At 71.2% G+C, this 112,414-nt stretch carries 113 protein-coding genes and 3 tRNA genes (2 of these 116 cut by a window edge); 49 read left to right on the top strand and 67 right to left on the bottom strand.

Annotated elements, in window-relative coordinates; translation table 11 throughout:
• Positions 1-880: the 3' portion of an SLC13 family permease gene (locus BJ986_RS13430; protein WP_179422451.1), read on the top strand. The gene continues 248 nt to the left of window position 1, outside the view; 880 of the gene's 1,128 nt are visible here — the last part of the coding sequence; the start codon falls outside the window, past its left edge; the stop codon is at positions 878-880.
• 55 nt (positions 881-935) lie between these two features.
• On the top strand, positions 936-1,766 hold the full coding sequence (locus tag BJ986_RS13425) for a CHAD domain-containing protein (protein WP_179422449.1): 831 nt from the start codon (positions 936-938) through the stop codon (positions 1,764-1,766).
• A 45-nt stretch (positions 1,767-1,811) separates the two neighbouring features.
• Here the strand turns inward: BJ986_RS13425 and BJ986_RS13420 are convergent, their stop codons facing one another.
• From BJ986_RS13420 to BJ986_RS13370, 11 genes are all read right to left on the bottom strand, one after another.
• Positions 1,812-3,002, bottom strand: coding sequence for an O-succinylhomoserine sulfhydrylase (locus tag BJ986_RS13420; RefSeq protein ID WP_179422447.1), 1,191 nt, complete (start codon positions 3,000-3,002; stop codon positions 1,812-1,814).
• A 5-nt stretch (positions 3,003-3,007) separates the two neighbouring features.
• On the bottom strand, positions 3,008-3,430 hold the full coding sequence (locus tag BJ986_RS13415) for a rhodanese-like domain-containing protein (protein WP_179422445.1): 423 nt from the start codon (positions 3,428-3,430) through the stop codon (positions 3,008-3,010).
• Between the two features lie 88 nt (positions 3,431-3,518).
• Entirely contained in the window at positions 3,519-4,709 is a 1,191-nt protein-coding gene (locus BJ986_RS13410; protein ID WP_179422444.1) for a bifunctional RNase H/acid phosphatase, read from the bottom strand.
• A 21-nt stretch (positions 4,710-4,730) separates the two neighbouring features.
• Entirely contained in the window at positions 4,731-5,423 is a 693-nt protein-coding gene (locus BJ986_RS13405) for a zinc ribbon domain-containing protein (RefSeq protein ID WP_420372059.1), read from the bottom strand.
• A 44-nt stretch (positions 5,424-5,467) separates the two neighbouring features.
• The gene (locus BJ986_RS13400; RefSeq protein WP_179422443.1) at positions 5,468-6,328 is read right to left on the bottom strand and encodes a Nif3-like dinuclear metal center hexameric protein; all 861 of its coding nucleotides are present in this window, start codon (positions 6,326-6,328) and stop codon (positions 5,468-5,470) included.
• Between the two features lies 1 nt (position 6,329).
• A tRNA-Val gene (locus tag BJ986_RS13395) sits at positions 6,330-6,402 on the bottom strand.
• A 52-nt stretch (positions 6,403-6,454) separates the two neighbouring features.
• On the bottom strand, positions 6,455-8,272 hold the full coding sequence (locus BJ986_RS13390) for an ATP-binding protein (RefSeq protein ID WP_179422442.1): 1,818 nt from the start codon (positions 8,270-8,272) through the stop codon (positions 6,455-6,457).
• A 155-nt stretch (positions 8,273-8,427) separates the two neighbouring features.
• Positions 8,428-8,898, bottom strand: a complete 471-nt coding sequence (locus BJ986_RS13385) for a peroxiredoxin (protein WP_179422441.1) — start codon at positions 8,896-8,898, stop codon at positions 8,428-8,430.
• A 22-nt stretch (positions 8,899-8,920) separates the two neighbouring features.
• Complete coding sequence (locus tag BJ986_RS13380; protein WP_337795286.1) at positions 8,921-9,346, bottom strand: DUF3052 domain-containing protein; 426 nt, start codon at positions 9,344-9,346, stop codon at positions 8,921-8,923.
• A gap of 181 nt (positions 9,347-9,527) precedes the next feature.
• A complete protein-coding gene (locus BJ986_RS13375; RefSeq protein WP_179422439.1) occupies positions 9,528-10,973 on the bottom strand; it encodes a PH domain-containing protein in 1,446 nt (481 codons plus the stop codon).
• Positions 10,970-11,491, bottom strand: coding sequence for a PH domain-containing protein (locus BJ986_RS13370; RefSeq protein ID WP_337795285.1), 522 nt, complete (start codon positions 11,489-11,491; stop codon positions 10,970-10,972). The genes BJ986_RS13375 and BJ986_RS13370 overlap by 4 nt, the downstream gene beginning before the upstream one ends.
• A 54-nt stretch (positions 11,492-11,545) precedes the next feature.
• Between BJ986_RS13370 and fdhD the strand changes: the two genes are divergently transcribed.
• The 8 genes from fdhD (at position 11,546) to fabF (ending at position 21,318) form a co-directional block, all read left to right on the top strand.
• Positions 11,546-12,382, top strand: a complete 837-nt coding sequence (gene fdhD / locus BJ986_RS13365; RefSeq protein WP_337795283.1) for a formate dehydrogenase accessory sulfurtransferase FdhD — start codon at positions 11,546-11,548, stop codon at positions 12,380-12,382.
• Between the two features lie 149 nt (positions 12,383-12,531).
• On the top strand, positions 12,532-15,297 hold the full coding sequence (aceE, locus tag BJ986_RS13360) for a pyruvate dehydrogenase (acetyl-transferring), homodimeric type (RefSeq protein ID WP_337795282.1): 2,766 nt from the start codon (positions 12,532-12,534) through the stop codon (positions 15,295-15,297).
• 104 nt (positions 15,298-15,401) lie between these two features.
• Positions 15,402-16,289 carry an SDR family NAD(P)-dependent oxidoreductase gene (locus BJ986_RS13355; protein WP_179422433.1) on the top strand — a complete coding sequence of 296 codons (888 nt, stop codon included), beginning with the start codon at positions 15,402-15,404 and terminating at the stop codon, positions 16,287-16,289.
• Between the two features lie 46 nt (positions 16,290-16,335).
• Positions 16,336-17,544, top strand: a complete 1,209-nt coding sequence (locus BJ986_RS13350; protein ID WP_238338099.1) for a PucR family transcriptional regulator — start codon at positions 16,336-16,338, stop codon at positions 17,542-17,544.
• A 78-nt stretch (positions 17,545-17,622) separates the two neighbouring features.
• Positions 17,623-18,591 (top strand): acyltransferase domain-containing protein, encoded by a 969-nt coding sequence (locus BJ986_RS13345; protein WP_179422431.1) that lies wholly within the window; start codon positions 17,623-17,625, stop codon positions 18,589-18,591.
• 1 nt (position 18,592) lies between these two features.
• Positions 18,593-19,612 (top strand): beta-ketoacyl-ACP synthase III, encoded by a 1,020-nt coding sequence (locus BJ986_RS13340; RefSeq protein WP_179422429.1) that lies wholly within the window; start codon positions 18,593-18,595, stop codon positions 19,610-19,612.
• A 97-nt stretch (positions 19,613-19,709) separates the two neighbouring features.
• On the top strand, positions 19,710-19,958 hold the full coding sequence (locus tag BJ986_RS13335) for an acyl carrier protein (protein WP_179422427.1): 249 nt from the start codon (positions 19,710-19,712) through the stop codon (positions 19,956-19,958).
• Positions 19,959-20,073: 115 nt separating this feature from the next.
• A complete protein-coding gene (gene fabF, locus BJ986_RS13330) occupies positions 20,074-21,318 on the top strand; it encodes a beta-ketoacyl-ACP synthase II (protein WP_179422425.1) in 1,245 nt (414 codons plus the stop codon).
• A 48-nt stretch (positions 21,319-21,366) separates the two neighbouring features.
• On the opposite strand, the gene BJ986_RS13325 is transcribed toward fabF, so the two are convergent.
• Together BJ986_RS13325 and BJ986_RS13320 are read right to left on the bottom strand one after the other, a co-directional pair.
• Complete coding sequence (locus BJ986_RS13325) at positions 21,367-21,852, bottom strand: hypothetical protein (RefSeq protein WP_179422423.1); 486 nt, start codon at positions 21,850-21,852, stop codon at positions 21,367-21,369.
• Between the two features lie 235 nt (positions 21,853-22,087).
• Positions 22,088-22,603 (bottom strand): DUF3145 domain-containing protein, encoded by a 516-nt coding sequence (locus BJ986_RS13320; RefSeq protein WP_179422421.1) that lies wholly within the window; start codon positions 22,601-22,603, stop codon positions 22,088-22,090.
• A gap of 272 nt (positions 22,604-22,875) precedes the next feature.
• Here BJ986_RS13320 and BJ986_RS13315 point away from each other — a divergent pair.
• From BJ986_RS13315 to BJ986_RS13305, 3 genes are all read left to right on the top strand, one after another.
• Positions 22,876-22,952 (top strand) — tRNA-Ile (locus BJ986_RS13315).
• Positions 22,953-23,017: 65 nt separating this feature from the next.
• Complete coding sequence (locus tag BJ986_RS13310) at positions 23,018-23,908, top strand: glycosyltransferase 87 family protein (RefSeq protein ID WP_179422419.1); 891 nt, start codon at positions 23,018-23,020, stop codon at positions 23,906-23,908.
• A gap of 189 nt (positions 23,909-24,097) precedes the next feature.
• Complete coding sequence (locus tag BJ986_RS13305) at positions 24,098-24,523, top strand: ANTAR domain-containing protein (RefSeq protein ID WP_238338451.1); 426 nt, start codon at positions 24,098-24,100, stop codon at positions 24,521-24,523.
• A 29-nt stretch (positions 24,524-24,552) separates the two neighbouring features.
• Here the strand turns inward: BJ986_RS13305 and BJ986_RS13300 are convergent, their stop codons facing one another.
• Positions 24,553-25,077: a MarR family winged helix-turn-helix transcriptional regulator gene (locus BJ986_RS13300; protein ID WP_179422415.1), complete on the bottom strand. Its 525-nt coding sequence runs from the start codon at positions 25,075-25,077 to the stop codon at positions 24,553-24,555.
• Between the two features lie 72 nt (positions 25,078-25,149).
• Here BJ986_RS13300 and BJ986_RS13295 point away from each other — a divergent pair, with 72 nt between their 5' ends.
• Together BJ986_RS13295 and BJ986_RS13290 are read left to right on the top strand one after the other, a co-directional pair.
• A complete protein-coding gene (locus BJ986_RS13295; RefSeq protein ID WP_179422413.1) occupies positions 25,150-26,235 on the top strand; it encodes an FUSC family protein in 1,086 nt (361 codons plus the stop codon).
• Positions 26,236-26,244: 9 nt separating this feature from the next.
• A complete protein-coding gene (locus BJ986_RS13290) occupies positions 26,245-27,108 on the top strand; it encodes an SDR family oxidoreductase (protein WP_179422411.1) in 864 nt (287 codons plus the stop codon).
• 39 nt (positions 27,109-27,147) lie between these two features.
• On the opposite strand, the gene BJ986_RS13285 is transcribed toward BJ986_RS13290, so the two are convergent.
• Positions 27,148-27,417: a DUF7218 family protein gene (locus tag BJ986_RS13285; RefSeq protein ID WP_179422409.1), complete on the bottom strand. Its 270-nt coding sequence runs from the start codon at positions 27,415-27,417 to the stop codon at positions 27,148-27,150.
• 104 nt (positions 27,418-27,521) lie between these two features.
• Positions 27,522-27,644, bottom strand: coding sequence for a hypothetical protein (locus tag BJ986_RS16680; protein ID WP_272955404.1), 123 nt, complete (start codon positions 27,642-27,644; stop codon positions 27,522-27,524).
• 147 nt (positions 27,645-27,791) lie between these two features.
• Here BJ986_RS16680 and BJ986_RS13280 point away from each other — a divergent pair, with 147 nt between their 5' ends.
• From BJ986_RS13280 to BJ986_RS13265, 4 genes are all read left to right on the top strand, one after another.
• The gene (locus BJ986_RS13280) at positions 27,792-28,532 is read left to right on the top strand and encodes an amino acid ABC transporter ATP-binding protein (protein WP_420372048.1); all 741 of its coding nucleotides are present in this window, start codon (positions 27,792-27,794) and stop codon (positions 28,530-28,532) included.
• Positions 28,533-28,625: 93 nt separating this feature from the next.
• Positions 28,626-29,465, top strand: a complete 840-nt coding sequence (locus BJ986_RS13275; RefSeq protein WP_179422408.1) for a glutamate ABC transporter substrate-binding protein — start codon at positions 28,626-28,628, stop codon at positions 29,463-29,465.
• Positions 29,466-29,561: 96 nt separating this feature from the next.
• Positions 29,562-30,233, top strand: a complete 672-nt coding sequence (locus tag BJ986_RS13270) for an amino acid ABC transporter permease (protein ID WP_179422407.1) — start codon at positions 29,562-29,564, stop codon at positions 30,231-30,233.
• Entirely contained in the window at positions 30,230-31,087 is an 858-nt protein-coding gene (locus BJ986_RS13265; RefSeq protein ID WP_179422406.1) for an amino acid ABC transporter permease, read from the top strand. The genes BJ986_RS13270 and BJ986_RS13265 overlap by 4 nt, the downstream gene beginning before the upstream one ends.
• Positions 31,088-31,171: 84 nt before the next feature.
• On the opposite strand, the gene BJ986_RS13260 is transcribed toward BJ986_RS13265, so the two are convergent.
• From BJ986_RS13260 to dnaG, 3 genes are all read right to left on the bottom strand, one after another.
• Positions 31,172-31,244: transfer RNA gene (locus BJ986_RS13260), tRNA-Asn, on the bottom strand.
• Between the two features lie 85 nt (positions 31,245-31,329).
• The gene (locus tag BJ986_RS13255; protein WP_179422405.1) at positions 31,330-31,845 is read right to left on the bottom strand and encodes a hypothetical protein; all 516 of its coding nucleotides are present in this window, start codon (positions 31,843-31,845) and stop codon (positions 31,330-31,332) included.
• Positions 31,845-33,791 (bottom strand): DNA primase, encoded by a 1,947-nt coding sequence (dnaG, locus tag BJ986_RS13250; RefSeq protein ID WP_179422404.1) that lies wholly within the window; start codon positions 33,789-33,791, stop codon positions 31,845-31,847. The genes BJ986_RS13255 and dnaG overlap by 1 nt, the downstream gene beginning before the upstream one ends.
• 177 nt (positions 33,792-33,968) lie before the next feature.
• Between dnaG and BJ986_RS13245 the strand changes: the two genes are divergently transcribed.
• From BJ986_RS13245 to BJ986_RS13235, 3 genes are read left to right on the top strand one after another with little or no spacing between them, the layout of a single operon-like run.
• Positions 33,969-35,003: an extracellular solute-binding protein gene (locus BJ986_RS13245; RefSeq protein WP_179422403.1), complete on the top strand. Its 1,035-nt coding sequence runs from the start codon at positions 33,969-33,971 to the stop codon at positions 35,001-35,003.
• Positions 35,004-36,560: an ABC transporter permease subunit gene (locus tag BJ986_RS13240; protein WP_179422402.1), complete on the top strand. Its 1,557-nt coding sequence runs from the start codon at positions 35,004-35,006 to the stop codon at positions 36,558-36,560.
• Positions 36,557-37,594 carry an ATP-binding cassette domain-containing protein gene (locus BJ986_RS13235; protein ID WP_179422401.1) on the top strand — a complete coding sequence of 346 codons (1,038 nt, stop codon included), beginning with the start codon at positions 36,557-36,559 and terminating at the stop codon, positions 37,592-37,594. Before BJ986_RS13240 ends, BJ986_RS13235 begins: the two co-directional genes overlap by 4 nt.
• A 25-nt stretch (positions 37,595-37,619) precedes the next feature.
• Here the strand turns inward: BJ986_RS13235 and BJ986_RS13230 are convergent, their stop codons facing one another.
• From BJ986_RS13230 to BJ986_RS13220, 3 genes are read right to left on the bottom strand one after another with little or no spacing between them, the layout of a single operon-like run.
• The gene (locus BJ986_RS13230) at positions 37,620-38,849 is read right to left on the bottom strand and encodes a deoxyguanosinetriphosphate triphosphohydrolase (RefSeq protein ID WP_179422400.1); all 1,230 of its coding nucleotides are present in this window, start codon (positions 38,847-38,849) and stop codon (positions 37,620-37,622) included.
• Between the two features lie 9 nt (positions 38,850-38,858).
• Entirely contained in the window at positions 38,859-39,542 is a 684-nt protein-coding gene (locus tag BJ986_RS13225) for a YdeI/OmpD-associated family protein (RefSeq protein WP_179422399.1), read from the bottom strand.
• Positions 39,460-40,812: an amino acid permease gene (locus tag BJ986_RS13220; RefSeq protein WP_238338098.1), complete on the bottom strand. Its 1,353-nt coding sequence runs from the start codon at positions 40,810-40,812 to the stop codon at positions 39,460-39,462. Before BJ986_RS13220 ends, BJ986_RS13225 begins: the two co-directional genes overlap by 83 nt.
• 94 nt (positions 40,813-40,906) lie before the next feature.
• On the opposite strand from BJ986_RS13220, the gene pdxR reads away from it, so the two are divergent.
• Complete coding sequence (gene pdxR, locus BJ986_RS16820) at positions 40,907-42,319, top strand: MocR-like pyridoxine biosynthesis transcription factor PdxR (protein WP_179422398.1); 1,413 nt, start codon at positions 40,907-40,909, stop codon at positions 42,317-42,319.
• A gap of 13 nt (positions 42,320-42,332) precedes the next feature.
• On the opposite strand, the gene dusB is transcribed toward pdxR, so the two are convergent.
• On the bottom strand, positions 42,333-43,550 hold the full coding sequence (dusB, locus tag BJ986_RS13210) for a tRNA dihydrouridine synthase DusB (RefSeq protein WP_179422397.1): 1,218 nt from the start codon (positions 43,548-43,550) through the stop codon (positions 42,333-42,335).
• Positions 43,551-43,587: 37 nt separating this feature from the next.
• Here dusB and BJ986_RS13205 point away from each other — a divergent pair, with 37 nt between their 5' ends.
• Entirely contained in the window at positions 43,588-44,214 is a 627-nt protein-coding gene (locus tag BJ986_RS13205; protein WP_337795274.1) for a sulfurtransferase, read from the top strand.
• 221 nt (positions 44,215-44,435) lie between these two features.
• Here the strand turns inward: BJ986_RS13205 and BJ986_RS13200 are convergent, their stop codons facing one another.
• The 7 genes from BJ986_RS13200 to BJ986_RS13170 form a co-directional block, all read right to left on the bottom strand.
• The gene (locus tag BJ986_RS13200) at positions 44,436-45,044 is read right to left on the bottom strand and encodes a response regulator transcription factor (RefSeq protein ID WP_179422396.1); all 609 of its coding nucleotides are present in this window, start codon (positions 45,042-45,044) and stop codon (positions 44,436-44,438) included.
• Entirely contained in the window at positions 45,041-46,285 is a 1,245-nt protein-coding gene (locus BJ986_RS16815) for a histidine kinase (RefSeq protein ID WP_202881255.1), read from the bottom strand. The genes BJ986_RS13200 and BJ986_RS16815 overlap by 4 nt, the downstream gene beginning before the upstream one ends.
• A 59-nt stretch (positions 46,286-46,344) precedes the next feature.
• Positions 46,345-47,139 (bottom strand): ABC transporter permease, encoded by a 795-nt coding sequence (locus BJ986_RS13190; RefSeq protein ID WP_179422395.1) that lies wholly within the window; start codon positions 47,137-47,139, stop codon positions 46,345-46,347.
• Entirely contained in the window at positions 47,136-48,071 is a 936-nt protein-coding gene (locus BJ986_RS13185; protein WP_179422394.1) for an ABC transporter ATP-binding protein, read from the bottom strand. Before BJ986_RS13185 ends, BJ986_RS13190 begins: the two co-directional genes overlap by 4 nt.
• Positions 48,072-48,201: 130 nt before the next feature.
• On the bottom strand, positions 48,202-49,458 hold the full coding sequence (locus BJ986_RS13180; protein ID WP_179422393.1) for a hypothetical protein: 1,257 nt from the start codon (positions 49,456-49,458) through the stop codon (positions 48,202-48,204).
• Positions 49,455-49,970, bottom strand: coding sequence for a SigE family RNA polymerase sigma factor (locus BJ986_RS13175; RefSeq protein WP_179422392.1), 516 nt, complete (start codon positions 49,968-49,970; stop codon positions 49,455-49,457). Before BJ986_RS13175 ends, BJ986_RS13180 begins: the two co-directional genes overlap by 4 nt.
• A 96-nt stretch (positions 49,971-50,066) precedes the next feature.
• The gene (locus BJ986_RS13170) at positions 50,067-51,470 is read right to left on the bottom strand and encodes a glycine--tRNA ligase (protein WP_179422391.1); all 1,404 of its coding nucleotides are present in this window, start codon (positions 51,468-51,470) and stop codon (positions 50,067-50,069) included.
• A 96-nt stretch (positions 51,471-51,566) separates the two neighbouring features.
• Here BJ986_RS13170 and BJ986_RS13165 point away from each other — a divergent pair, with 96 nt between their 5' ends.
• Genes BJ986_RS13165 through BJ986_RS13140 form a run of 6 tightly spaced genes read left to right on the top strand, consistent with a single transcriptional unit; the run spans position 51,567 to position 56,389 of the window.
• Positions 51,567-52,763 (top strand): aminotransferase class I/II-fold pyridoxal phosphate-dependent enzyme, encoded by a 1,197-nt coding sequence (locus tag BJ986_RS13165; protein WP_420372047.1) that lies wholly within the window; start codon positions 51,567-51,569, stop codon positions 52,761-52,763.
• Between the two features lie 30 nt (positions 52,764-52,793).
• A complete protein-coding gene (locus tag BJ986_RS13160; protein ID WP_179422390.1) occupies positions 52,794-53,078 on the top strand; it encodes a DUF6703 family protein in 285 nt (94 codons plus the stop codon).
• A gap of 41 nt (positions 53,079-53,119) precedes the next feature.
• Positions 53,120-54,076, top strand: coding sequence for a metal ABC transporter substrate-binding protein (locus BJ986_RS13155; RefSeq protein ID WP_179422389.1), 957 nt, complete (start codon positions 53,120-53,122; stop codon positions 54,074-54,076).
• On the top strand, positions 54,073-54,900 hold the full coding sequence (locus tag BJ986_RS13150) for a metal ABC transporter ATP-binding protein (RefSeq protein WP_179422388.1): 828 nt from the start codon (positions 54,073-54,075) through the stop codon (positions 54,898-54,900). Before BJ986_RS13155 ends, BJ986_RS13150 begins: the two co-directional genes overlap by 4 nt.
• The gene (locus BJ986_RS13145; RefSeq protein ID WP_179422387.1) at positions 54,897-55,976 is read left to right on the top strand and encodes a metal ABC transporter permease; all 1,080 of its coding nucleotides are present in this window, start codon (positions 54,897-54,899) and stop codon (positions 55,974-55,976) included. Before BJ986_RS13150 ends, BJ986_RS13145 begins: the two co-directional genes overlap by 4 nt.
• Complete coding sequence (locus BJ986_RS13140; protein WP_179422386.1) at positions 55,973-56,389, top strand: Fur family transcriptional regulator; 417 nt, start codon at positions 55,973-55,975, stop codon at positions 56,387-56,389. The genes BJ986_RS13145 and BJ986_RS13140 overlap by 4 nt, the downstream gene beginning before the upstream one ends.
• Positions 56,390-56,465: 76 nt before the next feature.
• Here the strand turns inward: BJ986_RS13140 and BJ986_RS13135 are convergent, their stop codons facing one another.
• Together BJ986_RS13135 and recO are read right to left on the bottom strand one after the other, a co-directional pair.
• The gene (locus BJ986_RS13135) at positions 56,466-57,269 is read right to left on the bottom strand and encodes an isoprenyl transferase (protein WP_179422385.1); all 804 of its coding nucleotides are present in this window, start codon (positions 57,267-57,269) and stop codon (positions 56,466-56,468) included.
• A complete protein-coding gene (gene recO / locus BJ986_RS13130) occupies positions 57,266-58,102 on the bottom strand; it encodes a DNA repair protein RecO (RefSeq protein WP_179422384.1) in 837 nt (278 codons plus the stop codon). The genes BJ986_RS13135 and recO overlap by 4 nt, the downstream gene beginning before the upstream one ends.
• A 109-nt stretch (positions 58,103-58,211) precedes the next feature.
• Here recO and BJ986_RS13125 point away from each other — a divergent pair, with 109 nt between their 5' ends.
• On the top strand, positions 58,212-58,859 hold the full coding sequence (locus BJ986_RS13125) for an alpha-ketoglutarate-dependent dioxygenase AlkB (protein ID WP_179422383.1): 648 nt from the start codon (positions 58,212-58,214) through the stop codon (positions 58,857-58,859).
• Positions 58,860-58,894: 35 nt separating this feature from the next.
• On the opposite strand, the gene leuA is transcribed toward BJ986_RS13125, so the two are convergent.
• Positions 58,895-60,637, bottom strand: coding sequence for a 2-isopropylmalate synthase (gene leuA / locus BJ986_RS13120; protein WP_179422382.1), 1,743 nt, complete (start codon positions 60,635-60,637; stop codon positions 58,895-58,897).
• A 223-nt stretch (positions 60,638-60,860) separates the two neighbouring features.
• Here leuA and BJ986_RS13115 point away from each other — a divergent pair, with 223 nt between their 5' ends.
• Positions 60,861-61,673, top strand: a complete 813-nt coding sequence (locus BJ986_RS13115; protein ID WP_179422381.1) for a hypothetical protein — start codon at positions 60,861-60,863, stop codon at positions 61,671-61,673.
• On the opposite strand, the gene BJ986_RS13110 is transcribed toward BJ986_RS13115, so the two are convergent.
• Both BJ986_RS13110 and BJ986_RS13105 read right to left on the bottom strand, forming a co-directional pair.
• Positions 61,652-62,671 (bottom strand): 1-aminocyclopropane-1-carboxylate deaminase, encoded by a 1,020-nt coding sequence (locus tag BJ986_RS13110; RefSeq protein WP_179422380.1) that lies wholly within the window; start codon positions 62,669-62,671, stop codon positions 61,652-61,654. The genes BJ986_RS13115 and BJ986_RS13110 overlap by 22 nt on opposite strands.
• Before the next feature lie 24 nt (positions 62,672-62,695).
• A complete protein-coding gene (locus BJ986_RS13105) occupies positions 62,696-63,349 on the bottom strand; it encodes a GntR family transcriptional regulator (RefSeq protein WP_179422379.1) in 654 nt (217 codons plus the stop codon).
• 110 nt (positions 63,350-63,459) lie between these two features.
• On the opposite strand from BJ986_RS13105, the gene BJ986_RS13100 reads away from it, so the two are divergent.
• Positions 63,460-64,356: a GNAT family N-acetyltransferase gene (locus tag BJ986_RS13100; RefSeq protein ID WP_179422378.1), complete on the top strand. Its 897-nt coding sequence runs from the start codon at positions 63,460-63,462 to the stop codon at positions 64,354-64,356.
• A gap of 90 nt (positions 64,357-64,446) precedes the next feature.
• Complete coding sequence (locus tag BJ986_RS13095; RefSeq protein ID WP_179422377.1) at positions 64,447-66,387, top strand: acyl-CoA dehydrogenase family protein; 1,941 nt, start codon at positions 64,447-64,449, stop codon at positions 66,385-66,387.
• 81 nt (positions 66,388-66,468) lie between these two features.
• On the opposite strand, the gene BJ986_RS13090 is transcribed toward BJ986_RS13095, so the two are convergent.
• The 6 genes from BJ986_RS13090 to BJ986_RS13065 form a co-directional block, all read right to left on the bottom strand.
• A complete protein-coding gene (locus tag BJ986_RS13090) occupies positions 66,469-67,503 on the bottom strand; it encodes an aspartate-semialdehyde dehydrogenase (RefSeq protein WP_179422376.1) in 1,035 nt (344 codons plus the stop codon).
• A gap of 108 nt (positions 67,504-67,611) precedes the next feature.
• A complete protein-coding gene (era, locus tag BJ986_RS13085; RefSeq protein WP_179422375.1) occupies positions 67,612-68,550 on the bottom strand; it encodes a GTPase Era in 939 nt (312 codons plus the stop codon).
• Complete coding sequence (locus tag BJ986_RS13080; RefSeq protein WP_179422374.1) at positions 68,547-69,869, bottom strand: hemolysin family protein; 1,323 nt, start codon at positions 69,867-69,869, stop codon at positions 68,547-68,549. Before BJ986_RS13080 ends, era begins: the two co-directional genes overlap by 4 nt.
• 10 nt (positions 69,870-69,879) lie before the next feature.
• On the bottom strand, positions 69,880-70,347 hold the full coding sequence (ybeY, locus tag BJ986_RS13075) for an rRNA maturation RNase YbeY (protein WP_179422373.1): 468 nt from the start codon (positions 70,345-70,347) through the stop codon (positions 69,880-69,882).
• A complete protein-coding gene (locus tag BJ986_RS13070; RefSeq protein WP_179422372.1) occupies positions 70,325-71,380 on the bottom strand; it encodes a PhoH family protein in 1,056 nt (351 codons plus the stop codon). The genes ybeY and BJ986_RS13070 overlap by 23 nt, the downstream gene beginning before the upstream one ends.
• A 48-nt stretch (positions 71,381-71,428) precedes the next feature.
• Positions 71,429-71,800 (bottom strand): histidine triad nucleotide-binding protein, encoded by a 372-nt coding sequence (locus tag BJ986_RS13065; protein WP_179422371.1) that lies wholly within the window; start codon positions 71,798-71,800, stop codon positions 71,429-71,431.
• Between the two features lie 69 nt (positions 71,801-71,869).
• Between BJ986_RS13065 and BJ986_RS13060 the strand changes: the two genes are divergently transcribed.
• Both BJ986_RS13060 and BJ986_RS13055 read left to right on the top strand, forming a co-directional pair.
• The gene (locus tag BJ986_RS13060) at positions 71,870-72,418 is read left to right on the top strand and encodes a SigE family RNA polymerase sigma factor (RefSeq protein WP_337795268.1); all 549 of its coding nucleotides are present in this window, start codon (positions 71,870-71,872) and stop codon (positions 72,416-72,418) included.
• Positions 72,415-73,542 carry a Gmad2 immunoglobulin-like domain-containing protein gene (locus BJ986_RS13055; RefSeq protein ID WP_179422370.1) on the top strand — a complete coding sequence of 376 codons (1,128 nt, stop codon included), beginning with the start codon at positions 72,415-72,417 and terminating at the stop codon, positions 73,540-73,542. Before BJ986_RS13060 ends, BJ986_RS13055 begins: the two co-directional genes overlap by 4 nt.
• A 33-nt stretch (positions 73,543-73,575) precedes the next feature.
• Here the strand turns inward: BJ986_RS13055 and BJ986_RS13050 are convergent, their stop codons facing one another.
• The 3 genes from BJ986_RS13050 to hrcA all read right to left on the bottom strand — a co-directional run bounded on the left by BJ986_RS13050 (position 73,576) and on the right by hrcA (position 76,559).
• The gene (locus BJ986_RS13050) at positions 73,576-74,319 is read right to left on the bottom strand and encodes a 16S rRNA (uracil(1498)-N(3))-methyltransferase (RefSeq protein WP_179422369.1); all 744 of its coding nucleotides are present in this window, start codon (positions 74,317-74,319) and stop codon (positions 73,576-73,578) included.
• Positions 74,320-74,333: 14 nt separating this feature from the next.
• Entirely contained in the window at positions 74,334-75,458 is a 1,125-nt protein-coding gene (gene dnaJ, locus BJ986_RS13045) for a molecular chaperone DnaJ (protein WP_179422368.1), read from the bottom strand.
• A gap of 69 nt (positions 75,459-75,527) precedes the next feature.
• A complete protein-coding gene (gene hrcA / locus BJ986_RS13040; RefSeq protein ID WP_179422367.1) occupies positions 75,528-76,559 on the bottom strand; it encodes a heat-inducible transcriptional repressor HrcA in 1,032 nt (343 codons plus the stop codon).
• 148 nt (positions 76,560-76,707) lie between these two features.
• On the opposite strand from hrcA, the gene BJ986_RS13035 reads away from it, so the two are divergent.
• Together BJ986_RS13035 and BJ986_RS13030 are read left to right on the top strand one after the other, a co-directional pair.
• Positions 76,708-77,607 carry a DUF3097 family protein gene (locus BJ986_RS13035; RefSeq protein WP_179422366.1) on the top strand — a complete coding sequence of 300 codons (900 nt, stop codon included), beginning with the start codon at positions 76,708-76,710 and terminating at the stop codon, positions 77,605-77,607.
• Positions 77,608-77,742: 135 nt separating this feature from the next.
• Positions 77,743-78,174, top strand: a complete 432-nt coding sequence (locus tag BJ986_RS13030) for a DUF4870 domain-containing protein (RefSeq protein WP_238338097.1) — start codon at positions 77,743-77,745, stop codon at positions 78,172-78,174.
• A 10-nt stretch (positions 78,175-78,184) separates the two neighbouring features.
• On the opposite strand, the gene hemW is transcribed toward BJ986_RS13030, so the two are convergent.
• Positions 78,185-79,411: a radical SAM family heme chaperone HemW gene (hemW, locus tag BJ986_RS13025; protein ID WP_179422365.1), complete on the bottom strand. Its 1,227-nt coding sequence runs from the start codon at positions 79,409-79,411 to the stop codon at positions 78,185-78,187.
• Between the two features lie 335 nt (positions 79,412-79,746).
• On the opposite strand from hemW, the gene BJ986_RS13020 reads away from it, so the two are divergent.
• On the top strand, positions 79,747-80,544 hold the full coding sequence (locus BJ986_RS13020; protein WP_179422364.1) for a tyrosine-protein phosphatase: 798 nt from the start codon (positions 79,747-79,749) through the stop codon (positions 80,542-80,544).
• A gap of 56 nt (positions 80,545-80,600) precedes the next feature.
• Here BJ986_RS13020 and BJ986_RS13015 read toward each other — a convergent pair whose 3' ends face one another.
• The 3 genes from BJ986_RS13015 to BJ986_RS13005 all read right to left on the bottom strand — a co-directional run bounded on the left by BJ986_RS13015 (position 80,601) and on the right by BJ986_RS13005 (position 84,313).
• On the bottom strand, positions 80,601-81,071 hold the full coding sequence (locus BJ986_RS13015) for a hotdog fold domain-containing protein (RefSeq protein WP_179422363.1): 471 nt from the start codon (positions 81,069-81,071) through the stop codon (positions 80,601-80,603).
• Positions 81,072-81,098: 27 nt separating this feature from the next.
• Positions 81,099-82,934: a translation elongation factor 4 gene (gene lepA, locus BJ986_RS13010; protein WP_179423860.1), complete on the bottom strand. Its 1,836-nt coding sequence runs from the start codon at positions 82,932-82,934 to the stop codon at positions 81,099-81,101.
• 149 nt (positions 82,935-83,083) lie between these two features.
• Entirely contained in the window at positions 83,084-84,313 is a 1,230-nt protein-coding gene (locus BJ986_RS13005; protein ID WP_337795265.1) for an MFS transporter, read from the bottom strand.
• 126 nt (positions 84,314-84,439) lie between these two features.
• Between BJ986_RS13005 and BJ986_RS13000 the strand changes: the two genes are divergently transcribed.
• Genes BJ986_RS13000 through BJ986_RS12980 form a run of 5 tightly spaced genes read left to right on the top strand, consistent with a single transcriptional unit; the run spans position 84,440 to position 87,761 of the window.
• Positions 84,440-85,348: a M48 family metallopeptidase gene (locus tag BJ986_RS13000; RefSeq protein WP_179422362.1), complete on the top strand. Its 909-nt coding sequence runs from the start codon at positions 84,440-84,442 to the stop codon at positions 85,346-85,348.
• Positions 85,349-85,388: 40 nt separating this feature from the next.
• Complete coding sequence (locus tag BJ986_RS12995) at positions 85,389-86,039, top strand: DUF222 domain-containing protein (RefSeq protein ID WP_179422361.1); 651 nt, start codon at positions 85,389-85,391, stop codon at positions 86,037-86,039.
• Between the two features lie 30 nt (positions 86,040-86,069).
• A complete protein-coding gene (locus tag BJ986_RS12990; RefSeq protein WP_179422360.1) occupies positions 86,070-86,615 on the top strand; it encodes a hypothetical protein in 546 nt (181 codons plus the stop codon).
• Positions 86,612-87,217, top strand: coding sequence for an HNH endonuclease signature motif containing protein (locus tag BJ986_RS12985; protein WP_179422359.1), 606 nt, complete (start codon positions 86,612-86,614; stop codon positions 87,215-87,217). Before BJ986_RS12990 ends, BJ986_RS12985 begins: the two co-directional genes overlap by 4 nt.
• Before the next feature lie 19 nt (positions 87,218-87,236).
• On the top strand, positions 87,237-87,761 hold the full coding sequence (locus BJ986_RS12980) for a type II toxin-antitoxin system PemK/MazF family toxin (RefSeq protein ID WP_179422358.1): 525 nt from the start codon (positions 87,237-87,239) through the stop codon (positions 87,759-87,761).
• A 123-nt stretch (positions 87,762-87,884) separates the two neighbouring features.
• On the opposite strand, the gene rpsT is transcribed toward BJ986_RS12980, so the two are convergent.
• The 5 genes from rpsT to BJ986_RS12955 all read right to left on the bottom strand — a co-directional run bounded on the left by rpsT (position 87,885) and on the right by BJ986_RS12955 (position 92,496).
• Complete coding sequence (rpsT, locus tag BJ986_RS12975; RefSeq protein ID WP_179422357.1) at positions 87,885-88,145, bottom strand: 30S ribosomal protein S20; 261 nt, start codon at positions 88,143-88,145, stop codon at positions 87,885-87,887.
• Between the two features lie 190 nt (positions 88,146-88,335).
• Positions 88,336-89,310, bottom strand: a complete 975-nt coding sequence (holA, locus tag BJ986_RS12970; protein WP_179422356.1) for a DNA polymerase III subunit delta — start codon at positions 89,308-89,310, stop codon at positions 88,336-88,338.
• A 32-nt stretch (positions 89,311-89,342) separates the two neighbouring features.
• The gene (locus BJ986_RS12965) at positions 89,343-89,819 is read right to left on the bottom strand and encodes an XdhC family protein (protein WP_179422355.1); all 477 of its coding nucleotides are present in this window, start codon (positions 89,817-89,819) and stop codon (positions 89,343-89,345) included.
• Between the two features lie 38 nt (positions 89,820-89,857).
• Positions 89,858-92,125, bottom strand: coding sequence for an ATP-dependent DNA helicase (locus tag BJ986_RS12960; RefSeq protein WP_179422354.1), 2,268 nt, complete (start codon positions 92,123-92,125; stop codon positions 89,858-89,860).
• A 125-nt stretch (positions 92,126-92,250) separates the two neighbouring features.
• Positions 92,251-92,496 carry a hypothetical protein gene (locus tag BJ986_RS12955; protein WP_179422353.1) on the bottom strand — a complete coding sequence of 82 codons (246 nt, stop codon included), beginning with the start codon at positions 92,494-92,496 and terminating at the stop codon, positions 92,251-92,253.
• Positions 92,497-92,651: 155 nt separating this feature from the next.
• On the opposite strand from BJ986_RS12955, the gene BJ986_RS12950 reads away from it, so the two are divergent.
• The 3 genes from BJ986_RS12950 to BJ986_RS12940 all read left to right on the top strand — a co-directional run bounded on the left by BJ986_RS12950 (position 92,652) and on the right by BJ986_RS12940 (position 97,160).
• A complete protein-coding gene (locus tag BJ986_RS12950; RefSeq protein WP_179422352.1) occupies positions 92,652-93,851 on the top strand; it encodes an AAA family ATPase in 1,200 nt (399 codons plus the stop codon).
• Positions 93,852-94,171: 320 nt separating this feature from the next.
• Positions 94,172-94,492: a response regulator transcription factor gene (locus BJ986_RS12945; protein ID WP_179422351.1), complete on the top strand. Its 321-nt coding sequence runs from the start codon at positions 94,172-94,174 to the stop codon at positions 94,490-94,492.
• Between the two features lie 34 nt (positions 94,493-94,526).
• Positions 94,527-97,160 carry a DEAD/DEAH box helicase gene (locus BJ986_RS12940; protein ID WP_179422350.1) on the top strand — a complete coding sequence of 878 codons (2,634 nt, stop codon included), beginning with the start codon at positions 94,527-94,529 and terminating at the stop codon, positions 97,158-97,160.
• Positions 97,161-97,182: 22 nt separating this feature from the next.
• Here BJ986_RS12940 and BJ986_RS12935 read toward each other — a convergent pair whose 3' ends face one another.
• Positions 97,183-97,644: a GNAT family N-acetyltransferase gene (locus BJ986_RS12935; protein ID WP_337795264.1), complete on the bottom strand. Its 462-nt coding sequence runs from the start codon at positions 97,642-97,644 to the stop codon at positions 97,183-97,185.
• 13 nt (positions 97,645-97,657) lie between these two features.
• Complete coding sequence (gene hflX, locus BJ986_RS12930) at positions 97,658-99,109, bottom strand: GTPase HflX (RefSeq protein WP_179422349.1); 1,452 nt, start codon at positions 99,107-99,109, stop codon at positions 97,658-97,660.
• Positions 99,110-99,182: 73 nt separating this feature from the next.
• Between hflX and BJ986_RS12925 the strand changes: the two genes are divergently transcribed.
• Positions 99,183-99,800, top strand: a complete 618-nt coding sequence (locus BJ986_RS12925; protein WP_179422348.1) for a class I SAM-dependent methyltransferase — start codon at positions 99,183-99,185, stop codon at positions 99,798-99,800.
• Positions 99,801-99,829: 29 nt separating this feature from the next.
• Here the strand turns inward: BJ986_RS12925 and ggt are convergent, their stop codons facing one another.
• From ggt to BJ986_RS16455, 12 genes are all read right to left on the bottom strand, one after another.
• Positions 99,830-101,662, bottom strand: a complete 1,833-nt coding sequence (ggt, locus tag BJ986_RS12920; protein WP_179422347.1) for a gamma-glutamyltransferase — start codon at positions 101,660-101,662, stop codon at positions 99,830-99,832.
• A gap of 20 nt (positions 101,663-101,682) precedes the next feature.
• Entirely contained in the window at positions 101,683-102,558 is an 876-nt protein-coding gene (dapF, locus tag BJ986_RS12915) for a diaminopimelate epimerase (RefSeq protein WP_179422346.1), read from the bottom strand.
• Positions 102,551-103,480 carry a tRNA (adenosine(37)-N6)-dimethylallyltransferase MiaA gene (miaA, locus tag BJ986_RS12910; RefSeq protein ID WP_179422345.1) on the bottom strand — a complete coding sequence of 310 codons (930 nt, stop codon included), beginning with the start codon at positions 103,478-103,480 and terminating at the stop codon, positions 102,551-102,553. The genes dapF and miaA overlap by 8 nt, the downstream gene beginning before the upstream one ends.
• Before the next feature lie 4 nt (positions 103,481-103,484).
• A complete protein-coding gene (gene def / locus BJ986_RS12905) occupies positions 103,485-104,111 on the bottom strand; it encodes a peptide deformylase (protein WP_179422344.1) in 627 nt (208 codons plus the stop codon).
• Positions 104,112-104,166: 55 nt separating this feature from the next.
• Positions 104,167-105,687 (bottom strand): tRNA (N6-isopentenyl adenosine(37)-C2)-methylthiotransferase MiaB, encoded by a 1,521-nt coding sequence (gene miaB, locus BJ986_RS12900; RefSeq protein ID WP_179422343.1) that lies wholly within the window; start codon positions 105,685-105,687, stop codon positions 104,167-104,169.
• A gap of 54 nt (positions 105,688-105,741) precedes the next feature.
• The gene (locus BJ986_RS12895) at positions 105,742-106,383 is read right to left on the bottom strand and encodes a regulatory protein RecX (RefSeq protein WP_179422342.1); all 642 of its coding nucleotides are present in this window, start codon (positions 106,381-106,383) and stop codon (positions 105,742-105,744) included.
• Positions 106,384-106,423: 40 nt separating this feature from the next.
• Entirely contained in the window at positions 106,424-107,485 is a 1,062-nt protein-coding gene (recA, locus tag BJ986_RS12890) for a recombinase RecA (RefSeq protein ID WP_179422341.1), read from the bottom strand.
• 268 nt (positions 107,486-107,753) lie between these two features.
• Positions 107,754-108,611: an ABC transporter permease gene (locus BJ986_RS12885; RefSeq protein WP_337795263.1), complete on the bottom strand. Its 858-nt coding sequence runs from the start codon at positions 108,609-108,611 to the stop codon at positions 107,754-107,756.
• On the bottom strand, positions 108,608-109,495 hold the full coding sequence (locus tag BJ986_RS12880) for an ABC transporter permease (protein ID WP_179422340.1): 888 nt from the start codon (positions 109,493-109,495) through the stop codon (positions 108,608-108,610). Before BJ986_RS12880 ends, BJ986_RS12885 begins: the two co-directional genes overlap by 4 nt.
• Positions 109,495-110,493 carry an ABC transporter ATP-binding protein gene (locus BJ986_RS12875; RefSeq protein ID WP_420372046.1) on the bottom strand — a complete coding sequence of 333 codons (999 nt, stop codon included), beginning with the start codon at positions 110,491-110,493 and terminating at the stop codon, positions 109,495-109,497. The genes BJ986_RS12880 and BJ986_RS12875 overlap by 1 nt, the downstream gene beginning before the upstream one ends.
• A gap of 75 nt (positions 110,494-110,568) precedes the next feature.
• The gene (locus BJ986_RS12870; RefSeq protein ID WP_179422338.1) at positions 110,569-111,594 is read right to left on the bottom strand and encodes a nitronate monooxygenase; all 1,026 of its coding nucleotides are present in this window, start codon (positions 111,592-111,594) and stop codon (positions 110,569-110,571) included.
• Positions 111,591-111,812, bottom strand: a complete 222-nt coding sequence (locus BJ986_RS16455; protein WP_179422337.1) for a DUF3046 domain-containing protein — start codon at positions 111,810-111,812, stop codon at positions 111,591-111,593. Before BJ986_RS16455 ends, BJ986_RS12870 begins: the two co-directional genes overlap by 4 nt.
• A gap of 54 nt (positions 111,813-111,866) precedes the next feature.
• Between BJ986_RS16455 and BJ986_RS12860 the strand changes: the two genes are divergently transcribed.
• Positions 111,867-112,414 carry the 5' portion of an ATP-dependent helicase gene (locus BJ986_RS12860; RefSeq protein WP_179422336.1) on the top strand. The gene runs 4,201 nt beyond the window's last position, so only the first 548 of its 4,749 coding nucleotides appear in the window; its start codon is at positions 111,867-111,869; its stop codon lies off the right edge, out of view.

Here is a 112,414-nt window from a genome sequence, read left to right as displayed (position 1 = left end):
GACGGCCGTGCTGTTGACCCCGGTCGGCCTGGCCATCGCGGCCCAGCTCAACATCTCACCGGTCCCGTTCGCCCTCACCACCCTGTGGATCGCCAACACCGCCAGCCTGCTGCTGCCCGTCTCGAACCTCACCAACCTGTTGGCCCTCAACCACTTCGCCCTGCTGGGGGTCGGGCACGCCGGCTACGTACGGCTCGCCGCCCTCCCCGCCGTGGGCGCAGTGGTCGGCACCGTGGTGGTCCTCGCCGTGCTGCACCGTCGGGAGCTGGGCGGACGGTACCTGCCGGACGCGCCGCCCGACCCGCACGACCAGGTCCTGCTGCGGGTGGCGGGTGCGGTCTGCCTCGCCGTCGGTCCCCTCTTCGCGGTGGGACTGTCCCCGGCCTGGGTGTCGTCGATCGCGGCCGGGGTGCTGGTCGCCGCCGCGTGGGCCCGCGACCGCGACCTGGTGCGCGACCTGAAGGTGCCGTGGCGGATGGCCCTTGCCGTCGCGGCGCTGTTCGTCGTCATCGACGCGGCCCTCCAGGTCGGGCTCCAACCCGCCCTGGCGTCTCTCGCCGGCCAGGGCACGACGTCCGTGGACCTCGTCCGGGTGGCGGGGGTGGGGGCCCTGGCCGCCAACACGGTCAACAACCTGCCCGCCTACATCGCCCTCGAGTCGGTGACCTCGGATGCGCCTTCCCGTCTGATGGCGCTCCTGATCGGCGTGAACGTCGCGCCCCTCGTCACCCCCTGGGCCTCCCTCGCCACCCTGCTGTGGGCGCAGCGCTGCCGGGCACGCGGCATCCACATCTCGATCGGGGCGCTCGCGGTGCAGGGACTGCTCTGCGCCGTCGCGGCCGCGGGACTCGCGCTCGCGGCGCTCGCGGTGGCCTCGTGAGGCCGCCCCGGTCGAGCTGGGCGCCCGCTCACTCCCCGTCCGGTAGAACGGGGCCATGAACCCGCGGGCAGGTCGCGACGTCGGCCGCTACCTGCGCGACCTGGCGACTCGGCTGGAGGAGCTCGCACCGACCGTGCTGGCGGGAGCCCCGGATGCCGCCCACCAGATGCGCACCACGGCCCGGCGCGCGTCTGCCTGCCTCACCTCGTTCGGCGGTGTGCTGGACCTCCCCGACGCAGAGGCCGTGGTCGGTGAGCTGTCCTGGCTCGGCGGGCAGCTGGGCACCTTCCGGGACGCCGAGGTGCTGGAGTCCAGGCTGACCGCGAGCCACGAGGCGCCCGCCCGGGTCGAGCAGGCCCTGACCGAGGCGCTCGAGCAGGCGACGACCAACCTGCGCACCGCCCTGGGCTCACCTCGGTTCGAGGCACTCTCACCGGCCCTGCTCGCGGCGGGCGCCTCGGCGACCGCGCGGCCCCCGCGACGCGAGCTGCGCCGCGCCGTCCGACGCGTGTGGAAGCGCACCCGTGCGCGCCACGCGGCCTACCTGGCCGCCGCCGACGACCAGCTGCGCGACGAGGCCCTGCACGAGCTGCGCAAGTCGCTGCGCAGGCTGCGGTACGCCTGCGACGCCCTCGGTACGTCCTGCGGCAAGCGGGTCGTGGCGGGTGCGGCCCAGGCCGGGGCGGTGCAGGAGGCGCTGGGTGAGCACCACGACGCGGTGGTCAGCATCGGCCTGCTCCGCGCACTGGCCGCCCACGAGCGGGACCCGGCGCGGATCGCGAGCTACCTGCTGCTGTTCGACGTGGAGGCAACCGCCAGGGAGCGGGCGCTCACGAGGTTCGAGGCCACCTGGCCACAGCTCGAACCCCACTTCCGGCGTCACTGACCCGCTGACCCCGGTGCGGCCAGCTCGCGGTCGTCCGGGCGAGGGTCAGCCGAGCCCGCGGACGAGGTCCTCGATGACGTCCTGGACGTGCTCGAGCCCGACCGAGATGCGCACGGTGCCGTCGGTGATCCCGACGGCGGCGCGCGCCTCCGGGGTGAGCCGGCGGTGGGTCGTGGTGGCCGGGTGCGTGACCATGGACTTCGCGTCACCGAGGTTGTTGCTGATGTCGACGACCCGCAGCGCGTTCAGCAGGGCGAACGCCTCGGCCTTGCCTCCGTCGAGCTCGAAGGTCACCACGGTCCCGCCCCCGAGCATCTGGCGACGCGCGAGGTCGTGCTGGGGGAAGGAGGGCAGCCAGGGGTAGAGCACCTTGGTCACCGAGGGGTGCCCCTCCAGCGCCTCCGCCACCGCCAGGGCGTTGGCGGCCTGCTTCTCGACCCGCAGGGACAGCGTCTCCAGGCCCTTGACGAGCACCCAGGCGTTGAACGGCGACATCGACGGGCCGGTGTGGCGCATCAGGTTCTTCACGGGTCCGTCGATGAACTCGGCGGTGCCCAGCACGGCGCCCCCGAGGGTGCGGCCCTGGCCGTCGATGTGCTTGGTGGCCGAGTACACGACCACGTCGGCGCCGTGCTCCAGCGGCTTGGAGAACACCGGGGTCCCGAAGACGTTGTCGACCACGACCTGCGCCCCTGCGGCGTGGGCGAGGTCGGACACGGCGCGCATGTCGACGAGCTCCTGCATCGGGTTGCTGGGGGTCTCGAAGAAGACGGCCTGGGTCGGCTCCGACAGCGCCTCACGCCACTGGTCGAGGTCGGGGCCGTCGACGAAGACGGTCTCGACGCCCCACCGCGGCAGGATCTCGTCGAGGATGACGAAGCACGAGCCGAACAGGCCGCGCGACGACACGACCCGGTCGCCCTGGCCCAGCAGGGCGGCGAGGGCCACGAACACCGCGGACATCCCGGATGCCGTGGCAAAACAGGCCTCCGCCCCCTCGAGCTCGCGCAGCCGCTGCTCGAACATGGTCACGGTGGGGTTGCCGTAGCGCGAGTAGATGAAGTGGTCGACCTCGTCCTTGAAGGCCGCCTCGGCCTGCTCGGCGCTCTCGTAGACGAACCCGGACGTGAGGTAGAGCGCCTCGGCCGTCTCGTCGAAGTTGCTGCGGTTCAGGCCGCCGCGCACCGCGATGGTGTCGGGGCGAAACCTGTGCTGGGACCTGGGTTCCGGCGTCACGTCGCTCACCCCTGCCGCCACGGAAGACCGGCGTTCTTCCACCCGGCCACGGCCCGGTGGCCGTGCTCGTCGTGGGGACCTTCGAAGCCTTCCAGCACGTTGTAGGCCGGACCGAGGCCAGCCCTCGACGCGGCCTGTGCCGCGGCGACCGACCGCACGCCGGAACGGCAGATGAAGTAGATCGGCGCCCCGTCGGGGAGCCCGGCGTCCTGGAGCTGCTCGACGAAGTCACCGTTGACCGCACCGTCGGGAAAGCGCTGCCACTCGACACAGACCACGCGCTTGCCGATCGGCGACAGGTCCGGGAGGCCGACATAGCTCCACTCCGCGGCGGTCCGCACGTCGACCAGGACGGCGTCCTCCTCGGCCGCCAGCGCGGCATACGCCTCCTGGGGGCCGACGTCTCCGGCGTATGACTCAGCACTCATGGCGCCAGCGTAGAACTCCCGCCACATGGCGAGACGAGGGGCCCACGTCGTGGACTGGACGCTCCCACCCAGAGCACCCCTCGCGACGTCAGGTGCGGTTGGTGAACGCGACCGAGACGTTGCCGTCCGGCCAGACCTCGAGCGCCGTCAGCGAGCCAGGGGCCGCAGCGAGGCGCCACACCTTGTCGTGCGGGATCCCCAGGACATGGGCGAGCACGCACATGATCGGCTTGCGGTGGCAGACCACGACCGACGTGCCGCCGGCGGCCACCACCCGCTCGAACGCGGCGACGACCCGTGCCGCCAGCTCCTCGTGCGACTCCCCGCCCGGACGACGGTATGCCGGGTCCTCGCGCATCGCGGTCAGCTCGGCCGGGTGGTCGCGGACCAGGTCGGGGATGGCCGCGCCGTCCCAGTCGCCGAAGTCCTGCTCGTCCCAGTCGGCGTCGACGACAGGAGCGGCCCCGATCGCCTCGGCCACCGCGGCGCCGGTCTCGCGCGCCCGGGCCAGTGAGGAGGTGACGACGCGGGCGGACGAGCCGCCGAGGAGGTGCGCGGTGGCGCGCCCGGCGGCGGCAGCCTGGGCCTGACCGGCGGTGTTGAGCGACGGGTCGGCGCCACCGCGACCGTCGAGGCGCGACGCGACAGTGAAGTCGGTGATCCCGTGGCGCACCAGCACGATCCGGGTCGGCGTCCCCTCCCACGGGCCGGCGGCCGGCGGGCTGGGCTGGGGGTCGATGAGCTCGTCGACCACCTCGTCGACCACCTCGCCGTTGGTCGGATCGGTCGCGTCCCCGCTCGCGCTGCCGCCGATCGCGTCCCCGGTCGCGCTGCCGCCCAGCATGCGGTCGATCGTCCGTCCGTCCATGCCGGCGTTCGACAGGGCGTCGGCGTCCTTGTTCTGCTCGCGCGGGATCCACGTGAACGTCACCGACCCACCCGCCGCGCTGATCCTGGCCGCCAGGTCGCGGGCCTCGAGGGCGAGCGTGCGCATGTCCGGGTGCTTGATCTTCCAGCGCCCCGCCATCTGCTCGACGACGAGCTTGGAGTCCATCCGCGCCTCGACATCCGCGCCGGCGTCGATCCGTAGGACCGCCCTCAGGCCGGCGATGAGACCGGAGTACTCCGCGACGTTGTTGGACTCCTTGCCCAGCGGCTCGGCGCCCTCCCAGAGCACCCGCCCCGTGACGGCGTCACGCACCAGGGCGCCGTACCCGGCGACCCCGGGGTTGCCGCGAGAACCACCGTCAGCCTCGACGACGAGCGCGCGTCCAGTCATCTGGCCACTCGGCGGCACGGCTCAGAGGCCGGACTCGGCGGTACGCACGAGGATGCGGCGGCACTCCTCGCAGCGCAGCAGCTCGTCTGCAGGAGCCGCCTTGATGCGGTTCATGTCGACGTTGTTGAGCTCGAGCTGGCACCCACCGCAGCGACGCTGCCGCAGGGCTGCCGCAGCGAGACCCCCGCTCTGCACGCGGATCTTCTCGTACAGCGCGACGAGGTCCTCCCCCACGCCGGCGACGATGTCGGCGCGAGGCGCAGCGACCTTGGTGGCCTCGAGCTCGAGGTCGGCCAGCGCCGCGTCCCTCGCCTCCGTCGCCGCGGTGAGCTGAGCGGCCAGCGTCGTGTGCTCGACCTCGAGCTGGGCGACGGCGGACTCGGCGTCCTCGGCCCGCTCCATCACCTCGATCTCGACGTCCTCGAGCTCGGACTGGCGTCGGACCAGGGAGGCGAGCTCGTGCTGGATCGCCTGCAGGTCCTTGGCCGACCCCGCGCCGGAGTCCAGCCGGGCCTGGTCGCGCGCCGCCCGGTCGCGGACGAGCTGCACGTCGGCCTCTGCCTTGGCGACCTCACGCTGGATGTCGCCGAGCTCGGTCCGGGCTCGCACCAGCAGGGAGTCGAGACCGGCCGCCTTGGTCTGGAGGTCGGCCAGCACGGCGTGCTCGGGCAGGGTCTTGCGGGCGTGCTCGAGCTGGTCCAGACGGGTGTCGATCGCCTGCAGGTCGAGCAGTCGCCACTGACGGGACGGGTCGGCTTTCAGGACGTACCTCCAGGACCAGCGGGCGGTTCGGCACCGACGACGAAGTCCCAGGGGTCGGTGCGCAGTGTCGAGATGTGGGTCTCCACCTTAGGGGCCCCGTCGCCGCCACCCGCAATCGCGGTCCGGACCCGGTCCGCGGCGCCCTCGAGCCAGAGCGACTCGGTGGCCCAGTGACCTGCGTCGACGAGGTACGGCGGACCTCCCCGTGACTCCTCACGGGCCTCGAGGACCGGGTGGTGCCGCAGGTCGGCGGTGACGTACACGTCGGCGCCGCTCGCCCGGACGTGGTCGAACAGGTCGTCCCCGGCGCCGCCCATCACGGCGACGCGCTCGACCCGCGCGTCTGCCGGGCCGGCCACCCGCAGACCACCCGCGGAGGGCGGCAGGGCGGCATACAGGGACGTGGTGAAGTCGGCCAGCGACCGTGGTTCAGTCAGGCGCCCGACCCGACCCAGCGGCTGACCCTCGACGACGGCGAGCGGCTCGACGTCGACGAGCCCGCACGCCAGGGCGAGGGCGTCGTTGACCCCGGGCGACGCGACGTCGGCGTTGGTGTGCGCGACGTAGAGCGCGATGTCGTGGACGAGCAGCGCCGTGACCGTGGCGCCCTTGGCTCCGGTTGTGGCCACGCTGTGTATGCCGCGCAGCAGCAGGGGGTGGTGCGTCACCACGAGGTCCGCGCCGAGGGCGCGCGCCTCCTCGATGACCGCCAGGGTGGGGTCGACGGCGAAGTGGATGCGTCGCACCGGCTGGGCGAGGTCCCCGGCCACCAGCCCGACCTGGTCCCAGGACTGGGCCGTCGACGGCGGGTAGAGGTCCTCCAGCACAAGGACGACGTCAGCCAGGGTGGGGTGCATGTGGGCCCGGCCGGGCTCGAACCGACGACATCCACGGTGTAAACGTGGCGCTCTACCAACTGAGCTACAGGCCCGCGTCGTCACGGTCGGCGCTGGCGCCGCGTTCGGACTGCGTGCGACATTCTGTCAGGTCGCGTCCGTGGGCACCGGGAGGGTGACCTCGAAGGTCGTGCCACTGCCCAGCTCGGACTCCACCCTGATCGCGCCGCCGTGGCGCACGATGATCCGGGCGACGATGCTCAGTCCCAGTCCAGTACCGGGCACTTGGAGCGCGGCGGGGTTGGTGCTGCGGAAGAACTCGGTGAACAGCAGCTGCTGGTCCTGCTCGGAGATCCCCATCCCTTCGTCGGAGCACCGCAGGACAACCGTGTCGGCCTCCCGGCGCGTGGTCAGCCGCACCACGCCGTGGTCGGGGCTGAACTTCACGGCATTGCTCACCAGGTTGTCGACCACCTGCGCCAGCTCGTCGGCGTTGCCTGCCACCACCTGGGCGCCCTCGACGAGGTCGCTGCTCAGGGAGATGCCGCGCTGCTCGGCGCCGGGCCGGAACATGTCGATGGCGTCCTGGGCAAGGTCGGCGAGGTCGACGCGGGAGCTGACCAGCGGCCGGTCCGGGTCACTGACCTTCGCCAGGGTGAGCAGGTCGTTGACCAGGTCCTGCAGCCGGTGCGTGTTGCGATCCATGACCGACAGCGACCAGTCGGGGTCCGACGTGGGGTCGTCGCGCAACAGCTCCAGGTGGCCGACGATGGAGCTGAGGGGGTTCTTCAGCTCGTGCGCCACGGTGGCGAACAGCGAGGTCTTGGCCCGGTCGGACTCGCGGAACTGGTCGACGAGGCGGCGCTCGAGCTCCAGGAGCCGCGCGTTGACGATGGCGCGCCCGATGTCGCGGCCCATCTCCAGCGCGGAGGCCGCCTCCGCGTCACTCCAGGTGGGTTCCTGCGCCGAGCGGGTGATGACGAGGTGTCCCAGGCACTCGTTGGCCGCCCCGATGGGTGCGAGCATCCAGGCCCCGCCCCCGAAGGGAGCGGTGAACGCGAGCATCGTGCCGACCTCGTCGTCGGTCAGCAGGCCCGCTGGGTGGGTGGATCCCTCACGCACCAGGGCCGCGGTCCTGCCCCGCCAGCACTGTTGGGCCACGCGGCGCACCAGGTTCACGACCTCGGCCGGGGCATCCGCCGCGCCGCGGCCGGAGTGGGCGACGACGCTGCCGTCGGAAGGGTCGGTCTCATGACCGAACGTGCGCACCCAGATGGCGGAACCCCGCAAGCCCTCCAGCACAGGCTCGACGACGACTTCCACGGCACGGGCGGGGTCCAGGATCTCCTGCGAGATGCGGGCGACTGTGTGCACGGCGGCGGCGAGACGGGCCTGCTCCGCCAGGGCCACTCGCTGCCGCGCGCCGTTGATCGCGATGCCCGCCTGGTTGGCGAAGACCTCGAGCAGTCCCTGCTGGACCTCGTCCGGGCGCTTGCCACTGAGCGGGAGGTCGACGGAGATCATGCCCAGCCAGATGCCGGCGACGTCGTAGAAGGGCGCGTGCAGGGTGTCGAGGCTGTCCCAGGAGTCCGGGTCGCCGGACGCGGAGGCTTCCCAGCCCTCCGCCACCCAGCCGGCCTGGGACGTCGACGGAAGCCGGTCCGCCGGGACGAACCGCAGCGTGCCCCACTGCTCCGCGATGGCGAACTCGGCCTCGACCATGGCGCGAGGGGTGCGGCGCCCCATCAGCTCTCGACGTGCCCCGGGGTCGCCCCCCACCGCGACGACCTCCAGGTCACCGTCGGGCTGCACGAGGCTGACCGCGGCCACCCGGAAACCCACGACGTCTGCCGCGCCCTCGACGATCAGGTCGAGCACGTCCTGCAGGTTCTCCTGACCGCTGGCACGGTTCATCAGCTCCGACAGGCCGCGCAACGCCTGCATCCCCGTCGAGGTCAAGACCACCGACCGCTCACCCCTGAATCATTTGTCGTTGCTCCCCAGTATCGCGGCAGGTTAACCCCCAGGGGACCACGAATTCGCCCGTTTCTCCACGTTTGCCCGGCGAGTCCATCCGTTGGGACGAGGGACCCGCGGTTCCGATGGGGCGCTGGCGCCCGTCAGCGACGCAGCTCGGCCAATGCCTCGTGGTAGCCGGTGAAGTCCCGCGGCTGGCCGATCTCGTTGACCAGTGACCACCGGACCACGCCGTCGACGTCGAGGAGGAACGTGCCGCGGATCGCCGCGCCGGCCTGCTCGTTGAACACGCCGTAGCTCTTCGCGACGCCGCCGTGCGGCCAGAAGTCCGACAGGAGGGGAAAGAAGTAGCCCTCCTTGTCCGCCCAGGCACGCTGGCTGAACATGTGGTCGCACGACACGGCGAGCACCTGCACGTCGTCAGCGACGAAGCCGCCGAGGTCGTCACGGATCTCGCACAGCTCGCCGGTGCAGATGCCGGAGAAGGCGAACGGGTAGAACACCAGGACGACGTTCTTGGCGCCACGGAACTGGGCCAGGGAGAACTCCTGCCCGTTCTGGTCCCTGAGGGCGAACTCCGGTGCCACGGCCCCGACGGCCAAGGGTGACGTCATGCTCGGCAGTCTGCCAGCGACGTCAACGCCGGCCTGTCTTGGGGGCGACCAACCGGGTGGCAGTCCAGTCGTCGCAGGCGTTGACCGTGCCCGAGGTGTGCAGACCAGCGGTCGTCGCGGCCTCCTCGATGTCGCTCGCCTCGACGTGTCCCGGGCGACCCGACTTCAGCGTGAGGACGATGACGGAACCGCCTTCACCGAGGTTCGTGAGGGCGTCGACGACGGCGTCGACGAGGTCTCCGTCGTCCTGCCGCCACCAGATGAAGGCGGCGTCGGCGACGTCCTGGTACTCCTCGTCCTCGAGCTCGGTGCCGGTGTGGTCCTCGACGGCGAAGCGGAAGTCGTCGTCGACGTCGGAGTCGTAGCCGAACTCCTGGATCACCTGTCCTGCGGTGAGGCCCAGTCGGCCCACCGATGCTTGCAGCGCAGACTGCGCTGGCGTGGTCACACCCTTCTCCATCTCTCGAGGCGGTTAGTTGCGGGTTAGTCCATCGGGTTGTGCCCGGATTTTCAACTGAGTCCGTGGAATACGCAGACTTTCCCACCGCGTGGACAGGGTGGGAATCGGGCGTCTGGCCGACCAGCACCCATCCAGCCCTCCCCGCGGGAGCGGCCCCGAGGCCTGGGTGTCAGGACACCTGGGCCCGCTGGCGGGCACGGCTCGAGCGGACCACCTGGTCGGCGAGCAGACGCAGGGCCTCGGACTCGTCGAGGTGCGCGACCACCGGGGAGACGGGGCCGACCGTCGAGAGCACCCGGACCGTCGCGACGCCGAGCCGGCGTTGGACCGGGCCCTGCTCGACCTTGAGCGACTGGATGCGCGCGTGGGGCACGAACTGCGCTGCGCGGTACCACGCACCGCGGCGCGCGAGCAGGCCGCCGGACAGGACGGCATACCCCTGTCGTCGCCAGCTGAGGGGGTCGAGCGCCCTGGCACGCCGGCTGGTGGTGGTGAAGCCCTCGGCCGGCCCGGTCCCTTCCAGTGCGGCGACGGCCGCACCCCGAGGTATGCCCGCGTTCACCAGGGCGAGTACCGCGAGCGCTTCCTCGCGGTTGCCGACGGGCATCAGCACGGTCTGGGTGTCTTCGTCACCGCTGGCCGCCCCGGCGACGTTGACCGAGATCCGCCACCAGCCGGTCAGCCGCCACGGCAGCGACTGGCTCACCTCGACGGCCTGGATGCGGTGCACGGGCACGGTCGTCGTGCGCAGGTCGGTGAGGCCGTGCCGGATCCGCAGCCGGTCGCCCTGGTGGAGCAGCTCGAAGTTGCACTCCTGGACGAGCCGCTTGAGGTGCGAGCTGCCCACGGCCAAGGTCATCGGGCCGAGCCAGGCGACCATCTGTGGCACGCCCAGCGCCACGGACACGAGCAGGGCGGGGACGGCGAGCAGGATGACCAGCCCGGGACCGGTGTAGAGCACGGACTGCAGGATGCGTGCGTTGGGGATGGCCAGGACGCGCTGACCGACGGGCGCGGTCCCGGGCCGGTCGGCGTGGCCCGAGACATCCTCCGCAGCCCCAGCCAGCGCTCCCCCGGCGACCTCGTCACTGCGTCCCGCGAGCGCCATCAGCTGCTCGCGCACCTGCTGTGCCTGGGCGTCGGTCAGGAAGGACAGCTTGAGGTGCGAGTCCTTGCCACCGGCGGACTGGACCACCACCTCCGAGAGCCCCGTGAGGCGCGCCAGCAGTGGTCGTCCGAGGTCGACGGCCTGGATCCGGTCGAACCGGACCTGTCGGTGCTGGCGGAACAGCACTCCGGTCCGGAGCTCGATGAGGGTGTCAGCGACCCGGAACCGGGAGAAGCGCCAGGACACCCACGCCCCGGCGATGATCCCCAGCAGGACGACGACCACGCCGAGGGCCGCCAGCCCCCAGTGTCCCTGGGTCGGGTCGTCGGCACGAGCGCCGAAGATCGAGTCCGCCTGCTGCGAGACGACATAGGCCAGGACGGCGACGAACGCGATGCCACCCCGCAGCAGCGGCGAGAGGGGGTGCAGGTGCCGCCACTCGGGCTCGGCAGCCGAGTCCGTCACCGAGCCCGTCACAGGGCCCGGCGTCGGCTCGACAGCACTCACAGGCCAGCCCGCTGGGACTCGCCGCGGGCGGCCAGTCGCTCGCGCAGCGCCTCGGCCTCGGCCGTCGGCAGTCCGGGGATCACGCCACGGCTCTGCGGCGAGGCCGTGTGCAGCTCGACGGTGGCCATGTCGAAGCGTCGCTCCAGCGGACCGGACTGCACGTCGACGAACTGCAGCCGGCCGTACGGCACGCTCACCAGGGTCCTGAACATCCGTCCGCGACGGACCACCAGCTCCTCGGCCCCCTCCGCCCAGGTGATCGCCGGGACCTGCCTGCGGATCACCCACGTCCCGGCGGCGAGGGCCACCGCGACGAGCACGACCCCCACCCAGAACCAGGCCCACACGAACACCGCGAGCGCGAGCAGCCCCAGCAGTGGCGGCACCAGCAGCAACGACAGGACGAGGAGTCGCGCTGTCGCGAGCCTCGGGGAGACGCGACGCCACGCCATACCGGTGTCGCCGAAGAGGCGGACCTCGTCGGGAGCAGGGACCGGATGAAGGGGGGCGTCGCTCACGTCCCCAACCTATCCGCCGAGCGATCCGGTGAGCCCGCGACATACATTGCTCGCGTGGGACTGGTGACGAGACGGACGCCGGCGATCCGGGTCGAGGTGGCCACGGACGATGTCCGGTCGACCTCCCGACCGGACACGCTTGCCGTGGAGGAGCCCCTGGAGATCCGCGTGGGCGGCACCGCGGTCACCGTCACGATGCGCACCCCCGGCGACGACTTCGACCTGGCGCTGGGCAACCTCCTGACCGAGGGAGTGCTGCGCCGGGGCGACGACGTGGCGCAGCTGATGCACTGCCTCGACGAGGACGAGACCGGTTCCCCCACCTACAACGTCGTCGACGTCACCCTCGCCCCCGGGGTGGTGCCCGACCTGGGGCGCAGCGCGCGCAGCGGGTACCAGACCAGCGCCTGCGGGGTGTGCGGCAAGACGAGCATCGACGCCATCACCGCGACGAGCCCGTATGCCGTGGCCGGCGACCCGCTGCGGCTCTCCCCTGCCGTGGTCGCCGGGCTGCCCGACGCCATGCGGGCCCACCAGAAGGTGTTCGACAAGACCGGTGGTCTGCATGCGGCCGCGATCTTCGGGCCGGACGGCGAGGCCCTGGTGGTGCGCGAGGACGTCGGCCGGCACAACGCGGTCGACAAGGTGGTCGGCTGGGCCGCTCGCGAGGGGCTGTTGCCGTTGGCGGGACACGTCCTCGTCGTCAGCGGACGGGCCAGCTTCGAGCTCGTGCAGAAGGCGGTGATGGCCGGACTGCCCGCGCTCGTGGCGGTCTCCGCGCCCTCCTCGCTGGCCGTCGAGCTGGCGGTCGAGTCCGGGCTGACACTGGTGGGGTTCGCCCGGCCGCCGCGGCTGACCGTCTACGCCGGAGCGCACCGGCTCGGGCTGTGATCCGAGGGGGGTTTCGCACCACTCCGCATACTGGCCAGTAGGCCGGTCCGGTTGTGACCTGCGCCTCCCGGGGGTGGAAGATGGACGAGGTGGTCGCAGCCAACCTCGCGACCCCTCGTCAACACTGGCGCGAGAAAGGACCCACGACCGTGGCCGCACGCGAGGAAGCCGGACCGATTCTGAACGGCATCCCCAGCCAGCTCCCGGACATCGACCCCGAGGAGACCAAGGAGTGGCTCGACTCCCTCGACGGGGTCATCGAGGAGGGCGGTCGGCAACGCGCTCGATACGTCATGCTCAAGCTGCTCGAGCGTGCCCGCGAGATGCAGGTCGGGGTCCCGTCGCTGACGGCGACCGACTACATCAACACGATCTCGCCCGAGCAGGAGCCGTGGTTCCCCGGGGACGAGGAGGTCGAGCGCCGCTACCGCGCCTACCTGCGCTGGAACGCCGCCGTGATGGTGCACCGTGCGCAGCGTCCCGGCATCGGGGTCGGCGGCCACATCTCCACGTACGCCTCGGCGGCGACCCTCTACGAGGTCGGCTTCAACCACTTCTGGCGCGGGGCCGACCACCCCGGCGGCGGCGACCAGGTCTTCTTCCAGGGACACGCCTCCCCCGGCATGTATGCCCGGGCCTTCCTCGAGGGACGCCTCTCCGAGGACCAGCTCGACGGGTTCCGCCAGGAGAAGAGCCACCTCGTCGCAGGACAGCCGGTCGGCCTGCCGTCCTACCCGCACCCCCGCCTGATGCCTGACTTCTGGCAGTTCCCCACGGTGTCGATGGGCATCGGCCCGATGAACGCCATCTACCAGGCACAGTTCAACAAGTACCTGCACAACCGCGGTGTCAAGGACACCAGCCAGCAGCACGTCTGGGCCTTCCTCGGCGACGGGGAGATGGACGAGCCGGAGTCGCGCGGCCTGCTCCAGCTGGCCGCCGGCGAGGAGCTCGACAACCTCACCTTCGTCGTCAACTGCAACCTGCAGCGGCTCGACGGGCCGGTCCGGGGCAACGGCAAGATCGTCCAGGAGCTCGAGGCCTTCTTCCGCGGCGCGGGCTGGAACGTCATCAAGGTCATCTGGGGCCGCGGCTGGGACCCGCTGCTGGCCCAGGACCGCGACGGCGCGCTCGTGCACCTGATGAACACCACGAGCGACGGCGACTACCAGACCTTCCGCGCCAACGACGGCAAGTTCGTCCGCGAGCAGTTCTTCGGCCGCGACCCGCGCACCCGCGAGATGGTCAAGGACTGGTCCGACGATGACGTGTGGTGGCGGCTCAAGCGCGGCGGCCACGACTACCGCAAGGTGTTCGCGGCCTACCAGGCGGCGATGAACCACACGGGTCAGCCGACCGTGATCCTGGCCAAGACGATCAAGGGCTACGGCCTGGGCAGCCACTTCGCCGGCCGCAACGCCACGCACCAGATGAAGAAGCTCACCCTCGACGACCTCAAGGGACTGCGCGACAGCCTCAAGCTCCCGATCTCGGACGAGGCGCTGGAGAAGGACCCGTACGCCCCGCCCTACTTCCACCCGGGCCCCGACGACCCCAGCATCAAGTACCTGCTCGAGCGACGCGAGAAGCTCGGCGGCCCGCTGCCGGTGCGCCGAGTGCAGCACGAGCCGCTCAAGCTGCCGGACCACTCGGCCTACGACGTCGTCAAGAAGGGCACCGGCAAGCAGCAGATCGCCACGACCATGGCGTTCGTCCGGCTGCTCAAGGAGCTCATGCGCGACAAGGAGTTCGGCAAGCGCGTCGTGCCGATCATCCCGGACGAGGCCCGCACCTTCGGCATGGACTCGTTCTTCCCGACGATCAAGATCTACAACCCGCACGGCCAGAAGTACACGTCCGTCGACGCGGAGCTGATGCTGGCCTACAAGGAGGCCAAGGACGGCCAGATCCTGCACCTCGGCATCAACGAGGCGGGCTCGATGGCGGCGTTCACCGCGGCCGGCACGTCCTACGCCACCCACGGCGAGCCGATGGTGCCGATCTACGTGTTCTACTCGATGTTCGGCTTCCAGCGCACCGCCGACTCGATCTGGGCGGCTGCCGACCAGATGGCGCGTGGCTTCCTCATCGGTGCCACGGCCGGTCGGACCACCCTCACCGGCGAGGGCCTGCAGCACGCAGACGGGCACAGCCCGTTGATGGCGGCGACCAACCCCGCCGTGGTGTCCTACGACCCGGCGTTCGGGTTCGAGATCGGGCACATCATGGAGGACGGGCTGCGCCGGATGTACGGCGACGACCCCGAGAACGTCATCTACTACATCACGGTCTACAACGAGCCGATGAGCCAGCCGCAGGAGCCGGAGAACGTCGACCACGAGGGGATCCTGCGGGGCATGCACCTGTTCGCCCCGGGCATCGCCGACGGCCTGCCCGACGACGCGCCTCGCGTGCAGCTGCTCGCCTCGGGCGTCGGCGTCCCGTGGGCGCTGGAGGCCCAGGAGCTCCTGCGCAACGACTGGGGCGTCGTCGCCGACGTGTGGTCGGTGACGTCGTGGAGCGAGCTGCGTCGCGACGGGATGGCCTGCGACGAGCAGCGGTTCCTGCACCCGGAGGGCGAGGCCCGCACCCCGTACGTCACCGAGCGGCTCCGCGACACCCGCGGTCCGGTGGTGGCGGTGTCCGACTACATGCGCCAGGTGCAGGACCAGATCCAGCCGTGGGTCCCGGGAGACTTCGCCTCGCTCGGCGCCGACGGGTTCGGGTTCTCCGACACCCGCCCGGCCGCGCGGCGGTTCTTCCACATCGACGGCCCGTCCGTGGCGGTGCGTGCGCTGCAGATGCTCGTCCAGCGCGGCGAGGTGGACGGTGGCGTGGCCCGCGAGGCCGCAGCGCGCTACCGCCTGCTCGACGTCACCGCCGGCACGTCCGGCAACGCGGGCGGGGACAGCTGACCCGGGCCTGACCGTGCCCGGTTGATGAAACCCCTTGCCCGACAAGGTATGCCGCCCGCTCAGCTGAGCGGGCGGCATACCTGGTCGTGGGGCAGGATGACCGGGTGACCTCTGATCCCGCATCCACGACACGGCGTCGCGTCGCCGTCACCGGTGCCGCCGGCAAACTCGGCCGCCACGTCGTCGCCCACCTGGCCGAGCGCGGGTACGACGTGCTCGCCCTCGACCGGACCCGGCCCGCGTCCCCGTCGACGCCGTTCATCGCCCTCGACCTCACGGACTACGGCCAGGTCATCGAGGCGCTCTCGGGAGGCGTGGACGAGCACTCGACGCCGGTGGACGCGGTGGTGCACCTCGCAGCGATCCCGGCGCCGGGCCTGACCACCAACGCGTCGACCTTCGCCAACAACTCCGCCGCGACCTACAACGTCTTCGCCGCGGCCCGCGCCCTCAAGGTCCGCAACGTCGTCTGGGCCTCGAGCGAGACCGTCCTCGGCCTGCCCTTCGACACTCCCCCGCCGTACGTCCCCGTCGACGAGGAGTACCACCCGCGGCCCGAGTCGACCTACTCGTTGACCAAGGCGCTCGAGGAGGAGATGGCCAGGCACTTCTGTCGCTGGGACCCCGAGCTGACGATGACGGGTCTGCGTTTCTCGAACGTCATGGACCCCGAGGACTACGCCGCCTTCCCGTCGTTCGACGCCGATCCCTCCCTGCGCCAGTGGAACCTGTGGGGCTACATCGACGGCCGTGACGGAGCCCAGGCGGTGCGCCTCGGTCTCGAGCGGACCGAGCCGGGGTGCGAGGTCTTCGTGATCGCCAACGCCGACACGGTGATGAGCCGCTCCAGCGCGGAGCTCATGGCGCAGGTCTTCCCGGGGGTCGAGGTGCGCAAGACCCTCGGCGAGCACGAGACGCTGCTCGGCATCGACAAGGCCCGGCGCCTGCTGGGCTACGAGCCCGAGCACTCGTGGCGCGACCACGCGCCCTGATCTGGCATGGCCCCTGTTGTGGGCGGCATACAAATAGACTCCGGGTATGCCGGACACCCGAGTGCGGACCTCGACCGCCACCCTGCAGCGGGTCGAGCGGTCCGCGGGCGAGCTCTCGTCCGCTGCCACCCGGCGGATGGAGGCAGCGCACGACTGGTACCGCGCACTCTCCGCCGAGGACCGCTCGTGGGTGGGGCTGGTGGCGCAGGCGGGAATCGCCGCGTTCATCGCGTGGCTGCGGGCTGGCGGCGACCAGACTCCGGTGACCGCCGACGTCTTCGGCACCGCGCCGCGTGAGCTCACCCGGTCCATCACCCTGCGCCAGACCCTCGACCTCGTCAGGTCGGTCGTGGACGTCGTCGAGCAGGACGCCACGGCCCTGGCGGAGCCCGGCGAGGAACAGGCGCTGCGCGAGTCGGTGCTGCGCTACTCGCGCGAGATCGCGTTCGCTGCCGCCGAGGTGTACGCCCACGCCGCCGAGGCACGCGGCGCCTGGGATGCGCGGCTCGAGGGCCTGGTCGTCGACGCGGTGCTGCGTGGCGAGGCCGACGACTCGATGCAGTCGCGGGCGGCCGCGCTGGGCTGGGGGTCGACGACCCGGGTGGCCGTCATCGCGGGCAGCACGCCCCCCGGGGGCTCGGCCGGTGTCGTGGACGGGCTGCGCCGAGCTGCGGAGCGAGTCGGCCTGAGCACGCTGGCCGCAGTGCAGGGACGGCGGCTGGTGTGCATCTTCGGCAACGTCGACGACCCCCTGGCGGCGGCCCGCGCCCTCGCCGACCACTTCGGCGACGGACCCCTGGTCGTGGGTCCCACCGTGCCGCACCTGTTCGCAGCCGGCCGTTCGGCGAGGGCGGCGCTGGCCGGTCAGTCGTGCGCGCACGCATGGCCGGGCGCGCCACGACCCGTGACGGCCGACGACCTGCTCGCCGAACGGGTCCTCGTCGGCGACGCACCGGCGCGAGCCCTGCTCCTCGACCGGATCTGGCACCCGTTGTCGGCCAGCAGCGGCAGCCTGCTCGAGACCGCGTCGGCCTATCTCGAGACCGGTGGCGGCCTGGAGGGCACTGCACGCGTGCTGTTCGTCCACCCCAACACGGTGCGCTACCGCCTGGGCAAGATCGCCGACCTCACCGGTTACCAGCTCACCGACCCGCACGATGCCCACACGGTGCGGATCGCACTGGCCCTCGGCCGCCTGAGCCGGCCCTTCACGCCGACGGCCAGACCCGCCCCGAACCCACCATCGCGTTTGTAGACATCCTCCAAATGTCGTCGCGGATGTTCGTGCCAAACGGTCACGCTCAGGTCACGGCCGGACCGCAAGGCTGGGAGGGTGCTAGCAATCGTCTGCCCGGGACAGGGCTCCCAGACCCCCGGCTTCCTCGCCCCCTGGCTGGAGCTGCCGGCGTTCCGCGACCGCCTCGAAGCACTGTCCGACGTCGCGGGGCTCGACCTCGTCGCGCACGGCACGACCTCCGACGCCGAGACCATCAAGGACACCGCCGTCGCCCAGCCGCTCATCGTCGCGGCGGGCCTGGCCGCCGCAGCCGTCCTGCTGCCCGGCGGCCCCACGACCGGCGTCGGAGCGACAGCCGGCCACTCGGTCGGGGAGATCACCGCGGCGGCCTTCGCCGGCGTGCTGACGGACCACGACGCGATGGTGTTCGTCCGCGAGCGCGGGGCACGCATGGCCGCTGCCAGCGCCCTGGCCCCGACCGGCATGAGCGCCGTCCTCGGGGGCGACCCCACCGAGGTCGCGGAGGCACTGGGCCGCCACGGCCTCACCGCCGCCAATGCGAACGGCGCCGGCCAGACCGTCGCCGCCGGCACCCTCGAGCAGCTCGCCGCCCTGGCGGCCGACCCGCCGGCCAAGGCCCGGGTCATCCCGTTGCAGGTGGCTGGCGCCTTCCACACCACCCACATGGCGCCCGCGGTCGACGCGCTCGAACAGCTCTCCGCCGACTTCGACGTCAGCGACCCGGGGATCACCCTGCTGTCCAACTCCGACGGCCAGGCAGTCCCCACCGGCAGGGAGGTCCTCGCCCGGCTGGTGCGCCAGGTCAGCAGCCCGGTGAGGTGGGACCAGTGCATGCAGACCCTGGTCCACCTGGGGGTCACGGCCATGATCGAGCTCCCTCCAGCAGGCACCCTCGTCGGTCTCGCCAAGCGCGCGATGCCGGGAGTTGCCACACTGGCTGTCAAGACGCCTGACGACCTCGAGGCGGCGCAGCAGCTGGTTCGCGACCACGGCGGAGACCCCGCCGGCCCAGGCTCCACCCCGACCCACTCGCAAGAGGCCTGACATGACCCCACCCGCCCCCAAGGGCACCGGCTCCATCACTGCCGCGGAAGGTGCGACCTACGCGCGCATCATGGGCGTCGGCGGCTACCGACCCGAACGCGTCGTCATGAACTCCGAGATCGTCGAGGCGATCGACTCCTCCGACGAGTGGATCCAGGAGCGCTCCGGCATCAAGAGCCGCCGGTTCGCGGCCAAGGACGAGAGCGTCGTCGACATGTCCGAGGCAGCGACGCGGGAGGCGCTCACCGCAGCCGGGCTCGAGGCGTCCGACGTCGACGCGGTCGTGGTGGCCACGGTCACCCACCCCTACCAGACCCCCGCTGCCGCGCCGATCCTCGCCGACCGTCTCGGCATCCGGGGTGCTGCGTTCGACATCTCCGCCGCGTGCGCCGGGTACTGCCACGCCGTGAGCCTGGCCAGCGACATGGTCCGCGGGGGCAGCGCACGCCACGTCCTGGTCGTCGGGGTGGAGAAGCTCTCCGACTTCACCGACCCGAAGGACCGGGGGTCCGCCTTCATCTTCGGCGACGGCGCCGGCGCCGCGATCGTCGGCCCGTCGGACACCCCCGCCATCGGCCCCACCGTGTGGGGCTCGGACGGCTCGCAGTGGAAGACCATCTCGCAGCGGGACTCGTGGGTCGAGGTGCGCGACGGCGACCTGGGCTGGCCCGCCATCGGCATGGCCGGTCAGTCGGTGTTCCGCTGGGCCGTCTGGGGCATGGCGCCGGTCGCCCAGAAGGCGCTGGACGCCGCCGGGGTGCGCGCGGAGGACCTCGATGCCTTCATCCCGCACCAGGCCAACATGCGCATCATCGACGCGATGATCAAGCAGCTCAAGCTGCCCGCCGACATCCCGGTCGCCCGCGACATCGCGGAGACGGCCAACACCTCCGCCGCCTCCATCCCGCTCGCCACCGAGCGGATGCTCCGCGAGGGCGAGGTGGCCCACGGCGGGCTCGCCCTCCAGATCGGGTTCGGTGCCGGCCTCGTGTATGCCGCGCAGGTCGTCGTCCTCCCCTGACCAGACTCCCGCTGGCCCGCGGGTGATCCGGGCCACCGCAGTGACCACACCACGTGACGACCACCAGTCACACCATCAAGAGAAGGAGCTGAGCCGGATGGCGCAGAGCGAGCAGGAGATCCTCGAGGGTCTGGCCGAGATCGTCAACGAGGAGACCGGTCTGGACACCGACTCGGTGCAGTCCGAGAAGTCCTTCACCGATGACCTCGACATCGACTCGCTGTCGATGATGACCATCGTCGTCAACGCCGAGGAGAAGTTCGGCGTGCGGATCCCCGACGACGAGGTCAAGAACCTCAAGACCGTCGGCGACGCCGTGTCGTTCATCGCCAAGAACCAGGGCTGAGCCGGGCTGAACCCAGCGCGGGTGGCGGCCACGCGGCATACCTCTGCTGCTCGGCCGCCACTCCGCACCGGCGCCTCGCCAACCGCACCACCCCGACGAAGGAGCAGACCCAGCCATGACCGCCGAACGACGTGTTGTCGTCACAGGCCTCGGAGCGACCACCCCGGTGGGCGGCACCGTCCCGGAAACGTGGGACGCCATCCTGGCCGGACGGTCGGGCGCGAAGACCATGCCCTTCGACTGGGTGGAGAAGTACGAGCTCCCGGTGAAGTTCGCCGCGACCATCCACACCCAGCCGCTGGACGTGCTGACCAAGGTCGAGGTGCGCCGGCTCGACCCCAGCGCGCAGTACGCCCTGATCGCCACGCGTGAGGCCTGGGCCGACGCCGGCGCCCCGGAGGTCGACCCCGAGCGCCTCGCGGCGTGCATCGGCACGGGTATCGGCGGCGTCTGGACCCTGCTCGACCAGTGGGACAACCTGCGTGAGAAGGGCCCGCGCCGGGTCTTCCCGCTGGCCGTCCCGATGCTCATGCCCAACGCCTCGTCGGCCGCCGTCTCGCTCGAGATCGGCGCCCGCGCGGGGGCCCACACCCCCGTGTCGGCCTGCGCCTCCGGGTTGGAGGCCATGGGCTACGCCTACGAGATGATCCGCGCGGGACGCGCCGACATCGCCGTCGCCGGCGGCACCGAGGGTGCCGTGCACGCGTTGCCCATCGCCGGGTTCGCCGCCATGCAGGCGCTGTCGACCCGCAACGACGACCCCGAGCGCGCGTCCCGGCCCTATGACACCGGTCGCGACGGCTTCGTCCTGGGCGAGGGTGCCGCCGTGATCGTGCTCGAGGAGTACGAGGCGGCGAAGGCACGTGGGGCCAAGATCTACGCCGAGGTCGGCGGGGTGGGCATGTCAGCCGACTCCCACCACATCGCGGCGCCCGAACCCGAGGGCGCGGGCGCGTCCCGGGCCATGGTCGAGGCGGTCCAGCGGGCGGGCCTGTCCCCCAAGGACATCGTGCACGTCAACGCCCACGCCACCTCCACCCCCGTCGGGGACGTGGCGGAGTCCAACGCCATCCGGCGCGCCTTCGGCGACGACGCCGACGGTATGCCGGTCAGCGCCACCAAGTCGATGACCGGTCACCTCCTCGGAGCGGCCGGGGCGCTCGAGGGCGTCCTGACGATCCTGGCGCTGCACCACCGGATCGCACCGGCGACGATCAACCTGGACGACTTCGATCCTGCGATCAAGCTCGACGTCGTGCACGGTGAGGCGCGCGCCCTGCCCGACGGCGACATTGCCGCACTCAACAACTCGTTCGGCTTCGGTGGCCACAACGTCGCGGTGGTCTTCACCAGCGTCTAGGCCGAGGCCCGAGGACCAGACGCCGCCCGCCGGTGCTTGGTGACGTGCTCAGTGACCGGGGGGCTTCGTCCGCCGGGACTGGGTCGGGAAGATGTGGATGTTGATCAGGGGCGACGTCGTGGTGGACGTGGACGGTGTGCCGGTCTTCGCCGACGGCCGGGGCGCCGGTGCGCCTCCGGTCGAGGTGTTCAACGCCGTGGTCGAGGCAGGGGCGGGCAGCGCGGTGCGGGACGCCGAGGACCGCGGTGAGGTCGTCGAGGTGGCAGGGCGGGAGGTGCTCGACGCGGCAGCGGGGGTGGCCGGGGTCGGCGGGACGGTCTGCGCGGCGAACGAGGTGCCGGGCCTCGCCGGTGCGGCTGCGCCCGCGGCGGCAGCCTTGTTCGGGAGGATGAAGGCGAAGGACAGCAGCGCGGTCAGGCCGCCGATCCAGAGCAGGACCAGCGACGGCAGGGGCTTCCAGCTGGCGTCCCGCCCGGCCTGCTGGCGGTGTCGCAGGAACTCGCGGACATAGGCGACCAGGGTCACGACGGCCACCGCTGCGACCGCCCACAGGCACCACGATGCGACATGGGCAGCGGTGGGTAGATCAGCGGCGAGAATGAGCCAGGCGCACCACAGCAGCGTTGCTCCACAGACTGCGGCCAGCGCCCCCACAGGAAGGTTGGGGCGGGTCACACGTTCCTCCAGAGTCGTAGGTCAGCGCCACAGACTACCCAAAACGGGGCCAAAACCTCGAAATGTGCAGGTCAGCGCTGCCCTCCGGACGCCCTCAGCCCACCTTGTGCAACCAGCGCACGGGGGCCCCGTCACCGGCATACCGGAACGGCTCCAGCTCGGCGTCCCACTCGGTGCCGAGCAGCTCCTCCATCATCTCCTGCATCGCCTCGGGCGAGCCCTGGGACAGGCGAAGCACCTCTCGGAGCCGGTCCTCGTTGATCACCGCGTCGCCGGAGGCCGAGGTCCAGGTGTGGTGGATCCCCAGGCCCGGGGTGTGCGACCAGCGCGAGCCGTCCGACCCGGCGCTGGGCTCCTCGGTCACCTCGTAGCGCAGGTTGTCCCAGCCGCGCAGGGTCGAGGCGAGCTTGGCGCCGGTGCCTTGCACCCCTGCCCACGCGAACTCCGCGCGGACAAGTGCGGCACCGGCAGGCTGCGGCGTCCAGTCGATGGCCACCCGGCTGTCGAGTGCAGCCTCGAGCGCCCAGGTGATGTGCGGGCACAGCGCTTTGGGGGTGGAGTGAATGAACACCACCCCGCGGGTCATGACACGCGGCATCGCGACAGACATCCGGGCCTCCTTTGGTGTGCGAGGGACGTCTTCCCCACGAACCTCGTCACCTGCCGGCCTGGCTGCTTGTCGCGTCTTCAGTTGGCTGTGCTCGGCCCATTGTGCACCACGAAGCACTCAGGCACCAGCACCCACACCAACCTCAGTGACATCCCGCGGAACACCACGGTGCGGCAACCGTGACGCCTCCCGGTATGCCGCCGTGGGCGCTGGGCCCGAGGTGCTGGGCGATAGGCTCGCGGCGCCCAGCCGGTGAACGCCGAGCTGGTGCCGGGGCAGTAGCTCAGTCGGTCAGAGCAGCGGACTCATAATCCGTCGGTCGTCGGTTCAAGCCCGACCTGCCCCACCACTCGTTTCGCAGGTCATCCGTGGACAAACGGACGATGGAGCGACGTCATCAGGGCGTGGAGAATCGTGACCTCTGAGGCCGATGTGAGGGGAAGACGAGCTTTGGTCACCAAGATGACTCGGGAGGAGCTGCTGCACACATTCCAGCGGGCCGTCTGGGTGGCGGTCATCCCAGGCAGCCTGCTGTTTGCGACGATGCAGGTCGTCGTTCACTTTCGTGGCGGGATGGTGGGCGCCGACTCCCACGCGTACTGGCTGGCTGCCCGGATGCCGGAGACCTGGTACACCAGCCCTCCGGGGTACCGCGATGCATATCTCTACTCACCGGTTTTCGCTCAGGTGCTCGCTCCGCTGGCGACATTGCCCTGGCGGGCGTTCCAGCTCCTCTGGTTGGTGGCGCAGGTCGGTGTCCTCGCGTGGCTTCTCGCTCCCCTCGGATGGCGGCATGCACTCAGCATTGCCCCGCTGTTCGTCACGGAGCTTCTGCTGGGCAACCTCTACTTCTTTTTCGCAGCAGCCCTGGTCCTCGCGGTGCGGGGCTCTTCCGGCGCACTGGCTCTGCCGTTGCTCACGAAAATCGCCCCCGGCGTCGTGGGCTTGTGGTTCATCGCCAGGCGGGAGTGGCGCAAGGCCGCCCAGGCGGTGCTCATGACCCTCGCAGTGGTGGCCGTCTCCGCGGCGTTCGATCCCGACGCGTGGGTCAGATGGATTTCCTTCGTGCACTCCTCATCGGGCTCTGGGGGAGTCGTCCTGTACGGCCGACTGGCTCTCGCGGTCGCGATGGTCGTGCTGGCAGCCAAGACCGATCGGGCTTGGCTGCTTGCCCCCGCCATGCTCCTTGCCTGCCCGGTGTTGGGGGGCTACGGACCTCTCGCCATCTTGGCGGCCATCCCGGGCCTGAGATCAGCTGACCGCCTGGTGCGCGCCCCGCTCCAGGAGCGGGTGCTCGTCAGCTGAGTGGCTTCTCCGGTCACGCGCCGCGGCCCCCTGGCGTCGAGGCGCGAGACACGCGTGTCCAAGGTTTGTCACGGGCGGTCCGTCCAACTTATTCTGTGCGTCGGTCAAAACGGCGGCCATCCCAGCTGGGGAGCTTTGCAGGAATGACGTGGTGCGCCTGCCACGTGGAGTGATGGGTGAGTGAACCCCATGAAGGACGAGACGTTCGACGAGCTGCGCGAAGCAATCGCCCGCAATCGAGCCGACATCGACGCGCTGCAGGCCGGCGCCGAGGCGGCGAGTGCCCGAGCAGACTCATACGACGAGCGAGTCACACAGCAAGACGCTCGGATCAACGACCTCGCTGCCCGCTTCGACTTGGACCGGGAGGTCATCGCCCAGCTCCGGGCCGAGGGCCTCCTCCATGAAGAGCACGCAGCCCACCTCGAGCATGCCCTGCGCGGGTCGCGCAGGATCGGTGCCGCGATCGGCATCGTCATGGCCACCGGCGAGCTGGACGAGGCCGAGGCCTTCAGGTTCCTGAACAAGGTGAGCATGGACACCAACCGCAAGCTCAGCGTCATCGCGACCGAGGTCGTCGACAAGCGCGACGTGAGCGTCCTGACAGGAGGCTGACCCGCCGCGCTCGATGCCCCAACCGCGGGTTAGTGGCCGCGTCCTTGCTCCCAGACGGAGGTCAGCGCACGCAGACGGCCGGCCAGGCCCTCGATCTCCCCTGGCGGGACTTCGGCGAGCAGTGCATCTTCGAAGGCGAGCTGAGCGGGAATCACCTCGTCCACGAACGCCGTCCCGGAGTCCGTGAGGACGAGCAGGGACGAGCGGCCGTCGGTCGGGTTCGCCGACCGGCTCAGCAGCCCCCGAGCCTGGAGGGCGTTCAGGCGCATGGTGATCGCGGAGCGTGGTGCCAACAGCGTCTGGGCCAGAGACGTCGGGCTCAGCGGTTCGTCCGAACGGCGCAGCGCAGACAGAATATCCAGCTCACCGCGGGTCAGCCCGTAGCCGGCGAGGAAGGCGTCGCTGGCTTCGAGGATGAGCCGGGAGGCGCGCAGCACCCGGTGGATCACCCCGAGGCTGGTGAAGCTCAGGTCTGGGCGCAGGCGGGACCACTCGTGCTGCATCCGGTCCACGGCGTCGTCGACATCGGCCATGCCGTCCGAGTCCTGATCCATGGGCACCATGGTAGTTCAGAACTGTAGTAATCTCGTTGCTTACTTCACTTATGTAGCATCTCGGAGCGAGAAATGACGCAGGCCACCCCGCCGCGGCCCTGGTGGGCGGCCGTCTTCGACCTGGGCCCGCACGCCGGTGCCCATTGGACCGCCCTGCGCGCGAGCCTGGCGATCTTCGTGCCGTTGGCGGCGTGCTGGGCGTCTGGTCGCGGCGACCTGCTGCTCTATGCGGCGATCGGCGCCTTCGCCGCCCTGTACGGCCGACACGAGCCGGCCCGGGTGCGCCTGGTCATGCAGGCGCAGGCGGGCGCCGTGCTGGTGGTCGGCGTCGTCATCGGCGCGCTGGTGGCGACGGTCCCGTTCCGACTCTGGCTGCTGGTCCCGATCGGGGCCGTCTGGGCCGCCGTCGCGGTGCTGCTCGCCGAGTCGGGCCGCTGGCATCCGGCCGGAGCCCTCAACCCGGTCTTCGCCCTCACCGCCTCGGCCACGGTCCCGATCCGGCTGAGCACAGTGCCCGCAGCCGCCCTCACTGTCGTGTGCGCCGCCGGCTTCGCGCTGCTGCTCGCCCTGCCGGGGCGCGGCGCCCGCGACAGCAGCGAGCCGGTGCCGCAGCGGCTGGCCTGGCGCGACCTGCGCCCGTCCGCCCCGGTGGGCCGCCATGCCGTCCGCTATCTGCTCGGTATCGGCGCGGCAGGCCTTGCCGTCGCGACCAGCGGCATCGGCCACCCCTACTGGACCTTCGTCACGGCGTCCGTGCCCATGTCCGGACCCGCCCTGCATGCCCGCCTCACCCGCGCCGCCCAGCGGGTGGTCGGCACCGCCGCGGGCCTCGGCGTCGCAGCGCTCGTCCTGGCCGCCCACCCCGCCGGGTATGCCGCGATCCTCGTGATCGCCGCGTTCCAGGCGTGCACCGAGCTGACCACCGGGCGCAACTACAGCCTCGGCCTGGTCTTCTTCACGCCGATGGCCCTCCTGCTCGGCGACCTCATGCTGCCGGCCTCGATCGGCGCCCTGCTGGCCCAGCGCGCCGTCGAGACCGTCATCGGCCTCACCATCGCCCTCGCCGCCACCGTCGTCACGCACGAGAGGCGCACCCCACCGAGCCGAACCCCGCCGCGCGATCGGCTGCCCGTGGTTGGGAGCCGGCGCGTTGGGTAGGAGACCCGCGTGAGCACTCGAAGCGACCTGTCGAACATTCCCGCGCAGTCCCAGCCCTGGCCGGGTTCAACGGCCAAGCTGAACCCCGCCCCAGACCATGGCGAGCAGACGTATGCCGGCCATGACCGGCTCGCGGGAAAGCGCGCCCTGGTGACCGGCGGCGACTCCGGGATCGGGCGGGCCACGGCGATCGCCTTCGCCAAGGAAGGCGCGGACGTCGCCATCGCCCACCTCCCTGATGAGCAGGACGACGCCGAGGACACCCTGCACCACGTCGAGGGGGCGGGCCGACGTGGTTTCGCCATCCCCGGTGACCTGCGCAGCGTCGAGGCGAATGCCGAGCTGGCGCGAAAGGCCGTCGAGGCCTTGGGCGGCATCGACGTGCTCGTGTGCAACGCGGCATACCAGCTGAGCCACGACGAGCTCGAGGAGTTCCCCGCGGAGCAGATCCGTCAGACGTTCGAGACCAACGTCTTCTCCCCGTTCTGGCTCGCCCACGCACTGAGCCCCCAGCTGGCGCCTGGCGCGTCGATCATCATGACCACCTCCATCCAGGCGTACGCGCCCAGCACGCACCTGCTCGACTATGCCGCCACCAAGGCCGCCCTCACCAACCTCGTGGTGAACCTCGCGCAGGAGCTCGGCCCGCAGGGCATCCGCGTCAACGCGGTGGCGCCTGGACCGATCTGGACGCCCCTGATCCCCGCGACGATGGCCCCGGAAAAGGTCGAGGGGTTCGGCTCCGACACTCCCCTGGGTCGAGCGGGCCACCCCATCGAGGTGGCCGCTGCCTACGTCTTCCTCGCCTCCGACGAGGCCAGCTTCGTGTCCGGCACCGTGCTCGGCGTGACCGGCGGCAAGCCCGTTTTCTGAGACAGGGCAACGTCACCGCGTGCAGGCGCCAGGGAGACCTCAGCCGTGGCGCAGCGCCTCGATCAGCTCGTCCTTGCGCATCGAGGACCGTCCCTCGATGCCCAGCTCGGCCGCGCGTCGCATGAGGTCGTGCTTCGTCCAGTCCTCGTAGTCTCCGGACTCACCGCCCTTGCGAGCCACTGCGCTGCGTGAGGAGGCCGCGGCGGCGTTCGACACCCTCGCCGCCTTCTCCTTGCTGGCCCCGTCCTCGCGCAGTGCTTCGTACATCTCCTTGTCCTTGATGCTCGGACCCGGATCCTTGCGGGGCATGACGCCCTCCCTTCGCTCTGCCGGCCTGTCGTGACTCCAGACCTACCCGAGGGGACCCGCTTCGGCAACGCGAACGCACAGGCAGCGTTCTCACAGCCAGCGTCCTACTCGTCGCGCAGGCCGCCGAAGGGACGCCAGGAACCGCACCGCAGCAGCCGCACCAGGTCGGCGCGCTCCTCGGCCGACAACGTCCTCGCCTCGCTGGCGGTCTGCCTCGACTCTGTCATGCACGCAGGTTACAAAACCCGAGCCGTCGTTCCCGCTCAGTTCGCGCACGGTGCCCGAGGTCGCGCCGAACGGACGATGGGCACCCCATGCCGAACGGCCCGACTTGGGTCCCCCGCCGATCCACGCAAACGGGTAGGTTGCCGGACATGACGGAGCCACTGGTCGTACTCAAGGGCGTCAACAAGCACTTCGGCGATCTGCACGTCCTCCAGGACATCAACCTCTCCATCGGCAAGGGCGAGGTGGTCGTCGTGATCGGCCCGTCAGGGTCCGGGAAGTCGACGCTGTGCCGCACCATCAACCGTCTCGAGACCTTCGAGACCGGCTCGATCACCATCGACGGAGACCCCCTGCCCGAAGAGGGCAAGGAGCTCGCCAGGCTGCGCGCCGACGTCGGCATGGTGTTCCAGTCCTTCAACCTCTTCGCCCACAAGACGATCCTCGACAACGTGACCCTTGGCCCGATCAAGGCACGCAAGGTCCCCAAGGCCGACGCCGAGAAGCGCGCCATGGAGCTGCTCGAGCGCGTCGGCGTGGCCCACCAGGCGCAGAAGTTCCCGGCCCAGCTCTCGGGCGGCCAGCAGCAGCGCGTGGCCATCGCCCGCTCACTGGCCATGGACCCCAAGGTGATGCTCTTCGACGAGCCGACCTCGGCCCTCGACCCCGAGATGATCACCGAGGTCCTCGACGTCATGGTGGCCCTGGCCAAGGAGGGCATGACCATGGTCGTCGTCACCCACGAGATGGGCTTCGCCCGCAAGGCCGCCAACCGGGTGGTGTTCATGGCCGACGGCCAGATCGTCGAGGAGAACACCCCCGAAGCCTTCTTCACCGCCCCCACATCGGATCGAGCCAAGGACTTCCTCAGCAAGATCCTGACCCACTGACCACCCACTGACCACCCACTGACACCCCGGACCGGCACCGCACTGCCCGCCGGGGCGCACCACCGCAGTGACAACACCTCAGGAGGAAAACGGATGAAGATCTCCCAGATTGGCGCAGCGACCGCCGCATCGGTCCTCGCGCTCGGCCTGGCCGCGTGTACCGACAGCGCGAAGGACAACGGGTCGGGCGGCGGCGGCGGCAGCACGTTCAAGGTCGGCATCAAGTTCGACCAGCCCGGCCTCGGCCTCAAGGAGGGCTCGACGTACACCGGGTTGGACGTCGACGTCGCGACCTACGTCGCCAAGGAGCTCGGCCACAAGCCCGCGGACATCCAGTGGATCCAGGCACCGTCGGCCCAGCGGGAGACGCTGATCTCCACCGGACAGGTGCAGATGGTCGTCGCGACCTACTCGATCACCGATGCCCGCAAGGAGAAGGTCTCCTTCGCCGGGCCGTACTTCATCGCCGGTCAGGACCTGCTCGTCCGCGCCGACGACACCTCGATCACCGGCCCGGACTCGCTGACCGGCAAGAAGCTGTGCTCGGTCACCGGGTCGACGTCGGCCCAGAAGGTGACGGCCAAGTACCCGGGCGTCCAGCTCCAGGAGTTCGGCACCTATTCCGAGTGCGTCACCGCGCTGGTGTCCAAGGGCGTCGACGCCCTGACGACCGACAACACGATCCTGGCCGGCTACGCCTCGCAGCCGCAGTACAAGGGCAAGCTCAAGGTCGTCGGCAAGACGTTCTCGCAGGAGCGCTACGGCATCGGCATCAAGAAGGGCGACACCGCCACCTGCGAGAAGATCAACGCCGCGCTCACGAAGATGATCGACTCGGGCGACTGGCAGAAGGCCGTCGACAAGAACCTCGGCCCGGCAGGGTTCACGGTGGACAAGGCCACCAACCCGCCGAAGCAGGACCCCTGCTCCTGACCCGTCTCGCACCGCGACCGGTATGCCGCCCGCCCAGGTGGGCGGCATACCGAGGCGTTCTCCCTGCCCCACACACCGCAACGGAAGGGGCCCATCATGGGTGACATCCTGAGCACGTACGGCACCGACATCCTTCGCGCCTTCTCGGTCACGATCCGGCTGGCACTGGTCGCCGGTGTCGGTTCCCTGGTCATCGGCACGCTGGTCGCCGTCATGCGACTCTCCCCGGTACGCGTCCTGCGTCTGCTCGGGACGTCGTACGTCAACATCGTCCGCAACACCCCCCTGACCCTGCTGATGGTGTTCAGCATCCTGGGGCTCACCTACATCCTCGGCCTCAGTCTCGACCAGGCCGACGTGACCCAGAACGCGCTGCGATGGTCAGCCGTGATGCTGTCGGTCTACCACGGTGCCTTCGTCTGCGAGGCGTTGCGCGCCGGGGTCAACACCGTCCCCGTGGGGCAGGCCGAGGCGTCCCGGTCCATCGGCCTCACCTTCGCCCAGAGCATGCGCGAGGTGATCCTGCCCCAGGCGTTCCGGGGGGCCGTGGCGCCGCTCGGGTCCAACTTCATCGCGCTCATCAAGAACACGACGGTCACCGCCGTCATCGTCTCGGCGGAGGCCGGTGGCCTGATGCAGAAGATCATCGAGAACGAGACCGGCACCCTCTCGGTCTTCCTCGTCTTCGCGGTCGGTTTCGTCATCCTGACGCTGCCCCTCGGCGTGTTCTTCACCTCGCTGTCGCGTCGGCTGGCGGTGAAGCGATGAGCACCTCGGCCCTGTTCGACGCGCCGGGGCCCCGCGCCCGCCGGCGCCATGCCGTGCTGGCGGTGCTCGGTGTCCTGGTGGTCATCGCCGTCGGCTATGTGGTGGTGCGCAAGATGCAGGACGCGAGCCAGCTCCACGGCGCGATGTGGAAGCCGTTCGTCACGGACCGCTCCGTCTGGCGGGACTACCTGCTGCTCGGCCTGTGGGGCACCCTCAAGGCCGCCGTCATCTCGATCACGCTCGCCGTCGCCTTCGGGCTGCTCTTCGGCATCGGGCGGTTGTCCCGCAACCGAGCCGTCCGCTGGCTGTCCAGTCTCGTCGTCGAGTTCTTCCGGTCCGTGCCGGTCCTCATCATGATGATCGCCAGCTATGGCTACTACTCCCGATCCGGCCTGTTCTCGAGCGAGACGGCGCCACTCGCGGGCGTGGTCACCGGCCTGACCCTCTACAACGGGTCGGTCATCGCCGAGCTGGTGCGCTCCGGCGTCTTCTCGCTGCCCAAGGGACAGGCCGAGGCTGGACTGTCGGTCGGGCTCACCCAGGCACAGACCCTTCGTTCGGTCCAGCTGCCCCAGGCGATCACGGCCATGCTGCCCGCGCTGATCGGCCAGTTCGTCGTCATCCTCAAGGACTCGGCGCTGGGCTACTCCATCACCTATGCCGAGCTGCTCATCTGGTCGAAGACCCTGGGCTCGGCGTTCGCGAACACCCTGCCCGCCTACATCGTGGCGGCCGCGCTGTTCATCCTCCTGAACTTCACCCTGACCGTCCTGGCGGGCAAGGTCGAGAAGCGCCTGTCCGCGCGAGGGCGCACGACGATCCACGAGGCGGCGCCGGTGCCCACCCCGGCCTGATCACGACGACCCCGGCCACGACGAAGGCCCCGGCCACGACGAAGGCCCCGGACCGGGTGGTCTGGGGCCTCGTGGTGTTGCGTGCTCCCCCGGTTGGACTCGAACCAACAACCTGCCGATTAACAGTCGGCTGCTCTGCCAATTGAGCTACAGGGGAATGTCCGTCGGCGGTCAACCGCCTTCGGCGCTGCGCAACCATAGCAAAGGATCCGCGCAGTTCTGAAAACGGCTCGGCCGTGCTGTCAGCGGCCGACTTGCTCGCGCAGGTAGGCCAACACGGCGTCGGTGCGGGCGTTCATCTCGGCGTCGTCGGCGCGCACCCCGCGGCCCAGCACCACCTGCTCCACGAGGTCTCCGGTGGCCAGGTCCTGACGCAGCACCACTCGCGCCGATCGTCGCGGCCCGAGCTCGATCCGCTGGGCCAGGACGACACTCGCCTGGACCCGCTCGCGCAGCGTCTCCGGCAGGAGGTTCGTGGCACCCAGCACCCATTGCGACGGCCGCGACCCGTCCACCCACGTCACCGTCAGCTGGGTGAGCTCGGGCGACCAGGTGCCACCGTCCACCTCGTGCCACGGACGGGCCAGCATCTGGTCGCCTGCCGCGCCCACCGCGTGGAGGGCGTGGTTGGTGGCCACGACCGTGGTGCCGCTGGCTTCCTCGCGGGCCCAGCTGAGCACCCGTTCGCCTGGTCCGAGCGCGATGGCCGACCGGACGGCGGAGGGCAGGCGCTCGCCACGGCGCAGGGAGATCGCCATCAGGAAGCCCGGTCGCGCAGCGTGGCGAGCTCGCGCTGGAGCTCCTGCAGCTCGCCGCTGAGGGCTCGCGCGGAGGCAGGGTCGGAGTGCGAGTCGGTGGCCATCCGGCGCATCGCTGACATCGCGTCGGCGATCCGCCGGGTCAGCGAGACCTCCTGGACCCGCATGAGCAGCGCGTCGATGTAACGCCGCTCCGGCAGGCCGGTCGCCTTGTCCATCCTGGTCGGCAGCGAGGCGACCGCGAGCTCGGCGACGAGGCCGTGCACCGCCAGCGGCGCGGCCTGGGTGACCCTGTCTGCCCAGGCCTGCACCGACAGACCACGCTGTGGTCCGCCGGCGCCGCGCACCCCGTCGAAGACCGCGCGGTGGGCCGGGGCGGTGAACGCATCTGCCGAGACCTTGTCGACGTCGTCAGGGTCGAAGCTGTCGGGGTACTGCAACAGCGTCTGGAGCAGCTGCCGCTCGGCGAACACGATGGGGTCGCGCAGGTCCGGGGCCGGGAGCGCGGCCCGGGCCTCCTCGATGGAGGGTTCCGGCACGCTGTCGGCGTCGGGACGACGCTCGCGACCGGGGGGCGCGTCGGCGGCCTCCTTGGCGTCCCGCGCGGCCAGCCGCTGGGCCCGGGACACCTCGGCCTGCACCTGCTCGACCTCGACGCCGATCCAGCCGGCGACGGTGCGGATGTACTCGGGGCGCATCGAGCTGTCCCTGATGGAGTTGACGATCGGCGCGGCGGCGCGCATGGCCTGAACCCGGCCCTCGGCGGTCGACATGTCGAACCGGTCGATGGTGGTGCGGACCGCGAACTCGAACAGCGGCACGGCGTCGTCGATCAGGTGGCGCACGGCGTCGTCACCCTTGGCGATCCGCAGCTCGCACGGGTCCATCCCGCCACCGGCCACGGCGACGAAGGACTGCGAGGCCCAGCGCTGGTCCTCGGCGAACGACCGCATGGCGGCCTTCTGCCCCGCCGCGTCCCCGTCGAACGTGAACACGACGCGAGCCGGGGCGAGGTCCACCTCGTCGCGCATGATCCGGCGCAGCAGCTTGATGTGGTCGATGCCGAACGCGGTGCCACACGTCGCCACCGCGCCCTCGATGCCGGCCAGGTGGCAGGCCATCACGTCGGTGTAGCCCTCGACGACGACCGCCTTGCGTTCTGCCGCAATGGATTTCTTCGCCGCGTCGAGGCCGTAGAGCACCGTCGACTTCTTGTAGATGGGGGTCTCGGACGTGTTGAGGTACTTCGCCGCGATCCGGTCGTCGTCGTACAGCCGTCGCGCGCCGAACCCCACGGTGTCGCCGGTGATGTCCCGGATCGGCCAGACCAGCCGTCCCCGGAACCGGTCGTAGAGCCCGCGGCTCCCGCGCCCGGACAACCCGCCCAGGACGAGCTCCTCGTCGGTGAAGCCCTTGGCCCGCAGGTGTCGCGAGAGCTCCTCGCCGCCTCGCGGCGCGAACCCCACGCCGAACCGCTTCGCCGCCTCGCTGTCGAACCCGCGCTCGCGCAGGAAGTCGCGACCGGCCCTGGCCTCGGGCGCGTTGAGCAGGGCGTGGTGGTAGAACTCCTGCGCCACCCGGTGGGCCTCGACCAGCCTCGACCGGCGCCCGAGGGTCTCGCCGTCGCGCGGCTTGCCGCCCTCCTCGTAGTGCAGCTCCATGCCCAGCTTCTGGGCCAGCCGCTCGATCGCCTCGCTGAAGGTGAGGTGCTCAACCTTCTGCACGAACGAGATGACGTCGCCGCCCTCGCCGCACCCGAAGCAGTGCCAGGCGCCGACGGCGGGCCGGATGTTGAACGACGGCGTCTTCTCGTCGTGGAAGGGGCACAAACCCTTCATCGAGCCGGGCCCGGCAGGTCGAAGGGTCACGTGCTCGCGCACGACGTCCTCGATCGACGAACGCTCCTTCACGAGCGCGACGTCGTCGGCCTTGATCCGACCCGGCACTGGCCCTCCTTGTCGCGGCCGAGTCTAGGCGGTGCCTCCCCTCCCGCGTGGCCCACCTCCACAGGTGGGTACGCCGCGTGGCCGGCCCACCGGCATACCTCGACTTGGGTCGTCGGCGACGAGAAAGGTAAGGTAAGCCTTGCCTTCTCGTCCCCTGCAGCTCAGGAGCTCCCCACCGTGATCGTCCGACGGACCGCCCTGCTCGCCCTGGCGACCACCGCCACCCTGGCACTGACGGCCTGCGGTGGTGGCAGCAGCCTCGAGGCGGGCAAGAACCTCGACCCCACGAAGCTGACCATCTACAGCGCCCAGCACCAGAACCTCACCGAGGCGTGGGCGAAGAAGTTCCAGGAGGCCAGCGGGATCACAGTGCAGATCCGCTACGGGTCGGACTCCTCGATGGCCGCCCAGATCGTGCAGGAGGGCGCCAAGAGCCCCGCGGACGTGTTCCTCACCGAGAACTCCCCCGCGATGACCACGGTGCAGAACGCCGGCCTCCTCGCGAAGGTCGACGACGCCACCATCAGCCAGGTCGGCGCCGACTACGCGCCCTCGACGCACCAGTGGGTCGGGATCGCCGCCCGCTCGACCGTGCTCGTCTACAACCCCAGCAAGATCTCCGCCGCCGAGCTGCCGACGTCGATCATGGACCTGCAGGACCCGAAGTGGAAGGGCAGGTGGGGCGCGGCCGCCGGCGGTGCGGACTTCCAGGCCATCGTCTCGGCCATCCTCGAGACCCAGGGTCAGGACAAGACCGCCGCGTGGCTCAAGGGCCTCAAGGACGGCGCCCAGATCTACCAGAACAACATCGCCGTGATGAAGGCCGTCAACGCCGGGCAGGTGCCGGTCGGGATCATGTACCACTACTACTGGTACCGCGACCAGGCGCTCACGAAGGCAGGCAGCAAGAACACCAAGCTCCTGTACTTCCGCCACCAGGACCCCGGTGCGTTCGTCAGCGTCTCCGGCGGGGCCGTCCTGAAGTCGAGCAAGCAGGCTGCGAAGGCGCAGAAGTTCCTCGCCTTCGTGACCTCCAAGACCGGCCAGACCATCCTCGCGACCAGCGACGCCAAGGAGTATGCCGTGGGCAAGGGCGTGGCCTCCGACAAGGCCCTCGAGCCGCTGGCCACGCTCGACGCGCCGCACGTGGACCCGTTCACGCTCAACGGCCCCAAGGTCATCGAGCTGATGACCCAGGCGGGCATCCTCTAGGTGCGCCTGCCTCGTCGGGGCGCGTCCAGCCCCACCCCGCCCGCGGTCGTCGCGGCCAGCCTGGTCGTGGCGGCGGTCTGCGTGCTGCCCCTGGCGGTCGTCGCGGTCAAGGCGTTCGAGATCGGCTGGAGCCCCGCCTGGCACCTGCTCTGGCGGCCCCGGGTCGGTGAGCTGCTGCGCAACACCGCTGCGCTGGTGGCGCTCACCGTCACGCTGACCACCGCGATCGGCATCGGTACCGCCTGGCTGGTCGAACGGACCTCGCTGCCCGGGGCGAAGTTCTGGCGCGTCCTGATGGTCTGCCCGCTGGCCGTGCCGGCGTTCGTCAACTCCTACGCCTGGGTCACGGTGCGCCCCGACCTGCAGGGACTCAACGGCGCGGTGCTGGTGACGACCCTGTCGTACTTCCCGTTCGTCTTCCTGCCGGTGGCTGCCGTGCTGCGCGGGCTCGACCAGAGCCTCGAGGACTCCGCGCGGTCGCTGGGCCTGGGTCCCTGGCGGTCCTTCTTCCGCGCGGTCCTGCCCCAGCTGCGACCCGCGGCCCTCGGCGGCATGCTGCTCGTGTCGCTCCACCTGCTGTCCGAGTTCGGCGTGCTCGCCATGCTGCGCTTCCCGACCTTCACGACGGCGATCCTCGAGCAGTTCCAGGTGGCCTTCAGCAACAGCGCCGGCAGCCTGCTCGCCGTCGTCCTGATCGCGCTGTGCCTGGGGCTCCTGACCGCGGAGCTGCTGCTGCGCGGCACGACGCGCCATGCCCGACTGGGTCGCGGCGCGGCCCGACGCGCCCTGCCCGCCAGGCTCGGCCGGTGGACGGCTCCGGCGCTGCTCGGCATGGGCGTCCTGACGGCGCTGGCCCTGGGGGTGCCCCTCGGGAGCCTCGTCTACTGGTTCCGCGCGGGCAGCGGCGGCCTGACGGAGAGCACCTTCGACCCTGCCCAGCTGGTCACGACCCTGTGGGGAACGCTGCGGCTCGCCCTCACCGCGGGGGTGGTCACGGTGGTGGCGGCCTTCCCGGTGGCGTGGCTCATCGCCCGACGCCGCACCTGGATGTCCGTGCTGGTCGAGCGCGCCACCTATGTCGCCTCGTCGCTGCCCGGGGTGGTCATCGCCCTGGCCCTGGTCACCCTGGCGGTCCGCTACGCCCGGCCGGTCTACCAGACCAGCGTCGTCCTCGTCGCGGCCTACGCGATCCTGTTCATCCCGCGCGCGATGGTGACCATCCGCGCGGCCATGGCGCACGCACCCGGAGAGCTCACGGAGGCGGCACGGGCCCTGGGCGACGGGCCTTTCCGCGCCTTCGTGCGCGTGCTCGTCCCCCTCACCGCGCCCGGTGCGCTGGCCGGCTTCGCGATGGTCTTCATCGCCACGTCGACCGAGCTGACCGCGACGCTCCTGCTCGCCCCCACCGGCACCCAGACACTGGCCACGGCCTTCTGGAGCGCGAGTGAGAGCATCGACTACGCGGGCGCCGCGCCCTATGCCGCAGCACTGGTGCTGGTGTCCGCGCCGCTGACCTACCTGTTGCTGCGCCGACCCGACGAGGAGCCCGCCCTGTGACCACGCTGCGCATCTCCGGTGTGGCCGCGTCCTACGACGGACGACCGGTCCTGCACGGTCTCGACCTCGTCGTGCCGTCCGGCACCACGTCGGCGATCCTCGGCGCTTCCGGCTGCGGCAAGACGACCCTGTTGCGCGTGGTAGCCGGTTTCCAGCCGGCCGACGAGGGCGTCGTCGAGCTGGGTGAGCGGATCGTGGCGGGTCCGGGGGTGTGGGTGGCGCCGGAGAAGCGCGGCATCGGCTACGTCGCCCAGGAGGGCAACCTCTTCCCGCACCTGAGCGTCGGTGCCAACGTGTCCTACGGCCTTGACCGGCATGCTCGCCGCACGGGGGAACGCGTGGCCGAGCTGCTCGAGCTCGTGGGGCTCTCCCCCGACCTCGCGAGCCGCCGACCCGACCAGCTCTCCGGTGGCCAGCAGCAGCGGGTCGCCCTGGCCAGGGCCCTCGCCCGGCGCCCCACGCTGGTGCTGCTCGACGAGCCGTTCTCCTCCCTCGACGCCGGGCTGCGCTCCTCGACCCGCGAGGCCGTCGCGCAAGCGCTGGCCCACGAGGACGTGACGGTCGTGCTCGTCACCCATGACCAGGCCGAGGCGCTGTCCTTCGCCGACCAGGTCGCGATCATGCACGACGGCCGCTTCTCGCAGGTGGGGACGCCCGCCGAGGTCTACGGCACCCCCGCGGACCGGCATGCGGCGGCTTTTCTCGGCGACGCCGTGTTCCTGCGTGGCACCGCCGACGGCACCGACGTCAGCACCGCACTCGGGCGGCTCGCGGTCCACCAGCCGGCTCCGGCCGGCACGGTGGACGTGCTGATCCGCCCCGAGCAGATCGTCCTTCGCGACATGGCGCCGGGGATCCCCTGCGCCGAGGTCCTCTCGACGACCTACTTCGGCCACGACGCGCTCGTGGCCCTGCGGCTGCAGGCCGACCACACCGTGGTGACGGCGCGTGTCCACGGCTCGGACGTGCCGCACACGGGGTCGATCGTCGGCCTCTCGGTGGTCGGCGAGGCCCGCGCGTTCGACGCCCACTGAGCTCACCGGGACTCAGCCGACCCGGTCAGCTCCAGGCGCGGTGCAGGTACTCCGCCCGCACGTCCGTGAGCGAGGCCACCTGGTCGACCACGACGCGCAGGGCGGCGGCGTCGGACTCGGCGCTCTTCCAGTCCCCCAGCAGGTCGGGGTCGAGCCGTCCGACCGGGTCCTGCTGGTAGCCGGCGACCAGGTCTGCCACGACCTCCCGCTGCCGGCTGAGCATGTCCACCCGCTCCTGGGCGTGCATGACGAAGTGGGCCACTACGGCCTTGAGGACCGCGCACTCCGCACGCGTCTCGTCGGGGACCACCAGGTCGGCCGCGTACCGGGTCAGCGGGCCGTCCCCGTGTCGCTCGCGGGTGGCGACCTCGACGCCGTGGACGAACCGCCCGATGAGCCGCGAGGTCATGTCCTTGAGCGCCGCCCGATCCGCCCGCGAGCCGTCGTACGCCGTGGGGACCGCGCCGCTGGCCAGGACGCGTTCGAGCGCCGCGCCGAGGGCATCGACCCCCAGGTCCGCTGCATAGAGTCCCGTCGCGACGGCCAGCACGGAGTCGACGTCCGTGGTGTCGCGCAGTCGTCGTACGTCCAGGCGGCCCGAGGCGATCGCGTCCTCGACGTCGTGGACCGAGTAGGCGACGTCGTCGGACCAGTCCATGACGTCGGCTTCGATGCAGCGCTCCCCCGGCGCCCTGCCGTCCCGGAACCACTCGAAGACCGGCACGTCGTCGGCATAGACGCCGAACTTCCTGGTGGGAGTACTGCTTTCACCGCGCACCCACGGGTACTTGGTGGCGGCGTCCAGGGTGGCGCGGGTGAGGTTGAGGCCGGCGGGCCGTCCGTCGGGATGGACCCGCTTGGGCTCGAGCCGGGTCAGCAGGCGCAGCGTCTGGGCATTGCCCTCGAAGCCGCCGATGTCGTGGGCGAGCTCGTCAAGTGCGCGCTCGCCGTTGTGGCCGAACGGCGGGTGCCCCAGGTCGTGCGCCAGGCAGGCGGAGTCGACGACGTCGGCACTGCACCCGAGCGCCTCTCCGAACTCACGACCGATCTGCGCCACTTCGAGACTGTGCGTCAGCCGGTTGCGGACGAAGTCGTCGTCGCCGGGCTGGACGACCTGGGTCTTGGCCGACAACCGGCGCAGCGAGGCGGAGTGGACGAGCCTGGCCCGGTCGCGGGCGAAGTCGTCGCGGTCCGCGCGCTTGGTGGCAGGGTCCTCCCGCACCCAGCGCTGCCGGTCCACCGAGCTGTAAGCCACCGGCCGAGCCTACGACCGGGCTGCGCGGGCTGCCTCGGCAGCCCGCTCCACCCACCTGGGCTGCTCGCCGTACCGCTGGCTCGGGATCAGCCGGCCGGCGGCGCTGTCCTCCAGCAGCTGCGCCATCCGCTTGTCCCGGGTGGCCTCCTGCTTGGCGGTCATCACCCAGTGGAAGGCGAGCTTGCGGTACGAGGCGGTGGCGACCTCCAGGAAGGCACTCGCCGCGGCGTCGGCACCCAGCCGGGCGGCATACTCCGGCGCCAGCGCGACCTCGCCCGGAGTCTCGTAGGAGTAGATGCCGGAGCGGTCGGCCCGGCGCAGCCCGAAGGCGGCCAGCCCCGATGGCTGCATGCGACCCTCCCTCGTGAGGCGCTCGACGGCAGCGATGTTGATCGAGCTCCAGTTGCTGCCGCGCTTGCGTGGGGTCCACCGCTGTCGGATCGTGTCGTCGTCGACGCGCTGCGCGACCGAGTCGATCCAGCCCCAGCACAGCGCCTCGAGGACCGCCTGCTCCCAGGTGAGCCCCCGCTGCGGCACGTGCCGCTTGTACAGGCCCATCCACAGCTCGGTGGCGGTGTCGTGGTGCGCCGCCAGCCAGGCGCCGAACTCCTCAGGCCCCGAGAAGAACGTCGCGGGCCGGTCCGCCGTCCCGCCCGGCGTGCCGATCTGCTTCGCCGTTCCCTTCCGCGTCATGGTCGCAGCCTGCCACGGGGGTCCGACGCCCGCGCCACGTCTGGTAGCCCACGGCGGCCGCCGCGATCCCGCCGGCCCACACCACGTGCCAGCCGTTCATGACCAGCAACCCGACGACCGACGTGAGGGCGACCAGGGCAGCCCACCACACCCGCGTCCCCCGCGGGAGGAGGCGGACGGCGGCCGCCGTGCCGAGGACGTACACCAGGGTGAAACAACCGGTGGCCAGCAGCATCAACGGGGTCAGCCCGAGGTGGAGCACCTCCTCGGCGACCAGCCACAGCACGGACTGCACGACGATGAGGACCAGGCTCCGTCGTGGCACCTGGCCGGGGCCCGACCCCGCGGCGAGGTATGCCGGGAGCGCACCGTCGCGGGCCAGCGCCGCCCCCAACCGGGAGCCACCGGCGAAGTACGCGTTCATCGCCCCGACCGTGAGCAGGACGGCCACCACGGCGGTCACGACCCGCACCTGGCCACCGACCCCTGCCGCGAGCAGGTCCGACAGCGGCGCCTCGCTGGCACCGGTCGCGGGCCCCAGCACCAGCAGGCTGGTGGCCGCCAGCGCGAGGTAGAGGGTGCCGACCACGACGAGGGCGATGGCCGTGGCTCGCGGCACGTCGCGGCCCGGTCGCCGGTAGTCGCCGGCGAGGGACGCGACGGCTTCCCAGCCGGCAAATCCCCAGACCAGCAGCGCGGCTGCCGACCCCACGGCGGCCCAACCGTGCGGCGCGAACGGCTGCAGGTGGTCCCACCGCGCCCGGGGCAGGGCCGCGACGATCGTGACCACCATCAGGGCGGCCAGGATCGCGGTGAGGCCGAGCTGGACCCGCCCGGACAGGCGCAGCCCCGCGGCGTTCATGAGCTCGACGCCGACGATGAGCGACACGGCGACCGCGACGGCCACGGTGCGTCCGCCTCCCACCGCATCGGCGACGTAGCCTCCGGCCATCAGCGACGCCGGAGGGGCCCCCACCGGCACCGCGAACAGGAAGCACCAGCCGACCGCGGCAGCAGCCCTGGGCCCGAACGCCCGTCCCACGTAGGTCGAGACCCCGCCGCTGTCGGGGAACCGCGCACCCATCGCGGCGAACGTCGACGCGAGCGGGATGCTGAGCACCACCAGGGCCGCCCAGGCGACCAGCGAGGCCGGTCCGGCGATGCCCGCGGCGATGGCGGGCAGGGTGATCACGCCGGTTCCCAGCACCGCACCGATCGAGAGGGCGGCCCCCTGCGGGATGCTCAAGCCTGCGTGCGGAGTCCTCGTCATGGCTCCAGCGTGGCCTGACATTGGCTCGGCCAGAAGATCCATTCCGCGTCCATTCGATTGAGCCAATGTCCTCTCCCGGACCTAGGCTTGCCGGGTGGACCTCCACCTCTCCACCGACGCCACCGGCGACCGCTCCGCGACCATCTACCGCGGGCTCCTCGAGGCCATCCTCGACGGCCGACTTGCCGCAGGTGAGCGGGTCCGGCCGAGCCGCGAGCTCGCCAGATCCCTCGGTGTCGCCCGCGGCACCGTCACCACGGCATACGACCGGCTCACCGCGGAGGGCTTCCTGGTGACCCGAGTGGGCTCGGGCACCTTCGTCAGCGGGGACGTCGTGCCCCACCGGCCCCGGCAGGCACTGGTGGGCGAGGTCCGGCCACGTGAGGTCTGGACGACCCTGCCGCCCCCGGTCCTCGACGCCCCGGTGGCCGAGCTCGACCTGTCCGTCGGCGGTCCGGACACCTCGCTGTTCCCCCTCGCGGTGTGGCGACGGCTCGTCTCCGCCACGCTCCGACCGTCGCTGCTGGCGGCCTCCGCCTACGACGGAGAGGGGGACGCCGGGCTGCGCCGCGAGATCGCGAGGTATGCCGGCCTGTCCCGGTCCGTCGTGGCGGGCCCGGCTGACGTGCTGCTCACCAACGGCGCCCAGCAGGGCCTCGATGTCGTCGCGCGGGCAGTGCTCGACCCCGGTGACGTCGTCGTCGTCGAGGACCCCGGGTACACGGCTGCGACGCGCCTGTTCGCCTCCCACGGGGCCAGGGTCCGGGGGGTCCGGGTGGACGCGGAGGGCCTGGTCGTCGCAGAGCTCCCACCCACCGCCCGGATGGTCTACGTCACCCCGTCGCACCAGTTCCCGACCGGCGCCGTGATGTCCTTGCGACGACGGATCGCGTTGCTGGAGTGGGCTTCTCGACGCAACGCAGTGGTCGTGGAGGACGACTACGACTCCGAGTTCAGGTTCGAGGACCGGCCGCTCGCGCCCCTGCAGAGCCTGGACCGGGACGGCCGGGTCGTCTATGTGGGCTCGTTCTCCAAGACGCTGATGCCGTCCCTGCGGGTGGGCTACCTCATCGCACCGCAGTCGCTGCAGGACACCCTGCGGCAGGCCAAGCTGCTGACCGACTGGCAGGGCGATGCCGTCACCCAGGGCGCCCTCGCGAGGTTCATGGCCGAGGGCCTGCTGTCGGCCCACGTCCGCCGGGTCTCCCGGATCTACGCGGAGCGCCGGGCCGCCCTGGTGAGCGGCCTCGGGCGCCTGCCCGCCGGCATCCTCGAGCTGCTTCCCTCGGCGGCGGGGCTGCATCTGTGCACCTACTTCGTCGACCCGGAGGTCGACGACGTGGCGGTGGCCAGGGCCGCGTCGGAGGCCGGGGTGTCGCTCGAACCGGTGTCGGTGCGGTTCCTCGACGCGCCGCCACGTCCCGGCCTGGCGATGGGCTTCCGACGGGTCACCGCGGAACAGGTGCCCGAGGCGATGCGCCGGCTCGCGAGCGTGCTCCCCCGGTAGCCCTCAGCCAGCCTCAGCCGCCGGAGACGGACAGCTCTGCCTCGGCGACGGAGCGCCGGTGGGCCTCGCTGAGCTCCCGGCTGTCGAGCCAGCCCTCGGGCAGTGCGACGTGTCGTGGCGATCCCGCCCGACCCCGTTGCCCCTCCGCGGCGTCGCCGGGCCAGGGTGCCGAGGCGTCCATCGTGGCGATCAGCGCGTCCAGCGCGGCCAGTGAGTCGACGAGCGCGAGGTGGTGGCGGACGGTGGACCCGGCGGGGAAACCCTTGAGGTACCAGGCGATGTGCTTGCGGATGTCCCGGCAGGCCTTGTACTCGTCACCGTAGAAGTCGATGAGGTACTCGGTGTGCCGCCGCATGGTCGCCGTCACCTCACCGAGGGTGGGCTCGACGCGTGCCGGCGCCCCGGCGAAGGCCGCCGCGAGGTCCGTGAACAGCCAGGGGCGCCCCAGGCAGCCGCGCCCGACGACCACGCCGTCGCACCCGGTCTCCTGGGTCATCCGGACCGCGTCCTCGGCCGACCAGATGTCGCCGTTGCCGAGCACCGGGATGCTCCGGACGGTCTCCTTGAGCCGGGCGATGGCGCTCCAGTCGGCTTCGCCCGAGTATGCCTGGGACGCGGTGCGACCGTGCAGCGCCACCGCGGCGACCCCGGCGCGCTCGGCGATGAGCCCGGCCTCCAGGTACGTCAGGTGGTCGTCGTCGATGCCCTTGCGCATCTTCACGGTGACCGGCACGTCATACGGGCTGGCCTCGCGGACCGCGCCGGTGACGATGGCGTCGAACAGGTCGCGCTTCCAGGGCAGGGCGGCGCCGCCGCCCTTGCGGGTGACCTTGGGGACGGGGCAGCCGAAGTTCAGGTCGATGTGGTCGGCGCGGTCCTCGGTGACGAGCATCCGGACCGCGGCCGCGACGGTGGCGGGGTCCACGCCGTAGAGCTGGATGGACCGCGGGTTCTCCTGCGGGTCGTGCTCGATCAGCCTCATCGACTCCGGCGTCCGCTCGACGAGCGCGCGCGAGGTGATCATCTCGCTGACATAGAGCGAGGTCGCGCCGGTGGCACCGCCGTGGTCGAGCCCCTGGTCGCCGTACTCGCGGCACAGCTTGCGGAACGCCCGGTTGGTGATGCCCGCCATCGGCGCCAGGACCACCGGCGACTCGATGGTGTGCCGGCCGATCTGCAGTGGTGGCAGCACGGCGGTCGGCGCACTCTGGTGCGTGGAGGTGGCGGTCATGACGCCCTAGTCTCCCATCTGCTGCTTGACTGGCCGAATGCGTGCCCTCGTCAGCGCTCCCGACCTCCTCGAGGAGCTCACCGGCAACCCCAGCGCCGTGGTGGTCGTCGACGTCCAGTGGAACCTCACCGCGGCTGCCGGTCCGCCGGGCCGCCAGCTGTATGCCGCGGCCCACCTGCCCGGCGCCCACCATGTCGACCTCGACGCCGAGCTCGCCGGCCCCCCGGGCCGCGGAGGCCGGCACCCGTTGCCCCAGGCGCACGCGGTCGAAGCCGCCGCACGGCGGTGCGGCGCCGGCAACGACTCCCGCATCGTCGTCTACGACCAGGGCCAGTCGTATGCCGCGGCGCGGGCCTGGTGGGTGCTGCGCCATTTCGGGGCGAGCGACGTGCACGTCCTCGACGGTGGTCTCGGCGCGTGGCGGTCGGTGGGCGGACCCGTGACCAGCGAGCTGCCCGATCCAGGGGCGGGGACCTTCGTGGCCCGCGCCGGCGGGATGCCCGTGGTCGATGCGGCCGGCGCCGAGCGGGTGGCCAAGGAGGGAGTCCTGCTCGATGTGCGGGCTCCCGAGCGGTTCCGCGGCGAGACCGAGCCGATCGACCCGGTGGCAGGACGGATCCCCGGGGGCGGCGAGTGCCCCAGCCACCGACACCCTCGGCCGTGACGGACGGCTCCTGGCCACCGGCGACCTGCGGGAGCTGTTCTCCCGCAACGGACTTCCGACCTCCGGGCCGGTCGCGGCCTACTGTGGCTCAGGGATCACGGCGGCGCACACCGTGCTCGCCCTGCACGAGACAGGCATCGAGGCGGCTCTCTATGCCGGGTCCTGGAGCGACTGGATCACCGACCCGAGCCGCCCTGTGGCCACCGGAGACTGACGGCGCCTCAGAGCCAGCCGTACTCGTCGGCGATCCGCACCGCGTCCGCCCGGTTGCGGGCCATCGTCTTGCCGATCGCCGACGAGAGGTGGTTGCGCACCGTGCCCTCGGAGAGACTCACGTGCCGGGCGATGTCGGCCACCGAACCACCCTCCCGGGCGGCGACCAGCACCTCGGTCTCGCGCGCCGTGAGGGGCGACTCACCACCGGCGAGCGAGTCCGCGGCCAGGGCCGGGTCGACCACCCGCAGGCCGGAGTGCACCCGTCGCACCGCCTCGGCGAGCTGACGGGCCGGGGTGTCCTTCACGACGAAGCCGCTTGCGCCTGCCTGCAGGGCCCGGCGAAGGAACCCCGGCCGGCCGAACGTGGTGACGATCAGCACCCGCACGCCGGGGAGCGCCTCGTGGAGGGCAGCCGTGGCGGCGATGCCGTCGAGGCCGGGCATCTCGACGTCGATGAGGGCCACGTCGGGCTTGCTGCTGCGAGCCGCGGCCACCACCGCGTCGCCGCTGCCGACCTCGGCGACGACCTCCATGTCTGGTTCGAGCCCGAGAAGGGTGGCGATGGCGCCGCGGACCATGGCCTGGTCGTCGGCCAGCAGCAGGCGGATCGTCATACCTCAATCCTCTCCGGCGCGCCCGGCTCCGCCGAGCGCGGGGCCGGTGACGCGATGACTGACAGCTCGAAACCGTGCGGCACGACGGGTCTGGTCAGCAGCTGTGCGCCGACCCCCACCGCCCGTTCCTTGAGTCCGACCAGGCCGGTGCCCGGCTTGCCCGGCCGCGAGCCGACGCCGTTGTCGGCCACCGTGATCCCGCGCTCGTCGAGGGTCACGCGGCAGCTGGTGGCCCCGCTGTGCCGGATGACGTTGGTGACCCCCTCGCGCAGGGTCCAGGCGCAGAGCTCACGCAGGTGGCTGGGCACGGCATCCGCTGCGGTCGGCAGGTCCGCCTCGATCCCCGCAGCAGCCAACGAGGAGCGGGCGCGGGCCAGCTCCGCCGGCAACGAGGTCTCACGGAACCCCGCGACAGCCTGCCTCACGTCGGCGAGGGCGTCGCGCGCCAGCCGCTCGAGGTCGGCGACCTCCACCTTGGCCCGCTCGGGGTCGACCTCCATCAGCCGGGCGGCGAGCTCGGCCTTGACGGTGATGACCGTGAGGCTGTGTCCGAGGATGTCGTGGACGTCCCGAGCCATCCGGTTGCGCTCGTCCTGGATGGCCAGTCGGGAGTTCTCCTCGCGCGCCTCCGCGAGCGCCCGCTGCCGCTGCGAGGCGATCATGCCTCCGGTGACTGCGGCCATCGCGAGCACCATCGACATGCTGATGCTGGCGTCGTGCCGCCAGCCGTCGACGTGGAAGGTGAGGAACTCGTAGAGCGCCACCAGCGCTCCCCCGATGACCAGCCCGATCCGGACCCGGAACGTCCACAGTCCCGAGACCGCGAGGAACACCCAGGTGGCAGCACCCTTTTGGCCGATGGTGATGGTCGCGAGCGCCGCCAGGACGGCCAGCCCGGCCCAGTAGAGGAGCCCTATCGACGTGACGTACCAGCGGGAGGCGATCGAGCCCCGGGTCCCCCAGACGGCCGCGCGCAGGTGGGAGAAGTGGAGCAGGTAGAGGACGACGAACAGGGCCAGCACCACCAGGCCGCCGTCGGCGCGCACTGCCTGGCGCTGGCGCCAGGCCGCACCCACGGCGTCGGCGAGGAACACCAGCCAGATCCCGGCGAAGACCAGGCCGGCGGCGCGTTCGCGCCAGGTGTTCTCGCCGGGGTGCCCGAAGAACGGCTGCCCGGAGTCCGGGCCCGCCGCGCGTCCGGGAAGCTCCGGGCCCGCCTCCTCGGTGATCTGTTCACTCACAGCCCCAAGCCTCTCAGACACGAGGGCAGTCAGGAACGCTCGCAGAGTCCGAAGCGGGCTCAGACGCGTGCCGTGTCCCGTCGGAAGCGCCATGCCGCCCCTCCCGCGAAGAGTGCGAGCCAGAAGACGACGTTGACCACTGCAGTCCACCCCGGCCCGGTCCCGGCGATGGGGGCGTGGGCCAGCTCGCTGAGGCCGTACATCGGGGTGAACTTCGCGATCGTCTGGAACGTCGAGCCCAGCTGGTCCAGCGGCGTGAACAGTCCGCCCAGGAAGGCGAGCAGCGCCAGGCCGGGACCCAGGATCTGCATGACGTTCTCGCTCGGCAGCAGGTATCCCATGAACACCCCGAACGCGGCGAAGACGAGCGAACCCACCCACGCGATCAGAGCCGTCTCGACCCACAGCGGACCATCCATGTGTGCCTGGGTGAAGCCGCCGGCGGCATACGTCACGGCGACGGAGACCGCGCCCAGCAGCATCGCCACGAGCACCTTCACCACGATGTATGCCGCGGGGGTCAGCGGGGTGAGCCGCAGCTGGCGGCTCCAGCCCTGGCTGCGTTCCGTCGCGACCATCGCGCCGCCGGCCGTGGTGGAGAGCATCGCGCCGTAGAGCGCCATCGAGATCATGATGGACGCCGCCCAGTTGCCGTGCGGTCCCGCGCTGCGCAGCGAGTAGGCCTTGCCGGTGCCGAACAGGAGGAAGAAGACCACCGGGAGCACGACCGAGAAGATCATGGTCCGCCGGTTGCGGGTCAGGCGGCGCACCTCCAGACCCAGCAGCGTGCCGTTGAAGCCGCCGAACCGAGGCACCCTGCGCTGCGGCGCCCTGGACGCGATGGCGCTGCTCATGACTGTTCTCCTTCGGTGGTCAGGGAGATGAAGGCGTCCTCGAGACCGCGTGAGGTGATCTCGAGGTCGCGGGCCTGGGTGGACCCCAGCAGGTGGCGGGCGACGGCATCGCTGTCGGTGGACGCGATGAGGACCGAGTCCCCTCTCACCTCGACGGTCTCGACGCCCGGAAGTGCTTGCAGCGCAGCGACATCGGCGCCCGGCAAGGTGGCCCGCACAGTCCGCCCCGACACCAGGGCCTTGACCTGCGCGGCCGTCCCGTCGGCCACGACCAGACCATGGCTGACCAGCACGATGCGGTCGGCGTAGGCGTCCGCCTCCTCGAGGTAGTGCGTCGCGAACAGCACCGTGCGGCCCTGGGCGGCGTCCTCGCGAATCGCCCCCCAGAAGTCCCGGCGCCCGGTGACGTCCATGCCCGTCGTGGGCTCGTCCAGCACGAGCAGCTCGGGATCGGGCAGCAGGGCCATGGCGAAGCGCAGGCGCTGTTGCTCGCCACCGGAGCACTTCACGACGCGCCGTCCCGCGATGTCGGCGATGCCGGCGCGGCCGAGCACCTCCGCCACGGGGCGGGTGTCGCCGAACAGGCTTGCGGTGAGTCGCAGCGTCTCCTCGACGGTCAGGTCCTTCAGCAGTCCCCCGGACTGCATCACCGCCGAGACGAGCCCGTGCCGGACGGCGACGGCCGGCTCCATGCCGTACACGAGGGCACTGCCCTCGTCCGGCCGGGCCAGCCCGAGCATCATGTCGATCGTGGTGGTCTTGCCGGCTCCGTTCGGGCCGAGGAACGCGATGATCTCGCCCGGCCGCACGGTGAGGTCGATCCCCCGCACCGCACGCACGCTGCCGAAGCTCTTCGTGAGCCCCCGGAGCTCGATCGCGGGCACCTCGACCGCTCTGGCGCCCGCGGCTGCCTGGGTGTGGGTCTGTGGCATGCCACCACTGTCCCGCGATGAGCGGCGTGGGTCTCGGACGGCCGTCACGTGGTCACGATGACGTCTGTCAGGTGGCGCCGGTGGGAGGCAGGCCCAGTCACTGCGTGCCGGGTCAGGTCCGCGCGCCGGGTCAGGACCGCGTGCCCACGGCGAGCGCGATGGCTGTCGGCGGATCGTCGGGAGCCCCGGTGACCAGACGGGACACCTGGTACACCGTTCCCGTCCTGACGTTCCAGGCCAGGATCCAGCGCCCGTGGGTCCCCACCGACTGGAAGAGCACGGTGGTCGCATCAGCCCAGCCGAGCACCGTGCAGCACCCCTTGAACCGCCCGGTCTGGCCGTCCGGGTTCTCCGGCGCGAGGAGCACCCGGGCCGACGAGCCGGGCACGTCCACGGCGACCAGCCCCTGGTAGATGGGGCCGTCCCCGAGACGGATCACCGGAGCCGTCACGTTCTGGTCGAAGAACGCCCCCGTCGCCGCGGACTGCTGCGTGCCCACCGTCTCCCCCCACACCCCGGACATGGGCGCGCGGACGAAGCCCCGGGCGACGGGCTTGGCCCCGTCGTAGGTGGTCAGGCCCAATGCCCTGGAGGGACTGTCCGCGGCGGTGATCCGGTACCTGCCCTCGTAGCCATCGACGACGGGCACGGCCGAGGGTCGGGCCTGTCCGGTGTCGATCGTCCAGGCGTGACCGGCGTCCCGGGCCACGACCACCCCTGCAGACGAGGTCCAGCCGACCCACTCCACGTGGTGCGACGGGACGGAATACGACACGGTGTCGCCCGTCCGGGTGTCGAGGCGGACGACGTGGTCGCCCTGGGGGAAGACGACGTAGCGCCCGCCACCACCGACGGCGTGCGGACCCAGCGGTGACGCGGAGTCCCCACCGGCGTCGAAGGTCCACTGCAGGTCGACCTTGTCGAGGACGACCTCGGCGCCGTCTCCCGACACCAGGACCGGGTGGAAGACCGCCCCGTCGGGGCGCAGGAAGACGGCGACCACGGGTCTGGGCGGCCCGGCATACGACTGGGCGGCCCGTCCGCGGACGTCGATGACCGACGGCAGCCCCACGTCGAAGGCCGGCAGCTGCGCCTCGGTGCCCTCCAACGGCATGACCGCGTAGGGCGTCCCGTCGGAGAGGGTCCCGGCGCCGGTCCTCGTGGCGGACGAGGTGGCGGGCGTGGGCCGGGGCGTGGTCGAGCCGCCGAGCTGGACGGCGGCGACCCCCAGCCCTGCTGCAGCGACGGCCGCGACGGCACCCATGGCCAGGCGACGCCGACGGGCCCGTCCAGCGACGGCGGCAGCCCACGCCCCCTCGGCGAAGTCCACCTCGGGGAGGTGCTCGCTGGCCCGTTCGAGCAGGCTGCCCAGGTCCCGTTCGGTCATGGCTGGTCCTTCCCGGACAGGTGCGGGGCGAAGTCGGGTAGCAGCTCGCGGAGGCGGCCCAGGGCCGCGTGGGTCTGGCTCTTGACGGTGCCGACCGAGACGCCCAGCGCCTCCGCGGCCTCGAGCTCGCTGCGGTCCTCGAAGAAGCGCAGCACCACCACCGCACGCTGCTTGGGCGTGAGCTCGGCCAGGGCACGGTCGAGGTCGATCCGCTGCCCGGTCTGGGACGTCCGGTCGCGCACCGGGACGTCGATGAGCGGCAGCGACGACAGGGACTCGCGTCGCGTCCTGCGCCACGAGGACACCGCATCGCGGTAGAGGATCCGTCGCACGTAGGCGTCGGGGTTCTCGGTCCGGAGCTTGTCCCATCGGGTGGCGAGCTTGGTCAGGGCTCCCTGGAGCAGGTCCTCGGCGAGGTGGGCGTCACCACACACCAGGTAGGCGGCGCGCAGCAGCCGGTGCTGGCGCGCCCGCACGTAGCGGGCGAACTCCTCGTCCACGTCGCTGCGCATGCCACCTCCCGCCGCTCACCGAGTCCCGTCCCCCCAGTAACGCACGGGGTGGCACGAAAGGTTGGCGCGAGGGGTTGGCGGGAGGGCGCGCGCGGTTCAGCAGCCGAGCAGGCGGGCGCCCAGGTAGGCCTCGACCTGGTCGAGCGCGACGCGCTCCTGCGCCATGGTGTCCCGCTCGCGGATCGTCACCGCCTGGTCCTCGAGGGTGTCGAAGTCGACCGTGATGCAGAACGGCGTCCCGATCTCGTCCTGGCGGCGGTAGCGACGCCCGATCGCGCCGGCGTCGTCGAAGTCGATGTTCCAGTGCTGGCGCAGCGTGGCCGCCAGGTCGCGGGCCTTGGGCGACAGGTCGGCGTTGCGCGACAGGGGCAGCACCGCCGCCTTGACCGGTGCCAGCCGCTTGTCGAGCCTGAGCACCACGCGCTTGTCGACCCCGCCCTTGGTGTTGGGCGCCTCGTCCTCGGTGTAGGCGTCGACGAGGAAGGTCATGAGCGAGCGCGACAGACCCGCCGCAGGCTCGATGACGTAGGGCGTGTACTTCTCGCCGCTGGCCTGGTCGAAGTAGACGAGGTCCGTGCCGGAGTGCTTGCTGTGGGTCGTGAGGTCGAAGTCGGTGCGGTTGGCGATCCCCTCGAGCTCGCCCCACTCGCTGCCGGTGAACCCGAAGCGGTACTCGATGTCGACGGTCCGCTTGGAGTAGTGGCTCAGCTTCTCCTGGGCGTGCTCGTAGTGGCGCAGGTTGTCGGGGGTGATGCCGAGGTCGGTGTACCAGCGGGTGCGCTCGTCGATCCAGTACTGGTGCCAGTCCTCGTCCTCGCCGGGCTTGACGAAGAACTCCATCTCCATCTGCTCGAACTCGCGCGTGCGGAAGATGAAGTTGCCGGGGGTGATCTCGTTGCGGAAGCTCTTGCCGGTCTGGGCGATGCCGAACGGCGGCTTCTTGCGGGCCGTGTTCATCACGTTGAGGAAGTTGAGGAAGATGCCCTGGGCGGTCTCGGGTCGCAGGTAGTGCAGCCCCGACTCGTCCTCGACGACGCCGAGGTAGGTCTTGAGCAGTCCGGAGAACTGACGCGGCTCGGTCCACTGGCCACGGGTGCCGCAGTTCGTGCAGGCGACGTCGGCGAGCTTGACCTCGTCGGGCGAGGTCAGGCCGTGCTTGGCCCCCGACTTCTCGAACACCGCCTCCTGCAGGTGGTCGGCCCGGAACCGCTTGTGGCAGGACAGGCACTCGACGAGCGGGTCGGAGAACGTCGCGACGTGGCCGGAGGCCTCCCAGGTCTGCGTCGGGAGGATCACCGAGGAGTCCAGCCCGACGACGTCCTCGCGGCTGGTGACCATGCTCTTCCACCACTGCCGCTTGATGTTCTCCTTGAGCTCGACCCCGAGCGGGCCGTAGTCCCAGGCCGACCTGGTGCCTCCGTAGATCTCACCGCACGGGAACACGAAGCCCCGGCGCTTGCAGAGGGAGACGACGGTGTCGACAGTGGAGGGTGCGGCCATGCGCAGAAGGTTACTGTGCGTCGTCCCGCCCCTCGACGGGGTATGCCGTGGCGCCTACGCTCGACCGCACACCCACCCGCACCCAGGGGGCCACCCGTGAGCGACCGTCCCTTCTCGGAGCGCAGCGCCCGCATCGGGGCGGCGGCACCCTTCCGGATGGTGTTCGACTTCGCCAGGAAGTCCGGCTACCAGGAGCGCAGACTCGAACCGGGGGTGCTCGACTTCACCTTCGGCGACCCCCACGAGATGCCCCTCCCGGACTACGTCGAGGCGCTGCGCGAGGCGGTCGTCCCGCGCGACGAGCTGTGGTTCGCCTACAAGTTCAGCCTGGTCGAGGCCCAGGAGGCTGCCGCGCAGTCGCTGCGCCGGGTCGTGGACCTGCCCTGGACGGCCGACCGGATCAGGATGACGACCGGGGGCTTCGGCGCGATCACGCTGGCGTTGAAGTCGGTGGCCGACCCGGGCGACGAGGTCGTCTACAGCCTGCCGCCGTGGTTCCTCTACGAGGCGCTGGCCCTGGAGGCGGGTCTGGTGCCGGTCAAGGTGCGGGTGGATGCCCAGACCTTCGACCTCGACCTCGACGCCATCGCCGCCGCAATCACCGATCGCACCCGGCTCGTCATCGTCAACTCGCCCAACAACCCGACCGGACGGATCTATCCGGAGTCGACGCTGCGCGCGCTGGCCGACCTGCTCGAGACGGCCTCGGCACGCCACGGCCGGCGGATCTACCTCATCTCCGACGAGCCCTACAACCGGATCGTGTTCGACGGGGCCCGGTTCCGCAGCCCGGCAGAGTTCTACCCCTTCACGCTGCTCTGCTACTCCTACGGCAAGACCCTGTTGGCTCCCGGGCAACGCCTCGGCTACCTCGCGCTGCCGCCGCAGATGCCCGACGCCGTCCAGCTGATCGACGCGGTCGAGAGCGTGCAGGTCGCGGCCGGGTGGCTGTTCCCCAACGCGGTCATGCAGTACGCCGTGCCCCGGCTGGAAGCGCTCTCGCTGGACCTGGCGCACCTGCAGGCCAAACGGGACCGGATGGCCGGGGCACTGCGCGAGCTGGGCTATGACGTCGCTACTCCCGAAGGCACCTTCTACCTGTTCCCGAGGTCCCCTCTGGCCGACGACGAGGCCTTCGTGGAGATGCTGGCGCGCGAAGGCGTCCTGGTCATGCCCGGCCGGCTCTTCGAGACACCCGGCTACTTCCGGATCTGCCTGACCGCCACCATGGAGACGATCGAGGCGAGCCTGCCCCGGTTCGCGACGGTCCTGGCGCAGACCCGCTCCTCCTGACGGGGTCTGGCGCTGACATAAGGTTTCGCCGTGCCCTCCCTGCGTGAACGCGTCACCGAAGCCAGCCTGCCCGCCGTCAACGCCTTGAACCGCCTGCCCAGGGCTGTCCCGTTCCTGGTGGTCCTGGCGCTGATGGTCGCGGGGATCTTCGTCCCGGGCTGGGGGTGGCTGTTCCTCGTGCTCGTCCTGGCCTTCCTCGGCTGGACGCTCTACCTGGCCTGGCCGGCACTGGACATGAACGGGCGACTGGGCAGGGTCGCCGTCCTGCTGCTGGCCGTGGCGATCACGATCACCCAGGCTGTGCCGCGCACCTGACGAGTTGACAATCATTCTCATCCGAGATGAGAATGATTGTCATGACGCTTCGCCCCCTCGGCCTGCTCGCGGGCCTTCTCGCCGCCGCCCTGGTCTCCGGCTGCGGCGGGACCGGGGGTCGCGACGTCGCCGACGGACGCCTGCACGTCGTGACGGCGTTCTACCCGCTGGAGTACGCCGCGGCCCAGGTCGGCGGCAGCCACGTGGCGGTCACCAGCCTGACCAAGCCCGGCGCCGAGCCGCACGACCTCGAGCTCAGCCCTCGACAGGTCGCGACCGTCGCGGAAGCGGATGTCGTGGTCTACGAGCGGCACTTCCAACCCGCGGTGGACGCCGCAGTCGACGGCGAGGCGCGCGCGAGAGGCTTCGACGTCTCCCCCGCTGCCCGGCTGGACCTGGTCTCGATCGAGGACGCCCACGCCCAGGGCGGCACGACGGAAGGGACACCCGCGGGCCAGGCGGCCGGGCAGGCGGGTGCCCGGGACCCGCACTTCTGGCTCGACCCGATGCGCTACGCCGACGTGGGTGACGCGATCGCCGCCCAGCTGGCGGCGCGCGACAAGCCCAACGCCGCGGCATACCGGGCCAACGCGAAGGCGTTCCGCGCGGTCCTGACCACCCTGGACGCCGAGTTCCGCACGGGTCTGAAGAGCTGCGCCAACCACGAGCTGGTCACCTCGCACGCTGCGTTCGGCTACCTCTCGCAGACCTACGGCTTCCACCAGGAGTCGATCACCGGGCTGTCGCCCGACGCCGAACCGAGCCCCGCGGCGATGGCCGCGCTGACCAGGCGCATCCGGGAGACCGGCGCGACCACCGTCTATGCCGAGACCCTGGTGAGCCAGGACGTCGCCAAGGCCCTCGCCAGGGAGACCGGTGCGAGACTGGCCGTGCTCGACCCCATCGAGGGCATCACCAGCGCCTCGAGCGGCCGGGACTACCCCTCGGTGATGCGAGCCAACCTCACGGTCCTTCGCACGGGACAGGAGTGTTCATGACCCCCACGGACGGCGCCATCATCGAGCTGCGTCGGGCGAGCTTCGGCTACGCCGACCAGCCGGTCGTCACCGGCGCCAACCTGACCGTCCGGCCCGGCGAGGTGGTCGCGGTGCTCGGGCCCAACGGTTCCGGCAAGTCGACGCTGGTCCGAGGGCTGCTCGGCCTGAACGACCAGCTCGGTGGCGAGGTCGAGCTGTTCGGCCAGCCGCGCGAGTCGTTCTCCGACTTCGCCCGGCTGGGCTACGTCCCGCAACGACACACCCTCTCCGCCTCGGTGCGGGCCACCGTCACCGAGATCGTCGCGGTGGGACGGTTGTCGCACCACCGCTGGTGGCGACCGGTCATCAGGTCGGCGCAGGACACCGCGATCATCGGCAGGGCGCTCGAGCTCGTCGGCCTGACGGACCGCGCCCACGCCGACGTGGCGACCCTCTCCGGCGGTCAGCAACGCCGGGTCCTCATCGCCAGGGCCTTGGCCTCCGACCCCGACGTCCTGCTGATGGACGAGCCGACGGCCGGGGTGGACGCCGCCAACCAGCAGGTGCTGTCCGCGGTGCTGGCCCGGCTGGCCGCACAGGGCACGACGATGGTCATCGTCACGCACGAGCTCGCCGCCCTGGCCGACATCGTCACCCGGATCGTCGTCGTGCAGTCCGGACGGATCGCCTTCGACGGGTCCCGCGAGGAGTTCGCCGCGCGGACGGGCGAGTTCACCTCCTCCGTCGACCACCACCACGAGGACGAGGACCGCGTGACCAGGCCCAAGCTGCCGGGGGCGCCCGCCTCCGGCCCCCTCGACCCGCGCGGAGGTGTCCGTCGATGAGTGAGCTGCTGTCCCTCGACTTCATGCGGCAGGCGCTCATCGCTGCCGTCCTGGTCGGCATCGCCGCCCCCCTCGTGGGCGTCTTCCTCGTCCAGCGTCGACTCTCCCTCATCGGCGACGGCATGGGCCACGTCGCCCTCGCCGGCGTCGCCGTGGGGGTCCTCACCGGCCACGCCCCGGTGCTCACCGCGCTCGTCGCGGCCGTCGCCGCCGCGGTCGCGATCGAGCTCATCCGGGGGCGCGGCCGGACCAGCGGCGACATCGCCCTCGCCGTGATGTTCTACGGCGGCATCGCCGCGGGCGTGGTGATCATCGCCAAGTCGCCGAGCAGCAGCCCGGCCAACCTCACGGCATACCTGTTCGGCGCGATCACCACCGCCAACCAACGCGACCTGTGGGTGTTCGCCGGGCTGGCCCTCGTGGTGCTCATGGCGACCTGGCTGCTGCGACCGTGGCTCTTCGCCGTCGCCAACGACGAGGAGTACGCCCGCGCCAGCGGGCTGCCGGTGACCGGCCTCAACATCGCGCTGGCCGTCCTGACCGCCGTGACGGTCGTCGTGTCGATGCGCGTGGTGGGCCTGCTGCTCATCAGCGCCCTCATGATCATCCCGAACGCCACCGCCCAGCTGCTCGGCCGCAGCTTCCGCGCCTCGATGCGCTGGGCGGTGCTCGTGGGAATCGTGGCCAGCGTGGGCGGGGTGATCGTGTCGTTCTATGCCGAGACCCCTTCCGGCGGGACGATCGTGCTGCTGGCCATCGGGTTCTTCGTGCTGGCCGCGACGAGCACGGGCCTGGTGGCCCGGGCCCGCGCGCACCAGCACCGGCGAGCAGAGCGGCACGACCACGAGCACGGTCCCGAGTGTGGACACCCAGCCGTCGCCCACGGCGACCACCTCGACTACGTGCACGACGGGCACCGGCACGCACCCCACGAGGGCCACTACGACGAGCACGACCCGGCCAGGCACGAGGCGGCCGGCCACCACGGCGGCGACCACGCCAGCCACGAAGACCGCGACCAGGCCGGCCACGAAGGCGGCGCTCGGGAGACGCAGAGGGAGGGGGCACCGCAATGACCGGAGTCCAGGACCGGACCTCGGAGGGCGCCCGCCGTCCCACCCGCCAGCGGGCTGCGGTGACGGCGGTGCTGGCCGGGACGAGCGAGTTCCGCTCCGCGCAGGAGCTGCACGCCCGGCTGCGCGAGGCCGGGGACAAGGTCGGGCTCGCCACCGTCTACCGCAACCTCCAGGCGATGGCCGCCGACGGTGAGATCGACATGCTGCGCACCGACGAGGGCGAGGCCGTCTACCGCGCCTGCTCGACCGGACACCACCACCACCTGGTCTGCCGCGTGTGCGGCAGGACGGAGGAGGTGGAGGGACCGACCGTCGAGGCGTGGGCCAGCCGGGTCAGCGCCGAGCACGGGTTCACCGACGTGCGTCACACGCTGGAGATCGTCGGCACCTGCGCGACCTGTTCCGCTCACTGACCTCTGCTAGCAGAGGTTGCCTGACCTAGCAGAGGCTGCAGCATGTGCTGAGTCAGCCAGCCTCTGCTAGCAGCAGTTAGCGCGGACCCTCGACGGCCTTGTCGACCGCCTTGTCGACGGCGCCGCCATAGCGTCGGTCGCGCTCGGCATACGTCTGGATGGCCGCCCACAGGTGTCGACGGTCGTAGTCGGGCCACAGGGTGTCCTGGAAGACCATCTCGGCGTAGGCGCTCTGCCACAGCAGGAAGTTGCTCGTCCGCTGCTCCCCCGAGCTCCGCACGAACAGGTCGACGTCGGGCATGCCGGGCTCGGGCATGTACCGGGCGATCGTCGACTCGTCGATCGACCCCGGCTTGAGCTTGCCGCGCTGCACCTGCTCGGCGATCCGCTGGACGGCGTCGGCGATCTCGGCCCGCCCGCCGTAGTTGACGCAGAAGTACAACGTGAGCCCGGTGTTGTCCTTGGTCAGCTCCTGGGCGATCTCGAGCTCCTTGATGACCGAGCCCCACAGCCGTGGCCGGCGACCGACCCACCGCATCCGCACGCCCCACTCGTGCAGCTGGTCGCGACGCCTCCGGATCACGTCGCGGTTGAAGCCCATGAGGAACCGGACCTCATCGGGACTGCGTTTCCAGTTCTCGGTCGAGAAGGCGTAGGCGGACAGGTGCGTCACCCCCGCCTCGATGGCGCCGGCCGTCACGTCGAGCAGGGATGCCTCGCCGGCTTCGTGGCCCTTGGTGCGGGCGAGCCCCCGCTGGTTGGCCCAGCGTCCGTTGCCGTCCATGACGATCGCGACGTGCCGCGGCACGAGCTCGGGTGGCAGTGCGGGCGGCTGGGCCCCGCTGGGGTGCGCGAAAGGCCGGGGGTATGCCGTGCTCACGCCTCGGCCGCCTGGGCGGCGTGCGCCCGCTCGACCGTGTCCACCACGCCGAGCGGAGCGGGCGACCAGGTCACCCGGGAGTCGAGTCGGGGCTGGGCATCGGGGTCACGTCGGTCCACGAGGCGCAACGATCGCACACCGCGCTCGAGGTGCCACTGGAGGAACGCGCTGGCCAACGTGCTCCCCTCGCGACGGTGCCTGCCCTGCGACGCGTCGGCGACCACCCAGTCCCCGGCGAGCAGCGCGGCCAGGAGGGCGAGCGTCTCCGGCGCCGGCGCCGCGGACCCGACCGGACGGCATACCGGGCAGACGGTGCCCCCCGAGGCGAGGTTGAACGCGCGGTGCGGGCCCTGCGCACCGCACCGCGCGCAGTCATGGAAGCTGGGCGCCCAGCCGGCCACGGCCAGCGCGCGCAGCAGGTAGGCGTCGAGGACCAGACCGGGGTCGTGCAGCCCCTCAGCCATCGACCGCAGCGCGCCCTGGAGCAGGAGGTACTGCTGGAGGTTGGGCTCCCGCTCCTCGGTGAGCCGGTCCGCGGTCTCGAGCATCGCGGCGGCGGCGGTGTAGGTCGTGTAGTCCCGGGCGAGCACGTCACCCCAGGAGGCGAGGGTCTCGGCCTGGGTCACGGTGTCGAGGTTGCGTCCCTCGTAGCACTGGACGTCGACCATCATCGCCGGTTCGAGCCGCGCCCCGAAGCGGCTCTTGGTGCGCCGGACCCCCTTGCCCACGACGCGGACCTTGCCCAGCGTGCGCGTGAGCAGGGTGACGATGCGGTCGGCCTCGCCCAGCTTCTGGGTGCGTAGGACGATGCCTTCGTCGCGGTACAGGGGCATGCCCCCATTGTCTCTCCCCCAGCCGCGTTTCCCGGTATGCCGCTGCGGCCAGTCCCCTGCGAGCGCCCAAGACTAGAACAGGTGTTCGAAGATGAGATATGCTGCTGGCATGTCCACGGCACTCCAGGGACCGTCAGCGTTCCAGGCATCGTTGCTCGACACCGGTGACGACATCCACCTGCACCCCCTGGGCGACGGGCTGCACCGCACCCAGCTCAGCCGCGGCGCGTGGGTCGACTATCGCCCGGGCTGGCTGGCCGGCGCCGACGTGCTGTTCGAGGCGCTTCACCACGAGGTCCCCTGGTACGCCGAACGGCGCGAGATGTACGAGCGCATGGTCGACGTTCCGCGGCTCTTGAAGTTCTACGACGAGGACGAGCCCCTCCCCCACCCGGTCCTCACCCAGGCTCGCGAGGAGCTGAGCCGGTGGTATGCCGCGCAGCTCGGCGAGCCGTTCGTGACGGCAGGCATGTGCCTCTACCGGGACGGCAGGGACTCGGTCGCGTGGCACGGTGACCGGGTCGGGCGGGCCAAGGACCTCGACACGATGGTCGGCATCCTGTCGATCGGGTCGGCCCGTACGCTGTCGCTACGTCCCCGAGGAGGCGGGCACTCGATCGGCTTCTCCCTGGGCCATGGCGATCTCGTGGTCATGGGTGGCTCCTGCCAGCGCACCTGGGAGCACGCGATCCCCAAGACCACCAAGGCCGTCGGGCCGCGCATCTCCATCCAGTTCCGCCCCCGCGGCATCCGCTGACCGAGGAGCAGGCGGCGCCGGTCGGGCGGCCCCGGTCAGGCCGCCCCGGCGCGCTCCGCTCGGTTGACGGCGGACAGCACCGCGGTGAGGGACGCCTTGACGATCGAGCTGTGCAGGCCGACGCCCCACAGGACCCGCTCGCCGACGGCGCACTCGACGTAGGCAGCCGCCTTGGCGTCGCCACCGGCGGACAGCGCGTGCTCGGCGTAGTCCAGCACCCGCACGTCGACGCCCAGGGTGGACAGCGCGTCGATGAACGCGGCGATCGGTCCGTTCCCGGTGCCTTCGACGACCACCTCGACCCCGCGGTCGAGCATCGTGGCGCTGATCTTGTCGATGCCGTCCTGCTCGCTGATGAGCGAGTGGCTGACCGGGGTGAACCGGCCCCACGTGTTGACCGCTCCGTCGACCGCGGGCAGGTACTCGTCCTGGAAGATCTCCCACAGCTGTGCCGCGCTGACCTCCCCGCCCTCGCTGTCGGTCTTGGCCTGGACCACGCCGCTGAACTCGATCTGCAGCCGGCGGGGCAGGTCGAGCTGCTGCTCGGTCTTGAGCAGGTAGGCGACGCCGCCCTTGCCCGACTGGCTGTTGACCCGGACCACGGCCTCGTACGACCGCCCGACGTCGTGAGGGTCGATCGGCAGGTAGGGCACGCCCCAGACCAGCTCGTTGATCGACTTGCCGCTGGAGGCCACCTGGCGCTCCATGTCCTCGAAGCCCTTCTTGATGGCGTCCTGGTGCGAGCCGGAGAAGGCGGTGAACACCAGGTCCCCGCCCCACGGGTGGCGCTCGCCTACCGGCAGCTGGTTGCAGTGCTCGACGGTCCGGCGGATCTCGTCGAGGTTCGAGAAGTCGATCTGCGGGTCGATGCCCTGGCTGAAGAGGTTCATGCCGAGGGTGACGAGGTCGACGTTGCCGGTGCGCTCGCCGTTGCCGAAGAGGCAGCCCTCGATGCGGTCCGCGCCGGCGAGATAGCCGAGCTCGGCCGCGGCCACCCCGGTACCGCGGTCGTTGTGCGGGTGCAGGCTGACGACGATCGACTCGCGCCGCTCGAGGTGCCGGATCATCCACTCGATCGAGTCGGCATACACGTTGGGCGTGGCCATCTCGACGGTCGCGGGCAGGTTGATGATCATCTTGTGGTCCGGCGTCGGGTCGATGACGTCGGCCACCTCGTTGCAGATGCGCACCGCGAACTCGAGCTCGGTGCCGGTGTAGGACTCGGGGCTGTACTCGTAGTAGACGACCGTGTCGGGGACGGTCTCCTCGAGCTTGCGACACAGCCGCGCGGCCTGCAGCGCGATGTCGACGATGCCGTCCTGGTCGAGCCCGAACACGACCCGCCGCTGGAGCACCGAGGTCGAGTTGTAGAAGTGCACGATGGCCTGCTTCGCCCCGCGAATCGCGTCGAAGCTGCGCTCGATGAGGTGGTCACGGCACTGGGTCAGCACCTGGATCGTGACGTCGTCGGGGATCATGTCGTCCTCGATGAGCATCCGCACGAAGTCGAAGTCGGTCTGGCTCGCCGACGGGAAGCCGACCTCGATCTCCTTGTAGCCCATCCGCACCAGCAGCTCGAACATCCGCTTCTTGCGGTCCGGGCTCATCGGGTCGATGAGGGCCTGGTTGCCGTCGCGAAGGTCGACCGCGCACCACCGCGGAGCGCGCTCGATGACGCGCCCGGGCCAGGTGCGGTCCGGAAGCTCGAACGGGATCTGGTCCTTGAACGGAACGTACTTCGCGACCGGCATACCCGACGGCTGTTGCGGGTGGATCATGTTCTCTCGCCTAACGATTCGTTGCTGCTGAGGTCAGCCGGGGCAACGCTACTCCGCGACGAGGGGCGGCTGATCGGTCAGGCCCCGCCGCGGCGGCGAAGGAGGAGGCGCAGAGAACGCACGAGTCGAGGGTATGCCGCGCGGCCGGCATACGTCCAACGTCCGAGCCACGTCGCCCACCATCCGGACGCCGCCCAGGCTGAGTGGCCGGTAGGTTGCCGTCATGATGATCCGACCGGACACGCTCGCGGCCATCAAGGCGGGCGAGGTCGACCTGGCGTTCCGCCGATGGGACCGGCCGCGAGTGGTGGTCGGGACCAGGCTGCGCACCCGGGTGGGGCTGCTCGACGTGACCTCCGTCGACAAGGTCGCACCGTCGCGCATCACCGCCGAGGAGGCCAGGCGCGCCGGCGCGAGCTCCCTGGTCGAGCTGCGGCGGATGCTCGAGGCCAAGGCGGACCGCCCGGTGTGGCGCGTCGGCCTGCGCCATGCCGGAGCCGACCCGCGCGAGCAGCTGCGCAGCACGGTCCCGGACGCGGATGGGGTGTCCACGATCCGTGAGCGCCTCGACCGGCTCGACCGCGCCTCCGCCATCGGGCCCTGGACCCGGGCCACGCTGGCGATCATCGACCGGCTCCCCACGGTCCGCGCCCCGGAGCTGGCCGCGGAGCTGGGACGGGACACCCTGAGCTTCAAGCGCGACGTCCGCAAGCTCAAGGAGCTGGGACTGACGGAGTCGCTCGACATCGGCTACCGGCTGTCGCCCCGAGGAGCAGCCGTGGTGGATGCCGAGTCTGGGGCACCCCGGCTCGGTCGACCCGCGGCACCGGAGGGCACGCCCCTTCCGCGCATTGGCGCCCCGGCCACTCGAGCCCTGCGGGCCGAAGGGATCTGGACCCTGGAGCAGGTGCGGGACCGGGGCGAGCAGGAGCTGGCGGCGATGCACGGCGTGGGGCCGATCGCCCTTCGCTTCCTGCGAGAGGCCCTCGCCGAGCGCGGCTGGACCTTCGAGGGTCAGTCGAAGATCCCCGAGTAGGCGTTGAGCGCGGGCTGGCCGCCCAGGTGCGCGTAGAGCACTGTCGAGTCCGCCGCGATCTCACCCGTGGTCACGAGGTCGACGAGCCCGGCCATCGACTTCCCCTCGTAGACGGGGTCGATGATCATGCCCTCCAGGCGCCCGCTCAGGCGGATCGCCTCGACGGTCGACTCGACCGGGATGCCGTACAGGTCGCCGGCCCAGCCCTCGAGCACGGTCACCTCGTCGTCCCTCAGCGGGCGTCCGAGGCCGATGAGGTCGGCGGTGTGCTGGGCGATCCGGCGCACCTGGTCGCGGGTCTTGTCGATGGTGGCCGAGGCGTCGATGCCGAGCACCCGTCGTGGACGACCGCCCGCATCCTCCAGGGCCGCGAAGCCGGCGATCATCCCCGCGTGCGTCGACCCGGTCACCGTGCAGACCACGATCGTGTCGAAGAAGACGCCGAGCTCCTTCTCCTGCTCGGCCACCTCGTAAGCCCAGTTTGCGAATCCCAGCCCACCCAAGGGGTGCTCGGAGGCCCCGGCCGGGATGCCGTACGGCCTGCCGCCCGCCTCCTCGACCTCGCGCAGGGCGTCCTCCCAGGAGGAACGGATGCCGATGTCGAAGCCGTGCGGGTCGAGGCGGGCGTCGGCGCCCATGATCCGCGACAGCAGGATGTTGCCCACCTTGTCGTTGACCGGGTCGTCCCAGTCCACCCACTTCTCCTGCACGAGGCGGCACTTGAGCCCGAGGTGCGCCGCGACGGCCGCCACCTGCCGGGTGTGGTTGGACTGGTAGCCGCCTATCGACACCAGCGTGTCGGCGCCCTGCGCGAGAGCATCGGGGACGATGTACTCGAGCTTGCGGGTCTTGTTGCCACCAAAGGCAAGCCCACTGTTGCAGTCCTCCCGCTTCGCCCAGACCTGGGCGCCGCCGAGGTGTTCGGTCAGGCGGGACAGGTGGTGCACCGGGCTCGGGCCGAAGGTGAGCGGGTAACGCTCGAAGTCGGCGATCGACATGGGCTTCTCCTGTGGGTGGGGCGGTCAGGTCTCGAGCAGTGGAGCCAGGGTCTGCCAGGTCTCGTGGGACACCGCGGCCGCACCCTCCCGGTCCCCCGCCTGGCAGAGGTCGATGAGCCGCGCGTGCAGGGACACCGAGTCGCGCCCGGAGAGCGAGCCGAACCGCAACCGCTCGACCCGGCGTAGGACCGGCGTGAACTGGTCGAGGACCGCGGCCAGCGCGGCGTTGCCCGCCGCCTCCACCGGTATGCCGTGCAGCTCGTCATCCGCCTCGAGCGCCGCGTCGGGGTCGCCCGCCTCGAGGGCAGCCGCGAACCGCGTGTTGGCCGCACGCATGCGCGCCAGGTCCGCGGCGGTGAGCTGGCCGACCGCGTCGTGTACCGCGAGCCGGTGCATCTGCGCCACGACCGCCTGGGCGTCACGAGCCGCGCGGGTGTCGAGCGAGGCCACCGTGGTCGAGCGACCCGGCAACGCCGCGACGAGCCCGGCCTGCTGGAGGCGGAGCAGTGCCTCACGGACCGGCGTCCGGCTCACCCCGAGCCAGGCTGCCAGCTCCTGGTCGCGCAGCTGCTCACCGGGGGCAAGGGTGCCGTCCACGATGGCGTCCCGCAGTCGGCGATGGACGTCGTCGCGCAGCAGGGCCCGAGAAACGGGGAGCTGAGTGGCCGGGACTGGCATGCGATATATTGCATATCAGGGTCTCGGAGAAGTCAAGGGTCGCTCGCTGTGCACACCCCGGCGGCGTAAACCACATGCGACGGCGACGCCCCACCCGGCACGATGCGGCCATGGAGCTCCCCGACCCGCTGACCGCCCGGCCGATGGCACCCTCCGACGCCCGGGCGGTCTTCGAGCTCGTCGCCGCTGCCGAGACCCATGACCTCGGCGAGGCGGCCATCGAGGTCGAGGACATCGAGGGCGACTGGGCCCGTGCCAGCTTCGACCTCGCCACCGAGAGCATCGGTGTCTGGGAAGGCGACCGGCTCGCGGCATGCGGCGAGGTGTTCAAGGGCCGGCGGGCGGACGCCTCCGTGCACCCGGACTACCGCGGTCGGGGCATCGGCAGCTGGCTGGCTGACTGGCTCGAGGACTGCGCACGCACTCGCGGGTCGAGGCTGGTCGGGCAGACCGTTCCCGAGGGCAGCGGCGCAGAGGCGTTCTTCCAGGGCCGCGGCTACCGGCAGGGTTGGACGTCGTGGGTGCTGCAGGTGCCGGCGGACCGGACCATCGAGGCTCAGCCGCTGCCGCCGGGATACGGCCTGCGCGAGCTCGCCGAGCCGGCCGACGCACGGGTCGCGTTCCAGCTGATCGAGGACGCCTTCAACGAGTGGCCGGACCGCGACCCCTCGAGCTTCGACGACTGGGCGCCGCGCGGCCCGCTGCGCCCGGGGTTCGAGCCGTGGCAGATCCGCTTCGTCGTCGATCCGGCCGGCACCGCCGTGGGCGTCTGCTTCACGATCCTCGCGGGCGCGACCGGCTACGTCGACGCGATCGCCGTCCGTCACGACCAGCGCGGCCTCGGCCTGGCCCGGGCCCTCCTGGTCGACGCGTTCGCGCGCGCCCGGGCCCACGGAGCGACCGTCAGCGAGCTGTCCACGGACTCGCGGACGGGCGCCCTGGGGCTCTACGAGCACGTCGGCATGCAGGTCGTCCGGACCTGGCGCCACTGGATGACGGACCTCTGAGCCGAGCCCGGCTCGACCGCAGGCTACGACGCGTGGGGCTGCGCCACGGCATACCCGCGAGTAGCGTGGGAAGCCCCCAGGAGGCGACCCATGAGCAGTGACCTCGACCAAGAACCCGTGGTGAACGCGAGCGAACGGGAGTCCCGCGCGGTCGCGGAGGCGGCCCGAGAGACGGACTGGGAACGCCCCAGCTTCGCCAAGGGCCTCTACCTCGGCCACTTCGACCTCGACCTGGTGCACCCTCACCCGCGGGCGACGGCCGAGGACGAGGCGCGTGGCGAGGAGTTCCTGGCCAGGCTGCGCGAGGTCTGCGCCCAGATCGACGGGGCCCGGATCGAGCGCGAGGCGAAGGTCCCCGACGAGGATCTCGCACGGCTGGCCGACATCGGGGCCTTCGGCATGAAGATCCCCCGCGAGTACGGCGGACTGGGGCTGACGATGTCCTCCTACGGCAAGGCGCTCATGCTGGTCGGGTCGGCGCACCCGAGCCTCGGGGCCCTCCTGTCCGCCCACCAGTCCATCGGGGTGCCCGAACCCGTCAAGCTCGTCGGCACTCCCGAGCAGAAGCAGGCCTTCCTCCCCCGGTGTGCCGCGGGCGCCATCTCGGCGTTCCTGCTCACCGAGCCGGACGTGGGCTCGGACCCGGCCCGGATGGGCAGCACCGCCACCCCCACCGAGGACGGCACGGCCTACCTGCTCGACGGGGTGAAGCTGTGGACCACCAACGGCGTCGTCGCCGAGCTGCTCGTCGTCATGGCACGGGTGCCCGAGCACGACGGGCAGCGCGGCGGCATCACCGCCTTCGTCGTGGAAGGCAGGGCTGAGGGGATCACCGTCGAGCGGCGCAACTCCTTCATGGGGCTCAAGGGGATCGAGAACGGCCTGACCCGCTTCCACCAGGTGCGGGTGCCCGCGGAGAACCGCCTCGGCAAGGAGGGTGAGGGGCTCAAGATCGCGCTGACGACCCTCAACGCGGGGCGCCTGTCCATCCCCGCCATGTGCGCTGCCGCGGGCAAGTGGGCGCTCAAGATCTCACGCGAGTGGTCCGCCGAGCGGGTGCAGTGGGGACGGCCCGTCGGCGAGCACGGGGCCGTGGCCGAGAAGATCGCCTTCATCGCCGCCACGACCTACGGCCTCGAGTCGGTGCTCGAGCTGTCCGCGCAGCTGGCCGACGCCGGCAGCAAGGACATCCGCATCGAGGCCGCCCTCGCCAAGCTCTGGGCGTCGGAGATGGCCTGGCAGATCGCCGACGAGCTCGTGCAGGTCCGCGGGGGTCGCGGCTACGAGACGGCCGAGTCGCTGCGGGCCCGTGGCGAACGTGCCGTGCCGGCCGAGCAGATGCTGCGCGACCTGCGGATCAACCGGATCTTCGAGGGCTCGACCGAGATCATGCACCTGATCGTCGCCCGCGAAGCCGTCGACGCCCACCTCAAGGCCGCGGGTGCACTGGCCGAGAAGGACGCCTCGCTCGAGGACAAGGCCCGCGCCGCCGCGGGTGCGAGCGGCTTCTATGCGAAGTGGCTGCCGCAGCTGGTCATCGGCAAGGGCGCGGCCCCCACCTCGTATGCCGAGTTCGGCGTCTTGGCGACGCACCTGCGGTTCGTCGAGCGGTCCAGTCGCAAGCTGGCCCGGCAGACCTTCTACGGCATGTCGCGGTGGCAGGCGAAGCTGGAGTACCGGCAGGCGTTCCTCGGACGGGTCGTCGACATCGGCGCCGAGCTCTTCGCCATCGCCGCGGCCTGCAGCCGGGCGGAGATGCTCCGGACGGACGACGAGTCCCGGGGCAGGTCTGCCTACCAGCTGGCCGACGTCTTCTGCCAGCAGAGCCGACACCGGGTCGAAGCCCTCTTCACCGACCTGTGGTCCAACTCCGACGACGCCGACACCCGACTGGCCAAGGGCGTCCTGGCCGGCGACTACACCTGGCTGGAGGAGGGTGTGCTCGACCAGAGCGAGGGCACCGGCCCGTGGATCGCCCCGTGGTCACCCGGGGCCAGCGAGACCGAGTCCGTCTGGCGTGCCGTCCGCTGACCTCGCCGCTTGTTCGGAGTGTCCGGCGGGTCCTGACCCGTCGCAACCTCCGAACCACGGCGTCAGCGGCGAACCACGGCGTCAGCGGCGCTTGAGCAGCTCTTCGGCGATCTGCACCGCGTTGAGGGCGGCACCCTTGCGCAGGTTGTCACCGACGACGAACAGCACGAGGCCCTTGCCGGCCGGGGCCGCCTGGTCGACGCGCACCCGTCCCACGAAGACCTCGTCGCGCCCAGCCGCCTCGAGCGGGTTGGGCACGTCGGTGACGACCACACCCGGGGCCTTGGCCAGCAGCTCCAGGGCGCGCTCGGGCGTGATGTCGTCGGCGAACTCGGCGTGGATGGCGAGCGAGTGCCCGGTGAAGACGGGCACCCGGACGCAGGTGCCCGAGACCAGCAGGTCGGGGATGTGCAGGATCTTGCGCGACTCGTTGCGCAGCTTCTGCTCCTCGTCGGTCTCCAGCGACCCGTCGTCGACGACGGACCCCGCGAGCGGGATGACGTTGAAGGCGACCGGCACGGCATAGACGTTGGGTGCCGGCACCGGCACCGCTCGCCCGTCCAGGGCGAGGTCGGCAGGTGAGCCCGCGGCATACCCACCGCGCAGCTGGCCGTCGAGCTCCTGGACGCCCTTGCCGCCGGAGCCGGACACGGCCTGGTAGGACGCCACGGTGAGGCGGACGAGTCCCGCCGCGTCGTGCAGCGGCTTGAGCACGGGCATCGCGGCCATGGTCGTGCAGTTGGGGTTGGCGACGATGCCCTTGGGGATGGTGTCGAGGTCATCGGCGTTCACCTCGCTGACGACCAGCGGGACGTCGGGGTCCTTGCGCCACGCCGACGAGTTGTCGACCACGATCGCACCGGCCGCCGCGACCTTGGGGGCCAGCTCCTTGGACGCCGCCCCGCCGTTCGAGAAGAGCGCGATGTCGATCCCGGAGAAGTCAGCCGTGGCCGAGTCCTCGACGGTGACCTCGCCACCGGCCCACGGCAGCGTCGTGCCCGCCGACCGCGCCGAGGCGAAGTAGCGGATCTCGTCGACGGGGAAGCCCCGCTCGGCCAGGAGTGCGCGCATGACCGAGCCGACCTGCCCGGTGGCCCCGAAGACACCAATTCTCATGGGCCAAGGATAGGTCGGCCCCCGCGTGCTGCGGTCCAGCGGCTCACGATGTGGCAGAAACCCGGGTGCTCGTTGTCGGAAGTCCACCCCGAGGGCGGTGGCGAGGCCTCAGAAGCCGAGGCGCTGGAGCTGCTTGGGATCGCGCTGCCAGTCCTTGGCGATCTTGACGTGCAGGTCGAGGTAGACCTTCTGCCCCAACAGCTTCTCGATCCCGGCCCTGGCGTTGGTGCCGACCTCACGCAGTCGCGACCCACCACGGCCGATGATGATGGCCTTCTGGGACGACCGCTCGACGAAGACGTTGACGCGGATGTCGAGCAGGGGTTTGTCGGCGGGCCGGTCGGGGCGCTGCACCATCTCCTCGACCACCACGGCCAGCGAGTGCGGCAGCTCGTCGCGGACGCCTTCGAGGGCTGCCTCACGGACGAGCTCGGCGATCATGACGACGTCCGGCTCGTCGGTCAGCTGCCCCTGCGGGTAGAGCGGTCCCGGTGAGGGCGGCAGGTAGCTCGACAGCACCTGCGCCACGTCCTTGACCTGGCGGCCGTCGACGGCCGAGCAGGGCACGATGGCCTCCCAGTCCCCCAGCTGGTCGATCGCGATGAGGTGCTCGGCGAGCCGCTGCCGGTCGACGGCGTCGATCTTGGTCGCGATGGCGACGACGGGTCGGCGACGGTCCTGCTGGATCTCCTTGAGCTCCCGGGCGATGAACCCGTCGCCGGGCCCGATCTTCTGGTCCGCAGGCAGGCAGAAGCCGATGACGTCGACCTCGAGCAGGGTCTCGCGCACGACGTCGTTGAGCCGCTCCCCCAGCAGCGTCCGCGGCTTGTGAAGCCCAGGGGTGTCGACGAGCACGAGCTGCGCGGAGTCAGTGGTGAGGATCCCCCGGATCGTGTGTCGGGTGGTCTGCGGCTTCGAGGAGGTGATGGCCACCTTGTGCCCGACCAGGGCGTTCGTCAGGGTGGACTTCCCGGCATTGGGCCGTCCGACGAGGCAGGCGAAGCCGGCGACGTAACCGTCGGTCGTTCCGGAACCACTCGCAGTCATGACACTCCCTCGCGCTCGGGCTCCACCGTAGTGCGGTCGTGGCCACCGTCGGCGTCGGGATCCTCGTCGACGTCGAGGCGCTGGACGATCACGCTGGCGATGCGGTGCCGCCGACCGGCCATCCGCTCGGCGGTGAGGGCGAGCCCAGCCACCTCGCAGCGGGAGCCGACGATCGGGACCCGTCCGATGCACTTGCCGATGAGGCCCCCGACGGTGTCGACCTCGTCCTCCTCGATGTCGACGTCGAACAGGTCGGCCAGGTCGTCGATGTCCATGGTCGCGGGCACCCGGAAGGTGCCGTCCCCGAGGTCCTCCACCCCGGGCGCCTCCCGGTCGTACTCGTCCGCGATCTCGCCCACGATCTCCTCGATGATGTCCTCGATCGTCACGAGCCCGGCGGTGCCGCCGTACTCGTCGACGACGAGCGCGAAGTGGCTCTGGTCCCGCTGCATCTCGCGCAGCAGGTCGTCGACCGGCTTGCTCTCGGGGACGTAGTGCATCGGACGCATCTGGGCCGTCACCGGCAGCGAGCCCGCCTCCGGGTCGGCGTTCACGCGGCGGACCACGTCCTTGAAGTAGAGGAGGCCGAGGACGTCGTCCGAGCCGTCACCCACCACGGGGATGCGCGAGAACCCGGACCGCAGGAAGAGCGACATCGCCGAGCGCAGCGACTTCTCGCTGTCGATGGTCACCATGTCGGTGCGCGGCACCATGACCTCCCGCGCGACGGTGTCCCCGAGCTCGAAGACGGAGTGGATCATCTCGCGCTCGCCGGCCTCGATCACGGCGCTCTCCCCGGCGAGGTCGACGAGGTCACGCAGCTCCGACTCGCTCTGGAACGGGCCGTCGCGGTAGCCGCGCCCCGGCGTCACGGCGTTGCCGAGGGCGATGAGCACCCGCGCCACCGGCCCGAGGAACGTGCGCAGACCCACGATCACCGGGGAGGCAAGCAGGGCAACGGAATCCGAGTGCTGACGACCCAGCGTGCGCGGCGAGACCCCCACCACGACGAAGGACACCAGGGCCATCACGCCGATGGCGATCAGCAGCCGGCGCCAGAACCCCTCGACCAGGTCGATCGTGCCGAGGGTGATCAGGACCGCGGTGGTCGACTCCGCCACGATGCGGAGGAACGCCGTCACCGACAGGTATGCCGCGCTGTCGGCGACGATGCGCGACAGCGCCACGGCCCCGGGGCGCTTCTCCTCGAGCAGCTCCTGGGCACGCACCCGGGACATCCGCCACACGGCCGCCTCGGCCGCCGAGAGGAGGAAGGCGATGGCGATGCTGAGCAGGGCTGCGAAGACGAGTGCGGTCATCAGCGCCCCATCAGGTGGAGGGCCGCCCGCGGCCCGCGAGGAAGGTCAGCAGCAGCTGCCTCTGGAGCTCGAACATCTCGCGCTCCTCCTCGGGTTCCGCGTGGTCGTACCCGAGCAGGTGCAGGATCCCGTGCGTGGTCAGCAGCAGGAGCTCCTCCTCGGTCGCGTGACCGGCCTCGGCAGCCTGTCTGGCCGCCACCGACGGGCACAGGACGATGTCGCCGAGGACGCCCTCCTCGGGCTCGTCGCCCTCCCGGCCGGGGCGCAGCTCGTCCATCGGGAAGCTCATCACGTCGGTGGGGCCGGGCAGGTCCATCCACTGCACGTGGAGCACCTCCATCGCGGCCTCGTCCACCAGCCGCAGGCACAGGTCGGCACCGGGGTGGACCCGCATCTCGCCCATGACGTAGCGGCTCAGCGCCACCAGCTCGAGCTCGTCGAGCTCGAAGTCCGTCTCATTGAGAACGTCGACGCTCACGCCCTCGCCCTCCCGAGTCCTGTTCCTGCTCGTCCCAGCGGCCGTAGGCATCGACGATCGCGCCGACGAGGCGGTGCCGGACGACGTCCTGGGCGGTGAGCAGCGAGAAGTGGATGTCCTCGACGTCGCCGAGGATGTCGCGGACCACCCGCAGCCCCGACTTGGTGCCGTCGGGGAGGTCGATCTGGGTCACGTCACCGGTGACGACCATCTTGGACCCGAAGCCGAGGCGGGTGAGGAACATCTTCATCTGCTCGGGGGAGGTGTTCTGCGCCTCGTCGAGGATGATGAACGCGTCGTTGAGGGAGCGCCCGCGCATGTAGGCCAGCGGGGCGACCTCGATGGTACCGGCAGCCATCAGCCGGGGGATCGACTCGGGGTCGACCATGTCGTGCAGCGCGTCGTAGAGCGGGCGCAGGTACGGGTCGATCTTGTCGTTGAGCGTGCCGGGCAGGAACCCCAGCCGCTCGCCCGCCTCGACCGCCGGACGCGTCAGGATGATCCGGTTGACCTGCTTGGCCTGGAGCGCCGCGACCGCCTTGGCCATCGCGAGGTAGGTCTTGCCGGTGCCTGCCGGGCCGATGCCGAAGACGATGGTGTGCTCGTCGATCGCGTCGACGTAGTGCTTCTGGTTGAGCGTCTTGGGCCGGATGGTGCGGCCCCGGTTGCTGACGATGTTCATGGTGAGCACGTCGGCGGGGCGCTCGGTGGTCTGGGCGCGCAACATGCTGATCGAGCGCTCGACGGCGTCACGGTTCAGCGGCTGGCCGCCCTCGATGACCAGCAGGAGCTCGTCGATGGTGCGCTCCGCGAGCGCGACCTCCGCACTCGGTCCGGTCAGGTGGAACTCGTTGCCCCGGACGTGGATCTGCAACTGCGGGAAGGCCCGCTCCATCGTGCGCAGCAGCTCGTCGCGGGGGCCGAGGAGCGTGACCATCTGCACCTGGGCAGGGATCTCGACGGTGTGGGTGGGCATCGGAAGGGCGCCATCGGGCGCGCCCCCCAGCGTGGTCGGATGATCAGGATCTGGCATGGTCCGACCAGTCTACGGTGCGTCGAAGCCGGGCGCCCACGGCGCGGCTCAGCCAGGAGGCCACGTCATCGACCGGCCGCCGAGCACGTGGACGTGGGCATGGAAAACGGTCTGGTGCGCCTCGGCACCGGTGTTGAAGACCGAGCGGTACCCACGGTCCGCGATGCCCTCCTGCGCCGCGACGGCCGCCACCGTCCGCAGGAGGGCGGCAGCGTCGTCCGGCGCCTCGTGGGCGAGGGCGCCGACGTTCGGCACGTGGTGGCGCGGGACCACCAGGATGTGGGTCGGCGCCTGGGGCTCGAGGTCCCGGAACGCGAAGGTCGCCTCGTCCTCGTAGACCACCGTGGCCGGGATGCCCCCCGCCACGATCGTGCAGAACAGGCATTCGGGGTCGGTGCGCCGCGTGGCCGGAGTGTTCATGAACCCGACCTTACGGCGCGTCAACCCGTTGTCGGGGCTGCGCGTCATCGGGTCGTGAGACTGTTGAGCGTGGCAGAGCATGACCGCCGTGGCGAGGTCCGGCCAGCGGCCGACGAGGCCATTGCCGAGCTGTATGCCGCCCACTGGACCGGGCTGGTCCGGTTGGCGTGGTTGCTGCTGCGTGACGACCTCGCGGCCGAGGAGGTCGTCCAGGACGCCTTCATCGCCGTGCACCGGCGCTGGGACACGATCCGGGAGCACCAGGCGGCTGCGGCCTACCTGCGGCGGTCCGTCGTCAACGGCGCGCGTTCCGGCCTGCGACACCGGGGCGTGGAGGAGCGCTACGTCGCCCGCCAGCAGGCTGAGCCCACGGCATACGCACGGCACACGGAGGTGAGCGCCGAGGAACGGGCGCTCCAGTCCGAGACCACCACATCCATGATCGGCGCGCTGCGGCGGCTGCCCCAGCGCCAGAGAGAGGTCCTCACGATGCGCTACTACCTCGACCTGAGCGAGGCCGAGATCGCCGACGCCCTCGGCATCTCCGCGGGCTCGGTCAAGGCCCATGCCCACCGTGGCCTGGCGACCCTTCGCGACCGGATGGAGGCGGCGTCATGAGCGACCGCACCGACTTCCTGCACCCCGACTCCGAGCCCGGGGAGTTCGACCAGGTCGAGCGGCGGCTGCGCCGGGCCCTGATCCAGGACGCCCAGCAGGTCCGCCCGTCGCACCGCCTCGACACGATCCTGCACGAGGCCCACGAGGCAGGACCGGTGACGGCGACCGGTGGTTCCGGTGCCAGGCGCTGGGTGATGCCACTTGCCGCGGCGGCGGCCGTGGCGGCGATCATCGGCGGCCTGTGGTGGTCCGGTCACGACGACGGCCCGACGATCACTCCCCCGCAGACCTCGGGTCCGTCGCAGTCCGCGACCTCCGCCCCGACGTCATCCACCACCTCGCCCGGTACGGCGCCGCCGACCGGGGCGGGGACGACGAAGTCGGTGGCGCTGCCCGTCTACTTCGTCGGCCCGATCGGGGACGCGAAGCCCACCTACAAGCTCTTCCGCGAGTTCGTCAGCGGGGCGGTCCCCGTCGGCGGGGGCGACGCGAAGCGGGTCGAGGTGGCCCTCGGTCTCGCCATGAACGCCCAGCCGTTCAGCAACACCAACGGCTACCTCCAGCCGTGGAGCGGCACCCGGGTCACGGCCGCCACTGTCACGCCCGACGCCATCCAGGTGACGTTGAGCAGTCCCGGAGCCGCCGGCTTCGATGCCGAGACGCAGCGGCTGGCGGTCCAGGAGCTCGTCTGGACGGCGCAGGCCGCAGCCCAGAAGACCCTCCCCGTGCGGTTCCAGGTCGCCGATGGGTCGACGACGCTGTTCGGGTCGATCTCGACCGCTCAGGCCTTCACCCGGCCACCGTCGGACCGGCTCTACGAGGACATCGCCCCGATCTGGATCACCTCACCGACCGGCGACCAGGTGCTTCCGAAGGCGAAGCCAGTGGTCGTCAGGGGGCTGGCCATCGTGTTCGAGGCGACCGTCAACTGGCAGCTCGAGCGCGGCACCACCACGGTGTCGACCGGTCACGCCATGGCCACGATCGGAGCCCCCATGCAGGGCAGCTACTCAATCGACCTCGGCAGGCTCACCGCGGGCAGCTACACGATCCACGTCCGCGAGCTGAGTGCCAAGGACGGTTCCGTGAGCGCGGAGAAGGCGGTGTCGTTCACGGTGCGGTGACGGGGCCGCGTCACCGTGTGAGCGCGACCCCGCTCAGCGCCAGCGCGCGGCCGCGCTCAGCACGGCCAGCGCGGCCGGCCCCGCGCTCGACGACCGGAGCACGGTGTCTCCCAGGCGCACCGTCAGCGCCCCCGCGGCCTCGAGCGCGGCGACCTCCTCCGGCGTCACGCCACCCTCGGGGCCCACGATGACCAGGACCTCGCCCTCGGTCGGAAGTGCCTGTGCCGCAAGGCTCTGCGTCGCATCCTCGTGCAGCAGGTATGCCGCTGCGGCGCCGCCGACCCGCCCGGCGAGGGTCTTCGTCGTGAGCAGCTCGGCGACCACCGGCACGCGGGCGCGGCGGGACTGCTTGGCTGCCGCGGCGACGGTCGACTCCCACTTGCGCCGGGCCTTGTCACCCCGCTCGCCCCGCCACTGGACGATGCTGCGGGACGCCTGCCAGGGGACCACCTCGTCAACCCCGAACTCGGTGGCCGCCTCGATCGCCTGGTCGTCCCGGTCGCCCTTGGCCAGGGCCTGGACGAGGACGAACCGCGGGATCGCCTCAGGCTCGCGGGCCACGTCCACCACGGCCAGCTCCAGCTCTGCCTTGCCGGCCCCCAGGACCGTGCAGGTGACCCGCAGTCCGGCGCCGTCGGCGAGCATGACGCCCTCGCCGGCGGCGATCCGGCGCACGGTCGCCGCGTGCCGGCCCTCAGGGCCGTCGAGCACCAGGCGCGTGCCAGCGACGGCCTCGGCGAGGACGGCCGGCTCGACGAGGAAGAGCGGGAGGGTCACGTCGCAGGATCTCGCTACTTGGCCTTGAACGCGTCGCGCAGCTTGCCGAACAGCCCGGGGTGGGCCGGGGACAGCCGCCCCGCCGGGTGCTCCTCGCCCCGCAGGGTGGCCAGCTGGCGCAGGAGCTCCTCCTGCTGCTCGTCGAGCCGCGTCGGCGTCTGCACGTTGGCGTGGATGATGAGGTCGCCACGGCCCGTGCCGCGCAGGTGCGTGACCCCGAGGCCGCGCAGCGTCATCGCGTCGCCGGGCTGGGTGCCCGCCTTGATCTCGAGCTCGTTGCTCCCGTCGAACGTGTCGAGCTTGATCGTCGTGCCGAGGGCGGCAGCGGTCATGGGCAGCTCGACGGTGCAGTGCAGGTCGTCGCCCCGGCGCTGGAAGGTCTGGTGCGCGCGCACGGCCACCTCGACGTAGAGGTCGCCCGCCGGGCCACCACCCTGACCGACCTCGCCCTCGCCGCCGAGCTGGATGCGGGTGCCGGTGTCGACCCCCGCCGGGACCTTGATCTTGAGCGTGCGACGGGTGCGGACCCGGCCGTCACCGGAGCACTCGAAGCACGGGCTCACGAGCACCTCGCCGTAGCCCTGGCAGGTGGCGCACGGACGGGTCGTCATCACCTGGCCGAGGAACGAGCGCTGGACCTGCTGGATCTCGCCGCGTCCACCGCAGACGTCGCAGGTGCGCCGCGAGGTGCCGGGCTGGGCGCCGTCGCCGTGACAGGTCGAGCACACCACGGCTGTCTCGATCGCGAGCTCCTTCTCGGCGCCGAACACGGCGTCGCCGAGGTCGATGTCGAGCCGGATGAGGGCGTCCTGGCCACGCCGCTGCCGCGAGCGCGGACCGCGCTGGGCCTGCCCGGCGCCGGCACCGAAGAAGGCGTCCATGATGTCGCTGAAGGAGAAGCCCTGGCCGAAACCGGCGGCACCTGCGGCATACGGGTCCGAACCCATGTCGTAGGAACGCCGCTTGTCGGCGTCGGAGAGCACGTCATAGGCCTGCGAGACCTTCTTGAACTGCTCCTCGGCCTCCGGGCTCGGGTTGACGTCGGGGTGCAGCGTCCGCGCCTTCTTGCGGTACGCGCGCTTGATGTCCTCGGGGCTGGCGTCCCGGGACACACCCAGGTCCTGGTAGTAGTCGTTCAACGGATGTCCTTCAACGAGTGTCCTTGGTGTCACCGGGGTGACGGTTGGCGGTACGAGGTCGGACGCGCGTCATTGCGCGAGGATTCGGGAGACGTAGGTGGCCACGGCCCGCACGGACGCCATGGTCGTGGGGTAGTCCATCCGGGTGGGCCCGAGGACACCCAGACCGGCGACGAGCTCGGAGCCCGAGCCGTACTCGGTCGAGACGACCGAGGTCGACTGGAGCCCGGCGAACGGGTTCTCGTGGCCGATGCGGACCGAGACCATGTCGGAGGTCTCGCGCGCGGTGCCGAGCAGCTTGAGCAGCACGACGTGCTGCTCGAGCGCTTCGAGGACCGGGCCGATGCTGAGGGGGAAGTCGGTGCCGACGCGCGCCAGGTTCGCCGTGCCCGCGAGGACGACCCGCTCCTCGCGCTCCTCCACCAGCGCGTCGTCGAGGGACCGCACGACGGCGCGGACCAGGTCGCGGTCGGCCGGCTCGAACTCGTCGGCGAGGTTCGCCAGCGACGCGGCGGCCTCGACCAGCCGCTGCCCCACGGCGCGGGCGTTGACCTTGGCCCGGACCAGTCCGAGCGTGGCTTCACCCTCCTTGGTGGACAGGTCCTGGCTGGTCTCGATGACGCGCTGCTCGACGCGGCCGGTGTTGACGATGAGCACCACCATCAGGCGGGTCGGACCCATCGCGACGAACTCGATGTGCCGCACCGTCGACCGCGTCAGCGATGGGTACTGCATGACGGCGACCTGCCTGGTCAGCGACGCCAGCAGGCGAACCGTCCGGTCGACGACGTCGTCGAGGTCGACGGCGCCCTCGAGGAACTGGGCGATCGCGGCCCGCTCGGCCGCGGTCATGGGCTTGACGGAGCTCAGCCGGTCGACGAACAGGCGGTAGCCGGCATCGGTCGGCACCCGCCCGGCGCTGGTGTGCGGGGCGGCGATGAGGCCCTCCTCCTCCAGCGCCGCCATGTCGTTGCGCACCGTGGCGGCCGAGACCCCCAGCTGGTGACGGTCGAGCAGCGCCTTGGAACCCACCGGTTCGGATGTCTGGACGTAGTCCTGCACGATCGCGCGCAGCACGGCGAGTCGACGTTCCTCGCTCATCAGGCACCTCCTTCAACCGATCTGGCCCGACTACGGACAGGCTGGCACTCAGGCTCAGCGAGTGCCAAGTCTACGGGGTTCCCCTGTCCGGGCAGCACGGGCGGCGCGCCCTCGCCGCCCGGGGCTCCGCGCGGCATACCCTGCGTCGGTGTCCGACCGCTATGGCTCCGATGTCCTGTCCGGTGACTGGAAGCTCCCCCCGCGGGGACGTTCGCGCGAGGTCGAGGCCGAGACCGGCCTGGTCGTCGAGGACGTCGAGACCGGCTGGTGCGGTGCCGTGGTCCGCGTCGAGAAGGCCGGGGGGATGCGGGTCGTGCACCTGGAGGACCGTCGCGGTCGCACCAAGGGCTTCCCGATGGGCCCCGGCTTCCTGCTCGACGGGGCTCCGGTCGTCCTGACCCCACCCACCGCGGCCGCCCGCGCGCAGCTCGAGCAGGCCAAGGCCGCCGCCTCGCGCACGGCCTCGGGCTCACGGGCCGTGCACGGGGCCACGGCCCGGGTGGCGAGCGGCTCACGCATCTTCGTCGAGGGCCGGCATGACGCCGAGCTGGTCGAGAAGGTGTGGGGCGCGGACCTGCGGATCGAGGGTGTGGTGGTCGAGATGCTGGACGGCGTCGACGACCTGGTCGCGGCGATCGCCGACTTCCAGCCGGGTCCGGGCCGCCGGATGGGGGTGCTCGTCGACCACCTGCTGCCCGGCACCAAGGAGCACCGCGTCGTGCAGGACGCGGCCCGTGGACCGTATGCCGCCCACGTGCGGATCCTCGGGCACCCGTACGTCGACGTGTGGCAGAGCGTGCGCCCCGAGCGGCTCGGCCTGACGCAGTGGCCGGTGATCCCTCGCGGCCAGTCGTGGAAGCACGGGATCTGCGCGCACCTGGGGTGGGCGCACGACGACCAGGCCGACATCGCGAGGGCGTGGAAGCAGATCCTCGGGACGGTGCGGTCGTACGCCGACCTCGAGCCGACCCTGCTCGCCAGCGTCGAGGAGCTCATCGACTTCGTCACGGAGGCGCAAGCGGACTCGGTGACCGACCCACGCCGTTGAGGCGTCCGGGTCAGGGTCGGCCCTGACGCTCCCCTGACCACACCCCCGATTCCACCCCGAAGGCGGGACCACCCAGCCCCTCCATGCGTTTCACTAGGTGCAGACACCCTGCAGGCCACCACCACGGAGAAACCCATGACCGACCAACCGACGCAGCCCGAGCAACCAACGCAGCCTGAGCAGCCGAACGTCCCGCCGCAGCAGGCCTACGGCGCGGTTCCGCATCCGATGTCCCCGCAGGACGAGAAGACCTGGGCGACGCTGGTGCACATCGCACCGTTCGTGGCCGCCATCGTGGGCCTGCCGTTCCTCGGCCCCCTCATCGTCTTCCTCGTGTTCAAGGACAGGGGGCCCTTCGTGCGGTTCCACGCCGCCCAGGCCCTGAACTTCCAGATCATCGTCACGATCGCCTTCTGGGTCTTCGGGCTGCTGTCGCTCGTGCTGATCGGGATCCCGTTCCTCATCGCCACGGGGATCGCGTGGGTCGTCCTGTCGATCATCGCGGCCGTCAAGGCCAACAACGGCGAGTGGTACCGCTACCCGATGACGCCGGAGCTCGTGAAGTAACGCCGTCGGGTCAGCGGAGGCCGAGGAGCCGTCGCACCACGGTGTCCGCGAGCAGGCGGCCCTGCCTGGTCAGCACGACGCGCTGACGGCGCAGGGCCGCCTGCGCCTCCACGAGGCCGTCAGCGAGGAGACCGGCGACGGCCAGGCGGCCCTCGTCCCGCAGCTCCTCGACCGGCAGACCGTCCACGAGGCGCACGCCGAGCAGCACGCGCTCGTCGTACCGCTGCTCGTCGGTCAGCGTCTCCCGGCCGTGGGCGGGGCTGAGCCCCTCGGCGACGCGGGCGGCATACGCGTTGGGGTGCTTGACGTTCCACCACCGCACGCCGCCGACGTGGCTGTGCGCTCCCGGCCCGATCCCCCACCAGTTGCCGTCCGCCCAGTAGCCCTCGTTGTGGCGGCACCGGGCATCGGCCCGCCGGGCCCAGTTGCTCACCTCGTACCAGGAGTAGCCGGCCGCGGCGAGGTGCTCGTCGGCGATCTCGTACTTGGCGGCCTCGTCGTCATCCTCGGGAGCCGGCACCTGTCCGCGCCGGACCTGGGCAGCCAGCTTGGTGCCCTCCTCGACGACGAGGGCGTAGGCCGAGACGTGGTCCGGCTCGAGGGCGGTCGCCGCGGCCAGGCTGGTCCGCCAGTCGTCGAGCGACTCGCCGGGCGTGCCGTAGATCAGGTCGAGGCTGACCTGCAGCCCTGCCGCACGCGCGGCGGCAACCGCGCGCTCCACGTTGGCCGGGTCGTGGGTGCGCTCGAGCGTCCTCAGGACGTGCGGGACGGCCGACTGCATGCCCAGGGACACCCTCGTGAACCCGGCTGCGGCCAGCAGGTCGAGCCCCGCCGGGGTCACCGAGTCGGGGTTGGCCTCGGTCGTCACCTCGGCGTCCGCCGAGAGCCCGAACCTGGCCCGGATGCCGTCGAGCATCCGGGCCAGGTCCTCGGCGGCGAGCATCGTGGGTGTGCCCCCGCCGACGAACACCGTGTCGACGGTCGGCACGTCGCCGAGCACGTCGACGGCGAAGGCCAGCTCGCGCAGCGCGGCATCCGCGAAGGTGTCGACGCTGGCCCCGTCGACGCCGAGCTCAGTCAGCGTGTAGGTGTTGAAGTCGCAGTAGCCGCAGCGCACCGAGCAGAACGGCACGTGCAGGTAGATGCCGAACGGGCGGCGAGGCAGAGCCTGAAGGGACGCCTGCGGCAGTTGACCGTCCGCCGGTGCCGGGTCACCGTCGGGCAGGGCGCTGGGCATGCGTCCATCCTCGCAGCCCGGCCGACGGGCCCGGACACGGCGTGTCGTGAGGACACGCCGTCACGGACCGAAACTGGCCCTGAAAGTCCCGGGAAATTCTGCCGAACCACTTGTGGGCGACCTGACCCTGGATTAGAAATAGCCCACGCAATCGCTTCGGCGAGAGCGTCGGTCAGGACCTCGGTCCTGACCGTCGAGGGCCTCGGAAACTCATACTTTCCGAGGCCCTCACCTTTGTTGCGGGCAGCCGCGAACCTGAACGTCTGGGCCTCGGAAACATGGACGCAGTCGAGGCCCTCACCTTTTGTGCCCGGGTCCCCACGTAGGGTCGAGGCGTGGCCACTCCCCTCTGGATCGAGCTCGACGGCGTCGTCAACATGCGTGACCTCGGGGGGCTGCCGACCACCGACGGCGGCGAGGTCGCCACCGGGCGGCTGTTGCGCTCGGACAACCTCCAGGACCTCAGCGAGGCCGACGTCGACGCCCTGACCGGTCGCCTGGGCGTCACCGACGTCGTCGACCTGCGCAGCACCGTGGAGCTCCACCTCGAAGGCCCCGGGCCGCTGCGGGCGCGGAACCTGACCCACCACCACCACCACTCGCTCTTCCGCGACGACATCCGGGAGGTCACCGCCGCGGAGGCCCTGGTGCTGCCGTGGTCCAAGGCCGACCAGGCGGCGGTCGACGCAGAACCGCGCCTGGACGACGACTACTGGGCCAGCCACTACCTCGGCTACCTCGCCCACCGGCCCGACTCGATCAGCGCTGCGCTGCGGGTGGTCTCGGGCAGCCGTGGCGCGACGATCGTGCACTGCGCCGCAGGCAAGGACCGCACGGGCACCGTCGTGGGCCTGGCGCTGTCCGTGGCCGGGGTCAGCGACGAGGACGTCGTCGCCGACTACGTGGCCACCGGTGAGCGGATCGAGCGCGTCGTGGCCCGGCTCATGGCCCGCCCTGCCTATGGCGAAGCGCTGGCAGGGCAGTCGCTGGACCACCACCGCCCCAAGCCGCAGACCATGGAGCGGATCCTCACCGTGCTGGCCGAACGCTACGGCGGCGCGAGTGGCTGGTTGCGCGCGCAGGGCTGGACCGAGGACGAGGTCGAGGCCCTGCGAGCGAGCCTGCGCGCCTGACCCGGCCACGCGGCCTACCCCTTGTCGGTGGACCCCTCGTCGGGCCACGACCGCTCTCAGCGGGTCGGCTTGTCGGTCACCCAGAGCCGGATGATGCCCTCCACGACGGTGGTGCCGTCCGCGCGGACTCCCTTGACCCGCACCGGGATCTCGACGTCGCCCTCACGCGCCCAGTCGGCGGGATCGGTCTCCGCGACGCACCGGATGTCGGTCGTCGCCTTCGCGGTGTACTCCACCTGCATGCCCTTGGGGATCCAGCGACGCGACGGCGGGATCGTCGCCTCGGCCAGGGCCCCCATGGCCGCCTCGAGACCGTTGCAGATCGCGATCACGTGGACGGTGCCGATGTGGTTCTGCACCCGGTGGCGCTTTGCGATCGTCAGCTCGGCACGGTTGGGTCCGAGCTCCACGAACCGCGGACGTGCAGTGCGGAAGTACGGGGCCGCCTGTTCGAAGACGAGCGAGAAGATCCGTCGGCCCTGCGGGTATGCCGCGAGGCGTCGGTACAGCGCGTAGGTGTCGACCATGGGCCCAACATTACCCGCCGGTAACCACTACTTCTTCCCGACCGGGTCGTTCGACAGGGCGGCGATGAAGGCCTCCGGGGGCACCTCGACGCTGCCGATGTTCTTCATCCGCTTCTTGCCGGCCTTCTGCTTCTCGAGCAGCTTGCGCTTGCGGCTGATGTCACCGCCGTAGCACTTGGCGAGCACGTCCTTGCGGATCGCCCGGATGTTCTCGCGGGCGATGATGCGCGAGCCGATGGCCGCCTGGATGGGCACCTCGAACTGCTGGCGCGGGATGAGCTCCTTGAGCTTGCCCGCCATCATCACGCCGTAGGCGTATGCCTTGTCCTTGTGCACGATCGAGCTGAAGGCGTCGACGGTCTCGCCCTGGAGCATGATGTCGACCTTGACCAGGTCGGCGACCTGGTCTCCGTCGGGCTCGTAGTCGAGCGAGGCATAGCCGCGGGTGCGCGACTTCAGCTGGTCGAAGAAGTCGAAGACGATCTCGGCGAGCGGCAGCGTGTAACGCATCTCGACGCGCTCCTCGGAGAGGTAGTCCATGCCACGCAGCGTGCCGCGCTTCTGCTGGCACAGCTCCATGATCGCGCCGATGAACTCGCTCGGCGCCAGCACGGTGGCGCGCACGACCGGCTCGGTGACGGTCGAGACCTTGCCGTAGGGGAACTCGCTCGGGTTCGTGACCGTGAGCACCTTGCCGTCGTCCATCGTCACGTCGTAGACGACGTTGGGCAGCGTGGAGATGAGGTCGAGGTCGAACTCGCGCTCGAGCCGCTCGCGGACGATCTCGAGGTGCAGCATGCCGAGGAAGCCGATCCGGAAGCCGAAGCCCAGCGCGGCCGAGGTCTCGGGTTCGTAGACCAGGGCGGCGTCGTTCAGCTTGAGCTTGTCGAGGGCGTCGCGCAGGTCGGGGTAGTCCGACCCGTCGATCGGGTAGAGACCGGAGAACACCATCGGCTTGGGGTCCCGGTAGCCGCCGAGTGGCTCCTTCGCGGGCTTGGCCGCGTTGGTGACGGTGTCCCCGACCTTGGACTGGCGCACGTCCTTCACCCCGGTGATGAGGTAGCCCACCTCCCCCACGCCCAGGCCCTTGGCCGGCGTCGGCTCGGGCGAGCTGACGCCGATCTCGAGCAGCTCGTGGGTGGCCTTGGTCGACATCATCGCGATCTTCTCGCGCGGGTTGAGGTTGCCGTCGATGACCCGGACGTAGGTGACGACGCCGCGGTAGGTGTCGTAGACCGAGTCGAAGATCATCGCGCGGGCCGGGGCATCGGCGTCGCCGACGGGGGGCGGCAGCTGGGTGACGATCTCGTTGAGCAGGGGTTCGACCCCGACGCCGGTCTTGCCCGAGACGCGCAGGCAGTCCTCCGGCTGGCAGCCGATCAGGCCGGCCAGCTCCTCGGCGAACTTCTCCGGCTGGGCCGCCGGCAGGTCGATCTTGTTGAGCACGGGGATGATCGCGAGGTCGTTCTCCATGGCGAGGTAGAGGTTCGCCAGGGTCTGCGCCTCGATCCCCTGCGCCGCGTCCACCAGCAGGACCGCGCCCTCGCAGGCAGCGAGCGATCGCGACACCTCGTAGGTGAAGTCGACGTGCCCGGGCGTGTCGATCATGTTGAGCGCGTACGTCGTGCCGTCGACCTCCCAAGGCATCCGGACGGCCTGGGACTTGATGGTGATGCCCCGCTCGCGCTCGATGTCCATCTTGTCGAGGTACTGCGCGCGCATGTCGCGGCCGTCGACGACGCCGGTGATCTGGAGCATCCGGTCGGCCAGCGTCGACTTGCCGTGGTCGATGTGGGCGATGATGCAGAAGTTCCGGATCAGGTCCGGCGGCGTTGCGTGCGGTTGCAGCGCGGTGCGGGCCATCGGGGACACGGGTGCTTCAAACCTCACGGGACGTCGGGGAGAACGGAACGGCCCATCCTCCCACGGGACGAGGTATGCCGGTGACGGGCCACCGCGACTCCCGGCAGCCAGGTGCGGGCTCCCGGTAGCCAGGTGCGGACTCCCGGCAGTCAGGCCCGCCGCTGTGACGAGCGCTGCAGCAGGGCGGACCACACGGCGATGCCGATCCCCGCCACGGCCAGCATCCCGCCCACGCGGGACGGCCACTCGTAGCCCAGCCCCGCGGACAGGACGATCGACCCGAGCCAGGCGCCGAGGGCGTTGGCGATGTTGAGGGTGGAGTGGTTGAGGGCGGCCGCGAGCGCCTGGCCCTCGTGGGCGACATCCATCAGCCGGGTCTGCAGCATCGGGACCAGCACGCTCGGGAGCAGCCCGAGCATGAAGACGGCCGTCAGCCCGGACCACTTCGCGCTCTGCACGGCGGGGCCGAAGAGGAAGAGCATCACGGCGATCGCCGCCAGCAGGATGGTGATCCCCCGCAGGAGGCCGAGGCGTGACACCGGGCCGGAGAGCAGCGCGCCGACCGTCATCCCCACGCCGTAGAGGGCGAGGATCAGCGGGATCGTCGCGCTGCCGAACCCGCCGAGCTCGGTCATCGTCGGGGAGATGTAGGAGAACGTGGAGAACATGCCGCCGAACCCCACCGTGCCGATCCCCAGCGCCAGCCAGACCTGGGGGCGCTTGAGGGCGGAGAGCTCCGATCGCATGCTCACTCCGCCGTCCGCGGGGCAGAACGGCACCCAGCGCCACACCGCGAGGACGGTGAGCAGGGCGATCACGCCCACCACGGCATACGGCCACTGCCAGCCGTAGGCCTGGCCGATGCGGGTCGTCACGGGGACGCCCACGATGTTGGCCACGGTGAGGCCCGTGATCATCATCGACACCGCCCACGTGCGACGGTGTGCCGGCACCATCGAGGCTGCGACCAGCGACCCGACCCCGAAGTACGCCCCGTGCGGCAGCCCTGACAGGAACCGCGCTCCCATGAGCAGGCCGTAGCTGGTCGCGAAGGAGGAGAGCACGTTCGCCACCGCGAAGGCCCCCATCAGCCAGAGCAGCAGCTGCTTGCGCGGGATCTTCGTGCCGAGCGTCGCCAGGACCGGGGCGCCGACGACCACCCCCGCGGCGTAGGCGGACACGACGTGACCGGCCGTCGGGATGTCGACGCCCACCCCGGCCGCCACCTCGGGCAGCAGCCCCATGGTCACGAACTCCGTGGTGCCGATGGCGAACCCCCCGACCGCCAGCGCGAGCAGGGCGAGGTTGACGTGGGCGGGGCGGACCACCGGCCCGTCGTCGAGGTCGGTGGTCGGGCTGGAGAGGGTGGCGTCGCTCACGGGAGTGCAACGACAGCGGGTCGGGCGGTCATTCCTCCATGGTGCTCGCGCACGGCGGGTTTGGCGCGGCTCGCCCAGCCGTCGAGACGTAGCATCGGACGCGACAGCCACAGCATCGAGGGGACCATGGCCGAATCGACCCAGCACGCCCACCAGCACGGGGCACCGCAGCCCGCCGGAGCACTCGCGCTGCTGCCCCCACCTCCTCCCGGGTACCGAGAGCACGTGCGCTCACACCTGCGCCACCCCCTCGAGAACCTCTGCCTGGTCGTGGTGATCCTCGGGTCGCTGCTCGTGTGGGCGATCTCCTGGTACGAGGTGGCCTCCGCGATCATCGACCGGCGCCAGCCCGACCCGTATGCCGTGATCTTCTTGGCCGCGCCGGTGATCATCTACTTCCTGCGCGGCCAGCTCTACGCAGGGCTGCGCCTGTCCGGCGTGAAGATCTCGCCGACGCAGTACCCGGAGGCGTACCAGATGCTGGTGGACGCCTGCGCGCACCACGGCCTGAGGAGGGTGCCCGACGCCTACGTGGTGCTGGGCAACGGCATGATCAACGCGGCCGCGTCGGGGCACGGGTTCCGGCGGTTCATCTTCGTCTACAGCGACCTGTTCGAGATCGGTGGCGAGGCACGCAACCCCGACGCCCTCAGGTTCATCATCGGGCACGAGGTGGGCCACATCGCGGCCGGCCACACGAGCTACTGGCGGATCCTGGCCATCAGCGGCGCCCAGTGGATCCCCTTCGTCGGGTCGACGCTGAGCCGCAGCCAGGAGTACACCGCGGACAACTTCGGGTACGCGATGGTCCCGCACGGCAGTGCCGGTGCGATGGCCACCCTCGCGGCCGGCAAGTACCTCAACCGGACCGTGGACGTGAACGCCCTTGCCGACCGCGCGACCACCGAGACCGGCTTCTTCGTCTGGCTGGTCAACGCCCTCGCGTCGCACCCGGTGCTGGTCTGGCGCTCCCACGCACTGCGCGACCGTCGCCGCCCCGGCCGGCTGCTCTGGAGGCCGAAGCACCTCCCGTGACGCCGGTCGACTCTCGGAGGGTTCCGCTAGAATCGAACACATGTTCGATCGCGCCGAGTCCGCGGGACCGCTCCTGCAGGAGCTGGCTCGGCTGCGTGAGGACGGGCACGAGCGGTCGGTCGCCGAGCTGACCGAGCTGGTGGAGCGGTGCCAGTCGGTGGCGAACTCGGCGACGGCGGTGCAGCTCCTCGCGATGGCCCACTTGGCCGCAGTGGAGGACGTCGAGCTCGAGGACGGCACCGTCGTCGAGCAGCACCGCGGGCTGGGCCACCAACGACTCGACGCTCCGGCGCTGGTCAGCGACCGCCTCGGCCTCAGCGATGCCGCGGCCAGCAGCCGGATGACGATCGCGGTGGACGTGGTCACGCGGGTGCCGGGAGTCCTCGACGCCATGGCCGCCGGGCGGCTGGACGGCTACCGGGCCGGGATCGTGTGCGAGGAGCTGCGCGATGCTCCCCCTGAGGTCTGCCGTGCCGTCGTGGCGAGGATCGAGGGCTCACTGGGGTTCGAGCCGGCTGGCCTGCTCCGCCGGCGGGTTCGACGCGCCCTCGGTGCGGTCGATGCAGACCTGGTGAGGGCCAAGGCGGCACGAGCTCGCGCGGCGCGGAGCCTGCGCAGGTGGCCCGGCGGCGAACCCGGGGTCGACACCTGGATGGGGAGCTTTCCGGTCGAGCAGGCCCGCAGCGGGTGAGCCGTCATCGACAGGCTGGCGCGAGAGTACGTGCGCGAGGGTCGTGCCGCCGGGGTCGACGAGGCCCGTGCCGACGCCCTGATGGACCTGATCCACTCGCGGGCCACCGGCAGCTTCGTCGTCCAGCTGGCGGTGCCGGCCGCCGAGCTCGACCGTTCAGGACGGTCCGCGTCAGTGACGCAGGGGCCGAGGAGGTTTGGCACATCGGTGCCCGGCGGCCGAGTCAACGGCGATCGCGAAGCTGACGATGTGGTCACCGTGACGGGCTTCGGGATGTCGGGTCCGACCCAGGTGCGGAGGGCCTGGGTGGAATCGCTCAGCCAGGTGACCGCGCGCGAGGTGACCGCGCGCCGGGTGCCCGCGCGCGAGGTGACCGGCGGCGAACCATCGCGACCCGGAGCACGTCGTGAGGTGGTGGCCTGCCACGCAGAGAGCGGGGCCCTGGTCGCCATCGAGGATCCTGTCGCGACCCGGCGGGGGCGCGCCACTGTCTCCCACGCCTATCGACCGCCACCCGCCCTGGTCGAGCTGTCAAAGCCAGGGACGGGCGGTGCAGGTTTCCTGGGTGCATCGTGAGCGCTCTCTTCTGCGACCTCGACCATGCCAGGCCGTGGCCGTCGGGAGCGACGGAGGCGCCCAACCTCATGTGCTTGTGTCGTCGCCACCACCGCATCAAGCAGACGGTCCGGTGGCGGGTCCGCATCGGTCCCGACGCCATCGTCACGTGGACCGATCCGACCGGGCGCACCCGCACGACCCACCCGATCGACTTCCTCCAGCTCGACGATGCCGTCGGGACCGAGCGAACGCTCGGCGCATCGGGCGAGATCAGGACGTCGGGCGAGATCAGGACGTCGGGCGAGATCAGGACAGGAGCCGAGATGAGGACGGGGGCCGAGGTCGGCGCCGCGGATGCCTCGGCCGACCGGACTGGCCTCCCCTGGTCGGCCCTGGAGGGGGAACTGGCACACACGCTCTCCCGCCGTGAGCACCAGCACGCGCGCGGTCGGACCGGTCCGCGGCAGCGCGGCGACTGCCATGACGGCCAGTGGCTGACCAAGCGCACCACCGACACACACCGGCCTTTCGGCACGCTTCGATGGTGCGGCGAGCTGCGGCCTGCTCGAGCAAAGCCCGCCAGATCCGACGGTGACGCCGGCGGACCGCCGCCCTTCTGAGCCGGATAGCGTGGCCGTCATGTCACCGGACACGGCCTCCCTGCGCTCCCGACTCTCCCGGCTCTGGCGGCGGGTCGGCGCTCCGGCACGCGGCCGTCAGGCCCCCATGCCGCCGTCGTCCTCCCAGGGACGTCAGCGCGCGGCCTATCCGGGCGACTTCACCGGCACGCCCGCCATCGACTACGCACCCCGGCCCGATGGCCTGCCCGACCCGGGCGAGATCGTCTGGACCTGGGTGCCGTACGAGGAGGACCACCGCCAGGGCAAGGACCGGCCGGTTCTCGTGATCGGCCGCGACGGCAGGTGGCTCCTGGCTCTGATGCTGACCAGCAAGGACCACGACCGTGACCACGAGCAGGAGGCTCGACACGGCCGGCACTGGCAGGACATCGGGTCAGGCGGCTGGGACCGTCAGGGCCGTCCCAGCGAGGTCCGGGTGGATCGGATCCTGCGCGTGGACCCCTCGGGGGTGCGTCGCGAGGGCGCCGTGCTCGACCGTGGCCGGTTCGACCAGGTGGCCGCGGCCGTCCGCGCCGGGAGCTGAGGCTCAGCAACCCCGGCACACGAACCACGTCGAGGGCGCGGGGGTGCGCCGGGACGACACGAAGGGCCGGTCACCCGCAGGTGACCGGCCCTTCGTGAGGTGTGCCGTGGAAGGCGACTCGCGTCAGAGCGAGGCGGCCTTCTTCGCCATGGCCGACTTCTTGTTGGCGGCCTGGTTGGCGTGGATGACACCCTTGCTCGCGGCCTTGTCGAGCTTCTTGCTCGCGGTCGCGAGGGCGTCGTTCGCCGCCGTGGCGTCGCCGGAGTCGACGGCTGCCTGGAACTTGCGGATCCAGGTCTTGAGCTCGCTCTTGACGGCCTTGTTGCGCTCGGTCGCCGTGCGGTTCGTCTTGATCCGCTTGAGCTGGGACTTGATGTTTGCCACAGGTGTGTCTTTCTTGGTTGGTCGGTGGTTGCCGTTAGAGGGCGGCAGAAGCCCCTCGGGACCAGGCGGTGGGGCGCCTGTGGTTGAGAGGCTCTGGATGGTGCAGCAGGCGCGCACGACCATGCGCGCACGCGATGGGCAAATCTACCAGCGAGGAGCCCACTCCCCCAAAACGTGGTGTGCCGCGTGCTCAGCGTCCGTTGCGGGCCCGGGTGATCGTCAGGACCGCGCGCTCGACGGCGTAGACCGGGTCGCGTCCACCGCCCTTGACCTCGAAGTCGGCGTTGGCCACCGCCTGGATCGCCTCGGCCAGCCCCTCGGGTCCCCAGCCGGACAACCCCCGTCGGGCCTTGTCGACCTGCCACGGCGCCATGCCCAGGTCACGGGCCACGTCGGCCGAGCGCCCTCGGCCCGCGGCGCCCACCTTGACGAGCTGGCGCAGCTGCTGGGCCAGCACGGCGACGATCGGCACCGGGTCGACACCCGTGGCGATGGCGTGACGCAGCAGCCGGAGCGCCTCACCGGCGTTGCCCGCGACAGCGGCGTCGGCCACCTTGAAGCCGGTCGCCTCGACCTTGCCCCCGTGGTACTTGGCGACGAGGTCCTCGTCGATGGTGCCGGTCGTGTCGGCGACCAGCTGCTGGCACGCGGACGCCAGCTCTCGCACATCCCGGCCGATCGCCTCGATGAGGGCGCGGACGGCGTCGGGCGTGGCCCGGCGCCCGGCACGACGGAACTCGTGCATGACGAAGTCGGTCTTGTCGCGGTCGGTCTTGATCGCCGGGGCCTCCAGGACCCGCGCCTGGGACTTCTTGAGGAGGTCCAGGACCTTCTTGCCGCGCTGGCCCGACTTGTGCGTGACCACCAGGGTGACGTCGGGGTCGGGCGCCGCGAGGAAGGCCAGCAGGTCCTCCTGCAGCTCGTCCGGGGCCTCGTCGAGGTCCTGCACGACGATGCACTTCTCGCCCCCGAAGAGCGACGGGCTGGCGTGCATGCCGAGAGCGCCGGCCTCGTACGTCTCGGCCGCGAGCCGGATGACCTCGAGGTCGGGCGCGGAGGCCCGCAGCTCGTCGAGCGTAGTGCTGAGCGCACGGTCGGCGATGACCGCCTCGGGTCCGCTGATGAGGACGAGAGGGGGCACGGTGCGCGTCGCGGTGGCGGTCACCGGCACAGCCTCCCACGCGCCGGGGACAGCCCTCAGCCGCCCGGGCAGTAGGCGTCGCCGGGTGCCAGCTCAGGGTGGATCGGACCCTCCCGGTCCGACACCGATCCCAGGTCGGTGCGTCCAGCCCGCGTGGCGATGACCTCGGCGAGGATCGCGACCGCGATCTCCCCCGGCGCGTTGGCGCCGATGTCGAGGCCGATCGGCGCGTGCACCGTGGCGAGCTGCTCGAGGGTGACCCCGTCCCCGAGGAGCCAGGACCTGCGTCGCTCCTGCGTGCGCCGCGACCCCATCCCCCCGATGTATGCCGTGCCGGCGTCCAGTCCCGCGCGGATCGCCGGGCCATCGACCCCCTCATGGTGGCTCGTGACGACGAGGGCGTCGACCCCGCCGGGAACGGTGGGATCGTCGGTCGCGGTCGTCACCGACCAGCCCAGCGGTGCCGCGAGCGCGACGAGTGCTTCGGCCACGGGCCCGTCTCCGACGACGTGCAGGGTGCAGGGATCCGCCATCCCGTCAGTATCGCTCCTGACGTCGCCAGCAGGGTCCGTCACTCGAACGCGAGGGTGGCTGCGGCGGACGCCTCGAGGCCGAGGCCCTTGAGGCGGGCGGCGACCACGTCGGCGGGCAGCTCGAGGCTCTCGGCCAGCTCGTCGAGTGACAGGCCGAGCTCCACACCGTCGCGGAGCTCCTCGTCGGACTCCGCGGTCCAGGCGTGCCCACCGGTCACCGCCGTGCGGGTCGACTCGGCGGGTGGAGGTGCATCGGCGACGGGTCGCGGGTGCTCCGCCACGTCCTCCCCCGTCGCGCCCATCGACGTGCCGGCCAGCGCCCCGGTGATGCCCCGCAGGGCGGGCTCGTGGACCTGCACCGGTGGCGCCGCGGTCTCGTCGAGCCGTCTCAGCGCCGCGAGCACCCGCTCACGGTCGGTCGTCGGCCAGAACGGGGGCAGCGAACGCTGGAGGAACCCGGCATACCGCGCGGTCATCATGCGGGAGTCGAGGAAGGCGACGACCCCGCGGTCGTCGGCGCGGCGGATGAGGCGCCCGGCGCCCTGGGAGAGCCGCAGCGCGGCGTGGGTGGCGGACACCGCCATGAACCCGTTGCCGCCCATCCGGGCGATGGCCTGTGACCGAGCCGACGACAGCGGGTCGTCCGGGCGCGGGAACGGGATGCGGTCGATGATCACGAGCTGACAGGCCGAGCCCGGCACGTCCACGCCCTGCCACAGCGTGAGGGTGCCGAACAGGCAGGTGCGCGGGTCCCTGGCGAACTGGCGCACCAGCGTGGTGATCTGGTCCTCGCCCTGGCAGAGGAAGGCGATGTCACCCTCCCTGTCGGAGAAGCGTTCGCGCATCGCCTCGGTGGCCTCCTTGGCCGCCCGCATCGAGGAGAACAACCCGAGCGTGCGACCACCTGCCGCGCGGACCAGCGCCTCGATCTCGTCGAGGGTCTGGTCGCTCAGGCCGTCACGGCCCGGCGCCGGAAGGTGTTGCGCCACATACGCAATCGCCTGCTGGGGATAGTCGAACGGGCTCCCGACGTCGAGGCCACGCCACTGCGGAGCGCCCTCGCCACGCAGTCCCATGGTGCCCGCGACCGCGTCGAACGTGCCGCCCAGCTCGAGCGTCGCCGAGGTCATGACGACCGTCCGGTCGCCGAACACCTTGTCGCGCAACAACATCGCCACGCTCATGGGTGCCACCCGGAGCACCGATCCGCGGCGCTGGTCGCGACTCACCCAGACGACGTCGAGGTCCCGCTGCTCGAGGACGCGCGAGGAGTTCTCGAACATCTCGTCGACGGCGGCCTGGGCCACCTTGCGCGCCCCGTCGGGCTCGACCCCCTTGTCCGGCTTGAGCTCGGACTGCAGCTGCCTCGTCGTGTCCCTCACCCGGGCGAGCGCCAACGACAACGAGTCCGGTATGCCGTTGAGCTTGCCTTCGGGGAGCTGGTCGAGGACTCCCTGGAGGAACACGGCGGCATCCTCGACGGCCTCGGTGGACTCGGCCAGGCGGCCCGCCCGCTTGGCCGCGGCGCTGACCATGCCCGGGGTGATCTCGTCGGTGATGGTGGACGTGACGCGGTCGACCAGCTCGTGCGCCTCGTCGACCACGAGCAGGTCGTGCTCGGGCAGCATCTGGCGTCCCTCGAACGAGTCGATCGCCATGAACGAGTGGTTGGTGACGATGACGTCGCAGTCCTTGGCGGCCTCGCGGGACCGCTCGACGAAGCAGTCGGCGAGCGCGGGGCACTTGCTCCCCAGGCACTCGTGGGCACTGACCGACACCTGTCGCCACGCACGCTCGCTGACCCCGGGCACCAGCTCGTCGCGGTCGCCGGACTCGGTCCTGTCGGCCCACTCGCGCAGCCGCACCACCTCCTGGCCCAGACGAGAGGCCGCACGGTCGACCTCGGCGACCTCGAACAGCCCGTCCTCGTCGTCGGGGAACCCGCCTTCGAGCTTGTGGGCGCACAGGTAGTTGCGGCGGCCCTTGACCAGGCCGTAGGTCGGTCGCTTGCCGAGCAGCGGGGCGATCGACTCGGCCAACCGGGGCATGTCGCGGTCCACGATCTGGGCCTGGAGCGCCAACGTCGCAGTCGCGATGACCGCCGGCTTGCCCGTCTTCTGGGCGTGCATGACGGCGGGGATCAGGTAGGCGAGCGACTTGCCGGTGCCGGTGCCCGCCTGGATCAGGAGGTGCTCGTCGTTGGCCACGGCGTCCTCGACCGCGTGCGCCATCTCGACCTGACCGGGACGCTCGACCCCACCGACTCCCTGGACGGCAGCGTGCAGGAGGTCGTCGAGGCTGGCCATTGGGTCAGCGTATGCCGTGGGCGAGCTGTGTCCGTGGCCCATCCCACCTCGAGCCGCGCCGCGCCGCGCCGCAGCGCCGTGGCCCCGGCGCCCTTCGGCGCCGGGGCCACGGTGTGGGTTCCGGGTCAGGTCACCTCTCCCACCCAGGCGGGTGCCGGAACCCCGTTGCCCGTCAGGTTGTCGCACCCGACGAACTGGGTGTCCACGCGCTGGATCGCGCAGAAGTAGGTGGCTGGCGGCGCCAGGGGCGCGGGGCCGGGGTCCTGATGGGCCGCGGCGGGGAGGGCGACGAGGGCGACGAGGAGGGCTGCGGCGGTGATCGTGGGGAATGTGCGCCTGATGGTCTTCCTGGTCTGCTGGGTGGTGTTCACGGTGTGCTCCTGGTGGTGAGAGGTGAGTGGTGCCGACCCCTCCACGGTCCGGCGTGCGCACCCTGAGCCACATCGGGCGCACCCCCTCAGATGCACCGGAGAAACCCCTCAGATAACGGTTCCGGCTCGCCGGTCCACCGGAACACACTGGGGGCGTGGCACCCGCGGACACGCCCTCGGGCGACGTCTTCGTCGGCCGCTCCGGCGAGCTCGACGAGCTCGACGCGGCCCTGGCCTCGGCACGCGCCGGCCACGGGCGCACGGTGCTGGTCCTGGGGGATGCGGGGGTGGGCAAGACCAGGCTCGGCCAGCGCGCCTGCGTCCTTGCCCGGGACTTCCTCGTCCTGAGCGGCGCCTCGCTGCCGCTGTCCTCGCTGAGCATTCCCTTGTTGCCGCTGCGCACCGCGGTGGGAGTGCTGCCGCCGGAACAGCGACCGGTTCTGCTGCGCGCTGCGGGGGCGGAGGCAGCCGAGGCGTTCGACTCGTGGCTCGGGGAACGATGCGCGGACGGGCCGGTCGCCCTCGTCGTGGACGACCTGCAATGGTCGGATCCGGCCACCCTCGACGTGCTGATGTGGGTGACGGCGGGGCTGACGACCCGCCGCCTGGCGCTGATCGTGACAGTGCGACGCGGCGAGGCCGGCCCGGGCCATCCGCTGCACCGCTGGCTGGCCGACGTGCGACGCCTGCCGGGCTTCGTCGAGCTCCCCCTGGGACCGCTCGACCTCGAGGACACCCGCGCGCAGCTCACCGCGGTGCTGGGCGAGGTGCCCCACGACACCCTCGTTCGAGAGGTGTACGGCCGCACCGGCGGCAACTCCTACCTCAACCGCCTGCTCGTCCAGGGACTGTCCCCCACGCAGACCACCCTGGGGGCCGGTCTGCCGGAGGACCTGTCCTCCGCCGTGCTCCGCGCCTGGCACCATCTGGCCGCCCCGGCGCGCGAGCTCTCACGGGTCCTGGCGGGCGCTGGTCGGGCGCCGCCGAGCGGAGCTCGCCGACCTCGGGATGCCCCACTCCCTGCTGGCGTGGCTTGCCTGCAACGAGGCGTTCGGTCACGTGCACGTCCAGACCCGGTTGACCGCAGCGTGGCTGGCGGCCATCCAGGGCAGGACGCACGAGGCGGAGGGCCACGTGGCCCGCGCCGACGAGCTGTTGCTCGAGACGTCGAACTTCCTCGCCTTCGACTTCGACGCCGTCCGGGCCATGGTGCTGCTCTCGGGCGGGCACCCGCGCGAGGCACTCGATGCGGCCATGACGGGGACGGCGACGCCGGGGACGCCCCCCACCCTGTGCGAGTGGCTGCTACCCCTCGCGGCCCGTGCCCTCGCCGACCTGGCCCAGCAGGTCCGTGACACGGGCGGCGACCCTACGGAGCACCTCGACGAGCTCGACGCACTCACGGCCCGGTTCCCGGACGTCATCCGCGACGTGGGTGGGACGACCGACCTGTATGACCACCAGCTGGCCGGGCTCGGCGCGATGTACCACGGGGAGGTCGCCCGGGCTCGCCACGCTGCCGACGCGCACGTGCTCTGGGCCCGGGCGTCGACCGAGCTGCACGAGATCCTGCCCTGGGAGGCGTGCTACTCGTTGTGGCGGCAGGCCGAGGTCCAGCTGTCCGGTGGCCACCCGAGTCGCGAACAGGGCGTGGCGGCCCTGCGGCGCGGGTGCCATGGCGCGGTCACTGGCCGCGCAGCCCCTCGTGGACGAGCTCGAGGCGCTGGCCCGGGGGGCCCACGTCCGGCTCGAGGACCCGGACAGCAGTGGGCCACCCCCTGCCATGGCGCACGGGGTCGGCCTCACGGCGCGCGAGACCGAGATCCTCGGGCACATCGTGGCCGGCCGTACCTACGGCGAGATAGCCAGGTCCCTCGTGGTCAGCGAGAAGACCGTCAGCTCCCACGTCAGCCACCTCCTCAGCAAGACGGGGTGCGCCAACCGCGTCGACCTCGCGCGGTGGGCCACTCGGGGGCAGCCCGCCGGGGACGGGTAGGTCGGGAGCGCCGCCCCCTGAGAGGATGTCGGGGATGACTGTCGACCAGGCGGGCCCCGAGGCCGCGAGCCCACTGCTCACCGACCTCCTCCCGGCCGGCGTCGCGGAGCCGGACGACGTGTATGCCGCGTTCGAGGGTTGGGCACGGGAGCGCGGGCTGACCCTGTACCCCCACCAGGACGAAGCCCTGCTCGCCGTCCTCGCCGGCGAGAACGTCGTCCTGTCCACGCCGACCGGTTCCGGCAAGTCGCTCGTCGCGACGGGTGCGCACCTGGCCGCCCTCGCCACCGACCGGGTCAGCTTCTACACGGCCCCGATCAAGGCGCTGGTGAGCGAGAAGTTCTTCGCGCTCTGCGAGATCTTCGGCGCGTCCGAGGTGGGCATGCTGACCGGCGATGCGTCGGTGAACCCCGACGCCCCCATCATCTGCTGCACTGCCGAGATCCTGGCCAACATCGCGCTGCGGGAAGGCGCCGACGCCGACGTGGGCCTGGTCGTGATGGACGAGTTCCACTTCTACGCCGAGCCCGACCGGGGCTGGGCGTGGCAGGTGCCGCTCCTCGAGCTGCCGCAGGCTCAGTTCGTCCTGATGTCGGCGACCCTGGGCGACCTCACCGACCTCGCCGAGGACCTGACCCGCCGGAACGGCCGGGCGACGACCATGGTCACCGGCACCGAGCGCCCGGTGCCGCTGAGCTTCACCTGGGCGCTGACACCGCTCGCCGAGACGATCGAGGAGCTCCTCACCACGCATCAGTCCCCGGTGTACGTCGTGCACTTCACCCAGGCGGCCGCCCTCGAGCAGGCCCAGTCGCTGCTGTCGCTCAAGGGCACGGTGAAGGCCGACAGGGCCGCGATCGCCGAGCGCATCGGCGGGTTCCGGTTCACCGCCGGCTTCGGGCGGACGCTGTCGACCCTGGTCCGCTCGGGCATCGGGGTGCACCACGCGGGCATGTTGCCGCGCTACCGGCGACTGGTCGAGCAGCTTGCCCAGGACGGGCTGCTCAAGGTCATCTGCGGCACCGACACCCTCGGCGTGGGCATCAACGTGCCGATCCGCACGGTCCTGTTCACCGGCCTGGTCAAGTTCGACGGGTCACGGCAGCGGATCCTCAAGGCTCGCGAGTTCCACCAGATCGCCGGGCGCGCGGGCCGAGCCGGGTTCGACACCAGCGGCGCGGTGGTCGTCCAGGCCCCCGAGCACGTCATCGACAACGCCCGCGCGATCGCCAAGGCGGGCGACGACCCCAAGAAGCTCAGGAAGGTCCAGCGGCGCAAGCCCGCCGACGGCGAGGTGTCGTGGACCGAGCAGACCTACGACAAGCTCATCGCCGCGGAGCCGGAGCCACTGGTTTCCCGGATGCGGGTCGACCACTCGATGATCCTCAACGTCGTGCAGCGGCCTGGCGACCCGGTGCGGGCCCTGAGCCACCTCCTGCGCGACAACCACGAGACACCCCGCCACCAGGCGCGCCTGTCACGACGGGCCATCACCCTCGGCAAGAGCATGCTGGACACCGGTGTGCTGCAACGGGTCTTGCCACCCGAGGCGGACGGCCGAGGGGTGCGCCTGAGCCCCGACGTCTCGGACGACTTCGCCCTCAACCAGCCGCTGGCACCCCTCGCCCTCGCGGCCTTCGACGTCCTCGACCCGGAGTCGCCGACCCACGCGCTCGACGTGGTCTCGGTGGTCGAGGCGATCCTCGACGACCCGCGGCAGGTCCTCATGGCCCAGCTGCACAAGGCCAAGGGTGAGGCCGTGGCGGAGATGAAAGCCGACGGGGTCGAGTACGAGGAGCGGATGGCCCTGCTCGAGGATGTGACGTGGCCGCGTCCGCTGGCCGACCTCCTCGAGGCGACCTTCGAGATCTTCCGGCAGAGCCACCCCTGGGTGTCGGAGTCGGCCCTCTCCCCCAAGTCGGTCGTCCGCGACATGTACGAGCGGGCCATGACCTTCACCGAGCTCGTCTCGACCTACCAGCTCGCACGGTCAGAGGGGCTGGTCCTGCGCTACCTCACCGACGCCTATCGCACCCTGCGCCAGACGGTCCCCGACGCCCACCACAGCGAGCAGTTCGATGACCTCGTCGAGTGGCTCGGTGAGACCATCCGCCAGACCGACTCCTCCCTGCTCGATGAGTGGGAGGCCCTGTCCGACCCCGACGCGAACGAGCGGCTCGAGGAGCTCGAGGGCCTGGCCGCACACGGCGGCACGAGGCCCAACCGTCCGATCACGGCCAACGAGCGCGCGTTCCGGGTCATGGTCCGCAACGCCATGTTCCGTCGCGTGGAGCTGGCGGCACTGGACCGGTTCGGCGACCTCGCCCAGCTCGACGCGGCGAACGCCGCCCTGCCCGAGCCCGCCCGCCACACCCTCATGGACTCGGATGCGTGGGACGAGGCACTCGGTGCCTACTACGCCGACCACGACAGCATCGCGACCGACTCCGATGCCCGGGGTCCCCAGCTGCTCGCGGTCAGCCCCACCAGCGGGCCTCCGCCCGGGGCAGACGAACCTGACCGCGACCACCGCCTCTGGGAGGTGCGGCAGACGCTGCACGACCCGCAGGGCGATCACGACTGGGTGATCGAGGCGGTCGTCGACCTGGACGCGTCGGACGATGCCGGCGAACCGGTCGTGCTCACCCGAGCGATGCGCCGGCTCTGACAGGATCGTCAGGGTTCGAACGTCATGGCTCGAGCGGCAGGGTCATGAAGACACTGAACTCGTCGTGCACGTAGGGACCGAAGGGGCCACACGGAGCGAAGCCGTAGGCGGCATACATCGTGCGCGCGGGCGCGAACTCGACGGTCGGCCCGGTCTCGAGGCTCAGTCGCGCATAGCCGCGGCCCCGGGCTGCGGCGACGACGTGGTCCAGCAAGGCAGCGCCCACCCCGCGCCGGCGGTGCGCCGCGGAGGTACGCATCGACTTGAGCTCACCATGCTCGGGGTCGAGCTCCCGCAGGGCGACGCAGCCGAGCACCTCCTCGCCGGCCCACAGGCTCCAGAACGTCAGGTCGGGCGCGCGCAGCCGGTCGAGGTCGAGGGCGTGCACGCTCTCCGGAGGGGAGAAACGGCGCATGTCCTCGAGGTGCTCCTCGAGCAGGGCAGCGACCTGCGGCGTCTCGAGGCCACCGAGGCGGATGTCCACGCGCGCGACGTGGTCAGGCGGCGAAGGCCGCGAGCTCGCTGGCCAGCTCAGGGTGCACCCGGGCCTTGAGCAGGGTCCCGGTGCCCGTGTGCTCGCTGGACAGCACCTCCGCCTCCTCGTGCAGGCGGCTGACGAGGTCACCCCGGTCGTAGGGCACCAGCACCTCGACGTCGATCGTGGGGCGGGGCAGCTCGTCGGCGATCAGGGCACGCAGCTCTGCCAGGCCGGCACCTGTGCGGGCCGACACGACGATCGAGTGCTTCTCGTGACGCCGGAGCCGGTCGAGCACCTCGGGATCGGCCGCGTCGGCCTTGTTGATGACGATGACCTCGCGGACGTTGGCGGCCTCGACGTCGGCCAGCACCGCGCGGACGGCGCTGATCTGCCCCTCCGGGTCCGGGTGCGAGCCGTCCACGACGTGCAGCAGCAGGTCGGCGTCGGCCACCTCTTCCAGCGTCGAGCGGAACGCCTCGACCAGCTGGGTCGGCAGCTGGCGGACGAAACCGACCGTGTCGGCCAAGGTGTAGAGCCTGCCGTCCTCGGTCTCGGCCCGGCGGACGGTGGGGTCCAGGGTGGCGAACAGCTGGTTCTCGACCAGGACTCCGGCCCCCGTGAGGCGGTTGAGCAGCGAGGACTTGCCCGCGTTGGTGTAGCCGGCGATCGCGACGCTCGGGACCTCGTGCGCCTTGCGGCTGACGCGGCGGGTGTCCCGGCTGGTCTTCATCTCCTTGATCTCGCGGCGGAGCTTGGCCATCCGGGTGTTGATCCGGCGCCGGTCGAGCTCGATCTTCGTCTCACCCGGACCACGCGAGCCCATGCCCTGACCACCGGCGGCCTGGCCACCGGCCTGCCGAGACATCGACTCACCCCACCCGCGCAGCCGCGGGAGCAGGTACTGCAGCTGGGCCAGCTCGACCTGGGCCTTGCCCTCCTTGGACTTGGCGTGCTGGGCGAAGATGTCGAGGATCAGCGCGGTCCGGTCGATGACCTTGACCTTCACGACGTCCTCGAGGGCACGCCGCTGGCTGGGGGTCAGCTCGGTGTCGCAGATCACCGTGTCGGCGCCCTCGGCGATGACGATGTCGCGCAGCTCGAGGGCCTTGCCCGAGCCCAGGTAGGTACCGGTGTCGGGCTTGGCCCGGCGCTGGACCAGCCCGGCGAGCACGGTGGAACCGGCGGTCTCGGCGAGCGCAGCCAGCTCCCGCATCGAGTTGTCGGCGTCGTCGGCCGTGCCCGCGGTCCACACGGCGGCGAGGACGACCCGCTCGAGCCGCAGCTGGCGGTACTCGACCTCGGTGATGTCCTCGAGCTCGGTGGACAGCCCAGCGACCCGGCGCAGGGCGGCGCGGTCCTCGCGGTCGTACTGGTCGCCGTCATAGCCGGACTCGTCGCTGACGAGGAATCCGTCCTCGGTGGCCAGCGCGGCGGCCTTCAGGTCAAAGATGTCTGTTCGCTTCAGTGTCATGTCCCCTCAAGAATCTCATCCTTTCAACCGCCGCAGCGACCGCTTTATGTCCTGCCGTCTACCGTTGGCCCCGATGAGCAGCCAGGACCACTACTTCACCGCCGAGCCCGCCAGCCCCGCGCAGCAGCGCACCATCACGGTGCGACTGGCCGGACGGACCGTCGACGTGCGCTCGGCGGCCGGGATCTTCAGCCCCGCGGGGGTGGACCAGGGGACCGCCGTCCTGCTGCGGCACGCCCCCGTCCCGCCCGCCGAGGGCACCCTGCTGGACCTCGGGTGCGGTTGGGGTCCGATCGCCCTCACCCTCGCGCTGCGCTCACCTGAGGCGACCGTGTATGCCGTGGACGTGAACGACCGTGCGCTCGACCTGCTGCGCACGACGGCGGCCTCGCTCGGGCTGAAGCGTCTGCACGCCAGCCGGCCCGACGGCATACCTGACGAGGTGCGGTTCGACGCGATCTGGTCGAACCCCCCGATCCGCGTGGGGAAGGCGGTGCTGCACGGCCTCCTGCTCACCTGGCTGCCCCGGCTCGCGGCCGGGGGCGTCGCCCACCTCGTCGTGCAGAAGAACCTCGGATCGGACTCGTTGCAGCGCTGGCTGACCGAGCAGCTGGACCCGGCGGAGTTCGCCGTCTCGCGGTTCACCTCGGACAAGGGTTTCCGGATCCTCGAGGTGCGGCGCACCGCCTGAGCGCCAACGCGGTCCAGCGACCGGTCGCGCTACCGCGGGTTGACCACCATCGCGGAGCCCCCGCCGCGACGCACGGTCTCGGCTGCCGCCTCGAAGTCGTCCGGGCCGATCACCCTGATCGCGGTGGCCGCGCCGATCTCCGGTGTCGAGGCCAGGACGTGGCCCTTGGCCGTCAGGGCGTTGGCGTCGGGCGAGGACATCAGCGCGGGCTCGGCCTGCTCGACGCCGTTGCGCGAGGACAACCGTGCGGCGGCGATGGCGTCCACGAGCGGCAGGCCACGGTCGACGTACTCGGTCAGCACCTGCGCCACCGTGGTGATGATCGTGGCGCCTCCCGGGCTGCCCGCGACCAGGCGCAGCCGGCCGTGGTCGAGGACCACCGTGGGGCTCATCGAGGAGCGCGGTCGCTTGCCCGGGCCCGGCAGGTTGGGGTCTGGGACATCGGGGGACAGCGGCACGAAGTCGAAGTCGGTCAGCTCGTTGTTGAGCAGGAAGCCCCAGCCGGGGACGGTGATGGCCGACCCGCCGGTCTGCTCGATGGTGAGGGTGTACGACACGGCGTTGCCCCACTTGTCCGTGACGACCAGGTGGCTGGTCGACTGCCCGTCGTTCGGCAACCGCGACGTCGTCGCCGTCGGGCCGCACGAGCTGTAGCTGCCGTCCGGGCTGCCGAACGGCACGGGCCGCTTGAGGGCCGTGCCAGGGCTGAAGAGGCAGGCGCGCTCGTCGGCAAAGCCCTGCGAGACGAGCTCGCTGCTGGGCACGTTCGGCACGTCACCGACATATCGGTTGCGGTCGGCGAAGGCGAGCGCGGACGCCTCACTGAAGCGGTGCAGGTAGTCGGCGTTGCTCAGGTCGCCCAGACGGATACCTGTGCGCTGGTCGATGGCCTCGAGCAGGTTGAGGATCTCGGCCACCGCGATGCCGCCCGAGCTGGGAACGGGCATTCCGTAGACGTCGAGACCGCGGTACCGGGAGTGGACCGGCGCCTTGGGCAGGGCCCGATACGCACGCAGGTCGGCTGTCGTGATCTGGCCGTGCGGCACGCTCACCCCGGGCGCGGTGTGGGGGTTCTGCGCTTCGTCCACGACCGCGCGGCCGAGCCGGCCGGCATACAGCGAGGCCACGCCGCGGGTGCGCAGCTCGCGGTAAGCCGCCGCCATGTCCGGGTTGCGGAAGACCGAGCCGACAGCGGGAGCGCTCCCCCCGGGGAGGAAGACCTTGGCGGTCGCGGGGAACTTCGCGAAGCGGGCGGCGTTCGCGGCGGTCTGGTCGTGAAAGGTCTGGTCGACCACGAAGCCGCGCCGGGCGATGTTCTCGGCCGGCCTGAGGAGGAGCCCCAATGGCTGCGTGCCGAACGAGCGGGTCGCGAGGTCCCAGGTGGCTGGCGAGCCGGGAACCCCGACCGACAGTCCTGAGTTCACCGCCTTGTCGAAGGCCATCGGCGTGCCGTTGGGCTCCAGGAAGGCCCTCTGGGTGAAGGTGCTCGGTGCCGTCTCACGACCGTCGATGGTCTTCACCTGATGGGTCTTGGCGTCGTAGAAGACGAAGAACCCGCCCCCGCCGATGCCGGTCGAGTACGGCTCCGTGACGCCCAGGGCGGCCGCGGTGGCCACCGCTGCGTCCGCGGCGTTGCCGCCGGCCTTGAGCACGTCGATGCCGACCTGGCTGGCGACGGCGTCGACGGACGACACGGCTCCGCCGCCCCCGCGCATCACGGGGACCTTGGGCAGGGAGTTCGAGACCGGCTTGGGGCCGGGAGCCGCCGCGCTCGCCGTCGCGGCGGCCGGGGCTGTCAGCGCGACAGCGAGGGTGCCGGCCAGGCCGACGGCGAGCACGAGGGGGACGCGAGGGCTGCGCATGGCCCGACGGTATGACCGTTTTAGGGCGATCGCACCTCGAGGTCGGTGGTGCCGTCCGCGACGAGGACGGCGGGGCCGGCGAGCTCGACCTCGTGACCTGGGAGGGCCCGGACCCGCAGTCGGCCCCCGGGGACGTCGACGGTCCAGGTGTCGGTCACGTCGCCGGCCCAGAAGCGGGTGGCCAGGGCCGCTGCTGCGGCGCCGGTGCCGCAGGACCGGGTCTCGCCCACGCCGCGCTCGTGCACCCGCATCCGGATGTGGCCGACGCCGATCGGGCGGACGAACTCGACGTTCGTGCCGTGCGGGGGAAGGGGGTTGACCACCGGAAGGCGGTGCAGGTCAAGGGAATCGAGGTCGATCTGCTCCGGCAGTGCCACGACGGCGTGGGGGTTGCCGAGGTCGAGGCTGAGGGCCGACAGCGGCTCGTGACCGTCGAGGTGGACCAGCGCGTCGAACCCTTCCTCGTCCGCGATCACCTGCTGCGCGAGCCGCCACGGCCCGAGGTTCACCGCGATGACGTCCGGCGACTCGAACCGGACGAGCTTGGTGCCGGCCCTGGTGGCGATGGCAAACTCGTCGGCGGTCTCCAGTCCCTCACGACGAAGGTAGGCCGCGAACACGCGGGTGCCGTTGCCGCACATCTCGGCGACGCTGCCGTCGGCGTTCCGGTAGTCCATGAACCACCGGGCCGCCTGGGCCTGCGCCAGGATGCCGCCTTCGGTGGCCAGCGCGGTCGGCACGACCCGGATCACGCCGTCTCCCCCGATGCCGGCCCGACGATCCGCGAGCCTGGCGGCCTGCTGCGCCGTCAGGTCGCGGACGCCCTCCAGGTCGGGCACGAGCACGAAGTCGTTCTCGGTCCCGTGGCCCTTGGTGAAGGCGGTCTGGTCAGCCATGCGCCCCATTGTCCCTGATCGCGGTGCGGACCGCCGCCACCGCCTGGTCGGCCACGTCGGGGGCGAGGGCGTCGAGCCAGACGATGCGCGGGTCGGGGTTGAACCACGACTCCTGGCGGCGCGCGAGGCGCCGGGTCAGCGCGGTGGTCTGCTCCTGCGCCTGCTCGGTCGTGAGGATCCCGTCGAGCTCGGCCAGGGCCTGCGCGTAGCCGACGGCCCGCGAGGCCGTCCGGCCCTCGCGCAGCCCGAGCGACTCGAGCCCGCGCACCTCCGCCAGCAGCCCGTGCTCCCACATCTGGCGGACCCGGGCGGCGATGCGCTCGTCCAAGCGAGCGCGCGGCATCCGTAGGCCGATGACCACAGTGGGTTGCACGAAGGTCCGGGTGGGCATCATGGCCGAGAACGGTCGGCCGGTGAGCTCGATGACCTCCAGGGCGCGCACGATGCGACGGACGTTGCCAGGCTCCATCGCCTGCGCCGCAATGGGATCCAACTCCGCCAGGCGCGCATGCATCGCCCGGACACCACCGGCCTCAGCCTCGGCCTCGAGCCTGGCGCGCACCGCGCCGTCGGTCGGGGGGATGTCCAGGACGTCGAGCGCGGCCCGCACGTAGAGTCCGGACCCACCCGCCAGCACCGGGTGGTGGCCACGGCGCTGGATCGCGTCGAAGTCGGCCCGCGCGGCCGACTGGTAGGCGGCGACACTGGCATCCTGCGTCACCTCGAGCACGTCGAGCTGGTGGTGAGGTATGCCGCGGCGCTCGGCGAGCGGGACCTTGGCCGTGCCGATGTCCATGCCGCGGTAGAGCTGGCTGGCATCGGCACTGACCACCTCACCCCCGAGGGCCTGCGCCAGGTCGAGCGCGAGGTCGGACTTGCCGGTCGCGGTGGGTCCGACCACGCCGACGACCATCGGCCTCATCGGGTCACAGGTCGTGCTCGTGGTCGTGCCAGTGCTCGCTCTCGGTGTCGTCGTCCTGGTCGTGCCCGAACGGGTCGGGATCGACACCGGGGTGCCACGCGAAGCCGGGTGTGCCCCAGCCGTGCTTCTTGACGGCCTTGCGGGCCTTGCGGCGCCACCGCTCGCCGAGGCGGTCGACGTACAGGAAGCCGTTGAGGTGGTCGTACTCGTGCTGCATGCACCGGGCGAACCACCCGGTGGCCTCGAACGAGAGCTCCGCGCCCTCCACGTCGTAGCCCGTCACCGTCGCAGCGTCCCCGCGCTTGAGCGGGAAGCTCTCCCCGGGCACCGACAGGCACCCCTCGGCCTCGTCGTGCGGGTCCGGCTCGTCGAGCGACGCCTTGGTCGAGGTGACGTAGGGGTTGACGACCACCCCACGGGCCGGGACCCCGTCCTCGTTGTCCATCTGCCAGGTGAAGACGCGCAGGCCCACCCCGATCTGGGGCGCGGCCAGACCGACTCCGTTGGCCGCGTCCATGGTGTCGAACATGTCCGCCACGAGGGCGCGCAGCTCCTCGTCGAACTTCTCCACGGGGTCGGCCCGGCGGTGCAGGACGGGCTCACCGATGATGACGATGGGGCGGACGGTCATGGCCGGAAGTCTTCCAGACTTCGGTGACCCCCCACGATCCCGGGTGTCGTCCGCCTCAGCCGCACGAGGGCGCGGACACCGTGGCCGGTCGGCCCACTCCCGGCATACCCAGGGACACCCCTGGCTTGCCCGGGACCGGCGCGTCCTGCAGCGCGGCCCACGCATCGCCACCGGAGGTGCGCCGGACGGACCAGGCACCACCTTCGAGGGCGGCATCGGCCACGAGGTGGTGCGGGGCGCCGTAGGTGACACCGACCGTGACGAGGTCGCCGGGGCGAGGGCGCTCTGCGCCCTCGGGGACGGCGAAGTGCACGAGCCTGTTGTCGCGCGCGCGACCCGAGAGGCGATGCGTCGTGGTGTCCTTGCGCCCTTCGCCCGTGGCGACCAGGACCTCGACCTCCCGACCCTCCACGGCGCGGTTCTCGGACCAGGAGATCTCCTCCTGCGCTGCAAGCAGGCGCTCGTAGCGCTCCTGCACGACGGCCTTCGGCACCTGGTCGGCCATCGTCGCGGCCGGAGTGCCCGCACGGACCGAGTACTGGAAGGTGAAGGCGCTGGCGAACCGTGACTCACGCACCACCCGCAGGGTCTCCTCGAAGTCTGCGTCGGTCTCGCCGGGGAAGCCCACGATGATGTCGGTCGTGATCGCGGCCTCGGGGATCTGCTCACGCACCCGGTCGATGATCCCGAGGAACCTGTCACTGCGGTAGGACCGGCGCATCGCCTTCAGGACGCGGTCCGAGCCGGACTGCAGCGGCATGTGCAGGCTCGGCATGACGTTCGGGGTCTGCGCCATGGCGGCGATGACGTCGTCGGTGAACGCGGCGGGGTGCGGGCTGGTGAAGCGCACGCGCTCCAGCCCCTCGATGTCACCGCAGGCGCGCAGCAGCTTGCCGAACGCGAACCGGTCGCCGAACTCGACGCCGTAGGTGTTGACGTTCTGCCCCAGCAGGGTGACCTCGACGACGCCCTGCTGGACCAGCGCCTCGACCTCGGCGAGCACGTCACCAGGACGACGGTCGGCCTCCTTGCCGCGCAGGCTGGGCACGATGCAGAACGTGCAGGTGTTGTTGCAGCCCACCGAGATCGACACCCAGCCGGCGTAGGCCGAGTCGCGGCGGGTGGGCAGCGTGCTGGGGAAGACCTCGAGGCTCTCGAGGATCTCGACCTCAGCCCGCTTGTTGTGGCGGGCCCGGTCGAGCAGGGCGGGCAGGCTGCCGATGTTGTTGGTGCCGAACACGACATCGACCCACGGGGCCCGCTGCACGATGGTGGAGCGGTCCTTCTGGGCCATGCAGCCGCCGACGGCGATCTGCATGTCGGGGTTCCGGGTCTTGGCGGGGCGCAGCTGGCCCAGGTTGCCGTACAGCTTGTTGTCGGCGTTCTCCCGGACGGCACAGGTGTTGAAGACGACGACGTCGGCAGCCTCCGGCCGCGCGGTCGCGGGCAGGCTGTTCACGTCGACGTAGCCGGCCGTCTCGAGCAGGCCGGCAAGCCGCTCCGAGTCGTGCACGTTCATCTGGCAGCCGTGCGTGCGGACGTCGTAGGTCCTGGGTGCAGTCGTGGTGGTACTCATCGCACGCCAAGGGTACGTGCTCGAGCAGTCCGGTATGCCGCGGCGGGCGGGTGATCAGTCGCGCTGGTGCTCGGGGGCGTCCGCGATCGCCTCACGGATGACGGCCATGGCGAGGTCTGCCGGATAGCCCTTGCGGGCCAACATCCCGGCCAGTCGTCGGGTCTGCACCACCGGCTCGAGCCCGTGCATGGACTTCAGCCGCTTGGCCACCAGCTGCGCGGCACGGTCGCGCTCGTCGTCGGGGTTGATCGACTCGAGGGTCGCCTTGGCCGTCTCGTCGTCGACGCCCTTGGTCCGCAGCTCGCGGGCCAGCGCGCGCCGAGCCAGGCCGCGACCTGCCTGTTGGGACCGGACGAGCATCCCCGCGTACGCCTGGTCGTCGACCAGGCCCACCGCTGCCATCCGGTCGAGGACCGCCTCGGCGACGTCGTCGGGGCAGTTGCGTTGGCGCAGCTTGTCCCGCAGCTGGTGGCGGCTCTTGGGCGACAGGGCGAGCTGTCGCAGCACGATCTGGCGCGCGACGTCGTACGCGTCGGGCTCGCCGTCACGGGCCTGGAGGTCTGCCTCGGGGTCACCGGGGATGGGTTGCCAGGCCCGTGGGCGAGCCGCCCTCGGCTGAGGTTCGTCGGCGGGAGCGGACGTCGCGGCCAGGGCAGCCTCGAAGGCTGCCCTGGCCGCGTCGTGTCGATCAGTCATGCGGGATCAGTGGTGCAGTGGCGGTCGCCCGAGCCGTGGCTCAGAACTCGACCGGTACCTCGGGAACCGCGTCGGCCGGCTTGTCGACCTGCGGGCCGATCCCGAGCTTTTCCTTGATCTTCTTCTCGATCTCGTTGCCGAGGTCGGGGTTGTCCTTGAGGAACTGGCGCGCGTTCTCCTTGCCCTGGCCGAGCTGGTCGCCTTCGTAGGTGTACCAAGCGCCGGCCTTGCGGACGAAGCCCTGCTCGACGCCCATGTCGATGAGCCCACCCTCACGGGAGATGCCCTGGCCGTAGAGGATGTCGAACTCGGCCTGCTTGAACGGCGGTGCCACCTTGTTCTTGACGACCTTGACCCGGGTGCGGTTGCCGACCGGTTCGCTGCCGTCCTTGAGGGTCTCGATGCGACGCACGTCCAGGCGGACCGAGGCGTAGAACTTCAGCGCCTTGCCACCCGTCGTCGTCTCGGGCGAGCCGAACATGACGCCGATCTTCTCGCGCAGCTGGTTGATGAAGATGGCCGTCGTGCCGGTGTTGTTGAGGGCGCCGGTGAGCTTGCGCAGGGCCTGGGACATCAGTCGGGCCTGCAGGCCGACGTGGCTGTCACCCATCTCGCCCTCGATCTCGGCCCGTGGCACGAGCGCGGCGACGGAGTCGATGACGATGATGTCGATGGCGCCCGAGCGGATCAGCATGTCGGCGATCTCGAGCGCCTGCTCCCCCGTGTCGGGCTGGCTGACCAGGAGCGCGTCGGTGTCGACGCCGAGCTTCTTGGCGTAGTCAGGGTCGAGGGCGTGCTCGGCGTCGATGAACGCCGCGATGCCACCAGCCCGCTGCGCACTGGCCACTGCGTGCAGCGCGACCGTCGTCTTGCCCGAGGACTCCGGGCCGTAGATCTCCACGACTCGGCCGCGCGGGAGGCCGCCGATGCCGAGCGCGACATCGAGCGAGATCGACCCGGTGGGGATGACGTCGATGGGGGGACGGACGTCGTCGCCGAGGCGCATGACCGCGCCCTTGCCGAACGACTTCTCGATCTGCCCCATGACGCTGTCGAGGGACTTTGCCTTCTGGTCCACAGTTGATGCGTTCGCTCCAGCCATTTTGGCCACCGTTCCTTCTTTCGCTTCGAGTCGGGCGCGCCTGCCTTCGACCCTCGGGCAGCGGATCTGCTTGTCGGGTCAGACGCTAGGTGTCGGCACCGACAGCCGTCCGGGACGCTGATGCGGCCTGTGGACGGGAGGTCTGTGGGAGTTCCACCTGTGGACGACACTACCGAACACCTGTTCGAAATCCGGCATCCGACCCGCGACACGCCGCGACCTCGCGCAGGACATCGCGCAGGACCCCGGCCGACGTCGCACAGGACCGCTAGGACAGGAGCAGCTTCTCGAGACGGCGGGCCGTGCCCACGACCCCGATCCCGCCCAGCAGCACGAGGTAGACGACGTGCCCGAGCACGCCCCAGCCCACGTCCCCGAGCATCAGCGCGCGTTCGAGGGCGACCCCGTGGTACAGCGGCGTCGCCCGCACGACCCACTGGAGCGCCTCGGGATACGTCGACAACGGGAAGAACGTCGCGGAGAACAGGAACATCGGCTGGATGGCCAGGGTGACGTAGTCGAAGTGCACCCAGGACTTCATGAACGTCGTCGCGAACATCCCCAGCGCGGCGAAGGCGAACCCGATGAAGACCGCCGCGGGCAGCGCCAGCAGCGCCCACCACGACCCGACCGCGCCAGCGAGCAGTGCGACCACGAGGAAGGCGGCGGAGTACAGGCCGCCGCGGATCAGCGACCAGGAGATCTCACCGACCGCGACGTCACGCGGGCCCATCGGCGTCGCCAGCACCGCGTCGTAGAGCTTGGCGTAGCGGAGCTTGAAGAAGACGTTGAACGTCGAGTCGAACACGGCGCCGTTCATCGCCGACGCGGCCAGCAGGGCCGGCGCCACGAACTGGGGGTAGGACACGACCGCACCCGAGTCGGTCGTGACCGTCTTGACGAGCGCCCCGATGCCGATGCCGAGGGAGAACAGGTAGAACACCGGCTCGGCGAAGCCGGTCACGAGCGCGATCCAGCCATGGCGGAAGGAGACGACGTTGCGTTCGACGAGCATCCTGGCAAGTCCCGCCCCGGCCGGCATCGGCACCAGCCGGGCCAGCTGGGCGGACACCCGGCCGCGCGTGGAAGGGGGCGTGGAACGGGGCGCGGTCGTCGAGCTGCTCACGGGACCAGCCGCCTCGCGAAGGACCGCTCGGCGAGCCACCAGCCCACCGCGGCATACACCGCCAGCACGAGCAGGTGACCGAAGAACGGCAGCCAGGCCACGGAACCCGTGGCCACGGCGCGGCAGGCCTCGACCCCGTGCCACAGCGGGGTGACCCAGGCGATCGGCTGCATCCAGCCGGGCAGCTGCTCGATCGGGAAGAACGTCCCCGAGAAGAGCATGAGCGGCGTCACGATCCAGCGGAACAGGATGTTGAAGCCGTTGTCACCCTCCTGCTTGGCCGTGAACGCGAAGATCGGTGTGGTGAACGCCATCCCGGTGAGGATCGCGATCGGCAGGCAGAGGACCGCGGCCACCGACCTGAAGCCGCCGAACAGCGAGGCCACCGCCATGAAGATCGCCGTGGCGGTGGTCAGGTGCGCGGCCACCGCCAGGAAGTGGCCCCTCAGGACGTCGCGCACCGTCATCGGGGTCGCAAGCATGGCGTGGTAGCCCATGTTCCACTTGATGTAGCCGAGCACCTGGTAGGTCGACTCCCCCATCGCGACCCACATCGTCTGGGTGGCGACGATGGCCGGGACGACGAACTGCAGGTAGGGCAGACCGCCGACTCCCCCGACGCGGTTGTCCACGAGCGAGCCGAGTCCGATCCCCATCGCCAGCAGGAAGAAGAGCGGCGACAGGAACCGGCCGATGATGCTCCCGCGCCAGGTCCGTCGGTAGACCACCAGGAAGTAGGTGAAGACCGCCAGGGCCCGCTCACGCGCGGACAGCGGCGCGCGAGGGCCGTGTGCGGCCCGGCTTCGGCCCTCCCCACCGGAACCGCCCACGTCGGCGGCGGCGGACTGTGGGCCGGCGTGGGGCGAGGGCTGGAGCAAGGCCATCAGTCCACCAGGGTGCGGCCGGTGAGGTGCAGGAACACGTCCTCGAGCGTCGCCCGGCGCACCAGTGCGGACAGGGGCTCGATCCCGCGCGAGTGCACGACCGCCGCCGCGTGGTCACCGTCGTCGGCGTACACGAGGAGACGGTCGGGCAGCACCTCGACCCGCTCGCCGATGCCGACGACCCGCTCGGCGAAGTCCTTGTGGTCCTCGGCGTCGAACCGCAGCTCGAGGACCTCGCGGGTCGAGTACTCCTCGATGAGCGACCGAGGCGACCCCTCGGCGACGATCCGGCCATGGTCCATGACGACGAGCCGGTCGCAGAGCTGCTCGGCCTCGTCCATGTAGTGCGTGGTCAGCACCAGCGTCACACCCGACCGCTTGAGTCGGAAGAGCCTGTCCCACAACACATGTCGGGCCTGCGGGTCCAGACCCGTGGTGGGCTCGTCGAGCAACAGGATCTCGGGCGAGTTGATCAGGGACCTGGCGATCGTCAGTCGTCGCTTCATCCCTCCCGAGAGGGGCTCGACCTTGTCTCCGGCACGGTCGGTGAGCTGGGCGAAGTCGAGCAGCTCGGCGGCCCGCGACCGGACCTCCTTGCGCGAGAGGCCGAAGTAGCGACCGTAGATCCAGAGGTTCTCCTGGACCGTCAGCTCCTCGTCGAGGGTGTCGCGCTGCGGACAGTTGCCGAGGCGGGCACGGATGGCCGGGCCGTCCGTCGCCGGGTCGAGGCCGAACAGGCGCAGCTCGCCACTGGTCACCGGCGACACGCAGCCGACCATCCGCATGGTGCTCGACTTGCCCGCGCCGTTCGGCCCGAGGAAGCCGAAGCACTCCCCCTTGCGGACCGCGAAGTCGATCCCGTCCACCGCGGTGAAGTCTCCGAACGTCTTGGTCAGGCGCGTCGCGCTCAGGAGCACCGTCCCGGTGTCATCCGGAGCGGTGTCGTCGGCAGCGGTGGCGTCGGGCGAGGTCGTCTCGAGCGCGGTGTCATCGGGCACGGTCGACAACGCTATCGGCATCGACCGACGGGCCCTCACCCATTTTTCGAGGGACCGGGAATTCGGACGACCCGGTCAGAGAGCGGCGCGGAGCTCGGCCACCAGGGTGCGGGCCAGCTCGGCGGCCGGCAGCTGCCGCAACCGTTCGTGGCCGGTACCGGCCCACAGGTTGACGAGCTCGGCCTCCCCGGTGTCCCTTCCGTAGGCCCGCAGGGGAGCCGTGAGGTGGTGCACGTGCGGGTATGCCGCGGGGGCAGCCTCGGTGAACAGCTCGGTCCAGGTGGTGGTCAGGGCACGGGCGCTGCGCCCGGTGAACGCGCGGGTCACGGTGGTGCCCGTCCGGTGGGTCAGGGCGTGCCGGTGCACCGGCGCCGTCCCTGCCTCGGGGCAGTCGAGGAACGCGGTGCCGAGGGCGACGGCGCTCGCTCCCGCGCGCAGCACGGCAGCGGCGTCCGATCCCGTCATGACCCCACCGGCGGCCATCACCGGCAGCGAGGTGCGCCCAGCCACCTCGGCGACCAGCGGCTGCAGGGCGGACTGGGTGGTGCCGGTGTCGACGGGGCCGCCACGGTGACCTCCCGCCTCCCAGCCCTGGACGACGAGCCCGTCCACCCCCAGCTGCTGCGCCCACTCGACCTCGGTGGCTTCGTTGACCGTGACCCACACCGCGACTCCGGCCGACTGCAGTCGCGCGACCACCTCGGCCGGCGGCCACCCGAAGGCGAAGCTCACCACGGCCGGAGCCGAGTCCACGAGCAGGTCCACCTTCGCGTCGAAGGCGTCGTCGTCATAGTGCGGATGACCCAGCTCGATGCCCGCCGCCGCTGCCCACGGTGCCAGCAGCTCGGCATACGCGAGGCTCTCCTGCTGCATGGACGGGCTGTCCGGCGACGGCGCGAAGATGTTGACGCCGAAGGGCCTCCGCGTGGCTTCTCGCAGCGCGCCGATGTCGTCGCGCAGGCGCTCCGGGGTGAGGTAGGCGCCGCCGAGGAAGGGGAAGACTCCGCCGTCGGCAGCTGCTGCGGCGAGGGCGACGGTCGACGGGCCACCGGCCATCGGTGCCAGGACCAATGGGCTGGAGGACCAGTCGACGGAGGTCATCTCGCTGGTTTCCGGTCGATGCCAAGGCGACGGGACTCCGGCACGTCCATGGCGTCACAGAGGGCCAGCCAGACCCGTCGGGGGCTCTCCCCCGCCTCGAGCGCCTGGACCACGGTGCGCTCACCGAGGACCCCCAGGACCAGGTGCTGAGCGAGCGAGGTGGCGTAGCCCTCCCCGAACTCGTCGTTCATCAACACCCAGAAATGGCTCAGCCGCACGCAGTGAGTGTAGGCGGCACAGCTGTCGGTGTGAGGTGAGAGGCTGTCACTCTCATGGCAGCGGACGTCCTCGACCGGTTCTCCCCCGCCACCGCCGAGTGGTTCAGGGGCTCGTTCAGCGCGCCCACCGCGGCGCAGGCGGGCGCGTGGGAGGCCATCAGCTCGGGCCACCATGCCCTCGTCGTCGCACCGACCGGATCGGGCAAGACCCTGTCGGCGTTCCTGTGGGCGCTCGACCGGCTCGCGGCCTCCCCGCCTCCCGCCGACAAGATCAAGCGCTGCCGGGTGCTCTACGTCTCCCCGATGAAAGCCCTGGCCGTCGACGTCGAGCGGAACCTGCGCTCGCCGCTGGTCGGTATCGGCCACGCGGCCACCCGGCTCGGGCTGACACCCCCGGACGTCACCGTGTCGGTGCGCTCGGGCGACACCCCGGCCGCCGAGCGACGCGCCTTCGCCCGCACGCCCACCGACGTCCTCATCACGACCCCCGAGTCGCTCTTCCTCATCCTCACGTCGCAGGCTCGAGAGGCGCTGGCCGGTGTCGAGACGGTCATCCTCGACGAGGTCCACGCCGTGGCCGGCACCAAGCGCGGCGCCCACCT

This window comes from Pedococcus badiiscoriae, assembly GCF_013408925.1.
Taxonomy (GTDB): domain Bacteria; phylum Actinomycetota; class Actinomycetes; order Actinomycetales; family Dermatophilaceae; genus Pedococcus; species Pedococcus badiiscoriae.
This window is presented reverse-complemented; position numbering and strand designations above follow the sequence as displayed.

Bases quoted from the DNA above. Each gene is read 5' to 3' on its own strand.
- BJ986_RS13425 (WP_179422449.1), top strand. From the start codon at position 936: ATGAACCCGCGGGCAGGTCGCGACGTCGGCCGCTACCTGCGCGACCTG.
- BJ986_RS13415 (WP_179422445.1), bottom strand. From the start codon at position 3,430: ATGAGTGCTGAGTCATACGCCGGAGACGTCGGCCCCCAGGAGGCGTAT.
- BJ986_RS13410 (WP_179422444.1), bottom strand. From the start codon at position 4,709: ATGACTGGACGCGCGCTCGTCGTCGAGGCTGACGGTGGTTCTCGCGGC.
- BJ986_RS13400 (WP_179422443.1), bottom strand. From the start codon at position 6,328: ATGCACCCCACCCTGGCTGACGTCGTCCTTGTGCTGGAGGACCTCTAC.
- BJ986_RS13385 (WP_179422441.1), bottom strand. From the start codon at position 8,898: ATGACGTCACCCTTGGCCGTCGGGGCCGTGGCACCGGAGTTCGCCCTC.
- BJ986_RS13350 (WP_238338099.1), top strand. From the start codon at position 16,336: ATGCCGGACACCCGAGTGCGGACCTCGACCGCCACCCTGCAGCGGGTC.
- BJ986_RS13340 (WP_179422429.1), top strand. From the start codon at position 18,593: ATGACCCCACCCGCCCCCAAGGGCACCGGCTCCATCACTGCCGCGGAA.
- BJ986_RS13335 (WP_179422427.1), top strand. From the start codon at position 19,710: ATGGCGCAGAGCGAGCAGGAGATCCTCGAGGGTCTGGCCGAGATCGTC.
- fabF (WP_179422425.1), top strand. From the start codon at position 20,074: ATGACCGCCGAACGACGTGTTGTCGTCACAGGCCTCGGAGCGACCACC.
- BJ986_RS13320 (WP_179422421.1), bottom strand. From the start codon at position 22,603: ATGTCTGTCGCGATGCCGCGTGTCATGACCCGCGGGGTGGTGTTCATT.
- BJ986_RS13305 (WP_238338451.1), top strand. From the start codon at position 24,098: ATGAAGGACGAGACGTTCGACGAGCTGCGCGAAGCAATCGCCCGCAAT.
- BJ986_RS13300 (WP_179422415.1), bottom strand. From the start codon at position 25,077: ATGGATCAGGACTCGGACGGCATGGCCGATGTCGACGACGCCGTGGAC.
- BJ986_RS13295 (WP_179422413.1), top strand. From the start codon at position 25,150: ATGACGCAGGCCACCCCGCCGCGGCCCTGGTGGGCGGCCGTCTTCGAC.
- BJ986_RS13285 (WP_179422409.1), bottom strand. From the start codon at position 27,417: ATGCCCCGCAAGGATCCGGGTCCGAGCATCAAGGACAAGGAGATGTAC.
- BJ986_RS16680 (WP_272955404.1), bottom strand. From the start codon at position 27,644: ATGACAGAGTCGAGGCAGACCGCCAGCGAGGCGAGGACGTTGTCGGCC.
- BJ986_RS13280 (WP_420372048.1), top strand. From the start codon at position 27,792: ATGACGGAGCCACTGGTCGTACTCAAGGGCGTCAACAAGCACTTCGGC.
- BJ986_RS13275 (WP_179422408.1), top strand. From the start codon at position 28,626: ATGAAGATCTCCCAGATTGGCGCAGCGACCGCCGCATCGGTCCTCGCG.
- BJ986_RS13270 (WP_179422407.1), top strand. From the start codon at position 29,562: ATGGGTGACATCCTGAGCACGTACGGCACCGACATCCTTCGCGCCTTC.
- BJ986_RS13265 (WP_179422406.1), top strand. From the start codon at position 30,230: ATGAGCACCTCGGCCCTGTTCGACGCGCCGGGGCCCCGCGCCCGCCGG.
- BJ986_RS13255 (WP_179422405.1), bottom strand. From the start codon at position 31,845: ATGGCGATCTCCCTGCGCCGTGGCGAGCGCCTGCCCTCCGCCGTCCGG.
- BJ986_RS13225 (WP_179422399.1), bottom strand. From the start codon at position 39,542: ATGACGCGGAAGGGAACGGCGAAGCAGATCGGCACGCCGGGCGGGACG.
- BJ986_RS13220 (WP_238338098.1), bottom strand. From the start codon at position 40,812: ATGACGAGGACTCCGCACGCAGGCTTGAGCATCCCGCAGGGGGCCGCC.
- dusB (WP_179422397.1), bottom strand. From the start codon at position 43,550: ATGACCGCCACCTCCACGCACCAGAGTGCGCCGACCGCCGTGCTGCCA.
- BJ986_RS13205 (WP_337795274.1), top strand. From the start codon at position 43,588: ATGCGTGCCCTCGTCAGCGCTCCCGACCTCCTCGAGGAGCTCACCGGC.
- BJ986_RS13200 (WP_179422396.1), bottom strand. From the start codon at position 45,044: ATGACGATCCGCCTGCTGCTGGCCGACGACCAGGCCATGGTCCGCGGC.
- BJ986_RS13190 (WP_179422395.1), bottom strand. From the start codon at position 47,139: ATGAGCAGCGCCATCGCGTCCAGGGCGCCGCAGCGCAGGGTGCCTCGG.
- BJ986_RS13185 (WP_179422394.1), bottom strand. From the start codon at position 48,071: ATGCCACAGACCCACACCCAGGCAGCCGCGGGCGCCAGAGCGGTCGAG.
- BJ986_RS13180 (WP_179422393.1), bottom strand. From the start codon at position 49,458: ATGACCGAACGGGACCTGGGCAGCCTGCTCGAACGGGCCAGCGAGCAC.
- BJ986_RS13175 (WP_179422392.1), bottom strand. From the start codon at position 49,970: ATGCGCAGCGACGTGGACGAGGAGTTCGCCCGCTACGTGCGGGCGCGC.
- BJ986_RS13170 (WP_179422391.1), bottom strand. From the start codon at position 51,470: ATGGCCGCACCCTCCACTGTCGACACCGTCGTCTCCCTCTGCAAGCGC.
- BJ986_RS13155 (WP_179422389.1), top strand. From the start codon at position 53,120: ATGACGCTTCGCCCCCTCGGCCTGCTCGCGGGCCTTCTCGCCGCCGCC.
- BJ986_RS13150 (WP_179422388.1), top strand. From the start codon at position 54,073: ATGACCCCCACGGACGGCGCCATCATCGAGCTGCGTCGGGCGAGCTTC.
- BJ986_RS13145 (WP_179422387.1), top strand. From the start codon at position 54,897: ATGAGTGAGCTGCTGTCCCTCGACTTCATGCGGCAGGCGCTCATCGCT.
- BJ986_RS13140 (WP_179422386.1), top strand. From the start codon at position 55,973: ATGACCGGAGTCCAGGACCGGACCTCGGAGGGCGCCCGCCGTCCCACC.
- recO (WP_179422384.1), bottom strand. From the start codon at position 58,102: ATGCCCCTGTACCGCGACGAAGGCATCGTCCTACGCACCCAGAAGCTG.
- BJ986_RS13125 (WP_179422383.1), top strand. From the start codon at position 58,212: ATGTCCACGGCACTCCAGGGACCGTCAGCGTTCCAGGCATCGTTGCTC.
- leuA (WP_179422382.1), bottom strand. From the start codon at position 60,637: ATGATCCACCCGCAACAGCCGTCGGGTATGCCGGTCGCGAAGTACGTT.
- BJ986_RS13115 (WP_179422381.1), top strand. From the start codon at position 60,861: ATGATGATCCGACCGGACACGCTCGCGGCCATCAAGGCGGGCGAGGTC.
- BJ986_RS13110 (WP_179422380.1), bottom strand. From the start codon at position 62,671: ATGTCGATCGCCGACTTCGAGCGTTACCCGCTCACCTTCGGCCCGAGC.
- BJ986_RS13105 (WP_179422379.1), bottom strand. From the start codon at position 63,349: ATGCCAGTCCCGGCCACTCAGCTCCCCGTTTCTCGGGCCCTGCTGCGC.
- BJ986_RS13100 (WP_179422378.1), top strand. From the start codon at position 63,460: ATGGAGCTCCCCGACCCGCTGACCGCCCGGCCGATGGCACCCTCCGAC.
- BJ986_RS13095 (WP_179422377.1), top strand. From the start codon at position 64,447: ATGAGCAGTGACCTCGACCAAGAACCCGTGGTGAACGCGAGCGAACGG.
- BJ986_RS13090 (WP_179422376.1), bottom strand. From the start codon at position 67,503: ATGAGAATTGGTGTCTTCGGGGCCACCGGGCAGGTCGGCTCGGTCATG.
- era (WP_179422375.1), bottom strand. From the start codon at position 68,550: ATGACTGCGAGTGGTTCCGGAACGACCGACGGTTACGTCGCCGGCTTC.
- BJ986_RS13080 (WP_179422374.1), bottom strand. From the start codon at position 69,869: ATGACCGCACTCGTCTTCGCAGCCCTGCTCAGCATCGCCATCGCCTTC.
- BJ986_RS13070 (WP_179422372.1), bottom strand. From the start codon at position 71,380: ATGCCAGATCCTGATCATCCGACCACGCTGGGGGGCGCGCCCGATGGC.
- BJ986_RS13065 (WP_179422371.1), bottom strand. From the start codon at position 71,800: ATGAACACTCCGGCCACGCGGCGCACCGACCCCGAATGCCTGTTCTGC.
- BJ986_RS13055 (WP_179422370.1), top strand. From the start codon at position 72,415: ATGAGCGACCGCACCGACTTCCTGCACCCCGACTCCGAGCCCGGGGAG.
- hrcA (WP_179422367.1), bottom strand. From the start codon at position 76,559: ATGAGCGAGGAACGTCGACTCGCCGTGCTGCGCGCGATCGTGCAGGAC.
- BJ986_RS13030 (WP_238338097.1), top strand. From the start codon at position 77,743: ATGACCGACCAACCGACGCAGCCCGAGCAACCAACGCAGCCTGAGCAG.
- hemW (WP_179422365.1), bottom strand. From the start codon at position 79,411: ATGCCCAGCGCCCTGCCCGACGGTGACCCGGCACCGGCGGACGGTCAA.
- BJ986_RS13015 (WP_179422363.1), bottom strand. From the start codon at position 81,071: ATGGTCGACACCTACGCGCTGTACCGACGCCTCGCGGCATACCCGCAG.
- lepA (WP_179423860.1), bottom strand. From the start codon at position 82,934: ATGGCCCGCACCGCGCTGCAACCGCACGCAACGCCGCCGGACCTGATC.
- BJ986_RS13000 (WP_179422362.1), top strand. From the start codon at position 84,440: ATGGCCGAATCGACCCAGCACGCCCACCAGCACGGGGCACCGCAGCCC.
- BJ986_RS12995 (WP_179422361.1), top strand. From the start codon at position 85,389: ATGTTCGATCGCGCCGAGTCCGCGGGACCGCTCCTGCAGGAGCTGGCT.
- BJ986_RS12980 (WP_179422358.1), top strand. From the start codon at position 87,237: ATGTCACCGGACACGGCCTCCCTGCGCTCCCGACTCTCCCGGCTCTGG.
- BJ986_RS12965 (WP_179422355.1), bottom strand. From the start codon at position 89,819: ATGGCGGATCCCTGCACCCTGCACGTCGTCGGAGACGGGCCCGTGGCC.
- BJ986_RS12960 (WP_179422354.1), bottom strand. From the start codon at position 92,125: ATGGCCAGCCTCGACGACCTCCTGCACGCTGCCGTCCAGGGAGTCGGT.
- BJ986_RS12945 (WP_179422351.1), top strand. From the start codon at position 94,172: ATGGCGCGGTCACTGGCCGCGCAGCCCCTCGTGGACGAGCTCGAGGCG.
- BJ986_RS12940 (WP_179422350.1), top strand. From the start codon at position 94,527: ATGACTGTCGACCAGGCGGGCCCCGAGGCCGCGAGCCCACTGCTCACC.
- hflX (WP_179422349.1), bottom strand. From the start codon at position 99,109: ATGACACTGAAGCGAACAGACATCTTTGACCTGAAGGCCGCCGCGCTG.
- BJ986_RS12925 (WP_179422348.1), top strand. From the start codon at position 99,183: ATGAGCAGCCAGGACCACTACTTCACCGCCGAGCCCGCCAGCCCCGCG.
- ggt (WP_179422347.1), bottom strand. From the start codon at position 101,662: ATGCGCAGCCCTCGCGTCCCCCTCGTGCTCGCCGTCGGCCTGGCCGGC.
- dapF (WP_179422346.1), bottom strand. From the start codon at position 102,558: ATGGCTGACCAGACCGCCTTCACCAAGGGCCACGGGACCGAGAACGAC.
- miaA (WP_179422345.1), bottom strand. From the start codon at position 103,480: ATGAGGCCGATGGTCGTCGGCGTGGTCGGACCCACCGCGACCGGCAAG.
- def (WP_179422344.1), bottom strand. From the start codon at position 104,111: ATGACCGTCCGCCCCATCGTCATCATCGGTGAGCCCGTCCTGCACCGC.
- miaB (WP_179422343.1), bottom strand. From the start codon at position 105,687: ATGAGTACCACCACGACTGCACCCAGGACCTACGACGTCCGCACGCAC.
- BJ986_RS12895 (WP_179422342.1), bottom strand. From the start codon at position 106,383: ATGACTGATCGACACGACGCGGCCAGGGCAGCCTTCGAGGCTGCCCTG.
- recA (WP_179422341.1), bottom strand. From the start codon at position 107,485: ATGGCTGGAGCGAACGCATCAACTGTGGACCAGAAGGCAAAGTCCCTC.
- BJ986_RS12880 (WP_179422340.1), bottom strand. From the start codon at position 109,495: ATGGCCTTGCTCCAGCCCTCGCCCCACGCCGGCCCACAGTCCGCCGCC.
- BJ986_RS12870 (WP_179422338.1), bottom strand. From the start codon at position 111,594: ATGACCTCCGTCGACTGGTCCTCCAGCCCATTGGTCCTGGCACCGATG.